The sequence below is a fragment of the Micromonospora sp. WMMC250 genome (genome assembly GCF_027460215.1).
Classification (GTDB): Bacteria; Actinomycetota; Actinomycetes; order Mycobacteriales; family Micromonosporaceae; genus Micromonospora; species Micromonospora taraxaci.
The window spans coordinates 2462937-2578279 of sequence record NZ_JAPZBJ010000002.1 but is presented as its reverse complement, the minus strand read 5'-3'; the positions used below and the strand labels follow the sequence as shown (position 1 = coordinate 2578279).

The following is a 115343-nucleotide window of genomic DNA, read 5'->3' as shown; positions in this document are numbered from 1 at the left end:
CTGGACCGCCGGTGCCGTGGTCGTCCAGTGGAAGTCCCAGTCACTGTGGTCGGCCACCGCGAGCCGTCCGGTCAGCAGACCGCGATCGTGGCGGGGTAGGTGCAGTCGCTGTCCCGGGCGCAGCATCCCGTCGGCAGCGAGCGCGACACAGATCTCCAGCGCCGGTTCGGCCGGGCCGATCGCGCAGCCGGCCGGTCCGTGCTCGGGCGGAACCATCCACAGCACGGCGCCGTCGCGCTGGTACGCGGCCGTCGGCGTGGCCCGCCCGAGCGCGTGCCGGGCGAACGGGTGGTGGCCGACAGCGTCCAGGACGGCGTTCCGGTTCGTCAGCACCTGGTCGTCGTTGATCATGGACTCAGCCTAGGAGTCGAGGGCGGAGCGCCCGCGCCGGGTTGCCCCGATCCACCATGGAGATTGGCGAGCCGACCGATTGGGTACATCACGCGCCGACCTACTGGGAACCCCCACCGGAGGACCGACATGCTCGCCATTCTCGCGGCCATCGTCTTTGGCTTCGCGCTGCTGATCGACCTGCTCGACACGAACTTCGGAGCACCCGACCTGTTCAACTGGAACACCCTCATGCTCATCGGATTGCTCCTGCTCTCGCTCTACCTCGGCGGTGTGGGCAGCGGTCCGCGCGGCGGTGGCGGCGGCCGCTGGTACCGGGGTCGGCGCCCCGGTCGTGGCTGACCGGAACCGATCACCGGTGGCGGGCCCCCGGCGCGATTCCGGCGTCGTGGGCCCGGCCCGGTACTGTCTTCGTGATGGAGTCCGACGCCCTCTTCTCCCTCGGTGAACCCGCCGGGTCGCGCAGCGCGCCCGACGGTCCCGCCGGTGTCGACGGCTTCACCGCGGTGGCCGACGACTCACCGCTGCCCGTCCGCATGCGCCCCACGAGCCTCGACGAGCTGATCGGGCAGGATCACCTGCTCGCCCCGGGGGCCCCGCTACGGCAGTTGGTCTCCGGCGGCGCCCCGATGTCGGTGATCCTCTGGGGCCCGCCCGGTAGCGGCAAGACCACCATCGCGCATCTGGTGGCCGGAGCTACCGACCGCCGCTTCGTCGCCATGTCGGCGCTCTCCGCCGGCGTGAAGGACGTGCGGGCGGTGATCGAGACGGCGCGCCGCCAGCGCCGCTCGGGCGGCCCGCAGACCGTGCTCTTCATCGACGAGGTGCACCGGTTCAGCAAGACCCAACAGGATTCGCTGCTCGCCGCCGTCGAGGACCGTACTGTCACGTTGCTGGCGGCCACCACCGAGAACCCGTACTTCTCGGTCATCTCACCGCTGTTGTCGCGGTGCGTGCTGCTCACCCTGCAACCGCTTGACGACGAGGCGGTGCGGGGCCTGCTGCGACGCGCGGTCGTCGACAAGCGCGGCCTCGACGCGGCGCTCACACTGACCACCGAGGCCGAGGACCACCTGGTCCGGCTCGCCTCCGGTGACGTCCGCAAGGCACTCACCGCGCTGGAGGCGGCGGCGGCCTCCGCCACGGCGCTCGGCACCGGCCGGATCGACCTGGCCACCGCCGAGCAGGCGGTCGACGTGGCCGCGGTGCGTTACGACCGCGACGGCGACGCCCACTACGACGTCGTCAGCGCCTTCATCAAGAGCATGCGCGGATCGGACGTGGACGCCGCCGTGCACTGGTTGGCGCGCATGCTGGTCGCCGGTGAGGACGCCCGGTTCATCGCCCGCCGCCTGGTCATCTTCGCCAGCGAGGACGTGGGGATGGCCGATCCGGGGGCCCTGAGCGTCGCCACCGCTGCCGCGCACGCGGTCGAGTACGTCGGGCTTCCCGAGGCACAGCTCAACCTGGCCCAGGCGGTGATCCACCTGGCCACCGCCCCCAAGTCGAACTCGGCCACCACCGCCATCGGGGCCGCGATCGCCGACGTCCGGGCCGGTCGTGGCGGCTCCGTGCCACGCGGGTTGCGCGACGCGCACTACGCCGGAGCCCGGGGGTTGGGTCACGGGACCGGTTACCGCTACCCGCACGACGACCAGCGCGGCGTGGTCACCCAGCAGTACGTCCCGGACGACCTGGTGGGCACCGACTACTACCAGCCCAGTCCGCACGGGGCGGAACGGGCGGTGGCCAGCCGGCTACCCGTGCTGCGCCGCATCGTGCGTGGTCTGCCGGCCCCGGCCGCCCGCCCGGACACCCCGGCAGTCGAGCCACCCGTAACGGCGCAGACCGCGTCGGCGCTTGCCGGCGAGAGTGGTCGCCCGGCGACGGGCGCGGGCGCCACCGGCACTATGCAGGACAGCGGCACCGACGCCGCAGGAGAGGGTCAACAGTGAGATCGCGTGGTGGGGACCGCCCGGACGAGGGCGCGGACGAGCGGCGCGATCCCCGCGCCAAGGCGCGTCGCTGGGGTCGAGGTCGGGCGGCGGAGTCCGAGCCGGAGGAGCCCGTCGCCGGCGAGGAATTCGGCTGGATCGACGACCTGCGCTCGGCCAAGCAGCAACGCACCGAACTGGGCCCGGACGGTGCCCCGGCAGAGCCGACCCGCCCCGCCGGGGGTGCGCCGGCCGGGCCGCAGCGGGGTGCGCCGGGTGGTCCGCGCGCAGGCGTACCGGCGCCGCCGGAGGCTCCGGGGCCGCCCGTGCAGCGGCAGAGCGATCCGGACGGCACCGGCCCTCGTCGGCCGACCGACGGCCCCTGGCCGGGGGAGGCGCCGCCGGTGGCCCGCCGCCCGGACGAGCGGCCCTCCGCTGCCGGCCCCGGTGCCCCTGGCCAGCCGGCGCGTCGCGGTGTGCAACCGGTCCCCGGGGCCCGCGCCGCCGTACCGCCGTCACCACCCACGGCCCGTCCGGTCGGCGGCGACCCGGCCGGCCCGCCGGGCCCTCACCCGAGCACGGACACGCCCGGCGGTCCCGTCCGTGCCCGCTCCGCGGCGGCTCCCTCCGGACCACCCGCGGGCCCTCCGAGCTCCGGTGCCCCGACGGGGCGCCGCCCCGAAGCCGCCGTGCCGACCGGTCGTCGCCCGGATCCCGACGCCTCCGGTGGACAGCCGGACGCCGTGCCTCCGCTGCGCCGCCCGGAGGCCGCCCCGCCGGGCCGTCGGCCGGGCCCGGAGCCCGTCGAGCCCGGCCGCGCCCGCCCGACGGCCGACGGCGCGCCCGCCGGTCGCCGGCCTGCCGGACCCTCGCCCGATCCGGCCCGGGCGGCCGGGCCGTCCGCTTCCGGCGCGGCTCGGTTCGACGGCGCGCCCACGGGCGCCGTCCCCCAGGCCGCCGACGGCCCGCGCCCCGACCCCGCCATCGAGCACGACCCACGCACCGCCCGGCGCCGGCCCGGCCCGGTCGACCCCGGCGCACCGGAGCCCACCGGCCGCCGTGCCGCCGAGCCCGCCCGCCCCGCCGGCGGCGGCCGTCGCCGTGCCGCCGAACCCGACGAGCCGGTGGTGCCCCGTTCGGGTAACGCCCCACCGGTGCCCGCGGCGTCCGGCGGCCACAGCGGCGCGACGCCCACCGTCGTCCCGGCTGACGGCGCCGGTCGCCGTCGGGCCGCCCCCGACGAACCGGAGCGGCGTACGCCAACCGGCGGCGAACCCCGGGTGGACCGCCCGGAAAGGCCCGCCGACTGGCTGCGCCAGGCCGGTCGCCTGCCGCACACCGACCCGGGTCTGCCCGTCGTCAACCGCCGGGGGGCCACCCCGCCACCGCCGGGTCGGCGCGCCACGCCACCTGCCGACACGGGAGACATTGTCGACCACGCGGCCGGTCGACTCGGCGTACCGGACCCGGCCGCGGAGCGCCCCGCCGCCCGCCGGCCGGCCCGCCGGCCCGCCGGCCCGCCGGCGGACCCGGGAGCGGAGGCGACGACAGGTCGTCGTGCCGTCCGGCCGGACGCGTCAGGTTCCACCGGCGAGCAGGCTCTGCCCTATCCGCCGTCTCCCGGCGACCGACCCGGCCGGGGTCGAGGCGCTGCGGCGCCCCCGCCGGATCCGACCGGTCGACGTGGTCGTGCGGCGGCGGGGCCCGGTCCGGACGGGACGCCAGCTGCCGATCCGACCGGTCGGCGACGTCGTCCGGCGGCCGAGTCCGGCCCCGACGGCTCGGCTGGTCCGGGTCGACCCGGGTCCCGCGGCGACGAACCGTACGTCGCGGGACGCCCCGCGCCCGGCGGCGGTCCCGCCGCACCGGCTCGTGGCGCTGCCCGCTCCGCCCCACCCGGACGGGTCCGGCCCGGCCCGGGGGACACCCCCGCGCCGGGCGTCGGCCGAGGCGGCACCGACGGCCCACCCCGCCCCGGTGCGGAGGCTCGCGGCGCCGCCCGTCCGGAGGGTCCGGCTCGTGCCGCGGTGCCCCCCGGTGTGGACGGCCCACCGGGTGCGCGTCCCGAAGGCGCCGCCCGTGTCGCGGTGCCCCCGGGTACGGACGGCCCGCCACGTGCGCGTCCGGACGGCCCGGCTCGGGCCGCCGTCCGCCCACCGGGCGCCGCGCAGCCACCCCTCGTCGACGAACGAGCGGGCGTTCCGCCGATCGCCCGGCCCGCGCCCTCCGACCGTGCCGCCGGACGTGCCCTGCCCCCGAACCGGGAGCCTGGCCGCGCCGAACCGAGCGGCGTCGCCCCGGTGCCGCCGCCCGGCCGCCCCGGCGATCCCGTCGGGGTGGCGCGGGCCGCCGCCGTGGTGCCGACCCCGTCCGGGCCGGCGGAACGGCCCGTACCGGAGCAGTCCGGCGGTCCCGCACTTCGTCCCGCCGACTCGCCCGGAGACGCCGACCCGGCGGGTGCCCGCTCCGAGGCGCATCGGGAGTCGCGTGAACGGCGGCGTCTGCGTGCGGCGGTGCTGGTGCTGGTCAGCGTCGTACTGCTCGGCGCGGTGCCGCTCTTCTTCGGCCTCCGGACGTTGAGCCGTGATCCGGTCTTCGACAACCTGGACCAGCTCGACGTGCCGGGTTGGGCGGCGGCCAAGACCGTCGACGACGTCAGCGGCAGCCGCTGGTGTCTGCTCGACTGCCGGCTGCGGGAACGCACCGTCACCTCCGAGAAGGCACCGGCGGAGACGGCACAGGCCTACGAGAAGGCGTTGCGGCAGGACGGTTGGCAGCCGTGGAAGGTGAGCCGCTGCCCGGAGCAGGAGACGAAGGGCAGCTACACCTGCTGGCGGCGCGACGAGTTGACGCTCGACCTGTGGGTACGCGAGCCGACCTGTGTGCCGCCGCCGGTCGACGGCGAGCCGGCCGTGCCGTCCACCGACCCGTCGGCCGCTGCGACCGAGTGCACCGGCTCGTTGGTGTCGGTGAAGGTCCGTAACGCGATCGACGACGAGCGAACCAGGCCACAGCCGACCACCGACCCGTCACTGACCGGAGAGGATCCGTACCCGACGGTCAGCGGCGATCCGCTGGGTGAGCTGACACCCTCACCGTCGTGAGCCGGGCTCCATCACGGACGGTAGGGTCTGGGGCTGGCGGGCACGCCCGCCACCGGTGACCGCCGACGACGTGGCGGCCGGTACGGGTGCCATCGTTGTGCGTTCCTGGGACGTCGGGTCCTGCGGAACTTCTGCTTGAGGAGGACAGGCGTGAGCGAACTTGGAGCGATCGCGGCGCTGATCGCGGCATCCGCGTTCGCGGTGCTGGTGCTCATCCTGACGCTGCCCATCCTGCGGCTGCGGCACACGGTTGACGCCACCACCCGGATGATCAACGACCTCAACGATCGGACCGCGCCGCTGCTCGGCGACGTGAACACGACGGTGAAGAACGTCAACACTGCGCTGGAGCAGGTGCAGACCTCGCTCGACGGCGTGAACCTCCAGCTGGCGAAGGTCGACACGATGACCAGCCACGCGCAGAACGTCACCGCCAACGTCGCCAACCTGGCCACCGTCGTCTCCGCCGCGGCCGCCAACCCCCTGGTCAAGGTGGCCGCGTTCGGCTACGGCGTGCGGAAGGCCGCCGCCGGCCGCCGGCATGCCGAGACCGAGCGCGAGGTCCGCGACACCATCAAGCAGCAGCGACGGGCCGCGCGACGCGGCAACAGCTGACCGGCCCGGCGCACCAGGAGGTAGCGGGACATGAGGCGCTTGTTCTGGCTCGGCATCGGGGTGGCCGTCGGTGTGATCGTGGTCCGCAAGGCGACCCGGACCGCGCAGGCGTACACACCGGCCGGAATTGCCAGCTCCCTGACGGAATCCGCTGGCGGCCTGGTCGAGTCGCTGCGTAACTTCGTGGAGGACGTCCGGGTCGGGATGGCCGAACGCGAGCAGGAGATCCACTACGCGTTCGCCCACGGCGAGGCGTTCGATGACAAGTTCGCCGACCTGCGGGAAGACCCGCGAATCGGCGATCGAGAAATCTTTCCGGAGGAACACCAGCGATGAAGACGGCGGAAATCAAGCGGCGGTACCTCGCGCATTTCGAGGCGAATGGCCACGCTGTGGTGCCGTCCGCTCCGCTGCCCGCCATCAGCGACCCGAATCTGTTGTTCGTCAACGCCGGCATGGTGCAGTTCGTGCCGTATTTCCTGGGTCAGCAGACGCCCGCGTACCAGCGGGCGGTCAGCGTGCAGAAGTGCATCCGCACCCCGGACATCGACGAGGTCGGCAAGACCAGTCGGCACGGCACGTTCTTCCAGATGAACGGCAACTTCTCCTTCGGTGACTACTTCAAGGCCGGGGCGATTCCGCTGGCGTGGGAGTTGTCCACGAAGCCGATCTCCGAGGGTGGTTACGGGCTGGATCCGGAGCGGATCTGGCCGACGATCTACCTGGACGACGACGAGGCGTTCGAGATCTGGCGGTCGGTCGGGGTGCCGGCGAAGCGGATCGTGCGTCGGGGCAAGGCGGACAACTTCTGGTCGATGGGCATTCCCGGGCCGTGTGGTCCGTCGTCGGAGCTGTTCTACGACCGGGGTCCGGAGTACGGCCGTGAGGGTGGCCCGGCGGTCGACGAGGACCGGTACATGGAGTACTGGAACCTCGTGTTCATGCAGTTCGAGCGGGGTCCGGGCACGACCAAGGAGGACTACCCGATCCTGGGTGACCTGCCGGCGAAGAACATCGACACGGGCATGGGCCTGGAGCGGATGGCCTCGATCCTGCAGGGTGTCGACAACCTGTACGAGATCGACGAGGTCCGTCCGATCCTGGCCCGGGCGGCGGAGCTGACCGGCAAGCGGTACGGCGCGCACTCGGGGCATGTGGCGAGTGAGTCGCACCCGGACGACGTGCGGTTGCGGGTGATCGCGGACCACGTGCGCACGGCGTTGATGCTGATCGGCGACGGGGTGACCCCGTCGAACGAGGGCCGTGGGTACGTGCTGCGGCGGATCATGCGACGGGCGATCCGGTCGATCCGGTTGCTCGGTTGGCAGGACCGGGCGCTGCCCGAGTTGCTGCCGGTGGCGCGCGACTGCATGGCCCCGTCGTACCCGGAGCTGGCGACCGACTTCGACCGGATCGCGGACTACGCGTACGCGGAGGAGGAGGCGTTCCTGTCCACCCTGCGGGCGGGCACGACGATCCTGGACACCGCGATCGCGGAGACCCGCACGGCGGGTGGCAGCTCGCTGTCCGGGGCGAAGGCGTTCCAGTTGCACGACACGTACGGCTTCCCGATCGACCTGACCCTGGAGATCGCCGCGGAGCAGGGCCTCACCGTCGACGACGAGGGTTTCCGCCGGCTGATGGCCGATCAGCGCACCCGGGCGAAGGCTGACGCGCAGGCCCGCAAGACCGGCCACGTCGACCTGTCGGCGTACCGGTCGGTGCTCGACGCGGGTGGCCCGGTGACGTTCACCGGCTACAGCGAGGTGTCCCGCGAGTCCACGGTGCGGGCGCTGCTCGGCGCGGACGGCCCGCGTCAGGCGGCCACCGAGGGTGACACCATCGAGCTGGTCCTCGACACGACCCCGTTCTACGCCGAGGGCGGTGGACAGCAGCCCGACCAGGGCATGATCACCGTTGGCGGCGGGCAGGTCGAGGTGCTCGACGTCCAGCAGCCGGTGCCCGGCCTGATCGTGCACCGCGCCCGGGTGATCCGGGGTGAGGTGCGTGCCGGCGAGGCCGGTTTCGCCGAGATCGACACGACGCGGCGTCGGGCGATCTCCCGGTCGCACACCGCCACCCACCTGGTGCACCAGACCATGCGGAACTTCCTCGGCGAGTCGGCCACGCAGGCGGGGTCGCTGAACGCGCCCGGCCGGCTCCGGTTCGACTTCAACACCCCGACCGGGGTGTCGCCGAGCGTCCTGCGCGATGTGGAGCAGCAGGTCAACGAGGTGCTGCTGGCAGACCTGGAGGTGCACGCCTTCATCACCTCGCTGGACGAGGCGCGGCGGATCGGCGCGATGGCGCTCTTCGGCGAGAAGTACGGCGAGGAGGTCCGGGTCGTCGAGGTGGGTGACTACGCCCGGGAGTTGTGCGGCGGCACGCACGTGGCCCGTTCGGCGCAGCTCGGCCTCGTGAAGATCCTCTCCGAGTCGTCGATCGGTTCCGGTGTCCGCCGGGTCGAGGCGCTGGTCGGCATGGACGCCTTCGGCTTCCTGGCCAAGGAGCACCTGCTGGTGTCCCGGCTGGCCGAGCTGTACCGGGTGCCCAACGACCAGGTCGCCGACCGGGTGGAGCAGACCGTCACACAGTTGCGGGACGCGGAGAAGGAGCTGGAGAAGCTGCGCGCCCAGTTGGTGCTGGGCGGGGCGGCGGCGCTCGCCGCGCAGGCCAAGGACGTGCGCGGGGTCGCGTACGTGGGCACCGAGGCGCCCGAGGGTGCGGCCGGCAACGACGTGCGAACCCTGGCCCAGGAGATCCGCGGCAAGATCGACCCTGCGCGGCCGGCGGTCGTCGCGGTGGCGGCCCGGTCGAACGGCAAGGCGTCCCTGGTGGTGGCGGTCAACGCCGCCGCCCGTGGTCGGGGCCTGGCGGCGTCGGATCTGGTGAAGGCGGCGTTCTCCGGGCGCGGTGGCGGCAGCCCCGACCTCGCCCAGGGCGGCGGTCTACCGGCGGGCGAGGCGCCGAACCTGCTGCTCACCGTCGAGAAGGCGATTACTGAGGCGTGATGAGCGATCACTCTCGGTCAGGGCGGGCCATTTGGCCCGCCCTGGTTCGTAGCCACCCGGCGGTGACCGTCGGTGGCTGAATTGACGCGCGGTGTGCGACTGGGTGTCGACGTCGGTCAGGTGCGGGTGGGCGTCTCCCGTTCGGATCCGGACGGGATCCTGGCAACGCCGCTGGTCACGCTCGCCCGTGACCTCACCGCGGCGCCGGACGCGGTCCCGAGCGACCTCGCCGAGTTGGCCGCGTTGGTGGCCGAACATGAGGCCGTCGCGGTTGTCGTCGGCCTTCCGGTCAATCTCGCGGGTAAACACGGCCCGGCGGCTGTCCACGTGAAGGCGTACGCTGACCGACTGGTCGATGTGATAGCGCCCGTCCCGGTAACGCTCACTGACGAGAGGATGTCGACAGTGGTCGCCTCTCGTAGGCTTGCCGAGCGTGGCGTCCGAGGTAAGCGTCAACGTGCGGTTGTCGACCAGGCGGCCGCGGTGGAGATTCTGCAGAGCTGGCTGGACGCGCAGCGGAGGCGGACGTAATGATCGACGATCTGGACCTTGGGTTCGACGAGCCGGAGCGGGGGGAGAAGGGCCGGCACCGGCGCGGCTTCCGCAAGCGCAACGGCAAGTCCGGTGGCGGCCGGGGCAAGACATTCCTGGCGTTGTTGATGGCCCTGGTCCTGTTGGGCGGCATCGGCGGTGTCGCGTTCTACGGCTTCGACCGGATCCAGAACTACTTCGTCACCCCCGACTACGACGGCGCCGGGGCGGGTGAGATCACCGTCGAGATCAAGAACGGGGCGCTGCTCGCCGACATGGCGGACGCCCTCGTCGCGGCCGACGTGGTGAAGAGCCAGAAGGCGTTCATCGAGGCGGCCGAGGCCAACTCGCGCTCCAAGAACATCCAGCCGGGCACGTACAAGCTGCGTAAGCAGATGAGCGGTGCGAACGCCGTGACCGCGATGCTCGACCTGAAGAACAAGATCGTCAACGGCCTCACCATCCCCGAGGGCCGCACCGCCAAGAACATCTACAAGCTGCTCTCCGACAAGACCAAGATTCCGGTCAAGGAGTTCGAGGCCGCCGCGAAGGACCCGGAGGCGCTCGGCGTCCCGGACTGGTGGTTCAAGCGCGATGACGGCAAGAAGATCGTCAAGTCCGTCGAGGGCTTCCTCTACCCGGACACGTACGAGATCCCGCCGAAGGCCACCGCGGAGAGCATCCTCAAGCTGATGGTGGACAACTTCCTCTCGGTGAGCGGTGAGATGAAGTTCGCCGACCGGGTGCAGAAGGAACGCAAGGTCAGCCCATATGAGGCGCTGATCGTGGCGTCGCTGGCGCAGGCCGAGGCGGGCAACAAGGACGACCTCGGCAAGGTCGCCCGGGTGGCCTACAACCGGGCGTACGGCGAGTTCCCGTGCAACTGCCTGGAGATGGACGTCACCGTCAACTACTACCTGGAGTCGATCGGCAAGCCGACCAAGTCGTCCAAGCAGATGACGGCGGCCGAGCTGGACGACCCGAAGAACCCGTACAACCGCAAGTTGCGCGGCATGATCCCCACCCCGATCAACAACCCGGGGAAGCAGGCACTGGAAGGGGCGATGGCCACGCCGACGGGTAAGTGGCTCTACTTCGTGGCGATCGACAAGGAGGGCCACTCCGAGTTCGCCGAGACGTACGAGCAGCATCAGCGTAACGAGGCGAAGGCCCGGGAGGCCGGCATCATCTGACCGGCCCGGTCGACCTGCAAAAGGCTCCCCTCCCGCTGACCAGAATTGTGGTCGTGTCGGGAAGGGAGCCTTTTGGCGTGTGCGCGGCGACGCGGTTACGGCGCCATTGTCAGTGACTCGTGCCCGTCCAGGAACCGGTGCGCGGGTTCAGGAAAGTCCACACGCCATTGCTGTTCTGCTTACGCAGCCCGAACGTGCGGTTGTAGCCGTAGTAGAAGTAACCGGTCTGCGTGCTGGTGTCGAAACCGGTGTTCCGGTTGACCGCTCCGTACGCCTCGCCCCAGGTCTGCGGGCCGACCGAACCGTCGATGCCGATGTTCATGACGTCCTGCCAGGTCCGGGTCTTGGCGGCGGTGTTGGAGCCGAACTCCCCGTCGATGAAGCTGGTGCCGACGCTGCCGCTCAGGTCGTCGGCCCAGATGATGGCCTGCCAGAGCCGGACGATGTTGCCGGTGCGCACGCAGGAGCTGGAATTGCACAACTGGTGGTTGTCGGACCAGCTGCCCGCCGCCGGGTCCGCCTTGGCGGGCGCGCCGATCATCAGCGAGAGGCTGAAGACCGCGGCAATTGCGATAAGGGCGCGCAGAATGCGTTTGTTCAAGGTTCCCCCCATTTTCAGATCGCTCGTACCGTCGCGGGAATGCTTTCACTCCCATCGATGACCGTCAAGCGATGCTCCGGCCCGCGAGCGTCGTCCGCAGCCGTGGTTCTCTGGTGGCCTGGCCTGCGTGCTGGGTACTGTCGATCCGAGTCTCCCGGGAGGGCGCGAAGTGATGCGGAACACGGCAGCAGGAGCCTTGGGTGGTGCGGGGTGATCGAGGTGACCCGCAGGGCCGCTGTGCTGGGCAAGCCCATCGCGCACTCCCTCTCGCCGGTGATCCACACCGCCGGTTACGCCGCCGCGGGGCTGACCGGGTGGTCGTACACCCGGATCGAGTGCGCGGCGGCGGAGCTGCCGGATCTGGTCGCCGGCCTGGGCCCGGAGTGGGCCGGGTTGTCGGTGACGATGCCGGGCAAGGAGGCGGCACTCGCCGTGGCCGCGCAGGCCTCGCCGGTCGCCGCCGCCGTCGGCGCGGCCAACACGTTGGTACGCCGCCCGGACGGTTCCTGGTACGCCGACAACACCGACGTCGCCGGCATGGTGCGGGTGCTGACCACGGCCGGGGTGGCCTCGGGTGCCGCGGTGACGGTGCTCGGCGCGGGCGGGACGGCCCGCGCCGCGCTGGCCGCCGCCGTGCGGCTGGGCTGCCCCGCGGTGACGGTGGTCGCCCGCCGACCCGAGGCGATCGACGAGCTGCGGCCGGTAGCCGACGCTCTGGGTGTCGTGCTGACCGCCGCCGGCTGGGCCGACGCGCAGCGCCACCTCTCCGCCGCCGACCTGGCGGTCTCCACGGTGCCGAAGGGTGTCGCCGACCCGCTGGCCGACGCGGTGGCGTGGCGGCCGGGGACGGTGCTCTTCGACGCGATCTACGACCCGTGGCCCACGCCGTTGGCCGCCTCCGCCGCTGCGGCCGGCCTGCGGCTGGTGTCCGGATTGGACCTTCTGCTGGCGCAGGCGATCGGCCAGTTCGAGCAGTTCACCGGCGTGAGCGCCCCGGTCGAGGCGATGCGCGGGGCGCTGGCGGAGGCGACCTCAGCCGACTTTCTTAGCTGACGGTTAAGACGCGCTTACGGAAAACTGTCCTTCCGACGACCTGCCCTGGTCATCGATACGCTGCTCACCGTTACGGACGCAGACACAGGGAGTTTCCTTGACCAGGCACGGATTGCACCGCATCACCCGGCTCCGCTCCGGGCCCCGGCGCAAGGCGATCGCCATCGGCGTGGTCGGCGGATCGGTGGTGGCCGGCATCGTGGCGACCATGATGCCTCTGCTGGCCAACGACGATCTGTCGATCCGGGCGGTGGCGGACACCACCGCGACCGCGGTGTCGCAGGACGGCGACAACTCCGCGAAGACGACGTTGGCCACCTGCGCGACGCGCTGCGACGGGAACCCGCGCGGTGGTCGACAGGCGGTCGTCGAATTCGAGGTGACCACGGTGCCGGCCGCCGCGGTCAACGTCCGGGCGACGCTGCGGATGCACGCCTGGCAGAAATTCGCCGCGACCGTGACGGCGCACGCGTCGCCGCTGAGCGCCCGCGAGGCGCGGCCGATCCTGGGCGCGGCCGGTGACGCGCTGGACAGCGTGGACAGTGTGTCCAAGGGCTTCAACGAGTGGGATGTCTCCAAGCTGGTCACCGGCAACGGGGTCTGGACGGTCTCGCTGGTCCAGGCCGGGCTGGAGAGCCGGATCTACTGGGCGTCGGTCGAGAACCGCAGCCCGGACCTCCGCCCGAGCCTGGTGATCAGCTACGACCTCGGGTCCCGGCCGTCGGCGCCGTCGACCACCCGGCCCGCGCCGCCGCCCGCGCCGAGCGCCTCGCCGACCAGTGCCTCGCCGAAGCCCTCGCCCACGGTCTCCCCGACCCGCACGCCGAGCCCGAGCGCGAGCGGCGCCCTTCCGGGCAAGTGCGGGTCCGTGTCGGACAAGCTCGTCCCCTCCTGCGGCGCCTGGTGGGGCATGTACTCGCCCGCCGGTTCGGCCGGCGGCTGGGACCACGGCAAGGCCGTCACCGACGTGGAGGCGCAGGTCGGCCGCAAGTTCGACATCGTGCACCGCTACCACGACTTCTCCAACACCGGCAGCAACGGCGCCTTCCCCGACGTCTACGAGCAGCAGCAGATGCGCGAGGGCAGGCTGATGTTCTTCGCCTGGGAGTCCCGCAACTTCTCCACCGGCACCACCCTGAAGTGGTCCGATGTCTACAGCGGGCGGCAGGACGAGACCATCGACGCTGTCGCCGGCCGCATCCGCGCCGCCGGCGTGCCGATCTTCATGGGCTTCGACCACGAGCCCGAGGACGAGCCGAACAAGGGCAGTGACGCCGACTTCGTCCGCGCCTGGCGCTACGTGCACGAACGGTTCGCCAGGGCCGGCGCGAGCAACGCGGTCTGGGTCTGGACGATGATGGGCTGGTCCGGCCACTACTCGCGCTACGCCGGCTTGTACCCCGGTGACCAGTACGTCGACTGGGTGGCCTACGACCCGTACAACTTCCACGTCTGCAACGGCAGCACGGTGTGGAAGAGCCCGAGCACGACGGTGGGCGGTTTCTACCGCTGGCTTGACGACAACGGCATCGGCGCCGGCAAGCCGCGGATGCTCGCCGAGTTCGGCACGAACTTCGACGCCGCCGACTCGGGCGCCAAGCAGCGCTGGTTCCAGGAGTTCCCGGCCGCGCTGAAGGCGCACCCCAAGATCAAGGCAGCCATCTACTTCAACTCGGCCGGCATGACCAGCCGGACGTCGACCTGCGACATGACGATGAACCACAACGCCGCGGCGGTGGCCGGCTTCGCGAAGGCCGGGCAGGACCCGTACCTGCGGCAGCCCACCGGGGGGAGCCGCTGACCACCATGACGCGCTGACGGGACGCCGTTCGCCGGGGGTCGGTCACCCGACCCCCCGGCGTTCTGTCGGCTAGCGGATTCATGCACCGCCCAATCGGCGGATTTTGTTAACCAGGCTGGGCGAGGCACGCTACCTCGGGTTCTCATCCAATCTGGAGGCGCAGCGTGCCCAAACTCTCGCACTTGTGGCGTTTCGCAAAACGACGTCGTGCTCGGGCGGGGGTGGTCGCGTTGGCGATCGTCGCCGCGGTCCTGGGCGTCCCCACCACCTCGTCGGCTGCGGTCGTACCGGTCCCGGAGACGGCGACCCTGGTGTCGGCGAACCCCGCCGACGCGACTCCGCATGCCCGCGACGGTGAAACCCGTGCGTTCGCGCAGGTGGGCAACACGGTCTTCGTCGGTGGGAGCTTCACCCAGCTCCGGCAGACCGCAGCCTCCCCGTGGGTCACCCAGCGCTACCTCTTCGCGTACGACCGGACCACCGGGACGATGTCCACCACCTTCCTGCCGGTGCTCGACGGTGCGGTCAACACGCTCGTCGCCGGCCCCGGCGGCACGCTGATCGTCGGCGGCGCCTTCAAGAACGTCAACGGCGTCTCGCGGAAGAACCTGGTCGCGCTCGACCCGTCGACCGGCGCGATCATCGACAGCTGGGTCGGGCGCTCCGACGGCGGCACGATCCGCGACGTGACCCTGCACGGCAACTGGTTGTACGTGGCCGGGGCGTTCAACTGGCTCAACGGCACCGCGCACGTCGGTCTCGGCCGGCTCAACGCGACGACCGGCGCGATCGACCCGAGCTTCGTCATCGACGCGACCGTCGGGCGGCACGGCACCACGTCGTACGTCTGGACCATCGACGTCACGCCGGACGGCAACACGCTTGTCGTCGGCGGCAACTTCACCCTCGTCAACGGCCTGGCCCGCAACCAGATCGCCCTGGTGGACGTCTCCGCGACGCCCACGCTGATCGACTGGAGCAGCGAGAAGTTCGTCGCGCCGTGCGCGTCGCCGACGACCTTCGTGCACTACGTGCAGGACGTGAAGTTCGGCGGCGACGGCACGTGGTTCGTGGTCGGCACGAACGGCGGCGGCGGCTGGCCGTCCGCGTACTGCGACGCCCTGGTGCGCTTCGAGACCGCCGCGCGGGGCAGCGGCCAGATCGCCACCTGGGTCGACTTCACCGGCAACGACACCATCACCTCGGTCGAGGTCGCGGACAACGTGATCTACCTGGGTGGGCACTTCCGGTGGCTCAACAACCCGAACGCCAGCGACAACGCGGGCGCGGGCGCGATCGACCGGCTCGGCATCGCCGCCGTCACCCCCGCGACCGGCATGCCGGTCAACTGGAATCCGCGGCGCAGCGGCAGCGCCTCGATGCCGTCGGGCACCAGCAGCTGGGGCTCCTCGGTGCCGGTGCTCTGGCGTGGGTCGGACGGCCTCTACTTCGGGCACAACTCCGACGGCATGGGCGAGGAGTACCACGGCCGCCTCGGCATGTTCCCGCTCGCCGGCGGCCGTACCTTCACTCCGAAGAACCCGCCCGCCGCCACCACCGGCAACCTCTACCTGAACACCGCTCCGGGCACCCTCGCCAAGGTGCCGTTCGACGGTGCCGCGCTGGGCGCGCCGGTCACGGTCAGCCAGCCCGCGTACACGTCGGCCGGCGCGACCTGGCGGGTGGACGACCGGATCTACTGGTCGCACACGGTGGCCGGCACCCCGACCGGCAGCCGGATCGACGTGTCGCTGTTCAACGGCGGAGCGATCGGCTCTCCGTGGGAGGCGTCCGGCTACAACGACTGGTACAACCCGGCGTTGCTGACCGGCGCGTTCTACCTCGACGGCCGGCTCTACTACACCCGTACCGGGGCCAACAACCTCTACTACCGCTACTTCGAGATCGACGGCAACTACCTCGGTGCCACCGAGTTCACACTGCCGACGACGGGAGTGACCTGGTCCACGGTGCGTGGCATGGCGTGGGTGGGCGGCCAGATCGTCTACGGTGCCACTGACGGTGCCCTGCGGAGCGTGCCGTTCGACCCGACGGCCGCGCCGACGGCGGCGGTCAACGGTGCGGCGGCGACTGTCATCACCACGGCGACGCCCGAGTTGTCCTGGTCTACCCCATCGACATTCTTCTCCGTACAGTAACGGTCAACCGTTCGTAATCAAGCATCGGTAGATTGTTCACGTTGGGCCGGCGGCGGGTACCCCACCGCCGCCGGCCCCGCGATGTGGGGAGGGTCGTTGCTCGGCGCCGCAGGCATCCGTAAGAGACGCGCGGTGCGTCTGATCTTCGCGGTCAAACGCGGCTGGTACCGGCTCCGCTATCGCCGGTTGACGCTCGGGCGGGACGTGGAGATCCGTGGTCGGATCCGGCTGCGCCGCGGTGTGCGGGTGACCATCGGTGACCGCACCCGATTGAACAAGCTCGTCCGCTTCGCGGGCCCCGGCGAGGTACGCGTCGGGGCCGACTGCCTGCTCAACGCGACCTGGATCGGCACCTGGACGTCGGTGACGGTGGGCGACCGCTGCCTTCTGTCCGACTGCGAGCTGCTCGACAACGACTTCCACAACCTGCCGCCCGCCCAGCGGCACGAACCGCCCGGCCCGGCCACCCGCGCGCCGATCGTCCTGGAGGACAACGTGTGGGTCGGCGCGCACGCACTGGTGATGAAGGGCGTGCGGGTCGGTCGGGACAGCGTCGTGGGCGCGGCCACCGTGGTCCGCACGGACGTGCCACCCGGTGTCGTGGTCGTCGGCAATCCTCAACAGACGGTGAAGAAGTTCCATGACTGATGCGACGCCCGGCCCCTGGTCCACGGACAGCCCATCCTCCGCGACCCCGGGCACCGTGACACTGACCGACCTGCTGCGGGTGCCGCTGCACCGGTTACGGCTGGTGGCGGCGGTGGCGATGGTCGGTCTGCTCGCCGCGCTCGGCTACGTGCTGCTCGTGCCCGCGGCGATGAGCGCGAGCGCCGTGGTGGCGGTCCGGCCGGTGGTGACCGACGCGTTCACCCCCAGCGGCGCGGGTGCCGACCGTGCGGTCAACATGAACGTGGAGAGCGGCATCGCCACCGGCACCGAGGTGGTGCAGCGGCTCGCCAACTCCGCCGGCGGTGACCCGCGCGACATCCGCAACGCGCTGGAGGTCGAGGTGCCCACCGGCGGGCAGATCCTCCGCTTCACCTACCAGGCCGGTGACGCGCAGCGGGCGGTGCAGAGCGCCAACATGGCCGCCCAGGCCTACCTGGACGTGCGACGCACCATGTACGAGCAGCAGCGCGCCGAGATGCTGCGGTCCTACGACGCCAGCATCACCAAGGTCGTCGCCCAGCAGGCCGCGCTCCAGAAGCGGGCGGGCACCACCAAGGACACCGCCGCCGCCGACGCGCTGGTGGCCGAGCTGGCCGGAATCAACAACCAGCTCACCCAACTCAACGCCGCCCGCACCGAGATCGCCGCGGTCGACGTCAACCCCGGTTGGGTCACCCAGACCGCGGAGAAGGCGCTGGTCACCTCCGCCGGGCACCGACCGCTCTACCTGGTCGCCGGCCTGCTCGGTGGCGCGCTGATCGGCATCGTGCTCGCGTACGCCTGGGAGTCCACCGACCGGCGGGTTCGCTCGGTCGCGGACGGCCGCGACGCCACCGGGCTGCCGCTGCTCGGCACGGTGCGCCGGCCGCCGCTGCGCGGCAGCCCACGGGCGGTCGACGCCGACATCCGGTACGTGGCGATGGCGGTCGCCGAGCGAGTCCGCCAACCTGCCCGGGTGGCGTTGGTGACCGCCCGGGAGGACGCCACCGCGCTGACCGCCGGGCTCGCGGTGGCGCTCGCCGCCGACGGTCGGGAAGTCTTCGTCGCCGACGACAACGGGCGCGTCGAGCGGCTGCGCACCACTGTGCTCGCCGACCGGGGGCGGCTGCCCGTCGACCCGTCGCGACCGCTGGTGCCCAAGCCCCGTCCGGCCGGCAGCACCTCGACCGCCGCTGGTGGCACCGACGGCACGGCCACCCGCCGGCCCTCCCCGCACCCGCCCGGCGCCCGCCCGTCCACCGACCCGGACGCCACCCTGACGCTGCCCCGGGTGGCGTCGGCCCGCCCGGAGAACGGTCGGGTCACCGACCCGGACGAGGTGGCGGTGGGCGTGGGCAGCGTCCGGTTCGGCACCTGGCGGCAGGGCGCGGACCACGGCCTGGTGCTGTTCAACGCCCCACCGGCGGAATCCGACGAGCGCGGCGTCGCGGTCGCCCGGCAGGGCAGCGCGGTGGTGGTCGTGGAACGGGACCGCACCCGGCAGAGCGACCTGCGTCGCCTGGTGGAGCGGCTGCGTGCCGCGGGCGTCACACCGCTGGGCTTCGTGCTCACCCGCAACGGCCGGGCCTGAGCGTGTCGGTCACCCGCGCCCCGGCGACCGAGCCGCCGCCCGGAGGCGATCCGGCCGCCGTCGCGCCGTCGCCCCGGCCCGCCCCGCCCCGGCTGCCGCTCTGGCCACTGTCGCTGATGTTCGGCCTGGTGCCGCTCTGGTGGTTGCTCGGAGCGTTCTACCTCGGGTGGCCCCTGCTGGGCGCGTTGCTGCTGGCGTTGCTGCTCACCCGTGGGCGGGTGCCGCTGCCCCCGGCGGCGGGTATCTGGCTGCTCTTCCTCGCCATCGTGCTGGTCAGCGCCACCCAGCTCTCGTCGCCCGCGTCGCTGCTGACGTTCGCCCTGCGCCTGGCCTTCTACCTGACCGCTCTGGTGGTCGGCGTGTACGTCTACGCCGCCGCCCGGGAACGGGCCGGCCTGGTGGCGGTGCTCACCCCGCTCTGTGCCTTCTGGTTCGGGTTGGTGGCGCTGGGGTGGCTCGGGGTGCTGGTGCCCCGACTGGCGATGACCACCCCGATGGAGGTGCTGCTACCCGGCGGGGTGGCCGGCACCCCGTTCATCCAGGACATGGTGCACCTGACCACAGCCGAATACAGCGCCCGATCGCTGAACCCGATCTACCGGCCGGCCGCGCCGTTCGCCTACACCAACAACTACGGCAGCGCGTACGCCATGACCCTGCCCTGCGTGGTGGCGTACGCGATGCTGCGCCGGCAGGGAGTGCTGCGCTGGGCGTTGCTGGCGTCGCTGCCGCTGTCGCTCGCGCCGGCGTTCCTCACCCTCAACCGGGCGATGTTCCTCAGCCTCGGCGCCGGGTTGGCGGTGCTCGGGGTGCGGGCCAGCCTGCGCGGCAACGTCCGGGTCGCCGCGTCCATCGTCGGGGTCGTGGTGATCGGCGCGTTGGCGACGCTGTTCATCCCGATCACCGACCTGATCAGCCAGCGGGTCGACTCCAGTGACACCAACACCGACCGGCTCTCGCTCTACACCGAGGTGATCCGCCGCGTGCAGGAGTCGCCGTGGTTGGGCTACGGCGCGCCGGTGAACGTCGACACGGTGTCGGCGGCCGCTCCGATCGGCACCCAGGGTCAGCTGTGGATGGTGCTGTTCAGTCACGGCGTACCCGCGCTCGTCTGTTTCCTGGCCTGGTTCGTCGCCGCGGCGGTGATCTGCGCGCGGGCGACCTCGGCGGCCGGGCAGTGGTTGGCGGTGGTGCCGGTGGTCTGCCTGGTGCAGATCCCGTTCTACGGCATGGCGAACCAGAACCTCGCTGTCGCGTTCTTCGCGGTCGCCTTCGCGATGGCGCTCAGCGAACGGGAACGGCTGACCCGGATATCCGAGCCGCGACCACCGGCCCGGCTGGACGCGGCGGTGCCCGCGTGACCGCCGCCACCCGACCCCCGGCCGTCCCGGACGAGCCGGTCGCCGACGCGGGTTCGGCGGAGACCCGCCGCAGTGCGCGCAGCGGTGTCGCCGGGCTGCTCGGCGCGGCCACCAGCGGGCTGTTCGGGTTCGTGCTGGCCGTGGTCATCACCCGGGGGTACGGCACGACCGGCGCGGGCGCGTTCTTCGCCGCGATCGGGGTGGTCACGGTGGCCACCGCGGTCTGCACGCTCGGCGCGGAGACGGGTCTGATGTGGGCGTTGCCCCGCCGCACCGCCGGCGCGCGCGGGGACGCGGCCCGGATGCTCCCGGTGGCGCTGGTCCCGCCGTTGCTGGCCGGGTTCCTGGTCGCCGGTGCCGGCGTGCTGGTCGCCGACGCGCTCGCGCCCCGGCTGCTGCGCGGCTCGGGCGCGAGCGGCGACGCGCTGCTCACCGTCACGTTCGCGGCGGTGCCGGTGGTGGTCGCGATGACCCTGTTGCTCGCCGCGCTGCGCTGCGTACGGCCCATCCGGGCGTACGTCGGAGTGCAGTTCCTCCTGCTGCCGATCGCCCGCCCGGTGCTGGTCGGGGCCGCCGCGCTGGCCGGCGGTGGCCTGCTCGCCGGCATGACCGGCTGGTTGGTGCCGGCGGCGTTGGCGCTGCTGGTCTGCCTCACCCTGGTCGCCGGCCCGCTCGGGCTGGGCCGGGGCGCGGCGCTCGCGCCGACTCGGTCCGACTGGTCGACGTTCTGGCGCTTCGCGCTGCCCCGGGCCGCGTCGGCGGCCATCGACGCGGGCAGCATGTGGGTGGGTGTGCTGCTCACCTCGGTGCTGGCGGGGCCGGCGGACGCCGGCGTGTTCGGTGCGGTCGGCCGGTACGTGCTGGCCGGCCAACTGGCCATGCAGGGGCTGCGGGTGGCGGTGTCGCCGCAGCTGTCCCGGCTGCTCGGTCGCGGTGAACGGGCGGCGGCGGCGGCCGTGCACCGGCAGTTGACCAGCTGGGGGCTGGTGCTGTCCTGGCCGGTGTATCTGCTGCTCGCGGTGTTCGCGTCGGCCTTCCTGCACCTGTTCGGGCCGGAGTTCACCGCGGGGGTTCCGGCGATGACGGTGCTCGCGCTGGCGATGCTCGTGAACACCGGGGTGGGCAACGTGCAGAGCCTGCTGTTGATGGGCGGACGCAGCGGGCTGCACCTGGTGGCGACGGTGGCCGGGTTGACGGTGACCGTCTCGCTGGGCCTGTGGCTGATTCCCCGCTACGGGGCCACGGGCGCGGCGGTGGCCTGGGCCGCCGGCATCGCCACCGAGAACCTCACCGCGGCCGGTTTCGCCCGGTCGGTGGTCCGGGAGCCGCTGTTCGACGCCGCTATGGTGCGGGCCGCCGCGGCCACTGTCGCCGGTGTGGGGCTGGCCGCCGCCGTCGGTGTGGTGGCGGGCGGGCGTGGCCTGCCCGGCCTGGCGGTGGCGCTGACGGTGCTGCTGGCCGGCTGCGTCGGCATGTTGACGTTGCCCCGGGTGCGCGCCGGCATCCGGGGGACCATGAGGCAGATCCGTGGAGGGGGCCAGGCGGCTGCGGCCGCCGAGTCCACCCCGGCATCGACGAGAGGCAGGTGAGGTCCGTCGTGGCGTCCATCCGTGACCGGGTGAAGCAACTGGTGCCGACCCAGGTGACCACCCGGGTGAAGGAGTCGCTTGTCGACTACGGGGTACGCACCAGTGATCGCCGGCCGCTGCCGGATTTCCTGATCATCGGCACCAAGCGGGGTGGCACCACCTCCCTGTGGAACTACCTCATCCAGCACCCGTTGGTGCCCCGCCTGTTTCCCGCGTGGAACACCAAGTCGGCGCACTACTTCGAGGAGCACTGGGGTCGCGGCGAGGCGTGGTACCGCTCGCACTTCCCGACCGAGCGGCAGCGCGATGCCCTGGCCAAGCGGCACGGCGGGCCGGTTCGGGTCGGTGAGGCCGCCCCGTTGTACATGTTCCATCCGCTCGCCGCGCAGCGGGTCTCCGCGCTGATGCCGACGGTGAAGGTGATCGTGCTGCTGCGGGACCCGGTGGAGCGGGCGTACTCGCACTGGAAGGAACGTCGCACCCACGGCATCGAGCCGCTGGACTTCGCCGCCGCGCTGGCCGCCGAGCCGGAGCGTACGGCGGGGGAGCGGGAGCGGTTGATCGCCGAGCCGGAGTCGTTCAGCGAGGCGTTCGACTGGTACACGTACCGGGCCCGGGGGCGCTACCTGGAGCACCTGGAGCCGTGGTTGGAGCGCTTTGACCGGGATCAGATCCTCTTCCTGCCCAGCGAGGACCTCTACCGCGACTCCCGCGCGACCTACCGGCGCACCCTCGACTTCCTCGGGCTGCCGGCGTACGACCTGCCCAACTTCAAGGTCTACAACGACAGGCGTTCGGCGCCGTTGGAGCCGGCGGTGCGTGCCGAGTTGACCGACTACTACCGGCCGTACAACGACGCGTTGCGGGAGCGGCTCGGGCTGGACCTCGACTGGGCGGACCGGGCGGCGTGACGACGCGGGTGGGCCCGGACGCCGACCCGCGCTCCCGCGTGGACGGTCTGGGCTGGGTGAGCCGCGCGGTGTTCCCGGACGACCGGGTCAGCCTGACCGTGGGCGGTGCGCCGCCGGCCGGCCACCAGGAGGTGGCCCGGTACGCGGTGGTGCCGTCGGTGGCCCGGGCCCGGTTCCTGGTGCCGTTGGGCGCGCCACGGGCCGGGGCGGCGTCGCTGTTGGCGTACAACGCGCTGCGGCCGCCGAAGGTGCGCGCGGTGCGGGCGGTGCTGGGTGGGCTGGCCCGGTTCGGCGGAGTGGGGCTCGCGCCGTTTCCGACGCTGACGGTCTCGGTGCCCGCCGGGGTGTCGGCGGCGGAGGTGCTGCTGACCGAGCGGCTCGCCGCCGACCTGGGTGGCAGGCCGCTGTTGGCCGCGTGCGGGGTCCGGCCGCCCGACCCGAACGGCAAGCCGACCCTGCAACTCTTCACCGCCGACGGTTGTCCGCGCGGTTACGCGAAGATCGGCTGGAACGACGCGACCCGGGCCCTGGTCAGCGCGGAGGCGGCGGCTCTGCGGGCGCTGGGCGGTGTCGCCGACGTCGCGGACCACCCGACGCCGCCGAGGCTGCTCAGCGAGACGGCGTGGGCGGGCCAGGTGGTCGCGGTGATCGAGCCGTTGCCACCGGCGGTACGCGGGGTGCCGGTGGACGACCCGCCGCGGATCGCGGCGCTGCTCGCGGTCGCCCGGCGTGGCGGCCCGGCGGGTACGCCCCGCCCGTTGGCCGGGTCGACCTTCCTGGCCCGGTTGACCGGGTTGGCCGCTCGGGCCGCCGCTGTCGAACCGGCCGGTGCGCGGGCGGTCGCCGCGGTCTCCGCGCTGGCCCGCCGGCATGGCGACACCAGTGTGGAGTTCGGTCACTGGCATGGTGACTGGGTGCCGTGGAATCTGGGTTGGCACGCCGGCCGGTTGGTCGCCTGGGACTGGGAACACAGCGCCCCGGACGTGCCGGTCGGCTTCGACCTCGCGCACGACGCGTTCCAGCGGGCGTTGGTGCTGCGGGGGGAGTCGGCCGAGGCGGCGGCGGCGGCCGTCGACGGGCACCTGGGCCGACACGGCGAGCGGCTCGGCCTCGACGTCGCGCGGCGGCGGCTGGTCGCCGACGCGTACCTGGTGGAGATGTGGTTGCGCACCTGGCGGCTGGCCGACGCGGGAGCGGGCTGGAACGCCGCGCTGCATCCCGCACTCTTGGATGTCATCGAGAAACGACATAGCGGCTGATCCGGGGGAATCGCGGCGTCGGGGGTGCGTCGCAGAGTGACGACAAACTCGCAGGTGGTGATGACGATCGATGGACTTCGGGCGATCGGTGCGCCCGGAGGCCCGAAGTGGAGATCGACATCTCGTCCGGTCGCGCTATTCAAGGACCGGAGAACGTGTGATCTGCTTCTGCGTGGCGTGAACTGAAATTCCAAGCGAACTTGTGGGGAGTCGCGTGGACACGAAGAACGATGACGGTACGGCGCCGGTGCTGCTGCTGGTCGGATCCAGCGGCGGCCACCTGGCCCAACTACTCGCCCTGCGGCCCTGGTACGAACAGTGGCGGCGCTGCTGGGTCACCTTCGACACCCCGGAGGCGCTGTCCCTGCTCGACGGTGAGGACCTGGTGCCGGCGCACCACCCGACCACCCGCAACGTGCCGAACCTGCTGCGCAACGCGCTGCTGGCCTGGCGGGTGCTGCGGGCGCGGCGGGTCGCCGCGGTGGTCACCACCGGCGCCGGGGTGGCGGTCCCGTTCGTGGTGCTGGCCCGGTTGTGGCGCATCCCGACCGTCTACATCGAGGTGTACGACCGGATCGACACCCCGACCCTGACCGCCCGCCTCTGCCGCCCGTTCCTGTCCGCGATGCTCGTGCAGTGGGACGAGCAGCGCCGGCAGTACCCCGAGGCGACAGTCGTGGGGACACTGCTGTGACCGGCGAGACGGGCACCGCCCGGCGTCCGCAGTCGCAGCCGACGGTCGACGCGGCCCGCCTGCCGCGCCAGCGTGACAGCACGTCGACCTCCCTGGTTCGGGTGTTGGTCGCGGTCGGCACCGACAAGCACCCCTTCGACCGGCTCGTCGCCTGGCTGGCGCAGTGGCACGCGCAGGTCACCGACCCGGTCGGGTTGACCGTGCAGCACGGGCACACCGCAGTGCCGCCGCTGCCCGGCACGGTGCCGTTCCTCGGTCACGACGCGCTCCAGCAGGCGATGGCCGACGCCGACCTGGTGGTCTGCCACGGTGGGCCGGCGACCATCCTGGAGGCCCGCCGACACGGCCACCTGCCCATCGTGGTGCCCCGCAACCCGGCGCGTGGTGAGCACGTCGACGACCACCAGCTCCTGTTCGCCCGCCGTCTCGGCGCGGCCGGGCTGGTGGCGCTCTGCGAGACCCGGGAGGCGCTGCACGACGCGTTGAGCGCCGGGCTGGCCGACCCGACCCGTTTCGCGGTGGCCACCGACCCGGAGGCGCACGAGGCGCGACGGGCGGCGGTGGCCCGGGTCGGGCGGATCGTCGACGACCTGGTCGCCGGCTCGACCCCGCGCCGGTCCCGGTGGCGGGTCCGAACCCGCCCGCGTCCGGGCACGAAGGAGACCTCCCGATGACCCCGCAGCCGAGTGTCAGTGTCGTGGTGCCCACCCGGGACCGTCCCGAGCTGCTGCGGGCGGCGGTGCGCGCGATCCTGGGCCAGGACTACCCGGGCCAGGTCGAGGTCGTGGTCGTGTTCGACCAGTCCGCGCCGGACGAGTCGCTGACCGGGCTGGGAAGCGGCCCGGATCGGGTGGTGCGGGTGATCCGCAACGTCCGTACCCAGGGGTTGGCCGGTGCGCGCAACAGCGGCACCCTCGCGGCCCAGGGCGAGCTGGTCGCGTTCTGCGACGACGACGACGAGTGGTTGCCCGGCAAACTGGCTGCCCAGGTCGACGCCCTCGCCGCCGACCCGCGGGCCGAGTTCGTCTGCTGCGGCATCCGGGTCAGCTACGACGGCAGCACCGTCGACCGGGTGCTCGACAAGGAGCGGATCACCCTGGACGACCTGCTGCGCGACCGGATGACGGAGCTGCACCCGTCGACCTTCCTGATCCGCGCCACCGCGCTGCGCGACGGGTTCGGTCTGGTCGACGAGGAGATCCCGGGCAGCTACGCGGAGGACTACGAGTTCCTGCTCCGGGCAGCGCGCAGCGCGCCGTTGATCAACCTGCGGACGCCGTCGGTCTTGGTCCGCTGGCACAAGCGGTCGTACTTCGCGCAGCGCTGGGACACCATCTCCGAGGCACTGCAGTGGCTGCTGCGGCGCTACCCGGAGTTCGCCACCCAACCGGCCGGTGCGGCCCGCGTCGCCGGGCAGATCGCGTTCGCCCAGGCCGCCTCCGGTGACCGGAGGGGCGCGCTGCGCTGGGCGCGCCGCACCCTGCGGAGCAATCCCCGTGAACCGCGCGCCTACCTGGCTCTCGCCGTCGCCGGCCGGGTGGTCCGGGCCGACGCGGTAGTGCGCACCCTGCACAAGCGCGGCCGGGGGATCTGAGCTGCCGCCGCCCGGCCCGACCGGGCGGCGGCGTCCGCAGGGCGGGACGCGCCGGGCGGCACGGCGGGGCGGCGACCGGGCGTGACAGACTGAGCACCGTGTTGCGTTGGCTGACTGCAGGTGAATCGCACGGTCCCGCCCTCGTCGCGATGTTGGAGGGGGTGCCGGCCGGCATCGAGGTGACCACCTCCGTGATCGCCGACGAGCTGGCCCGCCGGCGGCTGGGCTATGGCCGCGGCGCCCGGATGTCGTTCGAGCGGGACGAGGTCGAGCTGCTCGGCGGCCTGCGGCACGGCGTGACGCTGGGCAGCCCGGTGGCCATCCGGGTCGGCAACTCCGAGTGGCCGAAGTGGCAGACCGTGATGGCGGCCGACCCGGTCGACCCCGACGAGCTGGCCCGGCAGGCCCGCAACGCCCCGCTGACCCGCCCCCGGCCGGGTCACGCGGACCTCGCCGGCATGCAGAAGTACGGCCACACCGACGCTCGGCCGATCCTGGAGCGTGCCAGCGCCCGGGAGACCGCCGCCCGGGTCGCCGTCGGCGCGGTCGCCAAGGCGCTGATCCGTCAGGCGCTCGGCGTCGAGATCGTCTCGCACGTCGTCGAGCTGGGCCCGGTGGCCGCGAAGCCCGGTCTGCGTCCGGTCCCGTCCGACGCCGCCCGCATCGACGCCGACCCGCTGCGCTGCCTCGATCCGGAGGCCAGCGCCCTGATGGTCGCCGAGGTCGACGCCGCGAAGAAGGCCGCCGACACCCTCGGCGGTGTGGTCGAGGTGTTGGCGTACGGGGTGCCGCCGGGGTTGGGCAGCCACGTGCAGTGGGACCGCAAGCTCGACGCCCGACTGGCCACCGCGCTGATGTCGATCCAGGCGATCAAGGGTGTGGAGATCGGCGACGGCTGGCAGCAGGCCCGGTCCCGTGGCTCGGAGGCGCACGACGAGATCATTCCGTCCGCCACCGGCGTCCGTCGGGTCACCGACCGGGCGGGTGGCCTGGAGGGTGGCATCACCACCGGCGAGCCGTTGCGGGTCCGCGCGGCCATGAAGCCGATCTCGTCGCTGAACCGGGCCCTCTCCACTGTGGACGTGACGACCGGTGAGCCGGCCACCGCGATCAACCAGCGTTCCGACGTCTGTGCGGTGCCGGCCGCGGCGGTCGTCGCCGAGGCGATGGTGGCGCTGGTGCTCGCCGAGGCGGCCACCGAGAAGTTCGGCGGCGACTCGATCGCCGAGATCCGCCGCAACCTGGCCGGTTACCTCGACGCGCTGGTCATCCGCTGATGGCGCCGGTCGTCGTGCTGGTCGGCGCGCCCGGCTGCGGCAAGACCACCGTCGGGCGGGCGCTGGCCGACACCCTCTCGGTGGAGTTCCGCGACACCGACATCGACATCGAGCAGATGGCCGGCAAGCCGATCCCGGAGATCTTCATCGACGAGGGTGAGGCTCACTTCCGTACCCTGGAGCGGGCCGCGGTGGCCGCGGCGCTGGCCGGCGGCACGGGCGTGCTCGCCCTCGGCGGCGGCGCGGTGTTGGCCGAGGAGACCCGGGCCGCGCTGGTCGGGCACCGGGTGGTGCACCTCTCGGTCGAGTTGCCGGACGCGGTGAAGCGGGTCGGGCTCGGCGCGGGCCGCCCGCTGCTGGCGATCAACCCGCGAGCGACCCTCAAGCACCTTCTGGACCAGCGTCGGCCGCTCTACGCCGAGGTGGCCACCGACACGGTGGCCACCGACGGCCGCACCCCGGCAGCGGTGGTCGCCGAGGTAGCCGCGCTGCTGCCCCGCTGACGCCCGCCCCCGCCTCAACCAGGGCGGGCTTGCTCGGGGTCGGCTTCCTCAGCCGCGGGTGATCAGGTCGAGGACGTCGGCCAGGGCCTTCGGCTCGCTGAGCATCGGCCAGTGCCCGGTGGGCAGCTCGTGTAGCTGACCGTCGGCCAGGCCGGTGAAGAACGGGTGTCCCTCGTCGATCATCTGCCGGACCACGGCGAGCGGGAAGGTGCTGGCGACCAGCGCGGTCGGCACCGGACGACCGCCGGTGCGGCGGACCGGGTCGGTGGCCGCGCGCAGCGGCTGGGGGGTGGCCCGGGCGCGCAGGAGAGCCAGCGTGGGTTCGTCCAGACCGGCCAGGTTGGTCGGGTCGGCGGTCGGATCCCAGGCCGGCGGCGGCAGCAGGTCACCGTCGCCGATCGCGGCCCGGAGCCGTTCCTGCTCCTCCGGCGGCACCGTGTCGAACTGCGCGGTGCCGTCCGGCAGTGGTCCGCTCTCCACGTAGACCACCCGGGCGATCCGGTCCGGGATGCGGTCGGCCGCCTGCGCGACCGGCATGCCGCCACCGGAGTGCCCGACCAGCAGCACGTCGCGCAGATCCTCGACCTCGATCAGCCGGACGATGTCGGCGGTGTGCGTCTCCAGGCCGACCTCCGGGCCGGCGAGGTGGTCCCGCTCGGCCAACCCGGTCAGGGTCATCGGGTACACCTCGTGCCCCTGCGCCCGCAACGTCTCGGTCACCTCCCGCCACGCCCAGGCACCCAGCCAGAACCCTGGAACCAGCACGAACGTCGCCATCTGTCGCTCCTTCTCTCGGTTACCGACAGACCGTACGATCGAATGCGGACAGAATCCGCCCGGTTTGGAGGAGTGGCCCGTGTCACATCCGGCTGGTCGGGTGCTGGCTCTCCTCGAGGTGTTGCAGACCCGGCACCGCGCCACCGCCGCCGAGTTGGCCGGCCGGCTCGGCGTCGACGAGCGGACCGTGCGCCGGTACGCGGCCACCCTGGTCGAGCTGGGCATCCCCGTCACCGCCGACCGGGGCCGCTACGGCGGCTACCGGCTGCGCTCCGGATACAAACTGCCGCCGCTCATGCTCACCGACGACGAGGCGGTGGCCGTGCTGCTCGGCCTGGTCGTCGCCGAACGGGTCGGGCTCGCCACCGAGCAGCCGGCCACCGCCACCGCCCTGGCGAAGATCCGCCGGGTGCTGCCGGCGGCGCTCGCCGACCGGCTCGCCGCCGTGCAGGAACACCTGGGCTTCACCCTGCGTCGACCGGAGCAGGAGCGCGGACCGGCGTCGGGCACCCTGCTCACGCTCGCCTCGGCGGCCCGACACCGGCAACGGGTGGCGCTGGACTACCGCTCCTGGCGCGGCGAGCGCTCGCACCGGGAACTCGACCCGTACGGGCTGGTCTTCCACGCCGGCCGTTGGTATGTCACCGGCCACGACCATCGGCGCGGGGAGGTCCGCACGTTCCGGCTGGACCGCATCGGCGCCGTCACGCCGGGTGAGGCCACGTTCACCGTGCCGGACGGCTTCGAGGCGGTCGCCTGGGTGACGCGGTCCCTCGCTGGTGTGCCGTACCAGCACGTTGTGGAGGTACTGCTGGAGACCGACCTGGTCGCCGCCCGTCGCCGCATCCCGCCCAGCGTGGCCGAGTTGACCGCCACCACCGACGGGGTGCTGCTGCGGGCTCGGGCGGAGAGCCTGCCCGGTATGGCCGCGCTGCTCTCCGGTCTGGGCTGCCCCTTCACCGTGCGGCAGCCGGAGGAGCTGCGCACCGCCGTGGCCGCGCACGCCCGTCGACTGGCGGAGTGGGCCGCCCGGCCAGCAGGTGGACAGACACCGTCGCCACGCCGCCCGCTGGACTAGGCTGCCGGCGATGGACGAGGTGACCCGGATTCCGGTCGGCGGCGAGCGGCCGTACGACGTGTTGGTGGGGCGTGACCTGCTGGGCGCGCTGCCCGGGCTGCTGCCCGGGGCGAGTCGGGCGGCGGTGCTGCACGCGCCCCCGCTCAAGGCCCTCGCGGACGCCGTCGGCGAGCGGCTGCGCGCCGCCGGCGTCGAGCCGCTGCCGATCGAGGTGCCCGACGCCGAGTCGGGCAAGCAGATCGACGTCGCCGCCGCCTGTTGGGACCGGCTCGGAGAGGCCGGGTTCACCCGTACCGACGCGGTGGTCGGGGTGGGCGGCGGTGCGGTGACCGACCTGGCCGGCTTCGTCGCGGCCTGCTGGTTGCGCGGCGTGCGCTGGGTTCCGGTGGCGACTTCACTGCTGGGCATGGTCGACGCCGCCGTCGGCGGCAAGACGGGCATCAACACTGCCGCCGGCAAGAACCTGGTGGGCTCGTTCCACCCGCCGGTCGGGGTGCTCGCCGACCTGGCGACCCTGGACAGCCTGCCCGTTGTCGACGTCGCGGCCGGGCTCGCCGAGGTGGTCAAGTGCGGCTTCATCGCCGACCCGGTGATCCTCGACCTGGTCGAGCGCGATCCGGCGGCGGCCACCGATGTGCGGGGGCCGGCGACGCGGGAGCTGATCGAGCGGGCGATCCGGGTCAAGGCCGACGTGGTCGCCGGTGACCTGCGCGAGTCGGGCGTGCGGGAGGTGCTCAACTACGGTCACACCCTCGCCCACGCGATCGAGCAGAACGAGGGCTACCGGTGGCGGCACGGCCACGCCGTCGCCGTCGGTCTGGTGTACGCCGCGGCGCTGGCCCGGCTCGCCGGCCGGCTGGACGCCCCGACCGCCGACCGGCACCGGGTCACCCTGACCGCGCTGGGTCTGCCGGTGAGCTACCCGGCCGACGCGTGGCCGCGGCTGCTGGCGACCATGCGGGTGGACAAGAAGGCCCGAGGCAACCGGCTGCGGTTCGTGGTGCTCGACGGGCTGGCCCGCCCGGCGATGTTGGAAGGCCCGGACGACGCCCTGCTGGAGGCCGCCTACCAGGAGGTCTCCAACCCGTGAAGGTCTACGTCCTGAACGGGCCGAACCTGGGCCGGCTGGGCACCCGCGAGCCCGAGGTGTACGGCGCGACCACCTACGCCGACCTGGTCGCGCTCTGCGAGGCCACGGGTCGGGAGCTGGGGCTGGACGTGACGGTCCGGCAGACCGACGCCGAGCACGAACTGCTCGGCTGGCTGCACACGGCCGCCGACGAGGGCGCCGCCGTGGTGCTCAACCCGGCCGCCTGGTCGCACTACTCGTACGCCGTGCGGGACGCCTGCGCCATGCTGCGGGGGCCGTTGGTGGAGGTGCACCTCTCCAACATCCACGCCCGCGAGGAGTTCCGGCACCATTCGGTGGTGTCAGCGGTGGCGACCGGGGTGATCTGCGGCCTCGGCATCGACGGATATCGTCTCGCCCTGCACCACCTGAGCACCCGCTGAGGGGCCGCCCCGAGCGGGGACCGGCCGATTAGACGCAGGCAGTAGACTCGCAGGGTCTGTCCGCCAATTGATGATCAAGGCAGGAAATGGCCTCCACCAACGACCTCAAAAACGGCCTGGTACTCAACCTGGACGGCGAGCTCTGGGCCGTCGTCGAGTTCCAGCACGTCAAGCCCGGTAAGGGTGGTGCCTTCGTGCGCACCACGCTGAAGAACGTGCTGTCCGGGAAGGTGGTCGACAAGACCTTCAACGCGGGCACCAAGGTCGAGACCGCGACCGTTGACAAGCGCACGATGCAATACCTGTACGCCGACGGCGAGGACTTCGTCTTCATGGATCTGGAGACCTTCGACCAGATCACCGTGCCCGGTGGCACCGTCGGCGAGGCAGCCAACTACCTGCTGCCCGAGGCGGAGGCGACCGTCGCCCAGCACGAGGGTGTGCCGCTCTACATCGAGCTGCCCACCAGCGTCGTGCTGGAGGTCACCTACACCGAGCCGGGTCTGCAGGGCGACCGTTCCACCGGTGGCAACAAGCCGGCGACCGTGGAGACCGGCGCCACCGTGCAGGTGCCGCTGTTCATCACCACCGGCGAGAAGATCAAGGTCGACACCCGCGACGGCCGTTACCTCGGCCGCGCCTGATGGCTGAGGGTTCCAAGCAGCAGATGCCGGCGCGTCGCAAGGCGCGCAAGCGGGCGCTGGATGTCCTCTACGAGGCCGACCTGCGGGACAAGCCTCCGGTGGAGGTGCTCGCCGGCTACGTGCAGCGGATCGAGCAGCCCCGCCCGGAGCACCTGGGTTACGCGGTGAGCCTGGTCGAGGGTGTCGCCGAACACCTCAACCGGATCGACGAGCTGATCGCCAGCTACGCCGAGGGTTGGACGCTGGACCGGATGCCGGTCGTCGACCGGAATCTGGCCCGGATCGCCGTCTACGAGTTGCTCTACGTCGACGAGATCGACGACGCGGTGGCGATCAGCGAGGCCGTGGAGCTGGCCCGGCAGATGTCCACCGACGATTCGCCGCGCTTCCTCAACGGGGTGCTCGGCCGGATCGCGGAGTACGCCACCCGCTGATCGAAGCGGCACCACTATCGAAAAGGGCCCGTGCCGGATGGCACGGGCCCTTTCGGGTGGAGCTGTCGCTCAGGAGGCGAAGAACGCCCGGGGGTCGGCCACCAGCACGCCGTGCTCGGTGAGCCGCTCGATCAGGCCCGACGGTGAGGCGTCGTACACGATCGCGAGGGCCCGCAGGTCGTCGGCGCGGATGGAGAGCACCCGGCCGTTGTAGTCACCACGCTGCTGCTGGATGGCGCGGGCGTAGCGCGCGACGTAGGCCAGGTCCTCGGAGGCCTCGTCGTAGAGCCGCTCCAGGTCCAGGACGATCTTGCTGGTGGGCTCGTGCCGGACGCCACTGCCGTCAGGCAGCAACTCCGAGACGGGGACACGGTAGAACTCGGCCAACTCGGCCAGGCGGGACACCGTCACGGCCCGGTCGCCGCGCTCGTACGAGCCGACCACCACGGCCTTCCACCGCCCGTTCGACTTTTCCTCCACACCCTGCAGGGAGAGACCCTGCTGCTGGCGGATGGAGCGCAGGCGGGCGCCCAGCGACTTGGCGTATTCAGAGGGCATTCGGACACTCCCAGTGCTGCTCGGGGTTCTCCCGTCGATCGCTACGGAGCGTGACGGTACGGGGAATGGGACACCTGGTCAAGTGGTCGTGACCCTACCGTTGGGGAGCGTCCGGGAAGTTATCCCCTTTTCGTGGTCCTGACCCGGTGGTCAGTGGCCGCCGTCCATCGGCCCGGTGACCACTGGTAACGTGGCGTGAAGCCCCGGCTCAGGTCCGCTCCCGCGGTCCGGCCGGAGGTGCCCGACATCCTTTAACGACCCGTCCCGTGAGGCGGGGAAGGAGGTCCGCCGTGGCATACCCACCGGCTGCCCGCTCGTCACCACCGCGACAACCCTCGGTGAAGGTGATCCTCGCCAGCGCCGACGTGCAACGCGTGGTCGACCGCATCGCCCACCAGATCCTGGAGAAGACCCAGGGTGCCGCCAACACGGTGCTTCTTGGGATTCCCACGAGAGGTACCCCTCTGGCGCGGCGGCTCGCCGACCGGATCAGCACCTTCGAGGACGTCGCCGTGCCCGTCGGTGTGCTCGACATCACCCTCTACCGCGACGACCTGCGCCGGCAGGCCACCCGCGCGGTCGGCCCGACCGAGTTGCCCTCCAGCGGCATCGACGGCAAGCGGGTCATCCTCGTCGACGACGTGCTGTTCTCCGGCCGCACCGTCCGGGCCGCGCTCGACGCGCTCAACGACGTCGGCCGCCCGGCCTCCGTCCAGCTCGCCGTCCTGGTCGATCGCGGTCACCGGGAGCTGCCGATCCGCGCCGACTACGTCGGCAAGAACATCCCGACCTCGCTCGCCGAGAGCGTGAAGGTGACGCTCGCCGAGATCGACGGCGTGGACGAGGTCAAGCTCTACGGGGGTCCCACCTCATGATCAAGCATCTGCTCTCCGGCGCGGACCTGGACGCCGCCACCGCCACCGAGATCCTGGACACCGCCGCCGAGATGGCCACCGTCGCCGGCCGGGAGATCAAGAAACTGCCCGCGCTGCGCGGCCGGACCGTGGTGAACCTCTTCTACGAGGACTCCACCCGTACCCGGATCTCGTTCGAGGCGGCGGCGAAGCGCCTCAGCGCCGACGTGATCAACTTTTCCGCGAAGGGGTCCAGCGTCACCAAGGGCGAGAGCCTGAAGGACACCGCGTTGACCCTGCAGGCCATGGGCGCCGACGCCGTCGTCGTCCGGCACCCCGCCTCCGGCGCTCCGCACCGGTTGGCCAACTGGGTCGACGGTTCGGTCGTCAACGCCGGCGACGGCACCCACGAACACCCCACCCAGGCGCTGCTGGACGCGTACACCATGCGGGCCCGGCTGGGCCGGCTGGCCGGTCTGTCGGTCGCGGTGGTCGGGGACGTGCTGCACTCCCGGGTGGCCCGCTCCAACGTGCTGCTGCTCTCCACCCTCGGCGCCAAGGTCACCCTGGTCGGCCCGCCGACGCTCATCCCGGTCGACATCGCGGGCGCCCTCGCGCCCGGCACCGACGTCTCCTACGACCTCGACTCCGTCCTGCCCAACGTGGACGTGGTGATGATGCTGCGGGTGCAGCGGGAGCGGATGAATGACTCCTACTTCCCCTCCGCGCGCGAGTACGCGCGCCGCTACGGGCTGGACGGCCCCCGGATGCGACGGCTGCCCGAGCACGCGATCGTCATGCACCCCGGCCCGATGAACCGGGGTATGGAGATCACCGCCGAGGTCGCCGACTCACCCCGCTCCACGATCGTCGAACAGGTCACCAACGGGGTCTCCGTGCGGATGGCTGTCCTTTACCTGCTGCTCGGAGGGAACAACCGGTGAGCGCGTACCTGATCACCAACGTGAGCGTCGTCGGTGGCCCGCCGACCGACCTGCTGATCCGCGACGGCGTGGTCGCCGAGGTCGCCGACAACCTGTCCGCGCCGGACGCCACTGTCGTCGACGGCACCGGGCTGGTCGCCCTGCCCGGCCTGGTCGACCTGCACACCCACCTGCGCGAACCCGGTCGGGAGGACGCCGAGACCGTCGAGTCCGGATCCCGCGCCGCCGCACTCGGCGGTTACACGGCGGTCTGCGCCATGGCCAACACCTCCCCGGTCGCGGACACCGCCGGTGTGGTCGAGCAGGTCTGGCGGCTCGGCCGGGAGGCCGGCCTGGTCGACGTGCAACCGATCGGCGCGGTCACCGTCGGGCTGGCCGGCGAGCGCCTGGCCGAGCTGGGCGCGATGGCCGACTCGGCGGCCCGGGTGCGGATCTTCTCCGACGACGGGCACTGCGTCGCCGACCCGAAGCTGATGCGCCGGGCCCTGGAGTACGTCAAGGCGTTCGACGGGATCATCGCCCAGCACGCCGAGGAGCCCCGGCTCACCGAGGGCGCCCAGATGCACGAGGGTGAGGTTTCCACCCGCCTCGGGCTGATCGGCTGGCCGGCGGTCGCCGAGGAGGCGATCATCGCCCGCGACGTGCTGCTCGCCGAACACGTCGGCAGCCGACTGCACGTCTGCCACGTCTCCACCGCCGGCAGCGTCGAGGTGCTGCGCCAGGCAAAGGCACGAGGGGTACGCGTCACCGCCGAGGTCACCCCGCACCACCTGCTGCTCACCGACGAGCGCGCCGAGACCTACGACCCGGTCTTCAAGGTCAACCCGCCGCTGCGGACGGCCGCGGACATCGCCGCGTTGCATGCCGCGCTTGCCGACGGGGTGATCGACATCATCGCCACCGACCACGCCCCGCACGCCGTGGAGGACAAGGAGTGCGAGTGGGCGTACGCCCGGCCGGGGATGCTCGGTCTGGAGACGGCCCTGTCCATCGCGCTCGACGTGCTCGGCCCCGAGTGGGACCTGATCGCCGAGCGGATGTCGCGTACCCCCGCCCGGATCGCGGGGTTGACCGGGCACGGCGTCGACCCGGCACCCGGCGTGCCGGCCAACCTGACAGTGGTCGACCCGGCCGCCCGCCGCACCATCGAACCGGCGGAGCTGGCCAGTCGCAGTCGCAACACCCCGTACGCCCGCATGACGCTGCCGGGTCGCATCGTGGCGACCTTCCTGCGCGGCGAGCCGACGGTCCTGGACGGAAAGGCAGTCAAGTAATGGCCAAGCGCAGGCCCGCGATTCTCGTACTCGAGGACGGGCGCACGTTCCCCGGTGAGGCGTACGGCAGCGTCGGGGAGACCTTCGGTGAGGCGGTTTTCAACACCGGCATGACCGGCTACCAGGAGACGCTCACCGACCCGTCGTACCACCGGCAGGTGGTGGTGCAGACCGCGCCGCACATCGGCAACACCGGCGTCAACGGCGAGGACGACGAGTCCGGCCGGATCTGGGTGGCCGGTTACGTGGTGCGCGACCCGGCCCGGATCGGCTCGAACTGGCGGGCCACCGGCGGCCTCGAGGACCGCCTCGCCACCGAGGGTGTGGTGGGCATCAGCGGGGTGGACACCCGGGCGCTGACCCGGCACCTGCGCGAGCGCGGCGCCATGCGCGTCGGCATCTCCAGCGTCGAGAAGGACCCGCAGAGCCTGCTGGCCCGGGTCCGGCAGTCACCGCAGATGGTCGGCGCGGACCTGTCCGCCGAGGTGAGCACCGCCGAGCCGTACGTCGTCGAGGCTCTCGGCGAGCACCGGTTCACAGTGGCGGCGCTGGATCTCGGCATCAAGCGCAACGTGCCCCGTCGGCTCGCCACGCGCGGGGTGACCACCCACGTGCTGCCGGCCTCGTCGACGATCGAGCAGCTCCTGGCCACCGGCGCCGACGCGATCTTCCTGTCGCCCGGCCCCGGCGACCCGGCCACTGCCGACGGCCCGGTGGCGCTGGCCCGGGAGGCGCTGCGGCGGGAGGTGCCGCTGTTCGGTATCTGCTTCGGCAGTCAGATCCTCGGCCGGGCGCTCGGCTTCGGCACCTACAAGCTGGGCTACGGCCACCGTGGGATCAACCAGCCGGTGCTCGACCGGGCCACCGGCAAGGTCGAGGTGACCAGCCACAACCACGGCTTCGCCGTGCAGGTCCCCGGTGCCGGTGTCGGCGCTGTCGTGCCCGACCAGGTGATCGACACCGACTTCGGCGGCGTTCAGGTGTCCCATGTCTGCCTCAATGACAACGTGGTCGAGGGGCTGCGGGCGATCGACGTGCCCGCCTTCACCGTCCAGTACCACCCGGAGGCGGCGGCCGGCCCGCACGACGCCGACTACCTCTTCGACCGTTTCGCCGAGCTGATCGGAAGCCGGCAGCAGAGCAAGGGGCGCAGCAATGCCTAAGCGGACCGATCTCAAGCACATCCTGGTGATCGGCTCGGGGCCGATCGTCATCGGGCAGGCCTGCGAGTTCGACTACTCCGGCACCCAGGCCTGTCGGGTGCTGCGCAGTGAGGGGATCCGGGTCAGCCTGGTCAACTCCAACCCGGCCACGATCATGACGGACCCGGAGTTCGCCGACGCTACCTACGTCGAGCCGATCACCCCGGAGTTCGTGGAGCTGGTCATCGCCAAGGAACGCCCGGACGCGATCCTGGCGACCCTCGGCGGGCAGACCGCGCTGAACACGGCCGTCGCCCTGCACGAGGGCGGCATCCTCGAGAAGTACGGCGTGGAGTTGATCGGCGCGAACATCGACGCCATCAACCGCGGCGAGGACCGGCAGCTGTTCAAGGAGATCGTGGCGAAGGCCGGCGTACGCCTGGGTGTCGAGGACCCGAACGGGTTGGTGCCCCGCTCCCGGGTCTGCCACTCGATGGAGGAGGTCGAGGCGACGGTCGCCGAGCTGGGTCTGCCGGTGGTGATCCGGCCGTCGTTCACCATGGGTGGCCTGGGTTCCGGCATGGCGCACACCGCGGAGGACCTGGCCCGCATCGCCGGCGACGGTCTCGCCGCCAGCCCGGTGCACGAGGTGCTCATCGAGGAGAGCGTGCTCGGTTGGAAGGAGTACGAACTCGAACTGATGCGCGACCGGCACGACAACGTGGTGGTGGTCTGCTCGATCGAGAACGTCGACCCGATGGGCGTGCACACCGGCGACAGCGTCACCGTGGCCCCGGCCATGACGCTCACCGACCGGGAGTACCAGCGCCTGCGTGACCTGGGCATCGCGGTGCTCCGCGAGGTCGGGGTGGACACCGGCGGCTGCAACATCCAGTTCGCGGTCAACCCGGTCGACGGCCGGATCGTCGTGATCGAGATGAACCCCCGGGTGTCCCGCTCGTCGGCGCTGGCGTCCAAGGCGACCGGCTTCCCGATCGCGAAGATCGCCGCGAAGCTGGCCATCGGTTACACCCTCGACGAGATCCCCAACGACATCACCCTGAAGACCCCGGCGGCCTTCGAGCCGACCCTGGACTACGTGGTGGTGAAGATCCCCCGGTTCGCGTTCGAGAAGTTCCCCGGCGCGGACCCGGAGCTGACCACCACGATGAAGTCGGTGGGCGAGGCGATGAGCCTCGGGCGTAACTTCACCGAGGCGCTGAACAAGGCGATGCGCTCGATGGAGACGAAGTCGGCGGGCTTCTGGACCACTCCGGACCCGGAGGGCGTCACCCTCGCGGACACCCTGGCCGCCCTGCGGATCCCGCACGACGGCCGGCTGTACACGGTGGAGCGGGCGCTGCGCCTCGGCGCGTCGATCGCCGAGGTCGCCGAGGCCTCCGGCGGGATCGACCCGTGGTTCCTCGACCAGATCGCCGCGCTGATCGAGCTGCGCGCGGAGATCGTGGACGCGCCGGTGCTCGACGCCGACCTGCTGCGCCAGGCCAAGCGGGCCGGCCTGTCCGACCGGCAACTCGCCGCGCTGCGCCCGGAGCTGGCCGCCGAGGATGGCGTACGGACCCTGCGGCACCGCCTCGACGTGCGTCCGGTCTACAAGACGGTGGACACCTGCGCGGCCGAGTTCGAGGCGACCACGCCGTACCACTACTCGACGTACGACCTGGAGACCGAGGTCGTGCCGTCGAACCGGCCGAAGGTGCTGATCCTGGGCTCCGGCCCGAACCGGATCGGCCAGGGCATCGAGTTCGACTACTCCTGCGTGCACGCGGTACAAGCGCTGCGAAGCGCGCCGATCGGTGCAGCCGCTGCGTCCGGTTCCGGTGCCGCAGGCACCGGTTTTGAGACCGTCATGGTCAACTGCAACCCGGAGACCGTCTCCACCGACTACGACACCGCCGACCGGCTCTACTTCGAGCCGCTGACGTTCGAGGACGTCCTGGAGGTCTGGCACGCCGAGGACTCGTCCGGCCGGGCGGCAGGCGGGCCGGGCGTGGTCGGGGTGGTCGTGCAGCTCGGCGGTCAGACGCCGCTGGGGCTGGCGCAGCGGCTCAAGAACGCGGGCGTGCCGATCGTCGGCACCTCCCCGGAGTCGATCCACCTGGCCGAGGAGCGCGGCGCGTTCGGCGCGGTGCTGGCCCGGGCCGGGCTGCGCGCGCCCGCGCACGGCATGGCCACCTCCTACGACGAGGCCAAGACGATCGCCGACGAGATCGGCTACCCGGTGCTGGTCCGGCCGTCGTACGTGCTGGGCGGGCGGGGCATGGAGATCGTCTACGACGACCCGACGCTGCGCGACTACATCGGACGGGCCACCGACATCTCCCCGGACCACCCGGTGCTGGTGGACCGGTTCCTCGACGACGCCATCGAGATCGACGTGGACGCGCTCTGCGACGCCGACGGCGAGGTCTACATCGGTGGCGTGATGGAGCACATCGAGGAGGCCGGCATTCACTCCGGCGACTCGTCCTGCGCGTTGCCGCCGATCACCCTCGCGGGCTCGCACCTGGCCGAGGTTCGCCGCTACACCGAGGCCATCGCGCGTGGCGTCGGCGTCCGTGGCCTGCTCAACGTGCAGTACGCGCTCAAGGACGACGTGCTCTACGTCCTGGAGGCCAACCCGCGGGCGTCGCGGACCGTTCCGTTCGTCTCCAAGGCGACGGCAGTGCCGCTGGCCAAGGCGGCGGCGCGGATCGCGCTCGGCGCGAGCATCGCCGAGCTGCGCGCCGAGGGTCTGCTGCCGGCGACCGGTGACGGGGGCACGATGCCCGCCGACGCGCCGGTCGCGGTCAAGGAGGCGGTGCTGCCGTTCAAGCGTTTCCGGACCCGTGCGGGCAAGGGGATCGACTCGCTGCTCGGCCCGGAGATGAAGTCGACGGGCGAGGTGATGGGCATCGACACCAACTTCGGGCACGCGTTCGCCAAGAGCCAGTCGGCGGCGTACGGGTCGCTGCCGACCGGCGGGAAGATCTTCGTGTCGGTGGCCAACCGGGACAAGCGCGGCATGATCTTCCCGATCAAGCGGCTGGCAGACCTGGGCTTCGAGATCGTCGCGACCACCGGCACGGCCGAGGTGCTGCGCCGGCACGGCATCGCCTGCGAGCAGATCCGCAAGCACTACCAGGCCGGCGAGGGAGACGACGCGGTGTCGCTGATCGGCGGCGGCCACGTGGCGCTGGTGATCAACACGCCGCAGGGTTCGGGCGCCAGCGCCCGCTCCGACGGCTACGAGATCCGCAGCGCGGCCGTCACCGCTGACATCCCCTGCATCACCACAGTGCCCGGGGCCGCTGCGGCCGTGATGGGCATCGAGGCGCGGATCCGGGGCGACATGCGGGTACGTCCGCTGCAGGACCTGCACGCCACCCTGCGGGCGGCCCAGTGACGGTGTTCGAGCGGGTCGTACGACCCGGGTTGTTCCGGCTCGGGGGTGGGGACGCCGAGGCGGCGCACGAGTGGACGCTGCGGCGGTTGGCCGCCCTGTCGCGGCGTCCCGCCGCCCTGGCCGCGCTGCGGGCCCGGTACGCGGTCGACGCGCCGCGCACGGTGTTCGGCGTGCGGTTCCCCAACCCGGTCGGGTTGGCCGCCGGCATGGACAAGGACGGTGCGGCGTTGCCGGCCTGGCCGGCGCTGGGCTTCGGTTTCGTCGAGGTCGGCACGGTCACCGCGCACGCCCAGCCGGGCAACCCGCGACCGCGGCTGTTCCGCCTGCCGGCCAGCGAGGCGGTGGTCAACCGGATGGGCTTCAACAACGCCGGCGCCGCCGCGTTGGCCGCCCGGCTGGCGGCGCTGCCGCGCCCGCTCGGGGTGCCGTTGGGCATCTCGCTGGGCAAGTCCAAGGTCACCCCGATCGACGAGGCGGTCGAGGACTACCTCGCGTCGTACCGGGCGCTGCGCGGGCACGGTGACTACTTCGCGGTGAACGTGTCCTCACCGAACACTCCGGGCCTGCGCTCCCTGCAGGACCGCGCCCACCTGGACGCGCTGCTCGGCGCGTTGGTGGGGGAGAAGCCGGTGCTGGTCAAGATCGCCCCTGACCTGACCGAGGCGGCGATCGCCGAACTGCTGGAGGTCTGCCTGGCCCGGGGCGCGGCCGGGGTGATCGCCACCAACACCACGCTGTCCCGCGACGGGCTCGCCGCCGTGGACGTCGAGCGTGGGGAGCAGGCCGGTGGTCTGTCCGGTCGACCGTTGACCGGCCGCGCCCGGGAGGTGGTGGCCTTCGTGCATCGGGAGACCGGTGGTCGGTTGCCCATCATCGGGGTCGGTGGGGTGCTCGACCCGGACGACGCCACCCGGATGTTCGACGCCGGAGCCTCGCTGGTGCAGCTCTACACCGGCTTCATCTACCGGGGCCCGGACCTGGTCCGGGCCGCCGCCCGGGCGAGTGCCACGGCGGTGACACCGGATCCGGTCGCCGGCCGGTGACCGCACGCGGTGTGGTGCCGGCTCGGCCCGACCCGGTGCCGAGCCGGCTCCGCGCCAAGGAGCCCACCCCTGCTACGGATCCTTTGCTCTGCACCCGCGGATGCACCACAGCCGTCACAAGGTTGCTCTGCACCCGTGGGTGCACCACCACCGCCCGGTTGCTCTGCACCCTTCGGTGCACCACCGCCCGCCTGAGCGCGACACCCGGCCGCCGGGTGTCGGTGTCTGCGGTGTCGCGTCCGGCGGTGTCGGGTGCTGCGGTGTCGGGTGCTGCGGCGTCGCGTCCTGGGGTGTCGCACCCGTGGGTGCAGAGCAAAGGCGGCGACGGAGTGGCTCGACCGGCCGAAGGACGACCGACGTCCGGCCGGTTCGCGCCCCGAAAGGAGTACGTGTGACCCCCGAGGAGATCCTGGCCGTCGACCGGGACCATGTCTGGCATCCGTACGCGGCACTGCCGCCGGCCAACCCGCCGTACGTGGTGCGCAGCGCCGAGGGCGTACGCCTGCGGCTGGCCGACGGCCGTGAGCTGGTGGACGGGATGTCGTCCTGGTGGGCGGCGATCCACGGGTACCGGCACCCGGTGCTGGACGCGGCGGTCACCGACCAGCTCGGACGGATGAGCCACGTGATGTTCGGCGGGCTCACCCACGAGCCCGCCGTGCAGCTCGCCCGCACCCTGGTCGAGCTGACGCCGGAGGGCCTGGAGCACGTGTTCCTGGCCGACTCCGGGTCGGTCAGCGTCGAGGTGGCGGTGAAGATGTGCCTGCAGTACCAGCGGGCCGTCGGGCAGCCGCAGCGGCGTCGGTTGGCGACCTGGCGGGGCGGCTACCACGGTGACACGTTCCACCCGATGAGCGTCTGCGACCCGGAGGGCGGGATGCACCACCTCTGGGGCGACGTGCTGCCGCGACAGGTGTTCGCCCCGGTGCCGCCGGGCGGCTTCGACGACCCACCCGACGACGCGTACGTAGCGGCACTGGCGGAGACCGTCGAGCGGCACGCCCACGAACTGGCCGCCGTGATCGTCGAGCCGGTCGTCCAGGGCGCTGGCGGGATGCGCTTCCACCACCCGGGTTACCTCCGGGTGCTGCGGGAGGTGACCCGCGCCCACGGAGTGCTGTTGATCTTCGACGAGATCGCCACCGGTTTCGGCCGTACCGGTGCGATGTTCGCCGCCGAGCACGCCGGGGTGACCCCGGACGTGCTGTGCGTGGGCAAGGCGCTCACCGGGGGCTACCTGACGCTGGCGGCGACGCTCTGCACCCCGGAGATCGCCCGGGGCATCTCCGCCGCCGGGGTGCTGGCGCACGGACCCACGTTCATGGGCAACCCCCTGGCCTGCGCGGTGGCCAACGCCTCCATCGGTCTGCTGCGGGCCGGGGACTGGGCGGGGCAGGTCGCCAGGGTCGGCGCCGGCCTGCGCGCCGGCCTGGAGCCGCTGCGCGGTACGCCGGGCGTCGCCGACGTGCGGGTGCTCGGCGCGATCGGGGTGGTCCAGCTGGATCACGAGGTCGACCTCGGCGCGGCCACCGCCGCCGCAGCCGGGCAGGGGGTGTGGCTGCGGCCGTTCCGCGACCTGGTCTACACGATGCCGCCGTACGTCACCGACGACGCCGACCTGGCCCGGATCGCCGCCGGTGTGGCGGCGGCCGTGGCGGCCGGCTGAACACACGGGTACATCCCGGGAGGCGCGTCGCCGCCCGGACGACAAGAGAGAGGGAGCACCGGATGGAGAGCTTCGGAACCCGGCTGCACCGGGCAATGGTCGAGCGGGGGCCACTGTGTGTGGGCATCGACCCGCATCCCGGTCTGCTGGCCCGTTGGGGCCTCGCCGACGACGTCCAGGGCCTAGACCGCTTCACCCAGACCGTCGTGGAAGCCCTCGGTGACCGGGTTGCGGTGGTCAAGCCTCAGTCGGCCTTTTTCGAGCGGTTCGGGTCCCACGGCGTGGCCGTTCTTGAGTCAACTATCCGACAGTTACGAGATGCCGGCTCGCTCGTTCTCCTCGACGTCAAACGCGGCGACATCGGCTCGACGGTGAGCGCGTACGCCTCCGCGTACCTTGATCCATCCAGCCCGATGTATGTCGACGCGGTCACCGCGAGCCCCTACCTGGGAGTAGGTTCGCTGGCCCCGATGTTCGAGTCGGCCGCCCAGCACGGCGGCGGCGTCTTCGTGCTGGCCCTCACCTCCAACCCCGAGGGCGCGGCCGTGCAGCAGGCCCGTGCGGCCGACGGCCGCACCGTGGCGCAAACGGTGATCGACGAGATTTCCCAGCTCAACAGGGGTGCGACCCCCCTCGGGAGCTTCGGTCTGGTGGTCGGGGCGACCATCGGTGACACCGGTCACGACCTCACCGGCGTAGGGGGTCCACTGCTCGCCCCGGGCCTCGGCGCGCAGGGTGGCGGGGCAGCGGATCTGCGGACCGTCTTCGGTTCGAGCCTCGCCTCGGTGCTCCCGTCGTACTCCCGGGAGGTGCTCTCGGCGGGCCCCGACGTCGCTGCCCTGCGGGCCGCCGCGGACCGGGTGTTGGCCGACTGTCGGGCCGTTCTGCCTGCCCTCTGACTGACTGACGGGTCGGTCACTTTGCGTTGATCATGGGCCCCCCACGTTGCCGAAAGCTCCGTTGACCGCTAGTTTTCCCCGCGCTGGGAACCACGGACCCCTTGGTTCACAGCGACACCACGTTTCACAGATGCGGCGGTGCGCCCCGCCCGCCGCGATAGGGACCTGAGGAGAACTGGTGCCGCTCCCGTCACTGACCCCCGAACAACGCGCTGCCGCGCTCGAGAAGGCCGCGGAGATCCGCAAGGCCCGTGCTCAGCTGAAGGAGCAGCTCAAGCAGGGCAAGACCACCCTCGGTGCTGTCCTTGAGCGCGCCGAGAGCGACGACGTCGTCGGCAAGCTCAAGGTTTCGGCCGTCCTGCAGGCCATGCCGGGCATCGGCAAGATCCGGGCTACCCAGATCATGGAGAAGCTCAAGATCGCCGACAGCCGTCGCCTGCGTGGCCTCGGCGAGCAGCAGCGCAAGGCACTGCTTGGAGAGTTCGCCGCCAACTGAACCTGGCAGCGTGTAGAAACAAGCAGTGAGCACGGATGACGAGGCGCGCCCGGCGGCTCGGCTCACTGTCCTGGCTGGACCTTCGGGTTCCGGCAGGGAGAGTGTCGTCGAGCTCGTCCGGGCGCGTTCTCCGTCCGTGTGGTTGCCGGTACCGGCGACCACACGGCCGCGCCGCGAGTCGGAGATCGACGGTGTTGACCGCGTCTTCCTCGCCCCGGCCGAGTTCGACCGCCGGCTCGTCGCGGGCGAGCTGTTGGAGTGGTCCCGGATCGGCTCGTACCGCCGGGGCACCCCGTACCCACCGTTGCGCGCCCGGCTCGACGCCGGGCAACCGGTGCTCCTTCCGCTGGACCTTCCCGGCGCTCCGCTGGTGCGCGCGCGCCTGCCGGCCTCCCGTCTGGTGCTGCTGAGCCCACCCGGTTACCGACCCGACGCCCAGGTGGCGGCGGCCTTCGAACACACGCTGACGCACGACCTCACTGAGCGGGTCGTCGAAGAGCTGGTAGGCTTACTCGGTTCTTCTTATCCGGATCCGACCTGGTCTCGCGTGCGTGGCTGACGGTCGGCCGCCGTTGAGACTCAGCACCGCGTTCGCGCGGTTCGAAAGACGCAGAGGTTAATTCGTGGGATCCATCGCCAACCCCGAAGGCATCACCAACCCGCCGATCGACGAGCTCCTCGAGAAGACGACGTCGAAGTACGCGCTGGTCATCTTCGCCGCCAAGCGCGCGCGCCAGGTCAACGCCTACTACAGCCAGCTCGGTGAGGGTCTGCTGGAGTACGTCGGCCCGCTCGTCGAGACCACCCCTCAGGAGAAGCCCCTCTCCATCGCCATGCGCGAGATCAACTCGGGCCTGCTCACCGCCGAGCCGACCGACCAGCCGTAAGCCCTCGCTGGCCGATGTCCGCCTCGATCGTCCTCGGGGTCGGCGGCGGCATCGCCGCCTACAAGGCGTGCGAGCTGCTGCGACTCTTCACCGAATCCGGTCACCGGGTTCGGGTCGTGCCGACCGCGTCGGCGCTCCGGTTCGTCGGGGCGCCGACCTGGGCGGCGCTCTCCGGTCAGCCGGTCGCCGACGACGTCTGGACCGACGTCCACGAGGTGCCGCACGTCCGCCTCGGTAAGCAGGCCGACCTGGTGGTGGTCGCGCCGACCACCACCGACCTGCTCGCGAAGGCCGCCCACGGGCTCGCCGACGACCTGCTGACCAACACCCTGCTGACCGCCCGCTGCCCGGTGCTGCTCGCCCCGGCCATGCACACCGAGATGTGGGAGCACCCGGCCACCGTGGCCAACGTCGCCACGCTGCGCTCCCGGGGTGTGCGGGTCATCGACCCCGCGGTCGGCCGGCTCACCGGCGCCGATACCGGCAAGGGTCGGCTGCCCGACCCGGCGGAGATCTTCGCCGTGGCCCGGCAGGTGCTGGCCCGGGGCGGCTCCGCCCCCGCCGACCTGGCCGGCCGTCGGGTGGTCGTCACCGCGGGCGGCACCCGGGAGCCGTTGGACCCGGTCCGCTTCCTGGGCAACCGCTCCTCCGGCAAGCAGGGGTACGCGTTCGCCCGCGCCGCCGTCGCCCGGGGCGCCCGGGTCACACTGATCGCGGCCAACGTGTCCCTTCCCGACCCCGCCGGCGTCGACCTGATCAGGGTCGGCACCACTGCCGAGTTGCGGGAGGCGACGGTCAAGGCTGCCGTCGAGGCCGACGCGGTGGTGATGGCGGCGGCTCCGGCCGATTTCCGGCCGGCCACGTACGCGCCTGGCAAAATCAAGAAGTCCGACGATGGTGTCGCGCCCACCATCGACCTCGTGACGAACCCCGACATCGCGGCGGAGCTCGGCCAGCGCAAGCGCCCGGAGCAACTGCTCGTGGTGTTCGCCGCCGAGACCGGCGACGCCGAGGCCAACGGCCGGGCGAAACTCGCCCGGAAACGGGCCGACCTCATCGTGATCAACGAGGTCGGTCCGGACCTGGTCTTCGGCGCCGACACCAACACGGTGACGGTCATCGGCGCGGACGGCTCGGTCGCCCATCTGCCCGAGCAGGCCAAGGAGTCCGTGGCCGACGCGGTATGGGATCTCGTCGTGGCGCGGCTACCCGGCAGTTCCTGACGGGTGGTAAAGGGCGCGACCGATCCCGACACCAGCCGCAGTGGTGATTAGACTGCCGCGGAACGACCTCACACGCTTAGGAGTGCCGTGACACGCCGTCTCTTCACGTCCGAATCGGTCACGGAAGGCCACCCGGACAAGATCGCCGACCAGATCAGCGATGGCATCCTCGACGCGCTGCTGGCCGAGGATCCGCACAGCCGGGTGGCGGTCGAGACCATGATCACCACCGGCCAGGTGCACATCGCCGGCGAGGTGACCACCAAGGCGTACGCCGACATCCCGACGATCGTCCGTCGGACCATCCTGGACATCGGCTACGACTCGTCGAAGAAGGGCTTCGACGGGGCCTCCTGCGGGGTCAGCGTCTCCATCGGCGCGCAGTCCGAGGACATCGCGCAGGGCGTGGACAACGCCTTCGAGCTGCGTACCGGGGCGTCGGAGAGCGCGCTGGACGCGCAGGGCGCCGGCGACCAGGGCATGATGTTCGGCTTCGCCTGCTCGGAGACTCCCGAGCTGATGCCGCTGCCGATCGCCCTCGCGCACCGACTGGCCCGTCGGCTCGCCGCGGTCCGCAAGGACGGCACGATCCCCTACCTGCGCCCGGACGGCAAGACCCAGGTCACCATCGAGTACGAGGGGCTGCGCCCGGTCCGGCTGAACACCGTCGTCGTGTCCAGCCAGCACGCCGCCGACATCTCCCTGGACTCGCTGCTCACCCCGGACGTGCGTGACCACGTCATCGCCCCGGAGCTGGAGAGCCTCGGTCTGGACACCGAGGGCTACCGGCTGCTGGTCAACCCGACCGGGCGGTTCGAGATCGGCGGCCCAATGGGTGACGCTGGGCTCACCGGCCGCAAGATCATCGTGGACACCTACGGCGGGTACGCCCGCCACGGCGGTGGCGCGTTCTCCGGCAAGGACCCGTCGAAGGTGGACCGGTCGGCCGCGTACGCCATGCGCTGGGTCGCCAAGAACGTGGTCGCCGCCGGCCTGGCCGAGCGGTGCGAGGCGCAGGTCGCCTACGCCATCGGCAAGGCGCACCCGGTCAGCCTGTTCATCGAGACGTTCGGCACCGAGACCGTGCCGGTCTCCTCGATCGAGAAGGCCGTCACCGAGGTGTTCGACCTGCGCCCGGCCGCGATCATCCGGGACCTCAACCTGCTCCGCCCGATCTACCAGCAGACCGCCGCGTACGGCCACTTCGGCCGCGAGTTGCCGGACCTGACCTGGGAGAGCACCGACCGGGCCGCCGACCTCAAGTCGGCCGCGGGAGCCTGACCGCCACCAGGCGTAGCGACCGGCGACCCGCGGACGGGTCGCCGGTCGCGCGCGTCTGCGTGGATGTCGGACTGGCGCACCTGGACCGGCCGTTCGACTACCTGGTGCCGGCTGAGCTGGACGAGGTGGCGGTGCCCGGCACCCGGGTGAAGGTGCGCTTCGCCGGGCAGCTCGTCGACGGCTGGTTGCTGTCCCGCGCCGACGACTCGGGGCACACCGGCCGCCTCGCGTACCTGGAGAAGGTGGTGTCGCCGGAGCCGGTGCTGGCGCCCGAGATCGCCGGGCTGGCCCGCGTGGTCGCCGACCGGTACGCGGGCAACCTCGCCGACGTGCTCCGGCTCGCCGTGCCGCCCCGGCACGCCCGGGTGGAGAAGGAACCCCGCGACGACCAGCCCGCTGCGGCGGCGGTCGCCGAGGACGCGGTGGTCGACCCGCGCGGCTGGCAGGACTACCCGACCGGCCCCGCGCTGCTGCGGGCGCTCACCGACGGGCGGGCTCCCCGCGCGGTCTGGTCGGCGCTGCCGGGCGAGGACTGGGCGGCCCGCTACGCCGACGCGGTGGCCGCCACCGTGGCCGGGGGGCGCGGCGCTGTCGTCGTGGTGCCCGACGCCCGCGACCTCGACCGGCTGGACGCCGCGCTCACCGCCGTCCTCGGGGAGGGGCGGCACGTCAGCCTCACGGCCGCGCTCGGGCCGGCGCGCCGCTATCGCGCGTTCCTCGCCGCCCGCCGGGGGCGGGTCCCGGTGGTGATCGGCACCCGGGCGGCGATGTTCGCCCCGGTGGACCGCCTCGGTCTGGTCGCCGTCTGGGACGACGGCGACGACCTGCACTCCGAGCCCCGGGCGCCCTATCCACACGCCCGCGACGTGCTGCTCACCCGCGCCCAGCTCGCCGAGGCCGGTGCGCTGGTCGGGGGTTACGCGCGCAGCGCCGAGGCGCAGCTGCTGCTGGAGACGGGCTGGGCGCGGGAGGTGGTCGCCGACCGCGCGACAGTGCGTGCTCGCATCCCGGCCATCGCGCCGACCGGCGACGACCCCCAACTGGCCCGCGACCCCGGGGCCGCCACCGCTCGACTGCCCAGCCTGGCCTGGACGGCCGCCCGCGACGCCCTCCGTCAGGACCTGCCGGTGTTGGTGCAGGTGCCCCGGCGCGGCTACCTGCCGTCGATCTCCTGCGCCGACTGCCGTACCCCGGCCCGTTGCGCGCACTGCGCCGGCCCGCTCGCGCTGCCCTCGGCCGGCGGCACCCCGGCCTGCCGGTGGTGCGCCCGGGTGGCCGCCGCGTACGCCTGCCCGCAGTGCGGTGGACGGCGGTTGCGGGCGGCGGTGACCGGTGCCCGGCGGACCGCCGAGGAGATGGGCCGGGCGTTCCCGGGCGTGCCGGTGCGCACGTCGGGGCGCGAGGAGGTGCTGGCCGACGTTTCCGGCGGGGCGGCCCTGGTGGTGGCGACGCCGGGTGCCGAACCGGTCGCCGAGGGCGGCTACGGAGCGGTGCTGCTGCTCGACTCGTGGGCCCTGCTGACTCGGGCCGACCTGCGCGCCGGCGAGGAGGCGCTGCGGCGCTGGCTGGCCGCGGCGGCGCTGGCCCGGCCGGCCCCGGCGGGGCGGGTGGTGGTGGTCGCCGACGGCGCGCTCGCCCCGGTGCAGGCGCTGCTGCGCTGGGACGCCGCCTGGTTCGCCGGCCGGGAGTTGGCCGAGCGCCGGGAGTTGGGCTTCCCTCCGGCCGTCCGGATGGCGAGCGTCACCGGCCCGGCCGAGGCGGTGGCGGACCTGCTCACCGCGGCCCGGCTGCCCGAGGACGCCGAGGTGCTCGGGCCGGTGCCGGCCGAGGAGGGACGGGAACGGATGCTGGTCCGGGTGCCCCGGGCCCGGGCTGCCGCGCTCGCCGAGGCGTTGCACTCGGCGGCCGGCGCTCGTGCCGCCCGCAAGGCCGCCGACCCGGTCCGTCTCCAGGTCGATCCGCTGAGCCTGTTCTGAGGAGTTTCGGCTGGTGCCGGCGGCTGCGGACCCCGCCTGTCGGGAGTGGCCTCGCACACTGCGTCCGGCAGGGGGGTGGCGTCGGAGTGGTAGCATCGCCCGTCATGCCGAGGCGTACGGCGGCTCCAGGTCGCGACGGAGCGTCAAGACGCGCTCAGTCGGGGCCGCCACGGGCTGTCGCGACGATGGCGGGAACGCGTCGGTCGGACGCGGTGTCGATGATGTCAATGAGCCGGTGATCAGGGGTGGACAAGTCGTGACCGTTGGACAATCGATCGTCTTCAACGGCGACCTCGGCAGCGGCAAGAGCACCGTGTCGGTCGAGATCGCCAAGCGGCTCGGGATGCGCCGGGTCAGCGTGGGGGACCTCTACCGGGAGATGGCGCAGCAGCGGCAGATGACCGCTCTGCAGCTCAATCTGCACGCCGAGCTAGACCAGGCCGTCGACGGCTACGTCGACCAGCTCCAGCGGGACATCGCCGCCTCCGGTGAGCGCCTCGTCATGGACTCCCGGCTGGCCTGGCACTTCTTCACCGACGCGCTCAAGGTGCACATGATCACCGAGCCGGGTGAGGCGGCCCGTCGGGTGCTCGCCCGGCCCTCCGGTCCGGCGGAGAGCTACGCCTCGATGGAGGAGGCCAAGGCCAAGCTCCGGGAGCGCAGCGCCAGTGAGCGCAGCCGGTTCATCATCCGGTACGGCGTGGACAAGGCCCGACTGCGCAACTACGACCTGATCTGTGACACCACCCGGGCGACCGCGTCCGAGGTGATCGAGCACATCATCGCCGCGTACGAGGGGACGCTCGGAGCTGAGGTGCTGCGGGACGCGCCACCGCTGCTGCTGCTCGACCCGGCCCGCGTCTACCCGACCGAGGACATCGCCACCCTGCGGGGTCTGTGGGACACCGACTTCGTCGGCGACGTGGCCGAGGCCGGCGACGAGGCCCTCGAACCGTTGAAGATCGGGTTCACCGGCGAGTACTTCTTCGTCGTCGACGGTCACCGTCGGCTCAGCGCCGCCCTGCAGAACGGGTTCTCCCTCGTCCCCGCCCAGTTGGTCGCCGAGGTCGACGAGCCGGTCGTGGGTGGGATGACGGCGATCGACTACTTCGCCGCCCAGGTCCGCCCCGGCCTGATCTACGACTGGGAGGCGGCTCACAAGATCCAGCTTCCGCTGCCCGAGCCGGCGTTGCTCCGCGGTGACGCGGTCCTCGCCGGGGACCCGAGCGCCGGCGCCTGAGCCCTGGCGGCCGGTGCCAGACCCGCCGGCCGGTGTCAGACCCGCCAGTGCCCGACCCCCGCCGCTGTCCGGGCTCGGCGTCGACTGCGTGGCCCTGGGGGCTGCTAGATGGCGGCCGCACCGGGATGATGGAACCTCCGACGCATCGACGGGGGGCCGGCCATGGAGGCTGCCGAGGCGCTGACACTGCTCATGTCGCCGCAGGGGCGCGTCGACCCGTACCCGACGTACGAGCGGCTGCGCGCCCACGGGGCCGTGGTGCAGGCGTTACCGGGTCTGTACGTGGTGACCGGTTACCCGGAGGTCGACGAGCTGTTGCGCGACCCCCGGCTCGGGGTGCTCGACGACGCGCTCCGGGACCAGGTCTGGCCGAACTGGCGGCAGAGCCCGGCGGTGTCGTCGATCGCCCGGTCCATGCTGCGGACCAACCCGCCCGACCACAGCCGGATGCGTCGGCTGGCCGCCGGGGCGTTCAGTCCACGCCGGATCGCCGGCATGCGCGACGTGGTGCGGGCGCAGGCCGAGGAGCTGCTCGACGTGATGGTCGACAGAGCCGCGGGCGGCGCTCCGGTGGACATACTGGCCGACTTCGCGTACCCCCTGCCGGTCGGGGTGATCTGCGCGCTGCTCGGCGTACCCGCGGCTGACCGGCCGTTGTTCCGCCGGTGGGCCGGTGACCTGACCGGGGTGCTGGAGCCGGAGATAACTCCCGAGGAGTTGACGGTCGCCGACGCGGGGGCCTCCGAGCTGCGCGACTACTTCGTCGAGCTGATCGTCGCCCGGCGGCGGGCACCGGCCGACGATCTGACCACCGCGCTGGTCCAGGTGCACGACGCCGACGGCGACCGGCTCACCGGGGACGAACTGCTGGCCAACCTGGTGGTGCTGCTGGTGGCCGGCTTCGAGACCACTACCAACCTGCTCGGCAACGGTCTCGTCGTGCTGCTGCGTCACCCGGCCGCCGCCGCCGAGCTGCGCGCCGATCCCGCGCTCGCCCCGGCGTACGTCGAGGAGCTGCTGCGCTACGACTCGCCGGTGCAGTTGACCACCCGCACCAGCACGGCGCCGGTGCGCTGCGGCGGGCTCGACCTTCCGTCCGGCAGCACGGCGTTGCTGCTGCTCGGCGCGGCGAACCGCGACCCGCGCCGGTTTGCCGACCCGCGGCGTTTCGACCCAACGCGGGACCATGGGCACCCGTTGTCCTTCGGCGCCGGCCCGCACTACTGCCTCGGCGCGGGCCTGGCCCGGCTGGAGGCGCAGCTGGCGTTCCCGATGCTGCTGCGCCGCCTCCCCGAGTTGGCGCTGGTCGAGCCGCCCCGGCACCGGACCCGGCTGACCCTGCGTGGCTACGAGAGCCTGCTGGTGTCGCTGGGCACGCCGGCCGTCGCCGATCGGGGCGCGTCGGCCGGTGTCCGGGGGAGCACTCCGTAGCCGGGCAGCTGGCTGCCCGCGCCGGACAACAGCGAAGGGCCGGGCCGGTGCGCTGGTGTGCGCACCGACCCGGCCACCGGGTCGAACGGCGGGTCGCCGAGCTACCTCAGCCGAGGACGACGCCCGTGGCGCCGACGCCGGCCATACCCGAGAAGATGTCCTCGTAGTAGAACCGCCAGGCGCAGACCCGCCCGCTGGTGACGTAGCCGGTGCAGGTCGTCGACGTGTTGGTGTCGTCGATGGCGGTGTTGGTGCCGGTCGCCCAGACCTGGAGGGTGTTAGCCGCGTTCACGATCTCCACCGGGCCACCGCTGTCGCCCTGACCGACGGCGTTGGCGCGGGTGGTGTTCTCCGCCTGGACCTGCCCGCAGACCTGGCCGAAGTCGCGCACGTTGATGCACAGGTTGCGGGCCTTCACCTGGATCGAGCAGCGGGTGCCGGAGTACGCGCCGGAGGTGCACACCCAGTTGCCGACCTGGCTGGCCGACGCGCCGATCACCTGGTTGCTGAACTCACTGACCACGTCGCCGTTCGCGTTGGTGCTGTTGTTGAAGACCCGGCCGCCGGAGCCGCCCGACAGCAGCAGGGTGTCGGTGCCGGCGTTGCGGAAGCTGACGGTGCCCATCGCCTGCCCGGTCGGGTCGGTAGCGACGTTGTTGAGGTTGCCGCAGTGCGCGGCGGAGAGAATCCGGGCGTTCCCGTTCTTGAAGACCCCGAAGCCGGTCGAGCAGCCACCGCCGGTGGTGGCGTTGCGCCAGGCGGCACCGCCCCACCACGGCGCGGTGTCGTCCCACCGCGTCGCGGGCGCGGCGGCGACCTTGGTCTGCACGGTCACCGGCACGCCGGCCAGGGCCGTCGCGCCGAGAAGGCCGTCCTGCGTGCCGACGAGCAGGCCGGCGCCGTCGGCGCGCGGCCCGACAGTGGTGATCTCGTCGCCCGCCTTGGCCCGCAGGCGGTCGGTCGCGGCGAGGAGTTCCCGCTGGGAGTACGCGGCGGGCAGCACCTGCGTGGCGACGGTGGCCCGGGCGTTGGCCACCAGGTTGGCCGGCGGCTCACCCTTCCAGTAGACCTTCAGGTGGCGGTTGGTGGGGTCGGCGACGATGCCGGCGAAGCCGGAGTCGGCGCTGCGCTGCGCCGCGTTCGTGATCTGGGCGGCGGCGTTGTTCATGCGCTGCTGCAACCGGAGCAGCTCGGACCAGGAGGCGAAGCCGCCGGGCACCGGTGTGCTGTCGACGAACGACCCGGCGGTGGCGGCCTTGCCGCCCGGTGCGGCGATGCCAGCCTTGCCGCCCGGTGCGGCGTTGCTGTCCGGTGCGGCGGTGGCCGGTGCGGGCGTCACTCCCGCGACGAGCAGCGTGAGGCCGAACGCGGTGACGGCGATGCGACGCAGCATCGTGGTCCGCCGGACGGTCGGGTGTGGACGGATCATCAGGTACCTCTTCCCCCAGGGGTCGTGGAGCGGGTCGAACCCGCAGCAGGACGGTGGCACGGGACCCCGGCTTCACGTCGCGCATCCTGGACGGCACTGGACACCGCCGGACATCATCGGACGATCAATGGTCCGAAGTGGAACTGTCAGACATCGGCGGTCACCTATCGATGGGTGTGGAGGTGGAATTAGCCTGCCCGTGCGCATCCGGGGGGACCGGGTGACCGGGGGGTGGAAGCCGTATGTCCGACCAACGGGTACCGCCCGGCGCTCGACCGACGGAGCAGGGCTCACCCGGGTCGTTCGAGGTGGCCCGCGGCAGCTGTGACGTGCAGACACTGCCGGAGCTGGCCGGGCTGTTGCGCCAGTTGCGCCGCCGGGAGGCTCGGCAGGAGGGTGAGACCCAACTGACGTATCGGCAGCTGGCCGCCAAGACCGGCTGGTCACGGGGAATCATCGGGGAGTACTTCGCCGGCAACATCCTGCCTCCGCCGGAACGGTTCGACGTCCTCATCCGCCTGCTCGGGGCGACCCCCGCCGAGCAGGGGGCACTCGCCACCGCGCGAGACCGGGTCGAGGAGGGGCGCCGACGACCGAACCGGGACCACGCCGCGACCGGGCGGTCGGGCGCCGGGCCGGCCCGGGTCCGGGGCGGCGGCCAACGGGTCGGCACGACGTCGACCCGGCTGCCCGTGCCGCGCCAACTACCCCCGGCGCTACCCGGATTCATCGGACGTGTCGCCCAGCTCGCTCAGCTCGACGCCGAGTGCGTCAACCCCGCTCCGCCCGAGGACGGCGGTCCGGCGCCGGTGACCATCATGACGCTGTCCGGCACGGCCGGGGTCGGCAAGACGACCCTGGCGGTGTACTGGGCGCACCGGGTGGCCGACCGTTTCCCGGACGGCCAGCTCTATGTCGACCTGCGCGGCTTCGACTCCACCGGTACGGAGATGACCGCCGTCGAGGCGGTACGCGGGTTCCTCGAGGCCCTCGAGGTGCCGCCCGAACGCATACCCACCCACCTGACCGCGCAGGTGGGCCTCTACCGCAGCCTGCTCGCCAACCGCCGGATGCTGGTGCTGCTGGACAATGCCCGCGACATCGACCACGTTCGGCCCCTGCTGGTCGGCAGCCCGACCTGCCTGGTCCTGGTCACCAGCCGCAACCGGCTCGCCGGCCTGGTCGCCGCCGAGGGCGCCCGGCCGATCGGCGTCGGTCTGCTCAGTGCCGCCGAGTCCTGGCAACTGCTGGCCCGTCGGCTCGGCGCGCAGCGGTTGACGGTCGAGCCGACGGCGGTGGACGAAATCATCGAGCGGTGCGCGCGGCTGCCGCTGGCGCTGGCGGTGCTCGCCGCGAGGGGCGCGGCGAATCCGGCGTTCTCCCTGGCGGCCCTCGCCGCCGAGCTGCGCGAGGCGCCGCGCCCGCTGGACTCCTTCGACGGCGGGGATGCCAGCACCGACGTGCAGGCCGTCTTCTCCTGGTCGTACCGGAACCTGACACCGGCGGCGGCACGTCTGTTCCGGCTGTTCGGCTGCCACCCGGGGCCGGACATCGGGGTCGCCGCCGCGGCCAGCCTGGCCGGGCTGCCCCGGGCCCAGGTGCCGCGACTGCTAGCGGAGCTGGCCCACGCGCACCTGGTCACCGAGCATGCCCCCGGCCGGTTCGGGGCCCACGACCTGCTCCGGGCGTACGCGGCCGAGCAGGCCGAACGTCTCGAACCGGCGGAGTCCCGGCGGGCCGCGATCCGACGAGGGCTCGACCACTACCTGCACACCGCGCACGCGGCCGCGTTGCTGCTGCAGCCGGGTCGGGATCCGGTCACCCTGGCCGCCGCCGGGCCGGGCGTGATGCCCGAGGAGATCACCGACCACGGGCGGGCGCTCGCCTGGTTCACCGTCGAGCACCCGGTGCTGCTGGCGGCGGTCTCGTACGCGAGGCGTACCGGGTTCGACGGTCATGCCTGGCAGTTGGCCTGGACGTTGGTGGACTTCCTGCAACGCCGGGGGCGCTGGCCGGACCTGGTCCTCGCCCAGCAGGCCGCGCTGGCCGGGGCGCGGCGGGTGGGCGACCGGCTCGGGCAGGCGAACGCCCACCGGGACCTCGCCCGGGTGCTGTACCGGCTGGGACGCGTGGACGAGGCGGCGAGGAACTACCGGCAGGCGCTGGTGATCTTCGAGTCGTTGGGCGACCACACCGGGCAGGCGCGGACCCACCGGGCGTTCGGCGCGATGCTCGACGGGCTCGGCCGGTACGCCGAGGCGCTCGAGCACGGTGAACGTGCGCTGGCGCTGTACCAGGCCGCCGGGCACCTGGCGGGGGAGGCGAGCGCCCGCAACGCCGTGGGTTGGGCACACGCCCAGCTCGGCCAGTACGGGCCGGCACTCGCGCACTGCGGGGAGGCGTTGGCGCTGCTGCGCCCGACCGGTGACCGGCACGGGGAGGCGAACACCTGGGACAGTCTCGGCTTCATCCACGCCCAGTTGGGTGAGCACCGCGAGGCGATCCGCTGTTACGGGCGGGCGCTGCGGCTGTACCGGCGGATCAGCGACCGCTACGACGAGGCGGACACCCTGTCCCGGCTCGGGGTGAGCCGGCACGCGGCGGGCGACTCGGCCGGTGCGGTGCGAACCTGGCGGCGGGCGCTGGGCATCCTCGACGACCTCGGCCATCCGGACAGCGAGCGGGTACGGGACCTGCTGACCCGGGCCGAGTCCCCGGACGCGGGTGCCGGCCGGTGACGCTGGGCACACCGGCGGTCGCCGATCGAGGTACGCCGGCCGGTGGACGGCCGGGCACTCCGTAGACTGGTACGGCATCCCCGTCCGACCCATGAAGGAGCCACCCCGCGTGACCGTCCAGCCCATCCGTCTGTTTGGGGATCCGGTGCTGCGCACGCCGGCCGATCCGGTGGTCGACTTCGACGCCGAGCTGCGTCGGCTCGTCGCCGACCTCACCGACACGATGCGTGAGCAGAACGGCGCCGGCCTGGCCGCCCCGCAGCTCGGTGTGAGCCTGCGGGTGTTCGCCTTCGACGTCGACGACGTGCTCGGGCACCTGGTCAACCCCGTGCTCGAGTTCCCCGACGAGGAGGAGCAGGACGGCCCGGAGGGCTGCCTGTCCATCCCTGGGCTCTACTTCGACACCAAGCGCCGCCAGAACGTCATCGCCAAGGGCTTCAGCTCGTTCGGCGACCCGATGCAGATCGTCGGCACCGGCCTGATGGCCCGCTGTGTGCAGCACGAGACCGACCACCTCGACGGTGTGCTCTTCCTCGACCGGCTGGACGCCGCCGGTCGCAAGGAGGCCATGAAGGCGATCCGCCAGGCCGACTGGTACGACGCGGCAGCCCCGCCCACGGTCAAGCTCAGCCCGCACATCAGCGACCCCTTCGGTCTGGGTCGGTGACCGGATGCGCGTGATCTTCGCCGGCACGCCGGCCGTCGCCGTTCCCGCACTGGCCGCCGTCGCCGCCTCCCGGCACGAGCTGGTCGCCGTGGTCACCCGACCCGACGCGCCCGCCGGGCGCGGGCGTGGTCTGTCCCGGTCCCCGGTCGGCGAGTGGGCCGACGAGCACGGCGTGGAGGTGCTCACTCCGGCCCGGCCCCGCGAGCCCGAGTTCCTCGACCGGCTCCGCGCGCTCGCACCGGACTGCGTGCCGGTGGTCGCCTACGGCGCGCTGGTGCCGCCGGCCGCCCTGGAGATTCCCCGGCACGGCTGGATCAACCTGCACTTCTCGCTGCTGCCCGCCTGGCGTGGGGCCGCACCGGTGCAGCACGCCGTGCTGCACGGTGACGAGGTGACCGGCGCCAGCGTCTTCCAGTTGGAGGAGGGCCTGGACACCGGCCCGGTCTACGGCACCCTCACCGACGAGATCCGCGCGGCCGACACCTCCGGTGACCTGCTGGGGCGGCTCGCCGACTCCGGTGCCGGTCTGCTGGTGGCGGTGCTCGACGCGATCGCCGACGGCACCGCGCGGGCCGAGCCGCAGCCCGCCGACGGGGTGTCGCTGGCACCGAAACTGACGGTGGACGACGCCCGGGTGCGCTGGGGCGACCCCGCTTTCGCCGTGGACCGTCGCCTGCGCGCGTGCACCCCGGCCCCGGGTGGCTGGACCACGTTCCGAGGCGAGCGGGTGAAGCTCGGCCCGGTCGTGCCGGAGCCCGACGGCCCGGAGTTGAAGCCGGGGGAGTTGCTGGTGGAGAAGTCCCGGGTGCTCGCCGGCACGGCGACCGTGCCGGTGCGCCTCGGTGAGGTCCGTGCCGCCGGAAAACGGGCGATGGGTGCCACCGACTGGGCGCGCGGCGTCCGCGTCGGCACCGGCGAGGAGTTCGCGTGACGGCCCCGGAGGGGACGCGTCCCACGCGCTCGGGTCCGCCCTCGGGTCGTGGCGGGGACCGCCGGCCGGCCCGGCCGCCACTGGACCGACCGCGTCGTGCCGCGTACGAGGCGGTGGCGGCGGTGCACCGCGACGACGCGTTCGCCAACCTGGTGCTCCCCACCATCCTGCGGGAGGAGGGGCTGTTCGGCCGGGACGCGGCCTTCGCCACCGAGCTGACCTACGGCACCCTGCGCCATCTGGGCACGTTGGACGCGATCCTGACCGACGCGTCCGGTCGGGACGTGGCCCGCATCGACCCTCCGGCACGTGACGCGTTGCGGCTCGGGGCGTACCAGCTGCTGTACACCCGGGTGCCGCCGCACGCCGCTGTCTCGTCGACAGTGGACCTGGTCCGCTCGGTCGCGCCGGGCGCCGCGGGTTTCGCCAACGCGGTGCTGCGCGAGGTGTCCACCCGTGACGTGGACGCCTGGGTGGCGAAGCTCGCCCCACCGATGGAGACCGATCCGGTCGGGCACCTGGCCCTGGCGTACAGCCATCCGCAGTGGATCGTGCGGGCCTTCTCCGAGGCGCTCGGCGGCGACCTCGGCGAGACGACCCGACTTCTGATCGAGGACAACGAGCGTCCGGCGGTGCACCTCTGTGCCCGGCCAGGGCTGATCGACCCGGTCGACCTGGCCGACCAGGTGGGCGGTGCGCCCGGTGCCTTCTCGCCGTACGCCGTCTATCTGCCCGGCGGGGCGCCCGGCGACGTGCCGGCGGTGGCCGACGGCCTTGCCCACGTCCAGGACGAGGGCTCCCAGTTGGTGGCGGCGGCGCTCGCCGACGCGCCGCTCGACGGTCCGGACGGGCGCTGGTTGGACCTGTGCGCCGGTCCGGGTGGCAAGGCCGGTCTGCTGGGTGCCCTGGCCGCGCAGCGTGGCGCCCGGGTGACAGCTGTGGAGGTGGCCGAGCACCGGGCCCGGTTGGTGTCCCAGGCGACCCGGGGCCTGCCGGTGGCCGTGCTGGCCATGGACGGCCGGGAGGTCGGCGGCGACCCGAAGCTGCCCGAGCAGCACTTCGACCGCGTGCTGGTGGATGCACCGTGCACGGGGCTGGGCTCGTTGCGCCGTCGGCCGGAGTCACGGTGGCGTCGCCAGCCGTCGGACCTGCCGCCCCTGACGCGGCTGCAACGGGAGTTGCTCGGTGCGGCGCTGCGGGCGGTCCGGCCCGGTGGCCTGGTCGCCTATGTCACCTGCTCGCCGCACACCGTCGAGACGCACGTGACGGTGACCGAGGCGGCCCGCCGCAGCGGTGTCGCGGTGGACTTCGTGGACGCCCGTCCGTTGCTGCCGGCCGGGATGCCCGGTCTGGGCGACGGGCCGACCGTGCAGCTCTGGCCACACCGCCACGGCACCGACGCGATGTTCCTCGCGGTCCTGCGTCGAAACTGACGCGGTTCGCGTCCGGCCGGTTCTTCCGGCCGGACGCGGCGGCTCAGGTGACCGGGAGGCCCTTGGTGCCGGCGTTCTTCATCGAACGGGTCAGGTCCCGGTCGGAGATCCAGAGGAAGCACTGCACGCCGCGGTTGCCGTTCCTCCACTCCTCCTCGTACGGCTGGTAGTAGATCGTTCCGGCGCGGAAGTCGAGTTGCGAGTTGTCCGGCACCTTCGCGTACTTGGCGATCATCGACTGGCAGGCCTTGTGGGTGCGCTTGGTGGTGCGGGAGAACTCGGCGTAGCTGACGTCCGGGGCCTGCCACACCCCGACGAACTCGGCGTGGTGCTTCACGGTGCAGGACACCGGCACCATCTCGTCGATGTCGTCCTTGACCATCTTCGGGTTGAAGCAGCGGTACGCCAGCGGGGCGGCGCCGGACAACGAGCCCCGGAGGCTGCCGGTGCGCAGGTCGACTGTGGTGTCGTCGATGCTGACGATCTCGGTGACGTCGCAGCGGTACCAGCGGGCCCCGCCGGCCCAGGCCTGCGGCGACGGCAGCACGACGGTCAGGCCGAGTCGTCCGGAGCGCCAGTCGGCGCCGACCGCCTTGTTGACCTGCTTGTCGCACGCGGCCTGCGCGGCCCGCATGCCCGCCGAACCGGGCAGTGGCGTCGTGCCGGGCTCGGCGGCCGGACCGGTGAGGGTGCCGACGTGCATGGTCTCCACCCGGTGCGCCTCGGTGCACGGCGTCGGGTTGTAGCCGGTCAGGAAGCCGACCTGCTGGGTGGTCTGGTGGCAGACGTCGGCGGCGGGCACGAACTGCTGCGCCGCGACGGGTGCCGGCCAGTCGTCGACGAGGTCACGGTCGAGGCCGGCGGGCGCGTTGCACCCGGCCAGCGCCAGGGCCGCACCTCCGGCGAACGCCGTCAACCACCGTCGCATCCCTGACCTCCCCGCCGCTGGTGGCCGCCGACCGGACCCGGCCGGGCGGTAGCGCCACGGCGCAGCAGCATACGGCACCACTGCTCAGATCGCCGGAAGTCCCTCGGGGCCGGCGCCGCGCATCGAACGGGTGAGTTTGCGGTCGTCGCTCCACAGGAAACACCGCACTCCGCGGTCGCCTTCCTCCCACTCCCGTTGCGACGGCGGGTAGTAGATGGACCCGGCCCGGTACGGCAGTTCGCTGTTGTTGGGCACCGACGCGAACGTGGCGATCAGCTCCATGCAGCGCTGGTGCGCCTGGGCGGCGGCCTTGCTGAAGTCGGCCCAACTCATGTCGCGTTCCTCGTAGACACCCACGAACTCGGCGCGGTGCGGTTCGGTGCAGAGCACCGGTGCCATGTAGTTGAGGTTGTCGCCGATCAGCTTCGGGTCGAAGCAGCGGTGCGTCAGCGGGCTGTCGCCGATCAACGCGCCGCGCAGGCTGCCGGTGCGGTTGACCGGTCGGGTGTTGTCGATGCTGCCGGTCTCGCTGAGGTCGCAGCGGAACCAGCGCGCCCCGCCGGACCAGGCGGGCGCGGACGGCAGGGCGAGGTTCAACGCGAGCCGGGCGGTGTGCCAGTCGCCGCCGAGCACCTCCCGGGCCCGCTGGTCGCACTCCGCGCGGGCGGTGCGCAGCGCCGGCGAGCCGGGCTCGGGCCGGGTCTCGGTCAGCGCGTCGGGCCCGGTGAAGGTGCCGACGTGGATGGTCTCGGCCAGGTGGTTGCGCGCGCAGTCCACCGTCTCGTACGTGCTGGCCTGCACGACCGGGATGATCCGGGGCAGGCAGGTGTCGGTGGCCGGACTGAACGGCTTCGGAACCCGCAGCGCCGGCCAGTCGTCGGTGAGGTCGCCGTCCGCGCCTCGTGCCGGCGCGCAACCGGCCAGCAGTATCGTCGTGACGCCGGCCAGCACCAGCGCTGGGAGCCACCGTCGCATCGTCCGCCCTTCCCGGGAGCTGGCGGCCGGTCACCGCGCCCCGCGGCGAGACCCCGGCGGGCGTGCAGCATATGGCACAGTCCCGGTTGGAGTGTCGTCGCCTTTCCGCCGATCGGCCAGCCATTGACGTCTGTTCGTCCGGATTGGGGGATCCGGATCGACTGATTCTGCACCAGTGGTCACTGCTGGGTCACAGCGCGTCCCCGAAGGTGGCGCGATGCGGGTCGCGGGTGGCCACGTTCGTACACTGGCCACGTGACCGTACCGCCGCCGATCGTCGCGCCGAGCATCCTGGCCGCCGATTTCTCCCGCCTCGCCGAAGAGGTCCGTGCCGTCGAGGACGCCGCGGACTGGTTGCACGTCGACGTGATGGACAACCACTTCGTGCCGAACCTGACCATCGGCCTGCCCGTGGTGCAGAGCCTGCGGGCTGTCACCGCGATGCCGTTCGACGTGCACCTGATGATCGAGGATCCACGTCGGTGGGCTCCCGGTTACGCCGACGCCGGGGCGTACAACGTCACCTTCCACGCCGAGGCCTCCGACGATCCGGTGGCGCTGGCCAAGGACCTGCGGTCGGCCGGCGCGAAGGCGGGCCTGGCCATCGACCGGGACACCCCGATCGAGCCGTACCTGGACCTGCTGCCCAGCTTCGACACCCTGCTGATCATGACGATCAAGGCCGGCTTCGGCGGGCAGCGGTTCATCCCGCAGCTTCTCGACAAGGTGCGTACCGCCCGCCGGCACGTCTCGACCGGGCATCTGGAACTGCGCATCGAGGTGGACGGCGGGATCGCCGCCGACACCATCGAGCAGGCCGCCGCGGCGGGCGCCGACGCGTTCGTCGCCGGCACCGCCGTGTACGGCGCCGCCGACCCGGCGGAGGCGGTACGACGGCTGCGTACGCTGGCGGAACGCGCGGCTCCCGGCGCCTGACGTGGAACCCGACGGCGACCGCAAGGACATCATCCTCGTCGTCGACGACGACGAGGACATCGCTCGTTTCGTCGAGTTCAACCTGCGCCTGCACGGCTTCGACGTGATCCACGCCAGCGACGGCCAGGAGGCCCTAGAGGTCATCGAACGTGAGCGTCCCGACCTGGCGGTTGTCGACCTCATGATGCCCCGGATCGACGGCCTGGAGCTGACCCGGCGGCTGCGCGCCGATCCGATGACCTCCGCCCTGCCGGTGATCATGTTGACGGCCAAGGGAATGACCGTCGACAAGGTGCTGGGGCTCAGTGCCGGCGCCGACGACTACCTGGTCAAGCCGTTCGACACCGCCGAGCTGGTGGCCCGGGTCTCGTCCACGCTGCGCCGCAACAAGGAGTTCCGGGAGGTCTCCCCGCTGACCGGGCTGCCCGGCAACAGCCGGATCCGTCGGGAGATCAGCGACCGGGTACGGCAGGGCGTGGACTACGCCGTCGGCTACGTCGACATCGACCGGTTCAAGAGCGTCAACGACCGGTACGGCTTCGTCCGGGGCGACGACTTCATCTCCGCGTTGGCCCGCAGCCTGCACCGGGCGGTGGTGGGTGTCGGCCTGCCGCCGGCCTTCCTCGGCCACGTCGGCGGTGACGACTTCGTCATCGTCTGCGCCCCGGACCAGGTCCGCCCGCTGACCTCCCAGGCGGTGGTGGACTTCGAGACCGCCGCCGACACGCTCTACGACCCGACCGACCGGGAGCGCGGCTTCGTCGAGCTGAAGGACCGGCGTGGCAACATCCGTCGCGCCGCCCTGGTCACCCTGTCCATCGGGGTGTCCCTCTCCGACGCCGGCAAGCGGTTCACCGACCCCCTGGAGGTGATCGCGGTGGCCTCGGAGATGAAGACGGTCGCCAAGAGCCAACCCGGGTCGTACGTGGCGGTGGACCGGCGGCGCGGCGTCACCTGACGCGTGATCCCGCTGTGAAGTAGCTCGCCTAGGTGGCGGCAGAGCGGCGTCAGCGTGTAAGACTGCCGGTATAACCCACCACGCGCTGGCGGGACTCGGTGAAATTCCGAACCGGCGGTGATCCACGGTCCAACCGTGGTCAGCCCGCGACCCGGACGGCTCTGCCGCCCGGTGGACCTGGTGAAAATCCGGGGCCGACGGTTGGGGGCGGTTCGTCCGCGCCCAGACAGTCCGGATGGGAGACAGCGCGCGGGACGGACGGTCCGTGCCGGCCGCTGGCTTCAGCGTGCCGCGCCGACCTCCCGGGGCGGCTGTGCCGTTCCCGGATTCCGCCTCCGCCTGCCCGCGGCCCCATGGCCGCAGCCTCCCTGACCGCCAGCGCGCGGACGGCGAGTGAGAGGGCAGGGCAGGGCGATGGCCAGCGTCTCCGTCGACGAGGCGATGCGGCGTGCGATCGAGTTGGCGGCGCGCGGGCTCGGTACGACCAGCCCCAATCCGGTGGTCGGGTGCGTGCTGCTCGACGAGGACGGCCAGGTCGTGGGGGAGGGCTTCCACGCGTACGCCGGCGGGCCGCACGCCGAGATCGTCGCCCTGGCGCAGGCCGGGCAGCGGGCCAAGGGCGGCACCGCGGTCGTCACCCTGGAGCCCTGTGATCACACCGGCCGCACCGGCCCCTGCAGTTCCGCGCTGGTCCAGGCCGGGGTCGCCCGGGTGGTCATCGCCGTACCCGATCCCAACCCGGTCGCGTCCGGTGGCGCCGCCACCCTGCGCGCCGCCGGGGTCCGCGTCGACCTCGGGGTACGCGGCGAGGAGGCCGAGGCAGGCAACGTCGCGTGGTTGACCTCGATGCGCCGGGGCTGGCCGTACGTCATCTGGAAGTACGCCGCCACGCTCGACGGGCGGGCCGCCGCCCTGGACGGCACCAGCATGTGGATCACCTCGGAGGCCGCCCGGATCGACGTGCACGCGCTGCGCGGCACTGTCGACGCGGTGCTCGCCGGGGTGGGCACCGTGCTCGCCGACGACCCCCGGCTGACCGCTCGCAACCTGCGCGACGGCAGCCTGGCCATCCGGCAGCCGCTGCGGGTGGTGGTGGACAGCTCCGGGCGTACCCCGGCTGACGCCCGGGTCCGCGACGGCGCCGCGCGGACGTGGATCGCGACCGCCGAGGAGGTCGGCGCCGGCCCGGACGGCCGGGTCGACCTGCCGGCGCTGCTCGCGGCGCTGCACGAGCGGGGGGTCCGTTCGCTGCTGTTGGAGGGCGGCCCCCGGTTGGCCGGCGCGTTCCTGCGGGCCGGCCTGGTCGACAAGGTCATCGGGTACGTCGCGCCGCGGCTGCTCGGCGCCGGACCGACCGCTCTGGTCGACGCGGGAGTGAGCACCATCGCTGAGGCCATCGATCTGGAGTTCGTCGACGTTACGCAGATCGGTCCGGATCTCCGGATCACCGCTTTGCCCCGCAAAAGGGAGGGCTGACATGTTCACCGGCATTATCGAGGAGTTGGGGGAGATCGTCCGGGTCACGGCGACGGCGGGCGATTCCGCGCTGATCGGCGTCCGTGGTCCGTTGGTCACCTCGGACGCCCGGCACGGCGACTCCATCGCGGTCAACGGCGTCTGCCTGACCGTCGTGGACGTGGCCGACGGGGTCTTCACCGCCGACGTGATGGGCGAGACGCTTCGCCGCTCCGCGCTGGGCGCGCTGAGCGTCGGCGACCCGGTCAACCTCGAGCGGGCCGCCGCGCTCGGCAGCCGGCTCGGCGGGCACCTGGTGCAGGGCCACGTGGACGGGGTCGGCGAGCTGATCTCCCGGGAGCCGGCCGAGCAGTGGGAGACGGTCCGGTTCCGGCTGCCCGCCAGCCTGTCCCGGTACGTGGTGGAGAAGGGCTCCATCACCATCGACGGTGTCTCGCTGACCGTGGCCGAGGTGGGCGCGGACGAGTTCGCCGTCGGGTTGATCCCGACCACGCTCAAGCTGACCACGCTCGGCGCGAAGGGGGCCGGCGACCCGGTCAACCTGGAGGTCGACGTGCTGGCCAAGTACGTCGAGCGGCTGCTCGGCGACCGGCTGGCCGGCACCGACGGTTCCGGGGCGGCCTCGATCACGGGCGGGGTGGCCTGATGGGTCCGCTCGGTTGGCTGTTGGACGCCCAGGTGCAGGTGGCCGGCTCGCCGGTGCTGGTCCGGGAGATCGTCGGCAACGCGTTCGGTCTGATCTCCGCGCTGCTCGGGCTGCGCCGGGTGGTCTGGGCCTGGCCGGTCGGCATGATCGGCAACGCGCTGCTCCTGACCGTCTTCCTCGGCGGGGTGTTCGCCACCCCGCAGGCGCACGACCTGTACGGGCAGGCCGGACGACAGGTGTTCTTCTTCGCGGTCAGCGTCTACGGCTGGTGGCGCTGGCAGCGCAACCGTCGCGCCGAGGGCGGGCAGGCGGCGGTCGTCCCCCGGTGGGCCACCGGGCGGGAGCGGCTGATGCTGCTGCTGGCCGCCGTGGTCGGCACCGCCGCGGCATACCCGGTGCTCAAGGCACTGGGCTCGTGGGGTCCGCTGCCCGACGCCTGGATCCTCACCGGCAGTCTGCTGGCCACGTACGGCATGGCCCGCGGCTGGGTGGAGTTCTGGCTGCTGTGGATCGCGGTCGACGCGGTCGGCGTGCCACTGCTGCTGCGCGGCGGTTTCTACCCGTCCGCGGTCATGTACCTGATCTACGGCGCGCTGTGCGTCTGGGGCTTCGCCGCCTGGTGGCGCACCTCGCGCGCCACGGCCCTCGCCCGCACGCCCATCTACCGGGAGGCCGTGGCATGAGCAAGCGCAGCGAGCGAATCATCAGGTTCAGTGCTTTGGTGCCTCATGACGCCATGGAGCGAAGCGGAGTGGTGGCATGAGCAGCTTCGGGAGCATCGAGCAGGCGGTCGCCGAGATCGCGGCCGGCCGGCCGGTCGTCGTGGTCGACGACGCGGACCGGGAGAACGAGGGCGACCTGATCTTCGCGGCCGAGCTGGCCACGCCGGAGCTGATGGCGTTCATGGTGCGCTACACCTCCGGGTACGTCTGCGTGCCGTTGACCGAGAGCGAGGCCGACCGCCTCGACCTGCCGCCGATGCACCACACCAACCAGGACCGGCGCGGCACCGCGTACACGGTGACGGTGGACGCCCGGGAGGGGATCAGCACCGGCATCTCGGCGGCCGACCGCGCCCACACCATCCGGCTGCTCGCCGACGCGTCCACCGACCCGACCGACCTGGCCCGCCCCGGGCACGTCGTGCCGCTGCGCGCCCGCGAGGGCGGGGTGCTGCGCCGGCCCGGGCACACCGAGGCCGCGATCGACCTGACCCGGCTGGCCGGGTTGCGCCCGGCGGGCGTGCTCTGCGAGCTGGTCAACGACGACGGCACCATGATGCGGCTGCCCGACCTGGAGAAGTTCGCCGCCGACCACGGTCTCGTCCTGGTCACCATCGCCGACCTGATCGCCTACCGGCGGCGTACCGAGAAGCAGGTCGAGCTGGTCGCCGACGCCCGGATGCCCACCCGGCACGGGGTGTTCCGCGCGCTCGGCTACCGCGCCGAGCACGACCCCGCCGAGCACGTGGCGATGGTGCTGGGGGATATCGGTGACGGCCAGGACGTGCTGGTCCGGGTGCACTCCGAGTGCCTGACCGGGGACGTGTTCGGTTCACTGCGGTGCGACTGCGGCCCGCAGTTGGACGCCGCTCTGGCCCGGGTCGCGCGGGAGGGGCGGGGCGTCGTGCTCTACGTCCGCGGTCACGAAGGGCGTGGCATCGGCCTGCTGCACAAGTTGCAGGCGTACCAGTTGCAGGACCTGGGCCGCGACACCGTCGACGCCAACCTCGACCTGGGGTTGCCGGCCGACGCCCGGGACTACGGCACCGGCGCGCAGATCCTCTACGACCTGGGCGTGCGCTCGATGCGGCTGCTCACCAACAACCCGGCCAAGCGGGCCGGGCTGGAGGGGTACGGGTTGACCATCACCGGCCGCGAGGGGCTGCCGGCCGGGGCGCACCCGGAGAACAGGCGCTACCTGCGCACCAAGCGGGACCGGATGGGTCACCTGCTGGACGAGTTGGACGAGGTGTCCGAGGCCCCGCTGGGGCGTCCGGTCGCCAACGACGAGATCGGAGCATGACGATGGCGGGTTTCGGGGAGCCGGGAGTCGAGGCGGTGGACGCCGCAGGGCTGACCGTCGGAATCGTCGCCGCCCGCTGGCACGGCGATCTGACCGACCACATGGTGGAGCGTGCGCTGGCCGCCGCCGAGGCGTGCGGGGCGCGGTCCGTGGTCGCCCGCGTCGCCGGTTCGGTCGAGCTGCCGGTGGTCGCCCAGGCCCTCGCCCGCCGCTGCGACGTGGTGGTCGCCCTCGGCGTGGTGGTGCGCGGCGCCACCGCCCACTTCGACTACGTCTGCCGTTCGGTCACCGACGGTCTGACCCGGGTGGCTCTCGACGAGGGCAAGCCGGTGGCGCACGGCGTGTTGACGGTGGAGACCATCGAGCAGGCCCGGGACCGCGCCGGTCTGCCCGGCTCGGCGGAGGACAAGGGCTGGGCCGCCACCGTCGCCGCGCTCGACGCCGCGCTGGCCGTCCGGGTCGTCGCCGCCGGCAACGCCCAGCGGGTCGGCTTCGGCGGCTGACGCCTCTGCGGCCTCGGCCGTCTCTGACGGCGGGCCCTCACAGCCGACCGGCCTCGATGATCCGGCGCAGGAACTGCCGGGTCCGAGGCTGGGTCGGCTCGCCCAGCACCTGCTCGGGCGGGCCGCTCTCCAGGACGCGCCCCGCGTCGAGGAAGCACACCTGGTCGGCGACCTCCCGGGCGAAGCCCATCTCGTGGGTGGCCAGCACCATGGTCATGCCGTCGGCCTTCAGGTCCCGGATCATCGCCAGCACCTCGCCGACCAGCTCCGGGTCCAGCGCGGAGGTCACCTCGTCCAGCAACATCAGCCGAGGCGAGTTGGCCAACGCCCGGACGATCGCCACCCGCTGCTGCTGACCGCCGGACAACCGGTCCGGGTAGGCATCCGCCTTCGCGCCGAGCCCCACCCGGTCCAGCAACTCCCGGGCCTGGGCCTCCGCCTCCGCACGAGCCCGCCGGTGTACGCGCCGCGGCGCGAGCGTCACGTTCTCCAACACGCTCAGGTGCGGGAAGAGGTTGTACGCCTGGAACACCATGCCGATCCGCCGGCGGACCCGGTCGGCGTCCACCCGGGGATCGGAGATGTCCTCCCCGTCCAACTCGATGGTCCCGTCGTCGATCTCCTCCAGCAGGTTCACACACCGCAGCAGCGTCGACTTGCCGGACCCGGACGCACCGATCAGGGCCACCACCTGATGCTCGTCGACGGTCAGGTCGAGCTGGTCGAGCACCACGTGATCGGCGAACTCCTTGCGCAGACCCCGGCAGCGCAGCAACGCCATCGTCACCCTCCCGACTGTCGGCGGGCCGCCCGCAGCGTCACCCAGTCGGTGACCGCGATCAGCGGGATCGCGAGCAGCACGAACAGCACCCCCGCCACGATGTACGGCGTGTAGTTGAACGACTGGGCGGTGGCGATCTGCGCGGCGCGGACCGCGTCGATCGGCCCGGCGAGCGAGACCAACCCGACGTCCTTCTGCAACGCCACCACGTCGTTGAGCAGGGGTGGCGCCACCCGGCGGACGGCCTGCGGCAGGACCACGTGCCGCATCGTCTGCCGGTAGGTCAGGCCCAGTGAGCGGGCCGCGGCGAGCTGACTGGGATGCACCGACTCGATGCCGGCCCGGAACACCTCGGCCAGGTAGCCGCCGTAGGTGAGGACCAACGCGAGCCCACCCAGCACCAGCACCGGTGGCATGCCCTGCAACCGCAGGCCGGGCACACCGAGGGTGAGCAGGTACAGCACGATGATCAGCGGCAGACCACGGAACGTGTACGTGTAACCGGCGGCCAGCGCCCGGACCGGGAAGAAGACCGGGCCGCGCAACGTCCGCAGCACCGCGATCACCAACCCGAGCAGCAGCGCCCCGACCGCACAACAGACCAGCAGTCGGACGTTCAACCAGAGCCCGGTCACCACGGCCGGCAGCGCGTCCCGGGCGATCGCCGGGTCCAGGAACGACTGCCGTACCCGCTCCCACCCGGGCGCGCCGGTCACCGCGACGACCAGCAGCGTGCCGAGCACCGCCGTGGACGAGGCCGCGACCAGCACGCTGTAGACGGTCTGCCGACGCCGGTACGCCGACCGCCGCCGCTGCGCCTCGGTGGGAACGCGATCCAGCACTGTCACCGCAGTTCGGCCGCGCCCGCCACCTGCGCCAGCCACTTCTGCTCCAACTCCTTCAGCGTCCCCGCCGCGGCGAGCTGACCGACCGCGCCGCTCACGCAGGACGTCAGGGGAGAGTTCTTGTCCAGCAGCAGCCCGAACGCCTCCGGCGTGCCGACCTGCGGTACCTGGCCGACGATCGTGGCGTCGGTGATCTCCGCCCCGGTGATGTAGAAGGCGGTCGGCAGGTCCACCACGAGACCGTCCAACTGCCCGTTCTGCAGCGCCTTCTTGGCGTCGTCGTTGCTGTTGTAGACCCGCGGCTCGGCCGCCGGCTTGATCACGTCGGTGATCGCCTGGAAGCTGGTGGTGCCGACCTGGGCGCCGAGCCGCGCGTCGCGAAGGTCGGCCAGCGACGTCTTGCCGGCGATCTTCGAGGACTTCAACGCCACGACGGTCTGCCGCACCAGGTAGTACGGCGCGGAGAAGTCGACAGCCTGCTTGCGCTCCTCGGTGATGGAGAACTGGTTGATATCGACGTCGAAGTTCTTCGGTCCGGGCGCGATCGCCGCGTCGAACTTGACCCGGATCCAGGTGACGTCGGCGCGGGCGTACCCGAGCTTCTCGGCCACCGCGTACGCGACAGCGGACTCGAAACCCTCGCCGTTGTCCGGCTTGTCCTTCGAGAACCACGGCTCGTACGCGGGCTGGTCCGTCGCGATGGTCAGCTTGCCCGGCGTACGGGTGGGCAGGCTGTCCTTGGCGCACGACGGCGGCGCGGTGACGACGGGGGTCGGTGTGTCGTCCTGCGGCGCGCATCCGGCGGTGGCTACGACGGCGGCACCGGCGAGGGTGAGCGCGAGGAGACGTGAGCTGCTGGCCATGGCGGACAGCGTAGGGCTTGATGGCCGTCGATCGACGATTGTCCCATCATGTTGGTAGGGAATTGTCCCGCTGGCTGGGTGCCGGCGGACCCGGGCGTGGGGCGCCGGTCGGGTGGCTGGAAGAATCGCTCTCCGTGAAGACGTTCGAGGAGTTGTTCGCCGAGCTGCAGGCCAAGGCCGCCGCCGGCACCCCGGGCTCGGGCACCGTCGCCGCCCTCGACAAGGGCGTGCACTTCATCGGCAAGAAGGTCGTCGAGGAGGCCGCCGAGTCGTGGATGGCCGCCGAGCACGAGGGGCCGGAGCGCACCGCCGAGGAGATCTCCCAACTGCTCTACCAGGTCCAGGTGCTGATGCTCGCCAGCGGTCTCGAGCTCAAGGACGTCTACCGACATCTGTGAGTGCCCTCACCCGTTGATCGTCATCCGGATCGAAGGAGCACTCCGTCATGCTGCGTGTCGCCATTCCCAACAAGGGCACCCTGGCCGAACCGGCCGCCCAGATGCTGCGCGAGGCGGGCTACCGCCAACGCACCGACCCCAAGGACCTCGTCTGCCGGGACGAGGCCAACGACGTCGAATTCTTCTACCTGCGCCCCAAGGACATCGCCACCTACGTCGGCTCCGGTGACCTCGACCTCGGCATCACCGGCCGGGACCTGCTGATCGACTCGGCAGCGCCGGCCGAAGAGGTCGTCGACCTCGCCTTCGGGCGGGCCACCTTCCGCTTCGCCGCCCGCCCCGACGACATCGACTCCGTACAGGACCTGGGCGGCCACCGGATCGCCACCGCGTACCCGGGACTGGTCGAGCGGCACCTCCGCGAGGTGGGGGTCAAGGCCGACGTCATCCGCCTCGACGGCGCGGTGGAGAACGCCGTACGCCTCGGGGTCGCCGACGTGATCGCGGACGTGGTCGAGACCGGTGCCACCCTGCGCCAGGCGGGCCTGGTCGTCTTCGGCGAGCCGCTGCTGCGCTCCTCGGCGGTGCTGGTCCGTCGCGCCGACGCACCCGCGCACCCCCAGGCCGAGCAGCTCCTGCGTCGCCTGCACGGGGTGCTGGTCGCCCGCCGGTACGTGATGCTCGCCTACGACGTGCCAGCCGGCCTGCTGGACCGGGCCAGCGGGCTCACCCCGGGCATCGAGTCGCCCACCGTCTCGCCCCTGCACCGCGAGGGCTGGGTGGCCGTACAGGCGATGGTGCTGCGCGACGACGTCCACCGGATCATGGACGAGTTGTACGAGTTGGGCGCCCGCGCCATCCTCGTCACCAACATCCACGCCTGTCGCCTCTGACCGTCCGCGCCGCGCGCGTCGGTCCCTGCGCCGCGCCCTGCGCCTTGATCAACTCGGTTCCGCCGAAGTGGGGGTGTCCGGCCCGCCGCGACACCCCCACTTCGGCGAACCGGAGTGGATCTGTCCCCGTGTGTCGGCCTCGCGTCCGGGGAGCGCCGGAAACCGCACCTGACCGCGGCAAGACCGCGCCCCATCGTTGATGTAGTGGCCTCACTCCCTACCCGAGGCCACCACTTCCTGGTTCGAGCGTGATCTTGTGGCTGTGAGTCCCTCCTGACGGTCGGCCCGGTCGCGGTTCGGTGGGCTGGAGGCCGACGGTGAGGTTTGAGGCGTTGGTCAGCGGGTGGTGCGTTTGAGGGGCTCGGGGCGGATGGCAGACTGGTGGGGTGAGTGAAACCGAGCTTGTCCGACTGAAGCCCCGCCGCATCCGCGTGGTCTGCTGGTCGGCGGCGGTTGCGTTGGTGGTGGTGTTCGGCCTGGTCGCCACCTCACTGAGTGGGCCGACCGGCGATGGCTACGGCAGCTTCCAGCGTGGTGACCAGGTGGCGATGATCGGCCTGGGCATCTTCGGTGCGCTGGGGTTCCTGCTGTTCACCCGTCCTCGGGTGGTGGCGGACGCGCGTGGCATCCGGGTGCGCAACGTGATCAGCTCCTACGAGCTGCCCTGGGAGGTCGTGCGGGGAGTCCGCTTCGACCGGGGCGCGCCGTGGGCCAGCCTGGAACTACACGACGACGACCTGCTGCCGATGGTCGCCCTACAGGCTGCCGACAAGGAGCTGGCCGTCGAGGGGGTCCGCGCGCTGCGGCGACTGCACCAGGCGCACCAGGCACACCTGGCCGAACGCGCCGAGCGCGCCGTCGACCACTGAAAACCCACGCCGTGGGGCGTTGAGCGCTGCGCCGTGTGGGGCGCGGGGCGTCGGGCCATCGGCCGTCGAGTGCCGCACCGTCGGTCGATCTGAGTGCGTGGCCGCCCAGGCGCACCCCACCGCGGCCCTGCGCTCGCCGGCCGTTGACCCGGGCTCGATCTTGGCAGCGGGGCACGTGAGGCAGCGTGGCGGCGGGTGCCCCGGGACAGCCCCGGAGGGCGCCCCGGGTGTCCCGGTTTGGGGGTGGCCGGGACGTCGGTGTAGTGTTGTCGAGTCGACCAGGCTGTCTCCGCGTGCGAGCAGGCAGCCTTGAAAGCGGAGCGCCTGCTCCCACCCGAGTCGCCGCTACGGTGGCCGGGTCCGGTCACCGGTTCCGGGCATGTCCCGGCGTCGGATGCGCGATCCTGTGATCGTGCTGGCCGGTCGAGCGGGCCCTGGCATGCGCCGGGGCCTTCTGCTTTTCGGGTCGGTTCCCATCCGGGAGCCGCAGGGGTCGGCCACTGAGCAGAAACGACTCGAGGAGGCCCCATCAGCGTCGAACCACGCGTGAACGAGCAGATCCGGGCACGTGAGGTCCGACTGGTCGGCCCAGAGGGTGAGCAGGTGGGCATCGTCCCGCTGGAGCGCGCTCTTCAGCTGGCCGCGGACGTCGATCTGGACCTGGTCGAGGTTGCGCCGATGGCGCGCCCGCCGGTGTGCAAGCTCATGGACTTCGGCAAGTTCAAGTACGAGAGCGCACTCAAGGCGCGCGAAGCGCGGCGTAACCAGCAGCAGACCGTCATCAAGGAAATGAAGCTTCGGCCGAAGATCGACCCGCACGACTACGAGACCAAGAAGGGTCACGTGGTGCGGTTCCTCAAGGCGGGCGACAAGGTCAAGGTGACGATCATGTTCCGCGGTCGCGAGCAGAGTCGCCCGGAGCTGGGTTACCGGCTTCTGCGTCGGCTCGAATCCGAGATCACGGACCTGGGATACGTCGAGGCCGCTCCCAAGCAGGACGGCCGAAACATGATCATGGTTCTCGCTCCGCACCGGGCCGTCAAGGCTTCCGCGGTCGCCGCCACGGCGTCTCGCGGTGGCCCTCGGGACCGGGCCGCGGACGAGTCCGCCGCTCCGGCAGCCGATGACACCGCGGCGGTCGGCGAGACCGCAGCAGCCGGTGACACCGGCACCGCCGCCACCAGCGGCGAGTAACAGGGGAGAGACGTTCCACATGCCGAAGATGAAGAGCCACACGGGTATGGGTAAGCGGGTCCGGGTGACCGGCAAGGGCAAGATCGTTGCCCAGCAGGCTGGCCTGCGCCACAACCTGGAGAAGAAGCCCTCCACCCAGACCCGCCGGCTGACCGGCACGGTCGTGCTGGCCAAGGCCGACGTCAAGCGCATCAAGAAGCTGCTCGGCCGCTGACGCGCGCCACCTTTACGTAAGAAGGAGTTGAGATGGCACGCGTCAAGCGGGCTGTAAACGCCCAGAAGAAGCGTCGTACCCTGCTGGAGACCGCGAGTGGTTACCGCGGTCAGCGCTCCCGGCTGTACCGCAAGGCCAAGGAGCAGGTGCTGCACTCGATGCAGTACGCCTACCGGGACCGTCGCGACCGCAAGGGCGACTTCCGGCAGCTGTGGATTCAGCGGATCAACGCGGGCGCCCGGGCCAACGGGATGACCTACAACCGTCTGATCCAGGGCCTGCGTCTGGCCGGCATCGAGGTCGACCGCAAGATCCTGGCCGACATGGCTGTCAACGACGCCGCTTCGTTCGCGGCGATCGTGGAGCTGGCCCGGGCTGCGGTCACGGCCGAGGGCACCGGCGGCGCGGCGGCTCAGGCCGCCTGATCCCCACGCACCAGAGAGAGGCGTCTCCCGTGTCGGCATCGCCGTCCGGGGGGCGCCTCGATCGTGCCGGAGGAGCAAACCCCATGGCCTTCACCCCGCGTACCCCCAGGATTGTCGCCGCCCGCCGTCTGCAACGCCGCCGGGACCGCGACGCGACCGGTCGTTTCCTGGCCGAGGGCCCGCAGGCCGTCCGTGAGGCCCTCGCCCGGCCGGGGGTGGTCACCGAGCTTTTTGGTACGCCGGCCGCGCTCGACCGGTATCCGGAGTTGGCCGCCACGGCGGCCCGCGCCGACGTGCCGGTCTCCGAGGTGACCGACGACGCCCTCGCGGCGCTGACCGAGACCGTCGCCCCGCAGGGGTTGGTCGCGGTCTGCCAGCACCTGGACGTCACACTCGAACAGGCTCTCGCGGGTGGGCCCCGGCTGGTGGCGGTGCTCGCCGAGATCCGCGACCCGGGCAACGCCGGCACGGTGCTGCGCACCGCCGACGCGGCCGGTGCGGGTGCGGTGATCTTCGCCGGTGACGCCGTCGATCCGTACAACGGTAAGTGTGTGCGGGCCTCGGCCGGCAGTCTCTTCCACGTCGACGTCGTCCGCGCGCCCGACCCGGTCGCGGTGGTCGACGCGCTGCGCGCCGCCGGGCTGTCGATCTTCGCCACCACGGGATACGGCGACGACGACCTGGACGACCTGACCGACTACGGCCGACTCGTCGGGCCTACCGCGTGGTTGTTCGGTTCCGAGGCGCACGGGCTGCCCGAGGAGTTGACGGCAGCGGCCGACGCCCGCGTGCGGGTGCCGCTGTACGGGCGCGCCGAGAGCCTCAACCTGGCTGCCGCCGCGGCCGTCTGCCTGTACGCTTCAGCGAGAGCACAGCGCTGATGGTGTCCACACCCGGCGCGACTGACAGCAGGGGAGAGCGTCCGTCCATGAACGCGACACGGCGTTCGTTTAGCCAGCCCGCCGGTGTCGGCGGGCGGCGGGCCTGACCTGCTCCCTGCACAACTCCTACCGGCGGGCTGCGGCACAGCCGCGCGTCCGTAGACTCGCTTCGCCGCCCCGATGAGGGCTGGCGCCGCCGTGAGGGAGTGCCCGTACGCCATGAGCTACCGCAACGATCCGTACGACCCGAAGCAGGTCGCCCTGCTCGACCCCGCCGCCCTGGCCGAGGCCGTCGAGGACGCCAGGAAGGCGTTCGAGTCCGCCGCCGACCCGGACGCGTTGACAGCGCTGCGCTCGGTGCACCTCGGTGACCGGTCCCCGGTCTCGTTGGCCCGCCGGGAGATCGGCGCGTTGCCGCCGGCCGCGAAGTCCGACGCCGGTAAGCGGGTCAACGAGGCCCGCCGGGCGATCGAGTCCGCGTACGCCGAGCGCGCCGAGGTGGTGGAGCGTGAGCAGGCCGAGCGGGTGCTCGTCGAGGAGCGCGTCGATGTCACGCTGCCCTACGACAGGCGTCCCCGTGGTGCGCGGCACCCGCTGAGCACGCTGATGGAGTCGATCAGCGACCTGTTCGTCGGGATGGGCTACGAGGTGGCCGAGGGGCCCGAGGTCGACCTGGAGTGGGTCAACTTCGACGCGTTGAACATCCCCGCCGACCACCCGGCGCGCGGGTTGATGGACACCTTCCACATCGCACCGGAGGGGTCCGGCCTCGTGCTGCGCACCCACACCTCCACGGTGCAGACGCGCACGATGCTCAGCCGCAAGCCGCCGATCTACGTGATCGTGCCCGGCCGCGTCTACCGCACCGACGAGATCGACGCCACGCACAGCCCGGTGTTCCACCAGGCCGAGGGCCTTGTGGTCGACAAGGGCATCACGATGGCGCACCTGCGGGGCACGCTCGACCACTTCGCCCGGGCGATGTTCGGGCCGGAGGCGAAGACCCGGTGGCGGCCGCACTACTTCCCGTTCACCGAGCCGTCGGCCGAGTTCGACGTGTGGTTCCCGGAGCACCGCGACGGCCCGCAGTGGGTCGAGTGGGGTGGCTGCGGCATGGTCAACCCGCGGGTGCTGCGCGCCTGTGGGGTCGACCCGGAGGTCTACTCCGGATTCGCGTTCGGCATGGGCATCGACCGGACCCTGATGATCCGGCACGGGGTCAGCGACATTCGCCATCTCTTCGAGGGCGACGTGCGGTTCAGTCGCGCGCTCGGGACCGAGGCGTAGGCGATGCGGGTACGAGACACGGGAACGGTGGTCTGAAGTCATGCGAGTTTCTGTCAGTTGGCTGCGGGAGTACGTCGACCTCCCCGCCGACCTGCCCACCGGTGACCTGGAGCAGGCCCTGGTCGACCTCGGTATCGAGGTCGAGTCCGTGGTGGACCTGGCCGAGTCGGTCACCGGTCAGCTCGTCGTCGGTGAGGTACGCGAGATCGAGGAGCTCACCGGCTTCAAGAAGCCGATCCGGTTCTGCCGGGTGGACGTGGGTGACGCGAACGGCACCGGGGAGCCGCAGGAGATCGTCTGCGGGGCGCGGAACTTCGCCGTCGGTGACCGGGTGGTGGTGATCCTGCCCGGTGGTGTGCTGCCCGGCGGGTTCGCGATCGGCGCCCGTAAGACGTACGGGCACAACTCGGCGGGCATGATCTGCTCGGCGAAGGAGCTGGGTCTGGGCGATGACCACTCCGGCATCATCGTGCTGGGGCCGGACGTGACGGCCAAGCCGGGCGACGACGCGCGCCCGGTGGTCGGCCTCGACGACGTCGTGCTCGACCTGGAGATCACCCCCGACCGGGGGTACGCGCTGAGCCTGCGCGGCCTGGCCCGGGAGCTGTCGCACGCGTTCGAGGTGCCGCTGCGTGACCCGGCCCTGGTGCCCGCGCCGAGGGGCACCGAGACGCCCGCGTACCCGGTGGAGGTCCGCGACACTGTCGGCTGCGACCGGTTCACCGCCCGCCTCGTGCGGGGTGTCGACCCGAGCGCGCCCACCCCGTCGTGGATGGCCCAGCGGCTCGTCACGGCCGGCATCCGCAGCATCTCGCTGCCTGTCGACATCACCAACTACGTGATGTTGGAGCTGGGCCAACCGATGCACGCCTTCGACGCCGACCGGATCTCCGGACCGTTGGTGGTCCGCCGCGCCGAGGCGGGGGAGAAGCTGACCACCCTGGACGGCGTCAGCCGGGTGCTCACCGCCGACGACATGGTCATCTGCGACGACACCGGGCCCATCTCCCTCGCCGCGGTGATGGGCGGCGAGACCAGCGAGGTCGACACCGGCGTCACCACGAACGTGCTCTTCGAGGCGGCGCACTGGGACCCGGCGATGGTCGGGCGCACCGCCCGCCGGCACAAGCTGTTCAGCGAGGCCGCGAAGCGGTGGGAGCGGGGCGTCGACCCGGCCGTGGCGCTCGTCGCGTTGGAACGTGCCGTGGGGCTGCTCACCGAGCACGGCGGCGGCACGCCGAGCGCGGAGATCCTGGACATCGACCACGTCCGCCCGCGTACCCCGATCAGCCTCCCGGCGGACCTGCCGACCCGGCGGATCGGTGTCGAGTACCCGCCGGCGCGGGTCGTCGCCCTGCTGGAGGAGGTCGGCTGCACCGTCGCGCAGGGCTCCGACCGGCTGTCCGAGGACCCGGGCGCGGTCGGCGTCGCCAGCGGAGTCGGGACGACGCTGAGCGTCACCCCACCGACCTGGCGGCCCGACCTGACCGACCCGGCCGACCTGGTCGAGGAGGTGGTCCGCCTCGACGGGTACGACAAGGTGCCGTCGGTGCTGCCGACCGCCCCTCCCGGTAACGGTCTGACCCTGCGGCAGCGCCGCCGTCGGGCCGTCGCCGACTCGTTGGCGGAGCGGGGGTACGTGGCGGTGCTCGCGCACCCGTTCGTGTCGCCGGAGCTGGCCGACCAGCTCGGCCTGCCGGCCGACGACGCGCGGCGGCCCGCGGTGCGGCTGGCCAACCCGCTGTCCGAGGAGGAGCCGCTGCTGCGCACCACGCTGCTCGGCCCCCTGCTCGGGGTCCTCAAGCGCAACCTCGGCCGGGGTCTCCGCGACCTCGCCCTCTACGAGATCGGCGCCGTCTTCCACCCGCGCGCCGGCGCCGGCAGCCCGCCGTCGATGGGAGTGGACCGACGCCCCACCGACGAGGAGTTCGCCGCCGCCGACGCTGTGGTTCCGGCGCAGCCGGTGCACGTCGCGGTGGTGCTCTCCGGCGACCTCGACCCGGCCGGCTGGTGGGGTGCGGGTCGACCGGCCGGCTGGGCGGACGCCATCGAGGCGGCCCGGGACGTGCTGGCCGCCGCCGGTATCCCGGACGAGCGGGTCGAGGTGCGCGCGGCCGAGTACGCGCCGTGGCACCCCGGCCGCTGCGCCGAGCTGCTCGTCGACGGCACCGTCGTCGGGCACGCCGGTGAGCTGCACCCGGTGGTCGTCGGGACGTTGGAGCTGCCGCGTCGTACCTGCGCGATGGAGCTGAACCTGGACGCGTTGCCGGCCGCCCCGGTGACGTCCGCGCCGACGGTGTCCGGCTTCCCGCCGGCACTGATCGACGTGGCGTTGGTGGTGGACGAGTCGGTGCCGGCGGAGCAGGTACGTCGGGCGCTGGAGGCGGGCGCCGGTGAGCTGCTGGAGGACGTGCGGCTGTTCGACGTCTATTCCAGTGCGCAGCTCGGCGAGGGTCGCCGGTCGCTGGCGTACAAGCTGACCTTCCGGGCCCCGGACCGGACCCTCACCGGCGAGGAGGCACTGGCGGCGCGGGACGCGGCGGTCGCCGTCGCGGCGGAGCGCCTCGGCGCGACCCTGCGCGGCGCCTGAGCGGTGCCGATGCTGGGATGGCTCGCGGTGGCCGCCATGCTCGCGGTGGCCACCGTCGGCCTGGTCTGGGCCCGCCGGCACCTGCTTCTGGTGGCGGTGGTGGGGCGCAGCATGGAGCCGACGCTGCGCTCCGGTGACCGGGTGCTCGCCCGGCGTGTGCCGCTGGCCCGGATCCGCCCCGGGGACGTGGTCGTGTTGGTGGCCCCGGCGGAGATGACCGCCGGCCGGCCCACCCGGCCCGACGCTGCGGACACTCCCGGTCTGCTGATCAAGCGGGCGTACGCGGTGCCCGGCGACCCGGTGCCGGTGGACCGGGTGCCGCTGCTGCGCCGTGGCGGCGAACAGGTCGTTCCGGACGGTCGACTGGTGGTGCTCGGTGACAACCCGTCGCAGAGCTACGACTCCCGCGAGTGCGGCTACATCGCGGAGCCGGACGTCCTCGGCGTGCTGGTCCGGCCGCGACCGCGCACGGACTGACCGTCGGCGAGGAGTGGCGCGCGGAACGGCGTGCCACCCCGCCGGAGCCGGGTGGCACGCCGTCAGCGCCTCAGCAGAGGGCGCTCATCGTGCTCGCGCCCGCGCTGCAGTAGTAACCGCAGCTTCCGCAGGTCGTCTTGCAGGCGCCGTTCGTGCTGCAGCGCTTGAAGTAGCACGTGCCGCAGAGCGCGCAGTACGGGTCCGGCGGACAGCCGGCAGCTGCCGTCACCTTGGGTACGAACACGCCGAGCATCCGCTCGCCCAGGTTCTCCAGTCGACGGAACATCCGTTCACCTCCTCCCGAGATCGATCGTTGCCGGGACGCTACGGCGGGCCGGTACAGCGTCGGTACAGCCACGTACAACGTCGGTGGCGGTCGATGTATCGGCGCTGTATCCGCCGCTCCTAGCGTGGGTCTCCCGGCAATGGGAGGTGCGTACGGATGCGAGCCCTGGAACTGACCGCCCGGCTGCTGCTGGCCCTGGTGTTTCTCGCCGCGGTCGTCGGCAAGCTGCGGACCCAGGCGGGTTTCGCCGCGTTCGTCGGCTCGGTCGGGCAGTTCGGCGTGCCCGCCCGGTGGACCGTGCCGGCGGCCCGCGTGGCGGTTGCCGCCGAGGCCGCCGTCGTGGTGCTGCTCGCCGTCCCCCGGACCGTGCCCGTCGGGCTGGTGCTGGCCGTGGGGCTGCTCGGGGTGCTCACCGCCGCGATCGTCGGCGCACTTCGTCGCGGCGCCCGACCCGCCTGCCGCTGCTTCGGTGCCGCCGACGCGCCGGTCGGGCCCCGGCACGTCGGGCGCAACCTGGCCCTCGCCGCGGTGGCGCTACTCGGCCTGCTCGGCTGGGCCACCGCCACCGGGCCGCCGCTGTCCGCACCGGACCTCCTGGTCGCCGTCGGTGTGGCGGTTCCGCTCGCCGCCGTCGTGGTCCGCCTCGATGACCTGGTCGCCCTCTTCGCCCCCACCTCGTCGCGGCCGGCCCGCCCGGCTGGTCGGCGTTGACCCCGAAACGCATCCCGCACCCGAAGGAGCCCTCATGGCGCTGTTGACCGTCGCCGTCGTTCTCGTCGCCGCTCTCGGCCTGCTCAACCTGGTCCTGCTGCTCGGCGTGGTCCGCCGGCTGCGCGAACACTCCGACCTGCTCAGTGACCAGCAGGGCCAACCACCGGCGGTGATGCTGGAGGTGGGCTCGATCCCCGGCGACTTCGTGTCGACCACTGTGGATGGACGCGTGTTCACCCGCGCCGACCTGCCGCCGATGACCCTGGTGGCGTTCCTCTCGCCGAGCTGTGAACACTGCGAGGAGCAGTTGCCGGTGTTGGTGGACCGGGCCCGGACGATGCCCGGCGGCGCGGAGCACGTCTGGATCGTGGTGGTCGGGAAGGGCCCGGAGACCCAGCCGTACGCGGAACAGTTCGCCGGCCTGGCGACCGTGTTCGTCGAGCCGGGCACCGGTGCGCTGCCGTTGGCGTTCGGGGTGAAGGGCTTCCCGGCGTTCGGCCTCCTCGACCAGCGCGGCATCGTGGCGTCGACGGCGTTCGGCATCGCCCGGTTGGACCTGCCGGTGGCACGGTGAGCGGCCCCCGGCTGGCACCGCGGCGGGCTGTCCGGCACGCTCGGGCGGCACTGGGCCTGACCTGGCGTGCCGCCCCGGCGGGCACCGCGGCGGACCTGCTGTTCGCGGTGCTGGCCGGGTTGGTTCCGGTGCTCGTGGCCGCGCTGACCAAGCTCGTGCTGGACCGGCTCACCGGTGGCGGCTCGGTCGGCGTGCCGCTGACCGTGCTCGCCGCCGGTCTGGCCGTCGCCGCCGCTTTCGGCACGGTGCTGCCGCACCTGCGCACCTACGTGGCGGCGGAGCGGTCCCGGGCGGTGTCGCGGCTGGTGCGCCGCCGCCTGTACGACGCGGTCCAACGGCTTGTCGGGTTGGTGCGATTGGAGGACCCGGAGTTCCAGGACCGGTTGCAGGCCGCCCAGCAGACCGGCCACCTCGGCCCCACCCAGCTGACCGGCAACACGTTCGGCGCGGTGCAGAGCGCACTGGCGATGACCGGCTTCCTCGGTGTGCTGGTGATGCTCAACCCGCTGATCGCGACGTTGGTGCTGCTCGCCGCGCTGCCCACGCTGTGGATGCAGTTGCGGCTCAACCGCGCCCGCGCGGCGATGGTGTTGCGGATGGAGCACTTCCAGCGGCGGGATCTGTTCTTCGCCCAGTTGCTGGTGGGTGTGCAGGCGGCCAAGGAGGTACGGCTGTTCGGCCTGGGCCGGTTCTTCGGCGACCGGATGCTCGACGAGTTGCACGCCCTGCACCGGGTGGAGCAGCGACTGGACCGACGGGAGGTGCGCGCCCAGGCGGTGCTCGGCCTGCTCGGGGCGGCGGTGGCGGGCGTCGGGGTGGTCTACACCGTCTCGGTCGCGCGCGCCGGTGGGCTCACTCCCGGCGACGTGGTGATCTTCCTGGCCGCTGTGCCGGGTGTGCAGGGCGCGCTGGGCAGCCTTGTCGTCCAGCTCGGCGCAATCCACCAGGCGCTGCTGCTCTTCGACCACTACGACCAGGTGGCGCACGTCGAGTCGGACCTGCCGGTGCCGGTCACGCCCCGGCCGGTGCCGCCGCTGACCGAGGGCATCGAACTGCGCGATGTGTGGTTCCGTTACTCACCGGAGCATCAGTGGGTGCTGCGGGGCGTGGACCTCCGTCTGCGCGCCGGTGCCACCACCGCGCTGGTGGGGCTCAACGGCGCCGGCAAGAGCACCCTGGTCAAGCTTCTCTGCCGGTTCTACGACCCGGAGCGCGGCAGCATCCGGTGGGACGGGGTGGACCTGCGCGAGTTCGATCCGGCCCAGCTGCGTGAGCGGTTGGGGGCGGTGTTCCAGGACTTCATGCCGTACGACCTCAGCGCCGCGGAGAACATCGCCCTGGGTGACCTGAGCGCGCGCGACGACCCGGAGCGGCTGCGGGTGGCCGCCCGGTACGCGGGGATCGACGACGCGTTGACCGCCCTGCCCCGCGGCTACGACACCCTGCTGACGCGGATCTTCTTCGACGGTCCGGACCGCGACGATCCGCAGGCGGGGGTGGTGCTTTCCGGCGGTCAGTGGCAGCGGGTGGCGCTCGCCCGGGGGTTCCTGCGGGCCGAGCGGGACCTGCTGATCCTCGACGAGCCCAGCTCCGGCCTGGACGCCGAGGCCGAACACGACCTGCACCGCCGGTTGGGCGAGCTGCGCCGGGGGCGTACCAGCCTGCTGATCTCGCACCGGCTCAACGCGGTGCGCGACGCGGACACGATCGTGGTGCTCGACGACGGCCGGGTCGTCGAGCGGGGTGAGCACGCGGAGCTGCTCGCCGCCGCCGGCCGGTACGCCCGACTGTTCGGCCTTCAGGCTCGTGGCTACCGGGAGGACGCTCCGGCGCCGGTCTGACCGGCCCGGTCGCCGCCGGCCTCGGTGGCGGCGAGTTCGGCGGCGTAGAGCCGGACGAGGTCGCCGATGTGGAACCGGCCCGGCCCGGCCGGCTCGGCGAGCTGCGCGGCGACGAGCAGGTCCAGTGCCCGCGCGGCGTCCTCGGGCGGCGCCCCGCTCAACGTGGCGGCCAGCTCGGCGGTGACCGGCCCGGGGTGGGCGCGACCGAGCCGGAGGAAGACCGGCGCGGCGGAGCCGAGCCGGCGATAGCTGGCGCCCAGTCGGGGTCCGAGACCGGTCTCGGCGAGCCGGTACCGCTCGTCGCGCAGGAGCCGCGCCAACCGGCTCAGTGACCAGTGCGGCCCTTCGGCCAGCCGACCGGCGGCGGTGCGCAACGCGAGGGGCAGCCGTTCACACAGGTTGACCACCGCCGAGGCCGCCTCCGGCTCCGCGTCGACAGTGCGGTCGCCGGCGGTGGCCCGCAGCAGCGCCAGCGCGTCGGCGGCGGGCAGCGGGTCGAGTCGCAGCCCGGGGGCGTCGCCGGTGGTGACCGGGTTGCGGCTGGTGACCAGCAGCGCGCACCCGCCGCGGACCGGCAGCAGGCCGTCGACCTGGGCGGCCTCGGCGGCGTTGTCCAGCACCAGCAGCACCCGCCTGTCGAACAGCAGGGACCGGACCCGGGCGCGTGCCTCGGCCACGCTTGTCGGCTCGGACTCGTCGGTGCCCGGGTGCAGGGCGCGGAGAACCCGGGTGGCGACCTGCAACGGTGGCGGGGCGGTGTCGGCGTCCGATCCGCCGAGGTCGAGGTGGAGTTGACCGTCGGGGAAGGCGTCCAGGGTCGCCGCCGCGGCGCGCAAGGCCAGTGCCGACTTGCCGGTGCCGGCCATGCCGTAGACGGCCACGGTGACCGGCTGCCGTCGGGCGTCGGCGAGGGCCTGACGCAACCGCGCCAGTTCGGCCCGGCGACCGACGAACGGTGCGGAGGGACAGGGCAGCTCGTGGGGCACGCGCGGCGCGACGGGGCGGTGCCGGGTCGAGGTGCTGCCGGGTCGTCGGGGCGGAACCGCCGGGCGGCGTTCGTGGCGGCGTACCGAGTGGTACAGCTCGGTCAGCTCGGGCCCGGGGGCCACGCCCAGTTCGCCGTCGAGCGCCCGGCAGGCCGCCTGGTAGGTCTGTACCGCGCCGGCCTGGTCGCCGGCCCGGTGCAGGGCCGTCATCAGCAGCGCCCAGGCCGGCTCCCGCAGCGGGTGCTCGGCGAGGTGCTGGCGCAGCAGGGTCAGCAACGCCGGTGTGCCCGGGTCGCCCAGGTCCAGGCGGCAGGCGGCGTACGTCTCGCGGGCGCCGGCCCGTCGCTCGCGCAGCCGGTCGAAGGCGGCGGCGGTGGTCGGGCCGTACGCCGGGGGTGGGTCGGTCGGTGACCAGAGTGCGAGCGCACGGCCCAGCAGGGTGGCGGCGAGTTCGGTTTCGCCGCTGATCCGGGCGGCGTGCCCGTCGGTGGCGAGTCGTTCGAACTCACCGGCGTCCAGCTCGCCCGGCTCGACCCGGAGTAGGTATCCGCCGTGCTCGGCGGGCAGCCGGGGCGGGTGGCCGGGGGAGTCGAGCAGGTGACGGAGCTGGCTGGCGTGGCTGCGGAGGTTCGCCACGGCCGAGGCCGGGGGGCGTCTGCCCCACAGCTCCTCGCGCAGTCGTTCGACCGGGACCGCCAGGCCGGCCTGGAGCAGTAGGGTGACCAGCAGAGCGGTGGGTCGGCCGGCCGGCACCCGCACGATCTGCCCGTCGCTGCGCACTCGAACCGGGCCGAGGATCTCGAACGACAGCCCCACAGCGTCCTCCGTCAGGTGCCCCCCACGCGGACCGGCCAGGCCGGTCTGCCACCATCGGCAATCATGCTAGTCGATTGAACGTTAACTCAGGCGATTCGTCTGACGACGGCCTCGGATTCATTGCCATGCAGAGGGCTGCATGAACTTGCAGTCTAGGGTCGCTCTTGCTAGCCTTCCGTGCATAGTCATGCGGAGGTGAGTATGGGGATCCGAGTCGCGGTTGCCGGTGCGAGCGGCTACGCCGGGGGTGAGCTGCTGCGTCTGATCGCCGGGCACCCGGAGTTCGATCTGGTCGCCGCCACCGCACACAGCCAGGCCGGGCATCGCGTCGACGCGGTGCACCCCCAGCTCACCGGTCTCGACCTGGTGCTCGGCACGACCGACCCCGCCACGCTGGCCGACGCTGACCTGGTGTTCCTGGCCCTGCCGCACGGTGAGTCGGCGGCCCTCGCCGCGCAGTTGCCGGCGGAGGTGCGCGTCGTCGACCTCGGTGCCGACCACCGGCTGGCCGACCCGTACGCCTGGGCGCAGTACTACGGCGGCACCCACGCCGGGCAGTGGACCTACGGCCTGCCCGAGCTGCCCGGTCAGCGGGAGCTGATCGCCGGCTCGACCCGGGTGGCCAACACCGGCTGCTACGCCGCCGCGATCACCCTGGCGCTCGCGCCGCTGATCGCCGACGGCGCGGCCGACCCGGCCGACGTGGTGGTGGTCGCCGCCTCCGGCACCTCCGGGGCCGGCCGCTCGACCAAGGCGCACCTGCTGGCCAGCGAGGTGATGGGCGATCTGTCGCCGTACCGGGTCGGCACCCACCAGCACGTGCCGGAGATCAAGCAGGCCACCGGCGCGACCGGCCTGTCGTTCACCCCGGTCCTGGCGCCGATGCCGCGCGGCATCCTGGCCACGGTCACCGCCGTCCCGGCGCGCGGCGTCGACCCGCAGGAGGTGCTGACGCGGGCGTACGCGGACGCGCCGTTCGTGCACGTGCTGCCGGAAGGCCGGTGGCCGCACACGGCCGCCACACTGGGCTCCAACTCGTGTCACCTGCAGGCCACCGTCGACGTCGACTCGGGTCGGCTCATCGTGCTCAGCGCGCTCGACAACCTGGGCAAGGGGGCCGCCGGTCAGGCCGTGCAGAACGCCAACCTCATGCTCGGTCTGCCGGAGACGACGGGCCTGTCGATCTGGGGAGTCACTCCGTGAGCGCGAGGAGTGCAGCGCAGCGGAGCCCCGCAGTCGCGAACGAAAGGCCCAGCACCGTGAGCGCGAGGAGTGCAGCGCAGCGGGGCCCCGCAGTCGCTAACGAGAGGCAGGCGCCGTGAGTGTCACCACCCCTCGGGGGTTCCGGGCGGCCGGCGTGGCCGCCGGGCTCAAGGTCAGCGGCGGCGCGGACGTCGCGCTGGTGGTCAACGACGGCCCGGACGCCGGTGTCGCCGGTGTCTTCACCACCAACCGGGTCAAGGCCGCTCCGGTGCTCTGGAGCCAGCAGGTCGTGCAGGGTGGTGTGGTCCGCGCGGTGGTGCTCAACTCCGGCGGTGCCAACGCCTGCACCGGCCCGGGCGGTTTCCAGGACACCCATGCCACCGCCGAGCACACCGCCGCCGCGCTGACCTCGGTGAGCCCGCGGCTGATCCTCGGCGCAGGTGAGGTGGCGGTCTGCTCGACGGGCCTGATCGGTGAGCGGCTGCCGATGCCGAAGCTGCTGCCCGGTGTCCGGTCGGCGATCAAGAGCTTGTCCCGCGACGGTGGCGCGGCCGCCGCCGAGGCCATCATGACCACTGACACCCGGCGGAAGACGACTGTGGCCCGGGGCAGCGGTTGGACGGTCGGCGGCATGGCCAAGGGCTCCGGGATGCTCGCTCCGGGGATGGCCACCATGCTCTGCGTGCTCACCACCGACGCGGTGGCCGGGCCGGCGGTGCTGGACGAGGCGCTGCGCGCGGCGACCCGGATCACCTTCGACCGGGTCGACTCCGACGGCTGCATGTCCACGAACGACACGGTGTTGCTGCTGGCCAGCGGCGCGAGCGGCATCGAGCCGACGGCTGCGGAGTTGACCGCCGCGGTCACCGCGGCCTGTCACGACCTGGCCCAGCAGTTGGTGTCCGACGCCGAGGGCGCGACCAAGGAGGTCGCCATCGAGGTGGTGAACGCCGCCGACGAGGACGACGCGGTCGAGGTGGGCCGTACGGTGGCGCGTAACAACCTGGTCAAGACCGCGCTGTTCGGCAACGACCCCAACTGGGGTCGGATCCTCGCCGCCGTCGGCACGACCGCTGCCGCGTTCGACCCGGACGAGGTGGACGTGGCGGTCAACGGGGTGTGGGTGTGCCGTCGTGGTGCCGGGGCCGAGGACCGCTCGAAGGTCGACCTGACCGGGCGGGGCGTGACGATCCGCATCGACCTGCACGCGGGTACGTCGGCGGCGACGATCTGGACCAACGACCTCTCGCACGCGTACGTGCACGAGAACTCGGCGTATTCGACGTGAGCGCGAGGAACGCAGCGAAGCGGAGTCCCGCAGTCGCGAACGAAAGGTCGGCGCGGTGAGCCTCAGCACCGATCTCGCCCGGGCCCAGGTCAAGGCGGAGACGCTGATCGAGGCGTTGCCCTGGTTGGCGCGTTTCTCCGGCTCCACGGTGGTGGTCAAGTACGGCGGCAACGCGATGACCGATCCGGAGTTGCAGCGGGCGTTCGCGGCGGACATGGTCTTCCTGCGGTACGCCGGTCTGAAGCCCGTGGTGGTGCATGGCGGCGGTCCGCAGATCTCCGCCATGCTGGGTCGGCTCGGCATCGCCAGCGAGTTCCGGGGTGGTCTGCGGGTGACCACCGCCGAGGCGATGGACGTGGTCCGGATGGTGTTGGTCGGGCAGGTGGGCCGTGAGCTCGTCGGTCTGATCAACTCGCACGGCCCGTACGCCGTCGGTCTGTCCGGTGAGGACGCCCGGTTGTTCACGGCGGTGCGCCGCCCGGCGTACGTGGACGGGGTGCCGGTCGACGTCGGTCAGGTCGGGGACGTCGAGTCGGTGGACGTGTCGGCGGTGACCGACCTGATCGAGGCCGGTCGGATCCCGGTGATCTCCACTGTGGCGCCGGACGTCGACGGGGTGCTGCACAACCTCAACGCGGATACGGCCGCCGCCGCGCTGGCGATCGCGTTGCAGGCGCGCAAGCTGGTCGTGCTCACCGACGTGGCCGGCCTGTACGCCGACTGGCCGGACACCAGCAGCCTGGTCTCCGAGATCGGCGCGGACGACCTGGCCAAGTTGCTGCCCAGCCTGGAGTCGGGGATGGTGCCGAAGATGGAGGCCTGCCTGCGGGCGGTGCGTGGGGGAGTGCCGGCCGCGCACGTCGTCGACGGTCGGGTGGCGCACTCCACCCTGCTGGAGGTGTTCACCTCGGAAGGGTTCGGAACGATGGTGGTGCCGGGAGACGGGATGGTCGCGCCGTGAGCACGTTGGGGCAGCGCTGGAAGCAGTCCATGATGGACAACTACGGCACGCCGCCGCTGGCGCTGGTCTCCGGTGCCGGTGCCGTCGTGGTCGACGACACCGGCCGGGAATACCTCGACCTGGTCGGGGGCATCGCGGTGAACGCCCTCGGGCACGCCCACCCGGCCGTGGTGGCGGCGGTGTCGAAGCAGGTCGCGACCCTCGGGCACGTCTCCAACCTCTACGTCGCCGAGCCGCCGGTGGCCCTGGCCGAGCTGTTGTTGGCGCTCGCCGGCCGGCCCGGCCGGGTCTTCTTCGCCAACTCGGGCGCGGAGGCCAACGAGGCGGCGTTCAAGCTCTCCCGGCGCACCGGCCGCACGCACGTGGTCGCCACCAGGGGTGGCTTCCACGGCCGCACCATGGGTGCGCTCGCGTTGACCGGTCAGCCGGCCAAGGCCGATCCGTTCCGGCCGCTGCCCGGTGAGGTGACCCACGTCGACTACGGCGACGTGGCCGCTCTGGAGGAGGCCGTCTCCGACGCCACCGCGATGCTGATCGTGGAGCCGATCCAGGGTGAGAACGGGGTTGTCGTACCGCCGGCCGGTTACCTCGCGGCGGCCCGGCGGATCACCGCCCGGCACGGGGCGTTGCTGGTCCTCGACGAGGTGCAGACCGGCATCGGCCGTACCGGGCACTGGTTCGCGCACCAGGCCGAGGGTGTGGAGCCGGACGTCGTCACCCTGGCCAAGGGGCTGGGCGGCGGGTTGCCCATCGGGGCCACGCTGGCCTTCGGCCCGGCGGCCGACCTGCTCACCCCCGGCTCGCACGGCACCACCTTCGGCGGCAACCCGGTCAGCTGCGCGGCGGCGCTCGCCGTGGTGGCGACCATCGCCAACGAGGGGCTGCTCGACAACGTCAAGCGGGTCGGTGAGCGGCTGCGCCGGGGCATCGAGGCGCTGGGCCACCCACTGATCGCCGGCGTACGCGGCGCGGGTCTGCTGCTCGGCGTGGTGCTCACCGCTCCGGTGGCGTCGGTGCTCGCCGACGCCCTGCGGGAGGCCGGCTTCCTGGTGAACCCGGTGCAGCCGGGTGTGCTCCGGCTGGTCCCGCCCCTGATCCTCACCGCCGCCCAGGCCGACGCCTTCCTCGCCGCGTTGCCCGCTGCTCTGGACGTGACGGCCCCGGCCGCCGCCGGGGCGGCACCCGAACCCACCACGCTGACCACCACCACAGGGACGACTCGATGACCCGGCACTTCCTGCGCGACGACGACCTCTCACCTGCCGAGCAGTCAGCGGTCCTCGACCTGGCGGGGCGGATGAAGGCGGACCGGTTCGGCCACCGGCCGCTGGTCGGGCCCCGCTCGGTGGCGGTGCTCTTCGACAAGCAGAGCCTGCGGACCCGGATCTCGTTCGACGCCGGGATCGCCGAGTTGGGCGGGCACCCCCTCGTCGTGGACACGCAGGTCACCCACTTCGGCCGGGGCGAGTCCCTGGCCGACGCGGGGCGGGTGTTGTCCCGCTACGTCGCTGCCATCGTGCTGCGTACCCACGGCGACGACCGGATCGCCGAGGTGGCGGCGGGGGCCAGCGTGCCGGTGGTCAACGCGCTCACCGACGGGTTCCACCCGTGCCAGCTGCTGGCCGATCTGCTGACCATCCGGGAGAGGTGTGGCGGCACGGCCGGGCGCACCCTGGCGTACGTGGGGGACAGCGCGAACAACATGGCGCAGTCGTACCTGCTGGCCGGGGCGACGGCCGGCATGCACGTCCGGGTCGCCGGGCCGACGGGGTTCGCGCCCGATCCGGCCGTGGTGGACCGGGCGGCCCGGATCGCCGCCGAGACCGGCGGGTCGGTGCGGGTGCTGACCGACCCGGCCCAGGCGGTACGCGACGCCGACGTGCTCGCCACCGACACCTGGACGTCGATGGGGCAGGAGTCCGACGGGCTGGACCGGATCACGCCGTTCCTGCCGTACCAGGTCAACAAGGAACTGCTCGGCCAGGCCGCGCCGGACGCGATAGTGCTGCACTGCCTGCCCGCACACCGCGGCGAGGAGATCACCGACGAGGTGCTCGACGGCCCGCAGAGCGCCGTCTTCGACCAGGCGGAGAACCGGCTGCACGCGCAGAAGGCACTGCTGACGTTCCTGCTGGACACCCCGGCGGGGGAGTCCCGATGACCGCCCCGTTGACCCGCGCGGCCCGACACGCCCGCATCGTGGAGCTGATCCGCGACAGGGCCATCCGGTCCCAGACCGAGCTGGCCGACCTGCTTGCCGCCGACGGTGTCGGTGTCACCCAGGCCACTCTCTCGCGGGACCTCGAAGAGTTGGGAGCGGTCAAGGTGCGCGGCGGTGACGGTCCGGCCGTCTACCTGATCCCCGAGGACGGCAAACGTCCACTGCGCGACGCCGAGGCCGCGCCGGCCCGGCTGATGCGGCTGCTGCACGAGCTGCTCAACGGCGTCGACTCCAGCGGCAACATCGCCGTTCTGCGTACCCCGCCGGGCGCAGCCCAGTACCTGGCCAGCGCGTTGGACCGGGCGGGCCTGCCGGAGATCGTCGGCACCATCGCCGGCGACGACACCATCCTCGTCGTGGCCCGGGAGGCCGTCGGTGGGGCGGCGCTCGGTGAGAAGCTCGCCGGCTGGGCCCGACGGGACGACAGCGTCGAAGGGAACACCACGTCATGAGCGAGCGGGTCGTCCTCGCGTACTCCGGAGGGTTGGACACGTCCGTCGCCATTCCGTACCTGGCCGAGCAGACCGGCGCCGAGGTGATCGCGGTCGCGGTCGACGTCGGTCAGGGCGGGGAGGACCTGGGCGCGATCCGGCAGCGTGCGCTGGACTGTGGCGCGGTCGAGGCGGAGGTGGTCGACGCACGGGACGAGTTCGCCGCCGACTATTGCCTGCCGGCGATCCGGGCCAACGCCCTCTACATGGACCGCTACCCTCTCGTCTCGGCGCTGTCCCGGCCGCTGATCGTGAAGCACCTGGTGGCGGCGGCACGCGCGCACGGCGGCACGATCGTGTCGCACGGCTGCACCGGCAAGGGCAACGACCAGGTCCGCTTCGAGGTGGGCCTGAACGCGCTCGCTCCCGACCTGAGGATCATCGCGCCGGCCCGGGACTTCGCGTGGACCCGGGACAAGGCCATCGCCTTCGCCGAGGAGAAGGGGCTGCCGATCGACGTGTCGGCCCGGTCCCCGTACTCGATCGACCAGAACCTGTGGGGTCGCGCGGTGGAGACCGGGTTCCTGGAGGACATCTGGAACGCCCCGGTGGAGGGCCTCTACTCGTACACCGCCGACCCGACGCAGGAGCGCGACGCCGACGAGGTCGTGATCACCTTCGACGCCGGCGTGCCGGTGGCGATCGACGGTGAGACGGTCACCCCGTACCAGGCGATCCTGGAGCTCAACCGGCGTGCCGGCGACCACGGCGTGGGCCGGCTCGACATGGTCGAGGACCGCCTCGTGGGCATCAAGAGCCGCGAGGTGTACGAGGCGCCCGGCGCGATCGCGTTGATCACCGCCCACCAGGAGTTGGAGGCGGTGACAGTGGAGCGGGACCTGGCCCGGTTCAAGAAGAGCGTCGACCAGCGCTGGGGCGAACTCGTCTACGACGGCCTGTGGTTCTCACCGCTGAAGGAGTCGTTGGACGCGTTCATCGACGACGCGCAGCGACACGTGAGCGGTGAGGTGCGGATGACCCTGCACGGCGGCCGGGCCACCGTCACCGGCCGGCGCTCCGAGGCGAGCCTCTACGACTTCGGCATGGCCACCTACGACACCGGCGACACCTTCGACCAGTCCCTGGCCAAGGGCTTCGTGCAGTTGTGGGGGCTGCCGAGTCGGATGGCCGCCGCACGGGACGCCCGGCTGGGCGGTGGCGCGCGGTGACAGGTGCGAGCGCGAGCGGTGAGCGAGCGCAGCGAGTAGCCCCCGCAGTCGCGACCGGAAGGCAAGCCGAGAAATGATGGGCGACGTGGACGACAAGAGCCTGACCGAGAACAGCGCAGCCACCAACCGGACGAGCCTGTGGGGTGGCCGGTTCGCCGGCGGTCCCGCCGAGGCGCTCGCCCGACTGTCGGTGAGCGTGCAGTTCGACTGGCGCCTGGCCCCGTACGACATCGCCGGTTCCCGGGCGCACGCCCGGGTCCTCGCCGGCGCAGGCCTGCTCGACCCGGAGGAGCTGGGTCGGATCCTGGCCGCGTTGGACGACCTGGAGGCCGCCTGCGCCTCCGGGGCGTTCCGCCCCACCATCGACGACGAGGACGTGCACACCGCGTTGGAGCGCGGTCTGCTGGAGCGCCTCGGCAGCCTCGGCGGCAAGTTGCGCGCCGGCCGGTCCCGCAACGACCAGGTCGCCACCGACCTGCGGCTCTACCTGCGTGACCACGCCCGGGGTGTGGCCAGTCGCCTCGTGGAGCTGGCCGAGGCGTTGGTCGAGCAGGCCGAACGGCACATCGACACCGCTGCGCCCGGCATGACCCACCTCCAGCACGCCCAGCCGGTCACCTTCGGGCACTGGTTGCTGGCCCACGTGCAGCCGTTGCTGCGGGACCTGGAGCGGTTGCGCGACTGGGACCACCGGGCGGCCGTCAGCCCGCTCGGCGCGGGTGCCCTCGCCGGTTCCGGGCTGCCCCTGGACCCGGTGGCCGTGGCCAAGGAGCTGGGTTTCCGGACGTCGTTCGCGAACTCGATGGACGCGGTCGCCGACCGGGACTTCGTCGCCGAGTTCCTCTTCACCACCGCCATGATCGGGGTGCACCTGTCCCGGCTCGGCGAGGAGGTGGTGCTCTGGACGTCGCACGAGTTCGGCTGGGTGGAGCTGGACGACTCGTTCGCCACCGGCTCGTCGATCATGCCCCAGAAGAAGAACGCGGACATCGCGGAGCTGGCGCGCGGCAAGTCCGGGCGGCTGGTCGGTGGGCTGGTGACCGTCCTGACCATGCTCAAGGGCCTGCCGATGACCTACGACCGGGACATGCAGGAGGACAAGGAGCCGGCCTTCGACGCCGTCGACACCCTTGAGCTGCTGCTGCCGGCCCTGGCGGGAATGATCTCCACGATGTCGGTCCGGGTGGACCGTCTCGTCGCCGCCGCGCCGGTCGGGTTCTCCCTGGCCACCGAGGTCGCCGACTGGCTGGTCCGGCGCAACGTGCCGTTCCGCGACGCGCACGAGATCACCGGCCGGTTGGTGGCGCTCTGCGCGGCCCGCGAGTGCGAGCTGGAGGACGTCTCGGACGAGGACCTGGCCGCGATCAGCGGGCACCTCGACCCGTCGGTGCGCGACGTGCTCTCGGTCCGTTCGGCCCTGGCGGCACGCACCACTCCCGGCTCGACCGGTCCCGGCCCGGTCGCCGACCAGCTCGCCTCCGCCGCCGACCGGCTGGCCGGCTGGCGGGAGTGGGCCACCGAGTCGGTGGTACCGCGCTGACCTCTCCGCGGCGTCGGCGGGTTCCGTCGGCGCCGCGGTCGGTTCAGGCCGTCGGGCGCTCCCGCTTCGGGAGTTTGGCGACCACCATGTCGTACGACCCGTCGACCGCCTCGGTCAGCTCGTCGGCGTCGATCCCGCCGGTCAGGCGCAGCGTGTTCCACCCGGACCGGCCGATGTAGGCCATCACCCTGGCGTCGTCCGGGTGCCGGTGCAGCCACTCGTCGGCCACCTCGCGGGTCGGCCCGCACTTGACTCCGACCGTCGGCTCACCCGCGCCGTCGCCGAGGAATGCGAAGATCCGGCTGCCGACCTTCACCACCTCGTCGCCCTCCCACGGCCGGTCCAGCCACGCTCCCGGCTTGGCCAGGCAGTACGCCAGCATGTCCGCGCGCTCCATGGGTGACCTCCTCGTCGTTGGCCCAGTCTGCCCGCCCGGCCGCCGGTCGGCACGCGACGTGCCGCCGCCACCTCGGCCGGACCGTCACCGCGGCGGACGCCGCTTGGTCGCGCCCCGTTCCGCCTCGCCGCCTCACCCAGCCTCGCTTCGCCTCGCTTCGCCCCGCAAGATCGTGCTCGATCAATGATGTAGTGGCTTTGCCCGCGAACGAGGCCACTACATCCATGTTCGAGGGTGATCTTCCGGGCCAGGAGCGGGATCGCCGGGGAGACCCCGGACGTGCTTGGTGTGTGCCTGCGACCCGCAGGCGGCGACTAGCCCCCGGTGACACCGATCGTCCGTCAGCGGGCCGGCTCGGCCGGCTCGACGAGTGACTCGTCAGCGGACCGGCTCGCTCGGCTCGGCGGCCGGCTCGGCGGAGCGGGCGGCGACCCGTTCGTAGCGCTGCCGCGCCGCCTGCGCGCTGCCCAGGCCCAGCCCGTACGCGATCGCCTGCCAGGTCAGTCCCCGGTCGCGGGCCAGCGTCATCAGCCCGGCCTCCAGGGCGTCCAGTTCGGCGCGGACGTGCGGCAGCAGGGTCAGCGCGGCGGTGAGGTCACCGGAGTCGACCGGTTCCTCGGTGGGCTCGCGCTCGGCCCCACCGGCGGCGAGCGCGGTGATCAGGGCCACCGCCTCCCAGGGGTCCAGCACGTAAGGGTGGGCCCAGCGTCCGCGTTGGGCGTCGGTGCCGGCGTGCCGCTCGCTGATCCGCCGCAGCGCCTCGTGGGTGCGGTGGGCGCGGGCGTGGGCCGGGTGGGGCGCGGTGAACGGATCGTCGGTCGTCATGTCCCGAGCACACATCATCAACGCGCTGTTGTCAACATGTTGTTTAACCGCCCGTGGGCTGGGTTGCCGATCTTCGTCCCCCCGAGGTTTGCTGGACCGGTGGACTACTCCCGGCTGCACGCCCCCGCCGCCCAGATAGCCGAGACGGCGCAGTCGCTGCTCGGTTGGGAGATCACGGCCAGTGGTGTCCGGATCAGGCTCACCGAGGTCGAGGCGTACGCGGGCACGGGGGAGGACCCGGCGTCACACGCCCATCGCGGCCCGACCCCGCGTACCGCTGTCATGTTCGGCCCGGCCGGGTACGCCTACACCTACTTCGTGTTCGGCATGCACTGGTGTCTGAACATCGTGTGCGGTCCCGAGGGGGAGGCGGCGGCCGTCCTGCTGCGCGCCGGCGAGGTCGTCGACGGCCTGGACCTCGCCCGAAAGCGTCGGGGCGACCAGGTGCGCGATCGTGACCTCGCCCGCGGGCCCGCGCGACTGGTGGTCGCGCTCGGGATCACCGCGTCGGCCAACGGCACCTCCCTGCTCGACGGTGAGGGGCCGCTGCTGTTGACGCCGCCGTCCCGGCCGGTCGAGAGTTCGGCCATCTCAGCCGGGCCGCGAGTCGGAGTGGCCGCCGCGCACGACGTTCCGTGGCGCTTCTGGATCACCGGTGACCCCACCGTGAGCAGCTACCGACGGCACGCGCCCCGCCGTCGGACCGCGAGGGCGGCGGGGGGATAGCCCCGGTCGAGCGAAACTCGGACACTGTCTCCACGATCACCGGGATAGGTTCCGTCGGGGAGGTGCGGGTTGAGTTTCCGGCTGGCGGCGTACGCCGTGTGCATCAAGGACGAGCGGGTGCTGCTCGCGCACTACGTGAAACCGACCGGCGAGAGGCACTGGACCCTGCCCGGCGGCAAGGTCGAGCACGCGGAGGATCCGTTCGACGCGGTGATCCGAGAGGTCGCCGAGGAGACCGGTTGCGAGGCGGTGGTCGAGCGACTGTTGGGCGTGGATTCGCGGGTGATTCCCGCTGCCGACGCGTGGATGCGGATCGAGCACCAGAATGTCGGCATCTTCTACCGGGTCCGCGTTGTCGGCGGCACGCTGCGGCCCGAGCCGAACGGCCAAACAGCCGAGTCGGTCTGGACTCCGCTGCCGGACGTGGCAGGCCTGCGCCGATCGGCGGTGGTCGACATCGGCCTCGCCCTGGCGCGGACGCTTCCTTCGACGGGCCACGTCGACCCCGTCCCGGTCGTCGGTCTCGTCCAACACTGAGAACCCGTCGGCCCCACCCGATGGCTCTAGCGGGTGCGGCGTGTGTCCGGCGAACGTGTCGGGGGGTGTGGCCATAATCACCGGACCTGCTCACCGACGGTTCGGAGGACGTGATGGCAACACTGCTCGCGATCGGCACAGCCAAGGGGTTGTTCCTCGCCACCAGTGGCGACGACCGGCGCAGTTGGGAGATCACCGGCCCGCACTTTCCGATGACGGGTGTCTACGCGGTCGCTGTCGACACCCGTCGCTCCACCCCCCGGTTGCTCGCCGGGGTGACCAGCTCACACTTCGGTCCCAGCGTCGCCACCAGCGACGACCTCGGCGCTTCGTGGGACGAGCCCGACCAGGCGCCGGTGGCGTTCCCGAGCGACACGGGCGTGTCCCTCGGTCGGGTCTGGCAGCTGATGCCGGCGGGCCCTGACGAGCCGGACGTGGTCTGGGCCGGCACCGAGCCGTCCGCCCTGTTCAAGTCCACCGATGGTGGTCGGAGCTTCGAGCTGGTCCGGTCCCTCTGGGACCACCCGCACCGCCCGCAGTGGGAGGCCGGCTTCGGTGGTCAGGCAGTGCACACCGTGCTGCCGCACCCGCGTGACCCGGCCCGGCTGCTGGTCGCCATGTCCACCGGCGGGGTCTACCGCTCGGAGGACGCGGGTGCCAGTTGGGCCCCGGGCAACACCGGCATCCGCGCGTACTTCATGCCCGACGAGTGGCCGGAGTTCGGCCAGTGCGTGCACAAGGTCGCCCGGGACGCGGGCAACCCCGAGCGGTTGTACGCGCAGAACCACCACGGCGTCTACCGCTCCGACGACGACGGCCGCACGTGGTCCTCGATCGCCGACGGGCTGCCCAGCGACTTCGGCTTCCCGATGGTGGCCCACCCCGGGCGCGGCGACACGGTGTGGACCTTCCCGTTGGTGGCCGACAGCGAGCGGTTCCCGACCGACCACCGGTGCCGGGTGTTCCGTTCCGCCGACGCGGGCGACAAGTGGGAGCCGCTGTCGGTGGGGCTGCCGGAGGGGCCGTTCTACCCGGCGGTGCTGCGGGACGCGATGTGCGCCGACGACTCCACCCCGGGTGGGGTCTACTTCGGCACCCGGTCCGGCTCGGTCTTCGCCAGTCGCGACGAGGGCGACTCCTGGTCGACGATCGCCACGCACCTGCCGGATGTGCTCTGCGTCCGCGCTGCGACGGTGTGACGTGGTCACCGTGCTGTTGCCCGGTCCGCTGCGGGGTGAGGCCGGCGGTGCCAGTCGGCTGAGCGTCGCCGCCACCGGGACCCTCCGGGCGGTCCTCGACGAGCTGGCCGCTCACCATCCGAGGCTGTCCCGGCGGATCCGTGACGAGCGGGGTGAGCTGCGCCGTTACGTCAACGTCTTCGTCGACGGGGAAGACTGCCGGCACTCCGGTGGTCTCGCCACGCCGGTCGGCGACGACGCAGAGGTGCAGGTGTTGCCGTCGGTGGCGGGCGGCTGAGCGCGGCCCCGGACGACCGGGATCCGTCTCTGGAGGTGACCGGCGCCACATCGGATTGACCCGCCGACGGAATAGTTGACTCGTCAAATAAGTTGACAGCTGCGTCCGGGCACCACGAATGACCCGGTTCACCACGCAAGGAGCTGGTCATGCAGTTCGGAGTCTTCACCGTCGGCGACGTCACGGTCGACCCGACCACCGGTCGGGAGCCGACCGAGCATGAGCGGATCAAGGCGATGGTCGCCATCGCGCTCAAGGCCGAGGAGGTCGGCCTGGACGTCTTCGCCACCGGTGAGCACCACAACCCGCCGTTCGTGCCGTCGTCCCCGACCACCATGATGGGTTACATCGCCGCGCGGACCGAGCGTCTGCTGCTGTCCACCGCGACCACGCTGATCACCACCAACGACCCGGTGAAGATCGCCGAGGACTACGCGATGCTCCAGCACCTGTCCGGCGGTCGCGTGGATCTGATGATGGGCCGCGGCAACACCGGCCCGGTCTACCCGTGGTTCGGCAAGGACATCCGCGCCGGCATCCCCCTCGCCATCGAGAACTACGACCTGCTGCACCGGCTGTGGCGCGAGGACGTGGTCGACTGGAAGGGCAAGTACCGCACGCCGTTGCAGTCGTTCACCTCGACGCCGCGCCCGCTCGACGGGGTGCCCCCGTTCGTCTGGCACGGCTCGATCCGCAGCCCGGAGATCGCTGAGCAGGCGGCGTACTACGGCGACGGCTTCTTCGCCAACCACATCTTCTGGCCCAAGGAGCACACCCAGCGGATGGTCGGCCTCTACCGCCAGCGCTACGCGCACTACGGCCACGGCACCGCCGACCAGGCCATCGTCGGCCTGGGCGGGCAGGTGTTCATGCGCCGTAAGTCGCAGGACGCCGTCCGGGAGTTCCGCCCGTACTTCGACAACGCCCCGGTCTACGGGCACGGGCCGTCGCTGGAGGAGTTCACCCGGGAGACGCCGCTGACGGTGGGCAGCCCGCAGCAGGTCATCGACCGCACCCTGGGCTTCCGGGAGTACGTCGGTGACTACCAGCGGCAGCTGTTCCTGATGGACCACGCGGGCCTGCCCCTGAAGACGGTGCTGGAGCAGCTCGACCTGCTCGGCGAGGAGGTCGTGCCGGTGCTGCGCAAGGAGTTCGCCGCGAGACGCCCGGCGCACGTGCCGGAGGCGCCCACCCACGCCTCGCTGGTCGCCGCCGCCGGTGGTGCCAAGGACAGCACCGTGCACGCCGTCGACGACGTCACGGGCAAGGCGCCGGAGGAGGCGACCCGATGACCCGCCGCACCCTGGCCGTGGTCTCGGCGGGGCTGAGTCAGCCCTCGTCGACCCGGCTGCTCGCCGACCAGCTCGCCGCGGCCACCCGCGACGAGTTGGTCCGGCGCGGCGCCAAGGTGGAGCTGCACGTCGTCGACCTGCGGGAGTACGCCCACGACGTGGTCAACAACATGCTCACCGGGTTCGCGCCAGCGGCACTGCGCGAGGTCGTCGACAGGGTGACCGCAGCGGACGGCCTCATCGCCGTCACGCCGATCTTCAGCGCCTCCTACAACGGGCTCTTCAAGTCCTTCTTCGACGTGTTGGATAAGGAGTCGCTCGTCGACCGGCCGGTGTTGATCGGAGCGACCGGCGGCACCGCCCGGCACTCGCTGGCCCTGGAGCACGCCGTCCGCCCGATGTTCGCGTACCTGCGGTCGGTGGTGGTCCCGACCGCGGTCTTCGCCGCCCCGGAGGACTGGGCGGACGGCACCGCCGACGGCGCGTTGCGCGGTCGGATCCGGCGTGCCGCCGGGGAGTTGGCCGACCAGATCGAGCGTCGACCGCCGGCCAGCGGCCCCGTCGACCCGTTCGCCCTCACCACCGACTTCCTCCAGATGCTCGGCCGAGGGGACGGCCCGCCGGTCAGCTGACCGGGTACGGGTGGGCGACCAGCACCGGGCAGTGCGCGTGCTGGATCGCCGCCTGGCTGACCGAGCCGAGCAGCATGCCCGTGAACCCGGCCCGGCCCCGGGTGCCCACGACCAGCAGCGACGCGTTGCCGCTGGCCTCGATGAGCCCCTGGGCCGCCCCGGCGGCCCGGACGGGGTGCTCCCGCACCACCAGGTCGGGGTGTTCGGCGCGAACCGCGGCGGAGGCGTCGGCGAGCAGCCGCACCGCGTCGGCCTGGTAGGCGGCCTGCGACTCCTCGATCTCCTCCGGCACCGTCCGGCTCTCGTTGGGCGGGCCGACGTGCACCAGCACCACCGGCACGTCGCGTAGTGCCGCCTCGTCGGCGGCGTAGCCCGCGGCGAGGCCTGACGACTCGGAACCGTCGACGCCGACGAGCACCGGGGCGTCCACCGGGATCGGCTGTTCGTCCGGGCGGACCACCAGCACCGGGCAGTGCGCGTGCGCGGCGACCTGAGAGCCGACCGAGCCGAGCAGCAGCCCGGCGAACCCGCCCAGCCCTCGACTGCCCACCACGACGAGGTCGGCCCGGCGGGACTCCTCGATCATGGTGATGCCGGGTCCGCCGGCGACCTGACGCACCTCGACGACCAGGCCGGGCCACCTGTCGGCCAGCTCGGCCGCCGTACGCTCCAACATCTTCTGCGCGTCCTCGGAGGGGGCCGGCACCCCGAGGTCGTACGGGTTGAGCGCCACGCCGTAGCCGAGCGGGTGCAGGAAGCCGTGCACCAGGTGCAGTGGTCGGGACCGGAGCTGCGCGGCGTGGGCCGCGTGCTCGGCGGCGACGAGGCTGGACGGCGATCCGTCCACGCCCACCACGACGGGTCGGTTCATCGGCGCTCCCTGGGTCGGTCAGCTCATTGTCGACCGTCCGGCAGCAATGGCGGGGTCGGACGCGCCGGTCCCGTCATCGCACCGGATCGGCGCTTGCACGTAACTACGTATGTTCGTAGTATCGACGCGTGGATTCCGTGGAAGATCGGCTCGCCGCGCTGGAGGCACAGGTTGCCGCGTTGAGCGAGCAGCGCGCCGCCGCACCGCCGCCACCACCCGCGACGGAGGGGACCTTCTGGGCGCTCGACGGCCTCAAACAGCGCCTGCCGCCTGACGGGTCGGGCGCGGTGCTCTACACCGGCACCGTCCGCGTCGGCGGACAGCACTACGACTGGCAGTACGGCCGCACCGTCGACGACCTGCTCACCGCCGACTGGACGGAGCTGCCCGGCACCCTCTCCGCGTTGGCCCATCCGGTGCGGCTGCGGCTACTGCGGGAGATCCTCGGCGGCCGGCAGAGCACCAGCGAGCTGGCCGAGATCGAGGAGTTGGGCACCACCGGCCAACTGCATCACCACCTGCGCCAGATCACCGCCGCCGGTTGGCTGCGCAGCGCCGGCCGGGGTCGGTACGTGGTCCCCGCCGAACGCGTGGTGCCGCTGCTGGCCATCCTCACCGCCGCCGGCCGTTGACCAGACGCGGCTCGACCGCCCGTCCGACGACCCCACGGAGGAACACCATGCGCCGGACGACCGTCACCGTCCTCGTCGTCGCGCTGATCGCCGGCCTGGTCGGGGTGGCGTTGATGCCCCGGGTGCCCCGACTCGGTGGGCAGACCACCGGCGATCGCGACCTGGCCACTGCCGCCCGTTCGGCCACGCCCGACCCGTCGGGGCTGCGCGGGCTCGCCGTCGCCCTGGTCGAGAACGGCCGGATCCGCACCGCCGGCCTGGGTGACCGGGACCTCACCGGTCGACCCGTGGAGCCGGGCACCCCGTTCGAGATCGGCTCGGTAACCAAGGCGTTCACCGGCATGCTCCTCGCCGACCAGGTCTCCGCCGGTGTCGTCGGCCCCGACGACCGGCTCGGCGCCACCTGGCCCGAGGTCACCGGCCCCGCTCGCGACGTCACGCTCGCCGAACTCGCCAGTCACCGCGCCGGCCTTCCCCGGCTGGCCCCCGGCTCCCCACTGGGGTGGGCACGCATCCTCTGGTCCAACGTCTCCGGCGCGAACCCCTACGCCGGGCAGGGCGTCGACGCCGTCCGCAGCGCCACCGACCGGGTCGACACCGACGACGACGAGCGCGGCCAGGTCCACTACTCCAACCTCGGGCCGTCCGTGCTCGGCCACGCGCTCGCCGCGAAGGCCGGCGTCGCGTACCCCGCGCTGCTGCACGACCGGCTGCTACGGCCGCTCGGCATGACCGCCACCACCGTCGCCACCCGCGACCACGACCTGCCGCCCGACCGCGCCCACGGCAGCCGGGCCGGCGGCCGGCCGCTCGACCCGTGGGCAGGAGCCGGCTACGCCCCGGCCGGCGCCGGACCCTGGTCGACGGCCGAGGATCTGGGCCGGTTGCTCGCCGCGATTCTCGCCGGCACCGCACCCGGTGCCGACGCTGCCACCGCCCGTTTCCGCGAGGACGACGACACCCGCATCGGGTACGGCTGGTTCACCACCCGGCACGGCGATCGCGAGATCGTCTGGCACAACGGCGCAACCGGCGGTTTCCGGAGCTACGTCGGCCTCGAACGGGCGACCGGGCGGGCGGTGGTGGTGCTCGGCAACACCGACAAGGGTGTCGAGCCAATCGGGCTGCGGCTGCTCGGGGTGCTGCCGAAGGAGGCCGACTCGGCGACGTCGATGGTGCTGCCGTGGACCGGCGCCGGCCTCGCGGTTGCCCTCACCTTCCTGGGCGGTCTCTCGCTGCTCGGCACCGCCCGCCGTCGCCACCTGGACCAGGTGACGCTCCTGGCGGCGGCGGTCTGGGCGTTCGCCTATCTCGGGTTGGGGCACCGGATGGGGGACTGGTCGATGGTGCCGGCCTGGCTGTGGCCGCTCGGCGTCGGCCTGTCGGCGGCGGGGGTGGCCCTGGCGGCGACCCGGTGGCGCGCCCTGCCGGTGGTCGACGCGCGGGTGCCGTGGCGTCGACTGCTGTCGGTGGCGAGTTCCGTGGGCGCTGCCGTGCTGGCGGTCGTGGCGGTCCTCGGCTGACTCCGCGCCGCGGCGTAGTCGTCACACCCGTTGCGTACCCTCGCCCGGTGACCTCCGAAGTGTTGCTGCGTCCGGTCCGTGAGGACGACCTCGTCGAGTTCTTCCTGCACCAGCAGGACCCGGAGGCCAACCGGATGGCCGCGTTCGGTCCCAAGGACCCGTCCGACCGTCGCGAGTTCGCCCAGCACTGGGCACGGGTGCTGACCAACCCGGCGAACCTGGTCCGCACCGTCGAGCTCGACGGCGAGGTGGTCGGTTACGTGAGCGCCTGGCCGGCCGGCGAGCAGACCGAGGTCAGCTACTGGATCGACAGGCGACACTGGGGCCGCGGTCACGCCACGGCAGCCCTGACCGCGCTGCTGCGCGAGCTGCCCCGACCGGTGCACGCCCGCGCCGCCAAGGACAACGCCGCGTCCCTCGCGGTGCTCCGCAAGTGCGGGTTCGTGGTGGTCGGTGAGGATGCGGGGTACGCCAACGGCCGCGGCGAAGACGTCGAGGAGTGGCTGCTGGAGCTGCCCGCCGATGGCGCTGACCTGGGCGGGCACTAGTCTCGCGGGGTGAACTGGTTGGATCTGGTCGGCTGGGCCGGCTCCGCGGTGCTGGTCTGGTCCCTGTTGCAGTCGCGCGTCCTGCGGCTGCGCGCGCTCAACCTCGTCGGTTGCGTCGTGTTGATCGGCTACAACGCCGCGATCGGGGTCTGGCCCATGGTCGGGCTCAACATCGTGCTCGCGGTGATCAACATCTGGTACCTGCGCGGGATGCTCGCCACCCGTCACGACGAGAAGACCTACCAGGTGGTGGAGGTCGGCGTCGGCGACCAGTTCCTCGCCCACACGTTGCGGGTGCACGGCGCCGACATCGCCCGCTTCAACCCCGGCTTCCACTGGGACCCGGACGCGTCGGGGCGCTCCGCGTTCCTGGTGGTCACGGCCGACGAGGTGGTCGGGGTGGTGCTGTCGCACGCGGAGGCGCGCGGCGTCGCCCAGATCGACCTGGACTACGTGACCCCGAAGTTCCGCGACTTCACCCCGGGTGAGTTCGTCTACCGGCGCAGCCACCTGTTCACCGAACGGGGCTTCCACCGGGTGGTCAGCCCGCCCCGGATGGTCGCCCCCTACTACCACCGGCTCGGCTTCCGTCCGGAGGGCGACTCGTACGTCCTCGACCTGCCGACCTCACCGACCCCCGGCCCGGCCTAGCGTCAATCCGGCGTACCCTCGCTGCGGCAGGATTCGGCCGGTGCGGGACGGGGCAAAGAGACGCCTACGCCGGGCGGGCTCACCCACCGGCGGGGCGCCGCGCGTACCGGCCGGTGCCACCACCGGAGAGGGAGCGAACCGGGCGTGCAGAGCTACGGGAGCCAACTGGCCCTGGTCGGAATCCTGATCGTGATCAACGCGCTCTTCGCCGGCAGCGAGATGGCGTTGGTGTCACTGCGGGACAGCCAGATCCAGCGGTTGGAGCGCACCAGCCGCGCAGGGCGGGTGCTGGCCCGGCTCGCCAAGGACCCGAACCGCTTCCTCGCCACCATCCAGATCGGCATCACCCTCGCCGGTTTCCTGGCGTCCGCCGCCGCGGCGGTCTCGCTGGCCAAGCCCCTGGTGCCGCTGCTCGGGGTGTTCGGCGGCGCCGCCGAGACGGTGGCGATCGTGGCGGTCACCCTCGTGCTGACCTTCGTCACCCTGGTCTTCGGCGAGCTGGCGCCCAAGCGGATCGCCATGCAGTCCGCCGAGCGGTGGGCGCTGCTGGTGGCCCGTCCCCTCGACCTGCTGGCCTCCTTCACCCGCCCCGCCGTCTGGGCCCTCGGCGCGACCAGTGACCTGGTGGTCCGCCTGGTCGGGCTCAACCCCAAGCACGAGCCGGAGGAGATCGGCCCGGACGAACTGCGGGACATCGTCGCCGGCAACCACGGCTTCACCAAGGAGCAACGCACCATCATCGCGGGCGCCGTGGAGATCGCGGACCGGCGGTTGCGGGCTGTCCTCGTACCCCGGTTGCAGGTCTTCACGCTCGACAGCGGGACCACGGCGGAGGCCGCGCGGCTCGTGCTGGCCGCCACCGGGCACTCCCGGGCGCCGGTCGTGCGCCACGGCGGCCTGGACGACACGGCCGGCGTGATCCACCTGCGTGACCTGGTGGGAGTGCCGGACGACCGCCCGGTCGACGAGATCGCCCGGCCGCCCATGCTGCTGCCCGACTCGCTGCCCGTCGTGGACGCGCTGCGCCAGTTCAAGGCCGAGCGCCAGCACATCGCGCTGGTCGTGGACGAGCGCGGCGCCGTCGACGGCATCGTGACGCTGGAGGACATCCTGGAGGAGATCGTCGGGGAGATCTACGACGAGACCGACCGGGACGTGAGTTCGGTTCGCCGCGACCCGGATGGCGCGTTGCTGCTGCCCGGCACCTTCCCGGTGCACGACCTTCCGGACATCGGCGTCGAGCTGCCCTCGCGGCCGGCCGGGGACTACACCACCGTCGCCGGCCTCGTGCTGGCCCGGCTCGGGCACATCCCCACCGTGGCCGGGGAGGACGTCACCCTGGACGGCTGGGTCCTGATGGTGGCCGGCATCGACCACCGGGCGATCACCGAGGTACGGCTCAGCCGTGTACCCGACGACAGCGACAGCGACGCCGAGCAGACCCCGGAGCCGGTGTTGGACGAGGCCCGCAGCTGAGCCGACCGGCGGCCGTAGCTCAGTCGCGGGACAGGTTCTGCAGCCGTACCTGACCACGGGCGACCAGCCGATCGTCGGCGTCGGTGATCTCCACCTGCCACAGCTGCTGGCTGCGGCCCCGGTGCACCGGAGTGCCGACCGCGGTCAGCTCCCCGTCGCGGACGGCCCGCAGGAAGTCGGTCTGGTTCGACACCCCGACGACGGTGCCCCGGTCGGCCAGCCAGAGGCCGCCACCCACGCTCGCCGCGGTCTCCACGACCGAGCAGTACACCCCGCCGTGCAGGATGCCGTACGGCTGGTGCAGCTCCGGTCGAACCTGCCAGCTGATGACGACCCGGTCCGGGGACGCCTCCTTGAACGTCAGGCCGAGCAGGGCGACGAGACCACCCGTCACGTCCGGAATCTCCACGGCGAATCCCTCCTCGATCAACTTGGCGCAAGCCTAACCGTGGCGGGTTGCGGCAAACCCGGTACGGGTCTGCGCCGGCGATGGGGGAGAATCGGTGACCGTGACCGACAGTAGCCTCCCGCCGCCCGGGCGGGACTCCCTGACCGACGACCTGCTCTGGCGTGGCCTGATACAGGACTCGACCGGCCTCGACGAGCTGCGCGAGCTGCTCGACGGTGGGAAGTCCGCCACGTACTACGTGGGCTTCGACCCCACCGCGGCGAGCCTGCACGTCGGCTCCCTCATGCAGGTCACCATGGCCCGCCGGCTGCAACTCGCCGGCCACCGCCCGTTGCTGCTGGTCGGCGGGGCGACCGGGCAGATCGGTGACCCGAAGGAGAGCGCCGAGCGGACCCTCAACCCGCCCGACGTGATCGCCGGGTGGGTGGAGCGCATCCGCGACCAGCTGGCGCCCTTCGTGTCGTACACCGGCGAGAACGCGGCCCAGGTCGTCAACAACCTGGACTGGACCGGCGAGATGTCGGTCGTCGAGTTCCTGCGCGACGTGGGCAAGCACTTCCCGGTGAACAAGATGCTCGCGCGGGAGGTGGTGCGGGCCCGGTTGGAGACCGGCATCAGCTTCACCGAGTTCAGCTACCAGCTGCTCCAGGCCAACGACTTCTTCGAGCTGCACCGCCGACACGGCTGTCAGCTGCAGTTCGGCGGATCCGACCAGTGGGGCAACATCACCGCGGGCGTCGACTACGTACGCCGGCGAGGCGCGGGGCCGGTGCAGGCGTTCACGACGCCGCTGGTCACCAAGTCCGACGGCACGAAGTTCGGCAAGACCGAGGGCGGGGCGGTCTGGCTCGACCCGACGATGACCAGCCCGTACGCGTTCTACCAGTTCTGGCTCAACGTGGAGGACCAGGAGGTCGACCGCTACCTGCGGTACTTCAGCTTCCGTACCCGCGATGAGCTGGAGGAGTTGGCGAAGGCCACCGCCGAACGGCCGGCGGCCCGCCTCGCGCAGCGGGCGCTCGCCGAGGAGTTGACCACCCTTGTGCACGGGCCCGAGGAGACGCGGCAGGCCATCGCGGCCAGTCAGGCGCTCTTCGGGCGCGGCTCGCTGGAGGAGTTGGCACCGGAGACGCTCCGCGCGGCGCTGATGGAGGCCGGGCTGGTGCGGCTCTCCGGTGAGCTGCCGGATGTGGCGGGCCTGTTGCGTGACTCCGGGCTCGTGAACGGCCTCAAGGAGGCTCGCCGGGTGATCGCCGAGGGCGGCGCCTACGTGAACAACAACCGGGTGACCGCAGTGGACGCCGAGGTCTCGCCGGCCGATCTGCTGCACGGGCGGTACCTGGTGCTGCGCCGCGGCAAGCGCTCGTTCGCGGGCGTTGAGCTGGGCGAATAGCCGAGTGTCGACGATGTGACGGGGGACGCGTCCGGCGGATTTGACGATCATCCCGCCGGACGCGTAACTTTCTCTCTGCCAGCGCGGAACGGGGCAAACGGGACGAAAGTCCTCAGCCCGAAAAACGAGCTGGTGACCGGGTCAGGCAGGGGTTCGTTCCTGTGAGACACGGCCGGGCGGGGCTTGCCGGATTGGCCGCGAGGCGGATTTGGTGCGGCGAAGCCGACCGGGTAAGGTTTACGACCGGCAGGGCACCGGGCGAGCTTGCGGGAAACCGCAGCGGCCGGCCTGCCAAATCCGTGACGAGAGCGGCGCAAGCCGGTCGAGACATGGTGCCCGCACGACTGGACGAAGCATGACGAACTGGGAAACACCGGTTTGACACAGCGGAAACCAGCGGGTAACGTAGTAAAAGTGCCTGGCGCTGAAAGCGCTGGGAACGCAGAGCGGTAAAGCCCCGGTTGGGGTTCCACTTGGTGGGGCTTCTGGTCGGTGTGTGGTTGTTCTTTGAGAACTCAACAGGGTGCTTGTAAAGCCAGTGCCAATTATGATTTATACCCCGGACTGGTCAGTTTTTGCTGGCTGGTTGGGATTCCTTTGGCAACAATTTGTTTGTTGCCGGGATAGCTGTTCAACTAATTTTTTGTTGGAGAGTTTGATCCTGGCTCAGGACGAACGCTGGCGGCGTGCTTAACACATGCAAGTCGAGCGGAAAGGCCCTTCGGGGTACTCGAGCGGCGAACGGGTGAGTAACACGTGAGCAACCTGCCCCAAGCTTTGGGATAACCCTCGGAAACGGGGGCTAATACCGAATATTACTGCTGGTCGCATGGCTGGTGGTGGAAAGTTTTTCGGCTTGGGATGGGCTCGCGGCCTATCAGCTTGTTGGTGGGGTGATGGCCTACCAAGGCGACGACGGGTAGCCGGCCTGAGAGGGCGACCGGCCACACTGGGACTGAGACACGGCCCAGACTCCTACGGGAGGCAGCAGTGGGGAATATTGCACAATGGGCGGAAGCCTGATGCAGCGACGCCGCGTGAGGGATGACGGCCTTCGGGTTGTAAACCTCTTTCAGCAGGGACGAAGCGAGAGTGACGGTACCTGCAGAAGAAGCACCGGCCAACTACGTGCCAGCAGCCGCGGTAAGACGTAGGGTGCGAGCGTTGTCCGGATTTATTGGGCGTAAAGAGCTCGTAGGCGGCTTGTCGCGTCGACCGTGAAAACTTGGGGCTCAACCCCAAGCCTGCGGTCGATACGGGCAGGCTAGAGTTCGGTAGGGGAGACTGGAATTCCTGGTGTAGCGGTGAAATGCGCAGATATCAGGAGGAACACCGGTGGCGAAGGCGGGTCTCTGGGCCGATACTGACGCTGAGGAGCGAAAGCGTGGGGAGCGAACAGGATTAGATACCCTGGTAGTCCACGCTGTAAACGTTGGGCGCTAGGTGTGGGGGGCCTCTCCGGTTCCCTGTGCCGCAGCTAACGCATTAAGCGCCCCGCCTGGGGAGTACGGCCGCAAGGCTAAAACTCAAAGGAATTGACGGGGGCCCGCACAAGCGGCGGAGCATGCGGATTAATTCGATGCAACGCGAAGAACCTTACCTGGGTTTGACATGGCCGCAAAACCTCCAGAGATGGGGGGTCCTTCGGGGGCGGTCACAGGTGGTGCATGGCTGTCGTCAGCTCGTGTCGTGAGATGTTGGGTTAAGTCCCGCAACGAGCGCAACCCTCGTTCGATGTTGCCAGCGCGTTATGGCGGGGACTCATCGAAGACTGCCGGGGTCAACTCGGAGGAAGGTGGGGATGACGTCAAGTCATCATGCCCCTTATGTCCAGGGCTTCACGCATGCTACAATGGCCGGTACAATGGGCTGCGATACCGTGAGGTGGAGCGAATCCCAAAAAGCCGGTCTCAGTTCGGATCGGGGTCTGCAACTCGACCCCGTGAAGTCGGAGTCGCTAGTAATCGCAGATCAGCAACGCTGCGGTGAATACGTTCCCGGGCCTTGTACACACCGCCCGTCACGTCACGAAAGTCGGCAACACCCGAAGCCGGTGGCCCAACCCTTGTGGAGGGAGCCGTCGAAGGTGGGGCTGGCGATTGGGACGAAGTCGTAACAAGGTAGCCGTACCGGAAGGTGCGGCTGGATCACCTCCTTTCTAAGGAGCACCTTCCGACGAAAGTCGGTAAGGAGCCCGCGCTGCCCGAATGTGGTGGTGGGGTGCTCGAATGGCGGAGACACTGGCAAGTTTTGCCCTGGCAACGGCCGGCGGCGCCTAGTACAGCCACTTTCGGGTGGTGGGAACGGTGGCTTCTGGTGCGGCTGGGGGAGGATGTGAGCACCCTGTTGGGTCCTGAAAGAACAACCATGGTGTTGTTTCTTTCGGAACCGTAGCGAGCCTGTGGGTTCGCGAGGTTGCCAGGCATGGCCTGGCCCCGCATACCGCCAACTGGTGTTGGGTTTGGTGTGGGGCTGTTGGGGTTGTGGGTTGGTCGTTTGTTGAGAATTGCACAGTGGACGCGAGCATCTTTGTGGTCAAGTTGTCAAGGGCGAACGGTGAATGCCTTGGCACCAGGAGCCGATGAAGGACGTGGGAGGCCGCGATAGGCCTGGGGGAGCTGTCAACCAAGCTGTGATCCCAGGGTGTCCGAATGGGGAAACCTGGCACCAGTCATGTGGTGTCACCCACACCTGAACACATAGGGTGTGTGGAGGGAACGCGGGGAAGTGAAACATCTCAGTACCCGTAGGAAGAGAAAACAAATAGTGATTCCGTGAGTAGTGGCGAGCGAAAGCGGATCGAGGCTAAACCGGCTGCGTGTGATACCTGTCAGGGGTTGCGTGGTCGGGGTTGTGGGACCCTGCTGAACAAGCTGACACTTGTTCGAGGAGTTACAAAGTTAGTGGCTAGTCGAACAGTCTGGAATGGCTGACCGTAGACGGTGAAAGTCCGGTAGGTGAAAGTTGCTGACCTTCTGTGGGTGTTCCCGAGTAGCGGCGGACCCCTGAAATCTGCCGTGAATCTGCCAGGACCACCTGGTAAGCCTAAATACTTCCTGGTGACCGATAGCGGACGAGTACCGTGAGGGAATGGTGAAAAGTACCCCGGGAGGGGAGTGAAATAGTACCTGAAACCGTTCGCCTACAATCCGTCGGAGCCTTGCGGGGTGACGGCGTGCCTTTTGAAGAATGAGCCTGCGAGTTAGTGGCATGTGGCGAGGTTAACCCGTGTGGGGGAGCCGTAGCGAAAGCGAGTCTGAATAGGGCGATTCAGTCGCGTGTCCTAGACCCGAAGCGGAGTGATCTAGCCATGGGCAGGCTGAAGCGCGGGTAAGACCGCGTGGAGGGCCGAACCCACCAATGTTGAAAAATTGGGGGATGACCTGTGGTTAGGGGTGAAAGGCCAATCAAACTCCGTGATAGCTGGTTCTCCCCGAAATGCATTTAGGTGCAGCGTCGCGTGTTTCTTGCCGGAGGTAGAGCACTGGATGGTCTAGGGGGCCCACAAGCTTACCGAAATCAGCCAAACTCCGAATGCCGGTAAGTGAGAGCGCGGCAGTGAGACTGCGGGGGATAAGCTTCGTAGTCGAGAGGGAAACAGCCCAGATCACCAGCTAAGGCCCCTAAGCGTGTGCTAAGTGGAAAAGGATGTGGGGTCGCATAGACAACCAGGAGGTTGGCTTAGAAGCAGCCACCCTTTAAAGAGTGCGTAATAGCTCACTGGTCAAGTGGTTCCGCGCCGACAATGTAGCGGGGCTCAAGCACACCGCCGAAGCTGTGGCATTCACATTTTATCCTCGCTTGGACTTGATTCCTTGTGCAGGTGTGTGGATGGGTAGGGGAGCGTCGTGCCGCGAGTGAAGCAGCGGGGTGACCCAGTTGTGGACGCGGCACGAGTGAGAATGCAGGCATGAGTAGCGAAAGAAGGGTGAGAAACCCTTCCGCCGGATGACCAAGGGTTCCAGGGCCAGGCTAATCCGCCCTGGGTGAGTCGGGACCTAAGGCGAGGCCGAGAGGCGTAGTCGATGGACAACGGGTTGATATTCCCGTACCCGCGAAAGAGCGTCCCTGATGAACCTCGTTGTGCTAACCACCCGAACTGCCTGATGTCTTCGGACGGATGGTGGGGAGCGTGGGAACCTGGCGGGTAGTAGTCAAGCGATGGGGTGACGCAGGAAGGTAGCTGAGCCCGGCCGGTGGTTGTGCCGGGGTAAGCGTGTAGGCCGTGGTGTAGGCAAATCCGCACCACATGAGGGCTGAGACGTGATGCCGAGCCGATTCAGGTGAAGTCAGTGATCCTATGCTGCCGAGAAAAGCCTCTAGCGAGTTCTTAGCGGCCCGTACCCCAAACCGACACAGGTGGTCAGGTAGAGAATACCGAGGCGATCGGGCGAACTGTGGTTAAGGAACTCGGCAAATTGCCCCCGTAACTTAGGGAGAAGGGGGGCCGGAGACGTGAAGCCCCGCGCGGGTGGAGCGTTGTATGGCCGCAGAGAGCAGGGGGAAGCGACTGTTTACTAAAAACACAGGTCCATGCGAAGAAGTAATTCGATGTATATGGACTGACGCCTGCCCGGTGCTGGAACGTTAAGGGGACCTGTTAGCTCTTCGGGGCGAAGCGGAGAACTTAAGCGCCAGTAAACGGCGGTGGTAACTATAACCATCCTAAGGTAGCGAAATTCCTTGTCGGGTAAGTTCCGACCTGCACGAATGGCGTAACGACTTCCCCACTGTCTCAACCACAGGCCCGGCGAAATTGCAGTACGAGTAAAGATGCTCGTTACGCGCGGCAGGACGGAAAGACCCCGGGACCTTTACTATAGCTTGACATTGGTACTCGAATTAGCTTGTGTAGGATAGGTGGGAGCCGGTGAAGTCCATACGCCAGTATGGGTGGAGGCAATCTTGAAATACCACTCTGGTTGATTTGGGTATCTAACTTCGGACCGTTATCCGGTTCAGGGACAGTGTCTGGTGGGTAGTTTAACTGGGGCGGTTGCCTCCTAAAAGGTAACGGAGGCGCCCAAAGGTTCCCTCAGCCTGGTTGGCAATCAGGTGTTGAGTGCAAGTACACAAGGGAGCTTGACTGTGAGACTGACAGGTCGAGCAGGGACGAAAGTCGGGACTAGTGATCCGGCACTTGCGAGTGGAAGCGGTGTCGCTCAACGGATAAAAGGTACCCCGGGGATAACAGGCTGATCTTCCCCAAGAGTCCATATCGACGGGATGGTTTGGCACCTCGATGTCGGCTCGTCGCATCCTGGGGCTGTAGCAGGTCCCAAGGGTTGGGCTGTTCGCCCATTAAAGCGGTACGCGAGCTGGGTTTAGAACGTCGTGAGACAGTTCGGTCCCTATCCGCCGTGCGCGTAGGATACTTGAGAAGGGCTGTCCCTAGTACGAGAGGACCGGGACGGACGAACCTCTGGTGTGCCAGTTGTCCTGCCAAGGGCACGGCTGGTTAGCTACGTTCGGAAGGGATAACCGCTGAAAGCATCTAAGCGGGAAGCCTGCTTCAAGATGAGGTATCCCACCCACCTTGGTGGGGTAAGGCCCCCAGCTAGACGACTGGGTTGATAGGCCGGAAATGTAAGCCCGGTAACGGGTTCAGTTGACCGGTACTAATAGGCCGAGGACTTGACTACTAAGCTGCTACGCGTCCACTGTGCAACTCTGAACAAGCGAACACCCACGTGAGGTCCGTGCCGGGGTTGTTTGATATGTTCATAGAGTTACGGCGGTCATGGCGGAGGGGAAACGCCCGGTTACATTCCGAACCCGGAAGCTAAGCCCTCCAGCGCCGATGGTACTGCACTCGTGAGGGTGTGGGAGAGTAGGACGCCGCCGGACAATCTTCCAGTCGAGGGCCGCCCCATCCGGGTCGGCCCTCGACTGCGTAGCGCCATTGGTGGCGCAATCAGGAAGGATGTACCTGTGAGTTCAGGACCGCAGGGCGGAGACCGTCCCCGTCGTTACGAAGACCGTACCGACGGTGCGGGCGGACGCGACCGCGGCCCACGCCGCGACGACCGAGACCGGCCCCCGTACCGGGGAGACCGCGACAGCGGTGGCGGCACCCGCGGCGGATACGCCGGCGGCCGCGACTCTGGTTCCCGTGGCGGCGACCGGGACAGCTCGCGCTCCAGTGCCCCGCGTGAGGGTGGTTACCGCGGCGGCGACCGTCGCGAAGGTGGCTTCCGCGGCGGTGACCGTCGTGAGGGTGGCTTCCGTGGCGGCGACCGCGACAATTCGCGCTCGGGCGCCCCGCGTGACAGTGGTTTCCGTGGCGGCGACCGCGATGGCTCTCGTTCCGGTGCTCCCCGTGAGGGTGGTTTCCGTGGCGGCGACCGCGAGGGCGGCTTCCGTGGCGGTGACCGTCGCGAGGGTGGCGGCTTCCGTGGTGGTGACCGCGACGGTGGTTTCCGTGGTGGTGACCGTCGTGAGGGTGGTTTCCGCGAGGGTTCTCGGCCTGGTGCGTCCCGCGAGGGCGGTGGCTTCCGTGGTGGTGACCGCGAGGGTGGTTTCCGTGGTGGTGACCGTCGTGAGGGCGGTGGCTTCCGTGGTGGTGACCGCGAGGGTGGTTTCCGTGGTGGTGACCGCGAGGGTGGTTTCCGTGGCGGCGATCGTCGCGAGGGCGGTGACCGCGACGGTGGTTTCCGTGGCGGTGACCGTCGTGAGGGTGGTTTCCGCGAGGGTTCTCGGCCTGGTGCGTCCCGCGAGGGCGGTGGCTTCCGTGGCGGTGACCGCGAGGGTGGTTTCCGTGGTGGTGACCGTCGCGAGGGTGGCTTCCGTGGCGGCGACCGTCGTGAGGGCGGTTTCCGCGGCGGCGACCGGGACAGCTCGCGGCCGAGCGGACCGCGTGACGGCGGCGCTCCTCGTGAGGGTGGCTTCCGTGGGGGCGATCGTCGTGAGGGCGGTGGCTTCCGTGGCGGCGACCGGGACGGTGGTTTCCGTGGTGGTGACCGTCGTGAGGGTGGTTTCCGCGAGGGTTCTCGGCCTGGTGCGTCCCGCGAGGGTGGCGGCTTCCGTGGTGGTGACCGCGAGGGCGGTTTCCGTGGTGGTGACCGTCGTGAGGGCGGTGGCTTCCGTGGCGGTGACCGCGAAGGCGGTTTCCGTGGTGGTGACCGTCGCGAAGGTGGCTTCCGCGGCGGCGACCGGGACAGCTCGCGGCCGAGCGGACCGCGCGACGGCGGCGCTCCTCGCGAGGGTGGGTTCCGTGGTGGTGACCGTCGCGAAGGTGGTTTCCGTGGCGGCGACCGCGAGGGTGGTTTCCGTGGTGGTGACCGTCGCGAGGGTGGCTTCCGCGGGGGTGACCGTCGCGAGGGTGGTTTCCGTGGCGGCGACCGCGAGGGTGGCTTCCGCGGGGGTGACCGTCGTGAAGGCGGTGGCTTCCGTGGCGGCGACCGCGAAGGCGGCTTCCGCGGCGGTGATCGTCGCGAGGGTGGCGCTCCCCGTACGGGCGGTTTCCGCGGTGGCGACCGTGACGGCGGCTACCGGGGCGGTGACCGGGCGGGTGCTTCCCGCTCTGAGGAGCGACCGCGCCGTGAGGGCGAGTTCCGCCGCGACGACCGCGCTGGTGGCGCCGAGTCGTTCGAGGGCGGCCGTAGCTCTGCCCCGGCGCTGCCGGACGACATCGTCGCGACCGACCTCGACAAGGACGTTCGCGCTGAGCTGCTCTCGCTGAACAAGCCGGTCGCCGAGACGGTGGCTCGGCACCTGGTCGCCACCGGTCAGTTGATCGACGAGGACCCGGCGGAGGCGTTGGCGCACGCGCTGGCCGCCCGTCGGCTCGCGTCGCGCATCTCCGCCGTCCGCGAGGCTGTCGGCCTGGCCGCGTACCACGCGGGGGAGTGGCAGACGGCGATCGCCGAGCTGCGCACGTACCACCGGATGAGCGGGTTGCAGAGCCACCTGGCGGTGCTCGCGGACTGTGAGCGGGCTCTGGGCCGGCCGGAGCGGGCTAT

Annotated in this window: 105 protein-coding genes, 3 rRNA genes and 1 riboswitch (2 of these 109 cut by a window edge); of the genes, 92 read left to right on the top strand and 16 right to left on the bottom strand. The window is 71.6% G+C overall.

The genetic code is table 11. The features are described 5' to 3' along the window. Positions 1-351 carry the start of a GNAT family N-acetyltransferase gene (locus O3438_RS11165; RefSeq protein ID WP_269679897.1) on the bottom strand. The gene continues 390 nt to the left of window position 1, outside the view, so 351 of the gene's 741 nt are visible here — the first part of the coding sequence; the start codon lies at positions 349-351; its stop codon lies beyond the left edge, outside the window. A gap of 129 nt (positions 352-480) precedes the next feature. On the opposite strand from O3438_RS11165, the gene O3438_RS11160 reads away from it, so the two are divergent. From O3438_RS11160 to mltG, 8 genes are all read left to right on the top strand, one after another. After that, complete coding sequence (locus O3438_RS11160) at positions 481-693, top strand: hypothetical protein (protein ID WP_269679896.1); 213 nt, start codon at positions 481-483, stop codon at positions 691-693. Between the two features lie 74 nt (positions 694-767). Then, positions 768-2306 (top strand): replication-associated recombination protein A, encoded by a 1539-nt coding sequence (locus O3438_RS11155; protein WP_269679895.1) that lies wholly within the window; start codon positions 768-770, stop codon positions 2304-2306. A 2333-nt stretch (positions 2307-4639) separates the two neighbouring features. Then, complete coding sequence (locus tag O3438_RS11150; RefSeq protein WP_442929721.1) at positions 4640-5389, top strand: hypothetical protein; 750 nt, start codon at positions 4640-4642, stop codon at positions 5387-5389. Positions 5390-5539: 150 nt separating this feature from the next. Continuing rightward, positions 5540-6004: a DUF948 domain-containing protein gene (locus O3438_RS11145; RefSeq protein WP_088990339.1), complete on the top strand. Its 465-nt coding sequence runs from the start codon at positions 5540-5542 to the stop codon at positions 6002-6004. Positions 6005-6034: 30 nt separating this feature from the next. Then, positions 6035-6340 (top strand): hypothetical protein, encoded by a 306-nt coding sequence (locus O3438_RS11140; RefSeq protein WP_269679894.1) that lies wholly within the window; start codon positions 6035-6037, stop codon positions 6338-6340. Beyond that, positions 6337-9015 (top strand): alanine--tRNA ligase, encoded by a 2679-nt coding sequence (alaS, locus tag O3438_RS11135; RefSeq protein WP_269679893.1) that lies wholly within the window; start codon positions 6337-6339, stop codon positions 9013-9015. The genes O3438_RS11140 and alaS overlap by 4 nt, the downstream gene beginning before the upstream one ends. 72 nt (positions 9016-9087) lie before the next feature. Next, on the top strand, positions 9088-9546 hold the full coding sequence (ruvX, locus tag O3438_RS11130; RefSeq protein WP_145783805.1) for a Holliday junction resolvase RuvX: 459 nt from the start codon (positions 9088-9090) through the stop codon (positions 9544-9546). Continuing rightward, positions 9546-10739 (top strand): endolytic transglycosylase MltG, encoded by a 1194-nt coding sequence (gene mltG / locus O3438_RS11125; protein WP_269679892.1) that lies wholly within the window; start codon positions 9546-9548, stop codon positions 10737-10739. The genes ruvX and mltG overlap by 1 nt, the downstream gene beginning before the upstream one ends. A 109-nt stretch (positions 10740-10848) precedes the next feature. On the opposite strand, the gene O3438_RS11120 is transcribed toward mltG, so the two are convergent. Further along, positions 10849-11280: a peptidoglycan-binding domain-containing protein gene (locus O3438_RS11120; RefSeq protein ID WP_269679891.1), complete on the bottom strand. Its 432-nt coding sequence runs from the start codon at positions 11278-11280 to the stop codon at positions 10849-10851. 297 nt (positions 11281-11577) lie between these two features. Here O3438_RS11120 and O3438_RS11115 point away from each other — a divergent pair, with 297 nt between their 5' ends. From O3438_RS11115 to O3438_RS11050, 14 genes are all read left to right on the top strand, one after another. Next, positions 11578-12393 (top strand): shikimate dehydrogenase, encoded by an 816-nt coding sequence (locus O3438_RS11115; protein WP_442929719.1) that lies wholly within the window; start codon positions 11578-11580, stop codon positions 12391-12393. A gap of 97 nt (positions 12394-12490) precedes the next feature. Further along, positions 12491-14194, top strand: a complete 1704-nt coding sequence (locus O3438_RS11110; protein WP_269679890.1) for a glycoside hydrolase — start codon at positions 12491-12493, stop codon at positions 14192-14194. A 182-nt stretch (positions 14195-14376) separates the two neighbouring features. Then, complete coding sequence (locus O3438_RS11105; RefSeq protein ID WP_442929591.1) at positions 14377-16353, top strand: hypothetical protein; 1977 nt, start codon at positions 14377-14379, stop codon at positions 16351-16353. A gap of 81 nt (positions 16354-16434) precedes the next feature. Continuing rightward, complete coding sequence (locus O3438_RS11100; RefSeq protein WP_269679889.1) at positions 16435-17001, top strand: DapH/DapD/GlmU-related protein; 567 nt, start codon at positions 16435-16437, stop codon at positions 16999-17001. Continuing rightward, positions 16994-18592, top strand: coding sequence for a lipopolysaccharide biosynthesis protein (locus O3438_RS11095; protein WP_269679888.1), 1599 nt, complete (start codon positions 16994-16996; stop codon positions 18590-18592). Before O3438_RS11100 ends, O3438_RS11095 begins: the two co-directional genes overlap by 8 nt. 2 nt (positions 18593-18594) lie before the next feature. Continuing rightward, complete coding sequence (locus tag O3438_RS11090) at positions 18595-19953, top strand: O-antigen ligase family protein (RefSeq protein WP_269679887.1); 1359 nt, start codon at positions 18595-18597, stop codon at positions 19951-19953. Beyond that, positions 19950-21542, top strand: coding sequence for a lipopolysaccharide biosynthesis protein (locus O3438_RS11085; RefSeq protein ID WP_269679886.1), 1593 nt, complete (start codon positions 19950-19952; stop codon positions 21540-21542). The genes O3438_RS11090 and O3438_RS11085 overlap by 4 nt, the downstream gene beginning before the upstream one ends. A gap of 8 nt (positions 21543-21550) precedes the next feature. After that, positions 21551-22453, top strand: coding sequence for a sulfotransferase domain-containing protein (locus O3438_RS11080; RefSeq protein WP_269683618.1), 903 nt, complete (start codon positions 21551-21553; stop codon positions 22451-22453). Further along, positions 22450-23712 carry a hypothetical protein gene (locus tag O3438_RS11075; RefSeq protein ID WP_269679885.1) on the top strand — a complete coding sequence of 421 codons (1263 nt, stop codon included), beginning with the start codon at positions 22450-22452 and terminating at the stop codon, positions 23710-23712. Before O3438_RS11080 ends, O3438_RS11075 begins: the two co-directional genes overlap by 4 nt. Positions 23713-23926: 214 nt before the next feature. Then, the gene (locus tag O3438_RS11070; RefSeq protein WP_088990327.1) at positions 23927-24406 is read left to right on the top strand and encodes a UDP-N-acetylglucosamine--LPS N-acetylglucosamine transferase; all 480 of its coding nucleotides are present in this window, start codon (positions 23927-23929) and stop codon (positions 24404-24406) included. Further along, complete coding sequence (locus O3438_RS11065) at positions 24403-25080, top strand: glycosyltransferase (protein ID WP_269679884.1); 678 nt, start codon at positions 24403-24405, stop codon at positions 25078-25080. The genes O3438_RS11070 and O3438_RS11065 overlap by 4 nt, the downstream gene beginning before the upstream one ends. After that, positions 25077-26000 (top strand): glycosyltransferase family 2 protein, encoded by a 924-nt coding sequence (locus O3438_RS11060; RefSeq protein WP_269679883.1) that lies wholly within the window; start codon positions 25077-25079, stop codon positions 25998-26000. Before O3438_RS11065 ends, O3438_RS11060 begins: the two co-directional genes overlap by 4 nt. A 98-nt stretch (positions 26001-26098) precedes the next feature. Further along, positions 26099-27277 carry a chorismate synthase gene (aroC, locus tag O3438_RS11055; protein ID WP_269679882.1) on the top strand — a complete coding sequence of 393 codons (1179 nt, stop codon included), beginning with the start codon at positions 26099-26101 and terminating at the stop codon, positions 27275-27277. Continuing rightward, positions 27277-27780: a shikimate kinase gene (locus O3438_RS11050; protein WP_269679881.1), complete on the top strand. Its 504-nt coding sequence runs from the start codon at positions 27277-27279 to the stop codon at positions 27778-27780. The genes aroC and O3438_RS11050 overlap by 1 nt, the downstream gene beginning before the upstream one ends. Positions 27781-27828: 48 nt before the next feature. On the opposite strand, the gene O3438_RS11045 is transcribed toward O3438_RS11050, so the two are convergent. Next, complete coding sequence (locus O3438_RS11045) at positions 27829-28557, bottom strand: alpha/beta fold hydrolase (RefSeq protein WP_269679880.1); 729 nt, start codon at positions 28555-28557, stop codon at positions 27829-27831. A gap of 79 nt (positions 28558-28636) precedes the next feature. On the opposite strand from O3438_RS11045, the gene O3438_RS11040 reads away from it, so the two are divergent. From O3438_RS11040 to nusB, 5 genes are all read left to right on the top strand, one after another. Next, positions 28637-29635 carry a helix-turn-helix transcriptional regulator gene (locus O3438_RS11040; protein ID WP_269679879.1) on the top strand — a complete coding sequence of 333 codons (999 nt, stop codon included), beginning with the start codon at positions 28637-28639 and terminating at the stop codon, positions 29633-29635. 10 nt (positions 29636-29645) lie between these two features. Beyond that, positions 29646-30725 (top strand): 3-dehydroquinate synthase, encoded by a 1080-nt coding sequence (aroB, locus tag O3438_RS11035; protein ID WP_269679878.1) that lies wholly within the window; start codon positions 29646-29648, stop codon positions 30723-30725. Continuing rightward, the gene (aroQ, locus tag O3438_RS11030) at positions 30722-31147 is read left to right on the top strand and encodes a type II 3-dehydroquinate dehydratase (protein WP_269679877.1); all 426 of its coding nucleotides are present in this window, start codon (positions 30722-30724) and stop codon (positions 31145-31147) included. The genes aroB and aroQ overlap by 4 nt, the downstream gene beginning before the upstream one ends. 86 nt (positions 31148-31233) lie before the next feature. Beyond that, the gene (efp, locus tag O3438_RS11025) at positions 31234-31791 is read left to right on the top strand and encodes an elongation factor P (protein WP_088990319.1); all 558 of its coding nucleotides are present in this window, start codon (positions 31234-31236) and stop codon (positions 31789-31791) included. A gap of 23 nt (positions 31792-31814) precedes the next feature. Next, positions 31815-32225 carry a transcription antitermination factor NusB gene (nusB, locus tag O3438_RS11020; protein ID WP_269683617.1) on the top strand — a complete coding sequence of 137 codons (411 nt, stop codon included), beginning with the start codon at positions 31815-31817 and terminating at the stop codon, positions 32223-32225. A 69-nt stretch (positions 32226-32294) separates the two neighbouring features. On the opposite strand, the gene bldD is transcribed toward nusB, so the two are convergent. Continuing rightward, the gene (gene bldD / locus O3438_RS11015) at positions 32295-32783 is read right to left on the bottom strand and encodes a transcriptional regulator BldD (protein WP_007458348.1); all 489 of its coding nucleotides are present in this window, start codon (positions 32781-32783) and stop codon (positions 32295-32297) included. Between the two features lie 290 nt (positions 32784-33073). Here bldD and pyrR point away from each other — a divergent pair, with 290 nt between their 5' ends. From pyrR to O3438_RS10935, 16 genes are all read left to right on the top strand, one after another. Further along, positions 33074-33658, top strand: a complete 585-nt coding sequence (gene pyrR / locus O3438_RS11010; protein ID WP_269679876.1) for a bifunctional pyr operon transcriptional regulator/uracil phosphoribosyltransferase PyrR — start codon at positions 33074-33076, stop codon at positions 33656-33658. Further along, on the top strand, positions 33655-34581 hold the full coding sequence (locus tag O3438_RS11005; protein WP_145783713.1) for an aspartate carbamoyltransferase catalytic subunit: 927 nt from the start codon (positions 33655-33657) through the stop codon (positions 34579-34581). Before pyrR ends, O3438_RS11005 begins: the two co-directional genes overlap by 4 nt. Then, positions 34578-35855: a dihydroorotase gene (locus O3438_RS11000; RefSeq protein ID WP_269679875.1), complete on the top strand. Its 1278-nt coding sequence runs from the start codon at positions 34578-34580 to the stop codon at positions 35853-35855. Before O3438_RS11005 ends, O3438_RS11000 begins: the two co-directional genes overlap by 4 nt. Further along, positions 35855-37018, top strand: a complete 1164-nt coding sequence (gene carA / locus O3438_RS10995) for a glutamine-hydrolyzing carbamoyl-phosphate synthase small subunit (RefSeq protein ID WP_269679874.1) — start codon at positions 35855-35857, stop codon at positions 37016-37018. The genes O3438_RS11000 and carA overlap by 1 nt, the downstream gene beginning before the upstream one ends. Beyond that, the gene (gene carB / locus O3438_RS10990) at positions 37011-40403 is read left to right on the top strand and encodes a carbamoyl-phosphate synthase large subunit (protein WP_269679873.1); all 3393 of its coding nucleotides are present in this window, start codon (positions 37011-37013) and stop codon (positions 40401-40403) included. Before carA ends, carB begins: the two co-directional genes overlap by 8 nt. After that, entirely contained in the window at positions 40400-41446 is a 1047-nt protein-coding gene (locus tag O3438_RS10985) for a quinone-dependent dihydroorotate dehydrogenase (RefSeq protein WP_269679872.1), read from the top strand. The genes carB and O3438_RS10985 overlap by 4 nt, the downstream gene beginning before the upstream one ends. Positions 41447-41837: 391 nt before the next feature. Continuing rightward, positions 41838-43112, top strand: coding sequence for an adenosylmethionine--8-amino-7-oxononanoate transaminase (locus O3438_RS10980; RefSeq protein WP_269679871.1), 1275 nt, complete (start codon positions 41838-41840; stop codon positions 43110-43112). Between the two features lie 62 nt (positions 43113-43174). After that, the gene (gene pyrF / locus O3438_RS10975) at positions 43175-44011 is read left to right on the top strand and encodes an orotidine-5'-phosphate decarboxylase (protein WP_269679870.1); all 837 of its coding nucleotides are present in this window, start codon (positions 43175-43177) and stop codon (positions 44009-44011) included. A 178-nt stretch (positions 44012-44189) separates the two neighbouring features. Beyond that, positions 44190-44507, top strand: a complete 318-nt coding sequence (gene mihF, locus O3438_RS10970) for an integration host factor, actinobacterial type (protein WP_030335662.1) — start codon at positions 44190-44192, stop codon at positions 44505-44507. A 25-nt stretch (positions 44508-44532) separates the two neighbouring features. Then, positions 44533-45066, top strand: a complete 534-nt coding sequence (locus O3438_RS10965; RefSeq protein ID WP_269679869.1) for a guanylate kinase — start codon at positions 44533-44535, stop codon at positions 45064-45066. A 64-nt stretch (positions 45067-45130) separates the two neighbouring features. After that, a complete protein-coding gene (rpoZ, locus tag O3438_RS10960) occupies positions 45131-45394 on the top strand; it encodes a DNA-directed RNA polymerase subunit omega (protein WP_030335666.1) in 264 nt (87 codons plus the stop codon). 14 nt (positions 45395-45408) lie between these two features. Next, positions 45409-46617 (top strand): bifunctional phosphopantothenoylcysteine decarboxylase/phosphopantothenate--cysteine ligase CoaBC, encoded by a 1209-nt coding sequence (gene coaBC, locus O3438_RS10955; protein ID WP_269679868.1) that lies wholly within the window; start codon positions 45409-45411, stop codon positions 46615-46617. Positions 46618-46704: 87 nt separating this feature from the next. Next, on the top strand, positions 46705-47898 hold the full coding sequence (gene metK / locus O3438_RS10950) for a methionine adenosyltransferase (RefSeq protein ID WP_088947464.1): 1194 nt from the start codon (positions 46705-46707) through the stop codon (positions 47896-47898). Positions 47899-47957: 59 nt separating this feature from the next. Then, positions 47958-49874, top strand: coding sequence for a primosomal protein N' (locus tag O3438_RS10945; RefSeq protein WP_269679867.1), 1917 nt, complete (start codon positions 47958-47960; stop codon positions 49872-49874). A 256-nt stretch (positions 49875-50130) separates the two neighbouring features. Then, entirely contained in the window at positions 50131-51114 is a 984-nt protein-coding gene (locus O3438_RS10940; protein WP_269679866.1) for an AAA family ATPase, read from the top strand. A 162-nt stretch (positions 51115-51276) separates the two neighbouring features. Continuing rightward, on the top strand, positions 51277-52545 hold the full coding sequence (locus O3438_RS10935; protein WP_269679865.1) for a cytochrome P450: 1269 nt from the start codon (positions 51277-51279) through the stop codon (positions 52543-52545). A gap of 106 nt (positions 52546-52651) precedes the next feature. Here O3438_RS10935 and O3438_RS10930 read toward each other — a convergent pair whose 3' ends face one another. Next, on the bottom strand, positions 52652-53974 hold the full coding sequence (locus O3438_RS10930) for a hypothetical protein (protein ID WP_269679864.1): 1323 nt from the start codon (positions 53972-53974) through the stop codon (positions 52652-52654). A 242-nt stretch (positions 53975-54216) separates the two neighbouring features. Between O3438_RS10930 and O3438_RS10925 the strand changes: the two genes are divergently transcribed. The 4 genes from O3438_RS10925 to O3438_RS10910 all read left to right on the top strand — a co-directional run bounded on the left by O3438_RS10925 (position 54217) and on the right by O3438_RS10910 (position 59743). After that, positions 54217-56712, top strand: coding sequence for an ATP-binding protein (locus O3438_RS10925; RefSeq protein ID WP_269679863.1), 2496 nt, complete (start codon positions 54217-54219; stop codon positions 56710-56712). 109 nt (positions 56713-56821) lie between these two features. After that, positions 56822-57379 (top strand): peptide deformylase, encoded by a 558-nt coding sequence (def, locus tag O3438_RS10920; protein ID WP_269679862.1) that lies wholly within the window; start codon positions 56822-56824, stop codon positions 57377-57379. Between the two features lie 4 nt (positions 57380-57383). Then, on the top strand, positions 57384-58310 hold the full coding sequence (gene fmt / locus O3438_RS10915; RefSeq protein WP_269679861.1) for a methionyl-tRNA formyltransferase: 927 nt from the start codon (positions 57384-57386) through the stop codon (positions 58308-58310). Then, on the top strand, positions 58265-59743 hold the full coding sequence (locus tag O3438_RS10910) for an RsmB/NOP family class I SAM-dependent RNA methyltransferase (protein ID WP_442929716.1): 1479 nt from the start codon (positions 58265-58267) through the stop codon (positions 59741-59743). Before fmt ends, O3438_RS10910 begins: the two co-directional genes overlap by 46 nt. Positions 59744-59786: 43 nt before the next feature. On the opposite strand, the gene O3438_RS10905 is transcribed toward O3438_RS10910, so the two are convergent. Further along, entirely contained in the window at positions 59787-60671 is an 885-nt protein-coding gene (locus tag O3438_RS10905; RefSeq protein WP_269679859.1) for a septum formation family protein, read from the bottom strand. Between the two features lie 84 nt (positions 60672-60755). Further along, positions 60756-61646, bottom strand: coding sequence for a septum formation family protein (locus tag O3438_RS10900; protein ID WP_269679858.1), 891 nt, complete (start codon positions 61644-61646; stop codon positions 60756-60758). Between the two features lie 255 nt (positions 61647-61901). Between O3438_RS10900 and rpe the strand changes: the two genes are divergently transcribed. The 7 genes from rpe to ribH all read left to right on the top strand — a co-directional run bounded on the left by rpe (position 61902) and on the right by ribH (position 68190). Then, positions 61902-62582 (top strand): ribulose-phosphate 3-epimerase, encoded by a 681-nt coding sequence (gene rpe / locus O3438_RS10895; RefSeq protein ID WP_269679857.1) that lies wholly within the window; start codon positions 61902-61904, stop codon positions 62580-62582. A gap of 1 nt (position 62583) precedes the next feature. Next, positions 62584-63540, top strand: a complete 957-nt coding sequence (locus O3438_RS10890) for a response regulator (protein WP_145783642.1) — start codon at positions 62584-62586, stop codon at positions 63538-63540. Between the two features lie 80 nt (positions 63541-63620). Continuing rightward, positions 63621-63791, top strand: a riboswitch (FMN riboswitch). A 163-nt stretch (positions 63792-63954) separates the two neighbouring features. Further along, positions 63955-65016: a bifunctional diaminohydroxyphosphoribosylaminopyrimidine deaminase/5-amino-6-(5-phosphoribosylamino)uracil reductase RibD gene (gene ribD / locus O3438_RS10885; RefSeq protein WP_269679856.1), complete on the top strand. Its 1062-nt coding sequence runs from the start codon at positions 63955-63957 to the stop codon at positions 65014-65016. A 1-nt stretch (position 65017) separates the two neighbouring features. Then, entirely contained in the window at positions 65018-65662 is a 645-nt protein-coding gene (locus tag O3438_RS10880) for a riboflavin synthase (RefSeq protein WP_269679855.1), read from the top strand. After that, positions 65662-66345, top strand: coding sequence for a nicotinamide riboside transporter PnuC (gene pnuC, locus O3438_RS10875; RefSeq protein ID WP_269679854.1), 684 nt, complete (start codon positions 65662-65664; stop codon positions 66343-66345). The genes O3438_RS10880 and pnuC overlap by 1 nt, the downstream gene beginning before the upstream one ends. A gap of 76 nt (positions 66346-66421) precedes the next feature. Continuing rightward, positions 66422-67687 (top strand): bifunctional 3,4-dihydroxy-2-butanone-4-phosphate synthase/GTP cyclohydrolase II, encoded by a 1266-nt coding sequence (locus O3438_RS10870; RefSeq protein WP_269679853.1) that lies wholly within the window; start codon positions 66422-66424, stop codon positions 67685-67687. A 2-nt stretch (positions 67688-67689) separates the two neighbouring features. Beyond that, entirely contained in the window at positions 67690-68190 is a 501-nt protein-coding gene (gene ribH, locus O3438_RS10865) for a 6,7-dimethyl-8-ribityllumazine synthase (RefSeq protein ID WP_088990294.1), read from the top strand. Between the two features lie 37 nt (positions 68191-68227). On the opposite strand, the gene O3438_RS10860 is transcribed toward ribH, so the two are convergent. From O3438_RS10860 to O3438_RS10850, 3 genes are read right to left on the bottom strand one after another with little or no spacing between them, the layout of a single operon-like run. Further along, on the bottom strand, positions 68228-68971 hold the full coding sequence (locus O3438_RS10860) for an amino acid ABC transporter ATP-binding protein (protein ID WP_269683616.1): 744 nt from the start codon (positions 68969-68971) through the stop codon (positions 68228-68230). Positions 68972-68973: 2 nt separating this feature from the next. After that, positions 68974-69819, bottom strand: a complete 846-nt coding sequence (locus O3438_RS10855; RefSeq protein ID WP_442929590.1) for an amino acid ABC transporter permease — start codon at positions 69817-69819, stop codon at positions 68974-68976. Next, the gene (locus O3438_RS10850) at positions 69816-70679 is read right to left on the bottom strand and encodes an ABC transporter substrate-binding protein (protein ID WP_269679852.1); all 864 of its coding nucleotides are present in this window, start codon (positions 70677-70679) and stop codon (positions 69816-69818) included. The genes O3438_RS10855 and O3438_RS10850 overlap by 4 nt, the downstream gene beginning before the upstream one ends. Before the next feature lie 134 nt (positions 70680-70813). Between O3438_RS10850 and O3438_RS10845 the strand changes: the two genes are divergently transcribed. The 10 genes from O3438_RS10845 (at position 70814) to O3438_RS10800 (ending at position 79907) form a co-directional block, all read left to right on the top strand. Then, positions 70814-71077, top strand: a complete 264-nt coding sequence (locus O3438_RS10845) for a phosphoribosyl-ATP diphosphatase (protein ID WP_030335709.1) — start codon at positions 70814-70816, stop codon at positions 71075-71077. A 47-nt stretch (positions 71078-71124) separates the two neighbouring features. Then, positions 71125-71970: an ATP phosphoribosyltransferase gene (gene hisG, locus O3438_RS10840; RefSeq protein ID WP_269679851.1), complete on the top strand. Its 846-nt coding sequence runs from the start codon at positions 71125-71127 to the stop codon at positions 71968-71970. 386 nt (positions 71971-72356) lie between these two features. Beyond that, complete coding sequence (locus O3438_RS10835; protein WP_269679850.1) at positions 72357-72839, top strand: PH domain-containing protein; 483 nt, start codon at positions 72357-72359, stop codon at positions 72837-72839. A 546-nt stretch (positions 72840-73385) separates the two neighbouring features. Continuing rightward, positions 73386-74033, top strand: a complete 648-nt coding sequence (infC, locus tag O3438_RS10830; protein WP_269679849.1) for a translation initiation factor IF-3 — start codon at positions 73386-73388, stop codon at positions 74031-74033. 19 nt (positions 74034-74052) lie between these two features. Then, positions 74053-74247 carry a 50S ribosomal protein L35 gene (gene rpmI / locus O3438_RS10825; RefSeq protein ID WP_030488428.1) on the top strand — a complete coding sequence of 65 codons (195 nt, stop codon included), beginning with the start codon at positions 74053-74055 and terminating at the stop codon, positions 74245-74247. 32 nt (positions 74248-74279) lie between these two features. Beyond that, the gene (gene rplT, locus O3438_RS10820; protein ID WP_007458417.1) at positions 74280-74672 is read left to right on the top strand and encodes a 50S ribosomal protein L20; all 393 of its coding nucleotides are present in this window, start codon (positions 74280-74282) and stop codon (positions 74670-74672) included. Positions 74673-74755: 83 nt separating this feature from the next. Further along, positions 74756-75553 (top strand): TrmH family RNA methyltransferase, encoded by a 798-nt coding sequence (locus O3438_RS10815; protein WP_442929589.1) that lies wholly within the window; start codon positions 74756-74758, stop codon positions 75551-75553. A gap of 219 nt (positions 75554-75772) precedes the next feature. Then, a complete protein-coding gene (pheS, locus tag O3438_RS10810) occupies positions 75773-76840 on the top strand; it encodes a phenylalanine--tRNA ligase subunit alpha (RefSeq protein ID WP_269679847.1) in 1068 nt (355 codons plus the stop codon). A 40-nt stretch (positions 76841-76880) separates the two neighbouring features. Next, positions 76881-79430: a phenylalanine--tRNA ligase subunit beta gene (gene pheT / locus O3438_RS10805; protein ID WP_269679846.1), complete on the top strand. Its 2550-nt coding sequence runs from the start codon at positions 76881-76883 to the stop codon at positions 79428-79430. A 9-nt stretch (positions 79431-79439) separates the two neighbouring features. Next, the gene (locus tag O3438_RS10800; RefSeq protein WP_269679845.1) at positions 79440-79907 is read left to right on the top strand and encodes a S26 family signal peptidase; all 468 of its coding nucleotides are present in this window, start codon (positions 79440-79442) and stop codon (positions 79905-79907) included. A gap of 70 nt (positions 79908-79977) precedes the next feature. Here O3438_RS10800 and O3438_RS10795 read toward each other — a convergent pair whose 3' ends face one another. After that, positions 79978-80193 (bottom strand): hypothetical protein, encoded by a 216-nt coding sequence (locus O3438_RS10795; protein ID WP_269679844.1) that lies wholly within the window; start codon positions 80191-80193, stop codon positions 79978-79980. A 156-nt stretch (positions 80194-80349) separates the two neighbouring features. Here O3438_RS10795 and O3438_RS10790 point away from each other — a divergent pair, with 156 nt between their 5' ends. Genes O3438_RS10790 through O3438_RS10780 form a run of 3 tightly spaced genes read left to right on the top strand, consistent with a single transcriptional unit; the run spans position 80350 to position 83319 of the window. Continuing rightward, a complete protein-coding gene (locus tag O3438_RS10790; protein WP_269679843.1) occupies positions 80350-80904 on the top strand; it encodes a MauE/DoxX family redox-associated membrane protein in 555 nt (184 codons plus the stop codon). 34 nt (positions 80905-80938) lie between these two features. Then, positions 80939-81478, top strand: a complete 540-nt coding sequence (locus O3438_RS10785; RefSeq protein ID WP_269679842.1) for a TlpA family protein disulfide reductase — start codon at positions 80939-80941, stop codon at positions 81476-81478. Continuing rightward, complete coding sequence (locus O3438_RS10780; protein ID WP_269679841.1) at positions 81475-83319, top strand: ABC transporter ATP-binding protein; 1845 nt, start codon at positions 81475-81477, stop codon at positions 83317-83319. Before O3438_RS10785 ends, O3438_RS10780 begins: the two co-directional genes overlap by 4 nt. Here O3438_RS10780 and O3438_RS10775 read toward each other — a convergent pair. After that, complete coding sequence (locus O3438_RS10775) at positions 83289-85121, bottom strand: AfsR/SARP family transcriptional regulator (RefSeq protein WP_269679840.1); 1833 nt, start codon at positions 85119-85121, stop codon at positions 83289-83291. The two genes, O3438_RS10780 and O3438_RS10775, sit on opposite strands and share 31 nt — an antisense overlap. A 201-nt stretch (positions 85122-85322) precedes the next feature. On the opposite strand from O3438_RS10775, the gene argC reads away from it, so the two are divergent. The 8 genes from argC to argH all read left to right on the top strand — a co-directional run bounded on the left by argC (position 85323) and on the right by argH (position 93994). After that, a complete protein-coding gene (gene argC, locus O3438_RS10770) occupies positions 85323-86324 on the top strand; it encodes an N-acetyl-gamma-glutamyl-phosphate reductase (RefSeq protein WP_269679839.1) in 1002 nt (333 codons plus the stop codon). Between the two features lie 115 nt (positions 86325-86439). Further along, positions 86440-87612 (top strand): bifunctional glutamate N-acetyltransferase/amino-acid acetyltransferase ArgJ, encoded by a 1173-nt coding sequence (gene argJ / locus O3438_RS10765; RefSeq protein WP_269679838.1) that lies wholly within the window; start codon positions 86440-86442, stop codon positions 87610-87612. A 55-nt stretch (positions 87613-87667) separates the two neighbouring features. Next, a complete protein-coding gene (argB, locus tag O3438_RS10760; RefSeq protein ID WP_269679837.1) occupies positions 87668-88573 on the top strand; it encodes an acetylglutamate kinase in 906 nt (301 codons plus the stop codon). Further along, the gene (locus tag O3438_RS10755) at positions 88570-89799 is read left to right on the top strand and encodes an acetylornithine transaminase (protein ID WP_269679836.1); all 1230 of its coding nucleotides are present in this window, start codon (positions 88570-88572) and stop codon (positions 89797-89799) included. The genes argB and O3438_RS10755 overlap by 4 nt, the downstream gene beginning before the upstream one ends. Continuing rightward, entirely contained in the window at positions 89796-90734 is a 939-nt protein-coding gene (gene argF / locus O3438_RS10750; protein ID WP_269679835.1) for an ornithine carbamoyltransferase, read from the top strand. Before O3438_RS10755 ends, argF begins: the two co-directional genes overlap by 4 nt. Further along, entirely contained in the window at positions 90731-91246 is a 516-nt protein-coding gene (locus tag O3438_RS10745) for an arginine repressor (RefSeq protein ID WP_269679834.1), read from the top strand. Before argF ends, O3438_RS10745 begins: the two co-directional genes overlap by 4 nt. Continuing rightward, positions 91243-92454, top strand: coding sequence for an argininosuccinate synthase (locus tag O3438_RS10740; protein WP_269679833.1), 1212 nt, complete (start codon positions 91243-91245; stop codon positions 92452-92454). The genes O3438_RS10745 and O3438_RS10740 overlap by 4 nt, the downstream gene beginning before the upstream one ends. A gap of 76 nt (positions 92455-92530) precedes the next feature. Then, positions 92531-93994, top strand: coding sequence for an argininosuccinate lyase (gene argH / locus O3438_RS10735; protein WP_088990271.1), 1464 nt, complete (start codon positions 92531-92533; stop codon positions 93992-93994). A gap of 43 nt (positions 93995-94037) precedes the next feature. Here the strand turns inward: argH and O3438_RS10730 are convergent, their stop codons facing one another. Together O3438_RS10730 and O3438_RS10725 are read right to left on the bottom strand one after the other, a co-directional pair. Beyond that, complete coding sequence (locus tag O3438_RS10730; RefSeq protein WP_269679832.1) at positions 94038-94391, bottom strand: MmcQ/YjbR family DNA-binding protein; 354 nt, start codon at positions 94389-94391, stop codon at positions 94038-94040. A 378-nt stretch (positions 94392-94769) separates the two neighbouring features. Beyond that, positions 94770-95216: a DNA-binding protein gene (locus O3438_RS10725; RefSeq protein ID WP_269679831.1), complete on the bottom strand. Its 447-nt coding sequence runs from the start codon at positions 95214-95216 to the stop codon at positions 94770-94772. A 99-nt stretch (positions 95217-95315) separates the two neighbouring features. Between O3438_RS10725 and O3438_RS10720 the strand changes: the two genes are divergently transcribed. The 6 genes from O3438_RS10720 (at position 95316) to O3438_RS10695 (ending at position 99879) form a co-directional block, all read left to right on the top strand. Continuing rightward, positions 95316-95942, top strand: a complete 627-nt coding sequence (locus O3438_RS10720) for a DNA-3-methyladenine glycosylase (protein ID WP_269679830.1) — start codon at positions 95316-95318, stop codon at positions 95940-95942. 69 nt (positions 95943-96011) lie between these two features. Beyond that, positions 96012-96479, top strand: a complete 468-nt coding sequence (locus tag O3438_RS10715) for an NUDIX hydrolase (RefSeq protein WP_269679829.1) — start codon at positions 96012-96014, stop codon at positions 96477-96479. A gap of 113 nt (positions 96480-96592) precedes the next feature. Beyond that, complete coding sequence (locus tag O3438_RS10710) at positions 96593-97678, top strand: WD40/YVTN/BNR-like repeat-containing protein (RefSeq protein ID WP_269679828.1); 1086 nt, start codon at positions 96593-96595, stop codon at positions 97676-97678. A gap of 1 nt (position 97679) precedes the next feature. Beyond that, positions 97680-97955: a ubiquitin-like small modifier protein 1 gene (locus tag O3438_RS10705; protein ID WP_145783583.1), complete on the top strand. Its 276-nt coding sequence runs from the start codon at positions 97680-97682 to the stop codon at positions 97953-97955. Between the two features lie 149 nt (positions 97956-98104). Then, positions 98105-99247, top strand: a complete 1143-nt coding sequence (locus O3438_RS10700; protein WP_269679827.1) for an LLM class flavin-dependent oxidoreductase — start codon at positions 98105-98107, stop codon at positions 99245-99247. Further along, entirely contained in the window at positions 99244-99879 is a 636-nt protein-coding gene (locus O3438_RS10695; protein ID WP_269679826.1) for an FMN reductase, read from the top strand. Before O3438_RS10700 ends, O3438_RS10695 begins: the two co-directional genes overlap by 4 nt. Here the strand turns inward: O3438_RS10695 and O3438_RS10690 are convergent. Next, positions 99872-100750, bottom strand: coding sequence for a universal stress protein (locus tag O3438_RS10690; RefSeq protein WP_269679825.1), 879 nt, complete (start codon positions 100748-100750; stop codon positions 99872-99874). The two genes, O3438_RS10695 and O3438_RS10690, sit on opposite strands and share 8 nt — an antisense overlap. 128 nt (positions 100751-100878) lie before the next feature. On the opposite strand from O3438_RS10690, the gene O3438_RS10685 reads away from it, so the two are divergent. The 5 genes from O3438_RS10685 (at position 100879) to O3438_RS10665 (ending at position 105580) form a co-directional block, all read left to right on the top strand. Next, positions 100879-101382: an ArsR/SmtB family transcription factor gene (locus tag O3438_RS10685; RefSeq protein WP_269679824.1), complete on the top strand. Its 504-nt coding sequence runs from the start codon at positions 100879-100881 to the stop codon at positions 101380-101382. Between the two features lie 47 nt (positions 101383-101429). Next, positions 101430-102905 carry a serine hydrolase domain-containing protein gene (locus O3438_RS10680; RefSeq protein ID WP_269679823.1) on the top strand — a complete coding sequence of 492 codons (1476 nt, stop codon included), beginning with the start codon at positions 101430-101432 and terminating at the stop codon, positions 102903-102905. 47 nt (positions 102906-102952) lie between these two features. After that, on the top strand, positions 102953-103453 hold the full coding sequence (locus tag O3438_RS10675; RefSeq protein WP_269679822.1) for a GNAT family N-acetyltransferase: 501 nt from the start codon (positions 102953-102955) through the stop codon (positions 103451-103453). Positions 103454-103462: 9 nt separating this feature from the next. Then, positions 103463-104104 (top strand): hypothetical protein, encoded by a 642-nt coding sequence (locus O3438_RS10670; protein ID WP_269679821.1) that lies wholly within the window; start codon positions 103463-103465, stop codon positions 104102-104104. 144 nt (positions 104105-104248) lie between these two features. Beyond that, positions 104249-105580 (top strand): hemolysin family protein, encoded by a 1332-nt coding sequence (locus O3438_RS10665; RefSeq protein WP_269679820.1) that lies wholly within the window; start codon positions 104249-104251, stop codon positions 105578-105580. A 19-nt stretch (positions 105581-105599) separates the two neighbouring features. Here O3438_RS10665 and O3438_RS10660 read toward each other — a convergent pair whose 3' ends face one another. Continuing rightward, entirely contained in the window at positions 105600-106007 is a 408-nt protein-coding gene (locus O3438_RS10660) for a PaaI family thioesterase (RefSeq protein ID WP_442929715.1), read from the bottom strand. 82 nt (positions 106008-106089) lie between these two features. On the opposite strand from O3438_RS10660, the gene tyrS reads away from it, so the two are divergent. From tyrS to O3438_RS10630, 6 genes are all read left to right on the top strand, one after another. After that, complete coding sequence (tyrS, locus tag O3438_RS10655; protein WP_269679818.1) at positions 106090-107382, top strand: tyrosine--tRNA ligase; 1293 nt, start codon at positions 106090-106092, stop codon at positions 107380-107382. 643 nt (positions 107383-108025) lie between these two features. After that, positions 108026-109540 (top strand): 16S ribosomal RNA (locus tag O3438_RS10650). A 375-nt stretch (positions 109541-109915) separates the two neighbouring features. Then, a 23S ribosomal RNA gene (locus tag O3438_RS10645) occupies positions 109916-113024 on the top strand. An 88-nt stretch (positions 113025-113112) separates the two neighbouring features. Beyond that, positions 113113-113229 (top strand): 5S ribosomal RNA (gene rrf / locus O3438_RS10640). The 16S, 23S and 5S rRNA genes sit together here, the layout of an rRNA operon. A 304-nt stretch (positions 113230-113533) precedes the next feature. Next, positions 113534-115063, top strand: a complete 1530-nt coding sequence (locus O3438_RS10635) for a hypothetical protein (protein WP_269679817.1) — start codon at positions 113534-113536, stop codon at positions 115061-115063. Positions 115064-115083: 20 nt separating this feature from the next. Further along, positions 115084-115343 carry the 5' portion of a Replicase polyprotein 1ab gene (locus O3438_RS10630; RefSeq protein ID WP_269679816.1) on the top strand. 685 nt of this gene lie beyond the right edge of the window, so 260 of the gene's 945 nt are visible here — the first part of the coding sequence; it begins with the start codon at positions 115084-115086; the stop codon falls past the right edge of the window.

Bases quoted from the DNA above. Each gene is read 5' to 3' on its own strand.
- O3438_RS11160 (WP_269679896.1), top strand. From the start codon at position 481: ATGCTCGCCATTCTCGCGGCCATCGTCTTTGGCTTCGCGCTGCTGATC.
- O3438_RS11155 (WP_269679895.1), top strand. From the start codon at position 768: ATGGAGTCCGACGCCCTCTTCTCCCTCGGTGAACCCGCCGGGTCGCGC.
- O3438_RS11140 (WP_269679894.1), top strand. From the start codon at position 6,035: ATGAGGCGCTTGTTCTGGCTCGGCATCGGGGTGGCCGTCGGTGTGATC.
- alaS (WP_269679893.1), top strand. From the start codon at position 6,337: ATGAAGACGGCGGAAATCAAGCGGCGGTACCTCGCGCATTTCGAGGCG.
- mltG (WP_269679892.1), top strand. From the start codon at position 9,546: ATGATCGACGATCTGGACCTTGGGTTCGACGAGCCGGAGCGGGGGGAG.
- O3438_RS11120 (WP_269679891.1), bottom strand. From the start codon at position 11,280: ATGATCGGCGCGCCCGCCAAGGCGGACCCGGCGGCGGGCAGCTGGTCC.
- O3438_RS11100 (WP_269679889.1), top strand. From the start codon at position 16,435: ATGTGGGGAGGGTCGTTGCTCGGCGCCGCAGGCATCCGTAAGAGACGC.
- O3438_RS11095 (WP_269679888.1), top strand. From the start codon at position 16,994: ATGACTGATGCGACGCCCGGCCCCTGGTCCACGGACAGCCCATCCTCC.
- O3438_RS11060 (WP_269679883.1), top strand. From the start codon at position 25,077: ATGACCCCGCAGCCGAGTGTCAGTGTCGTGGTGCCCACCCGGGACCGT.
- O3438_RS11050 (WP_269679881.1), top strand. From the start codon at position 27,277: ATGGCGCCGGTCGTCGTGCTGGTCGGCGCGCCCGGCTGCGGCAAGACC.
- O3438_RS11045 (WP_269679880.1), bottom strand. From the start codon at position 28,557: ATGGCGACGTTCGTGCTGGTTCCAGGGTTCTGGCTGGGTGCCTGGGCG.
- aroB (WP_269679878.1), top strand. From the start codon at position 29,646: ATGGACGAGGTGACCCGGATTCCGGTCGGCGGCGAGCGGCCGTACGAC.
- efp (WP_088990319.1), top strand. From the start codon at position 31,234: ATGGCCTCCACCAACGACCTCAAAAACGGCCTGGTACTCAACCTGGAC.
- nusB (WP_269683617.1), top strand. From the start codon at position 31,815: ATGCCGGCGCGTCGCAAGGCGCGCAAGCGGGCGCTGGATGTCCTCTAC.
- bldD (WP_007458348.1), bottom strand. From the start codon at position 32,783: ATGCCCTCTGAATACGCCAAGTCGCTGGGCGCCCGCCTGCGCTCCATC.
- O3438_RS11005 (WP_145783713.1), top strand. From the start codon at position 33,655: ATGATCAAGCATCTGCTCTCCGGCGCGGACCTGGACGCCGCCACCGCC.
- carA (WP_269679874.1), top strand. From the start codon at position 35,855: ATGGCCAAGCGCAGGCCCGCGATTCTCGTACTCGAGGACGGGCGCACG.
- carB (WP_269679873.1), top strand. From the start codon at position 37,011: ATGCCTAAGCGGACCGATCTCAAGCACATCCTGGTGATCGGCTCGGGG.
- pyrF (WP_269679870.1), top strand. From the start codon at position 43,175: ATGGAGAGCTTCGGAACCCGGCTGCACCGGGCAATGGTCGAGCGGGGG.
- coaBC (WP_269679868.1), top strand. From the start codon at position 45,409: ATGTCCGCCTCGATCGTCCTCGGGGTCGGCGGCGGCATCGCCGCCTAC.
- O3438_RS10935 (WP_269679865.1), top strand. From the start codon at position 51,277: ATGGAGGCTGCCGAGGCGCTGACACTGCTCATGTCGCCGCAGGGGCGC.
- O3438_RS10930 (WP_269679864.1), bottom strand. From the start codon at position 53,974: ATGATCCGTCCACACCCGACCGTCCGGCGGACCACGATGCTGCGTCGC.
- O3438_RS10925 (WP_269679863.1), top strand. From the start codon at position 54,217: ATGTCCGACCAACGGGTACCGCCCGGCGCTCGACCGACGGAGCAGGGC.
- fmt (WP_269679861.1), top strand. From the start codon at position 57,384: ATGCGCGTGATCTTCGCCGGCACGCCGGCCGTCGCCGTTCCCGCACTG.
- O3438_RS10905 (WP_269679859.1), bottom strand. From the start codon at position 60,671: ATGCGACGGTGGTTGACGGCGTTCGCCGGAGGTGCGGCCCTGGCGCTG.
- O3438_RS10900 (WP_269679858.1), bottom strand. From the start codon at position 61,646: ATGCGACGGTGGCTCCCAGCGCTGGTGCTGGCCGGCGTCACGACGATA.
- ribD (WP_269679856.1), top strand. From the start codon at position 63,955: ATGGCCAGCGTCTCCGTCGACGAGGCGATGCGGCGTGCGATCGAGTTG.
- O3438_RS10880 (WP_269679855.1), top strand. From the start codon at position 65,018: ATGTTCACCGGCATTATCGAGGAGTTGGGGGAGATCGTCCGGGTCACG.
- pnuC (WP_269679854.1), top strand. From the start codon at position 65,662: ATGGGTCCGCTCGGTTGGCTGTTGGACGCCCAGGTGCAGGTGGCCGGC.
- O3438_RS10870 (WP_269679853.1), top strand. From the start codon at position 66,422: ATGAGCAGCTTCGGGAGCATCGAGCAGGCGGTCGCCGAGATCGCGGCC.
- ribH (WP_088990294.1), top strand. From the start codon at position 67,690: ATGGCGGGTTTCGGGGAGCCGGGAGTCGAGGCGGTGGACGCCGCAGGG.
- O3438_RS10860 (WP_269683616.1), bottom strand. From the start codon at position 68,971: ATGGCGTTGCTGCGCTGCCGGGGTCTGCGCAAGGAGTTCGCCGATCAC.
- O3438_RS10850 (WP_269679852.1), bottom strand. From the start codon at position 70,679: ATGGCCAGCAGCTCACGTCTCCTCGCGCTCACCCTCGCCGGTGCCGCC.
- hisG (WP_269679851.1), top strand. From the start codon at position 71,125: ATGCTGCGTGTCGCCATTCCCAACAAGGGCACCCTGGCCGAACCGGCC.
- rpmI (WP_030488428.1), top strand. From the start codon at position 74,053: ATGCCGAAGATGAAGAGCCACACGGGTATGGGTAAGCGGGTCCGGGTG.
- rplT (WP_007458417.1), top strand. From the start codon at position 74,280: ATGGCACGCGTCAAGCGGGCTGTAAACGCCCAGAAGAAGCGTCGTACC.
- O3438_RS10815 (WP_442929589.1), top strand. From the start codon at position 74,756: ATGGCCTTCACCCCGCGTACCCCCAGGATTGTCGCCGCCCGCCGTCTG.
- pheS (WP_269679847.1), top strand. From the start codon at position 75,773: ATGAGCTACCGCAACGATCCGTACGACCCGAAGCAGGTCGCCCTGCTC.
- pheT (WP_269679846.1), top strand. From the start codon at position 76,881: ATGCGAGTTTCTGTCAGTTGGCTGCGGGAGTACGTCGACCTCCCCGCC.
- O3438_RS10800 (WP_269679845.1), top strand. From the start codon at position 79,440: ATGCTGGGATGGCTCGCGGTGGCCGCCATGCTCGCGGTGGCCACCGTC.
- O3438_RS10795 (WP_269679844.1), bottom strand. From the start codon at position 80,193: ATGTTCCGTCGACTGGAGAACCTGGGCGAGCGGATGCTCGGCGTGTTC.
- O3438_RS10790 (WP_269679843.1), top strand. From the start codon at position 80,350: ATGCGAGCCCTGGAACTGACCGCCCGGCTGCTGCTGGCCCTGGTGTTT.
- O3438_RS10785 (WP_269679842.1), top strand. From the start codon at position 80,939: ATGGCGCTGTTGACCGTCGCCGTCGTTCTCGTCGCCGCTCTCGGCCTG.
- argC (WP_269679839.1), top strand. From the start codon at position 85,323: ATGGGGATCCGAGTCGCGGTTGCCGGTGCGAGCGGCTACGCCGGGGGT.
- argF (WP_269679835.1), top strand. From the start codon at position 89,796: ATGACCCGGCACTTCCTGCGCGACGACGACCTCTCACCTGCCGAGCAG.
- O3438_RS10745 (WP_269679834.1), top strand. From the start codon at position 90,731: ATGACCGCCCCGTTGACCCGCGCGGCCCGACACGCCCGCATCGTGGAG.
- O3438_RS10740 (WP_269679833.1), top strand. From the start codon at position 91,243: ATGAGCGAGCGGGTCGTCCTCGCGTACTCCGGAGGGTTGGACACGTCC.
- argH (WP_088990271.1), top strand. From the start codon at position 92,531: ATGGGCGACGTGGACGACAAGAGCCTGACCGAGAACAGCGCAGCCACC.
- O3438_RS10730 (WP_269679832.1), bottom strand. From the start codon at position 94,391: ATGGAGCGCGCGGACATGCTGGCGTACTGCCTGGCCAAGCCGGGAGCG.
- O3438_RS10725 (WP_269679831.1), bottom strand. From the start codon at position 95,216: ATGACGACCGACGATCCGTTCACCGCGCCCCACCCGGCCCACGCCCGC.
- O3438_RS10710 (WP_269679828.1), top strand. From the start codon at position 96,593: ATGGCAACACTGCTCGCGATCGGCACAGCCAAGGGGTTGTTCCTCGCC.
- O3438_RS10700 (WP_269679827.1), top strand. From the start codon at position 98,105: ATGCAGTTCGGAGTCTTCACCGTCGGCGACGTCACGGTCGACCCGACC.
- O3438_RS10695 (WP_269679826.1), top strand. From the start codon at position 99,244: ATGACCCGCCGCACCCTGGCCGTGGTCTCGGCGGGGCTGAGTCAGCCC.
- O3438_RS10690 (WP_269679825.1), bottom strand. From the start codon at position 100,750: ATGAACCGACCCGTCGTGGTGGGCGTGGACGGATCGCCGTCCAGCCTC.
- O3438_RS10680 (WP_269679823.1), top strand. From the start codon at position 101,430: ATGCGCCGGACGACCGTCACCGTCCTCGTCGTCGCGCTGATCGCCGGC.